Genomic DNA, 115,000 nt, shown 5'->3' on the forward strand with positions numbered 1-115,000 from the left:
CGGCGTCTCGGCCGACCTGACCACGATCACCTGGAAGCTGATTCCGGGGCTTCTGTGGTCCGACGGCACGCCCGTGACGGCGGAAGACGCGGTGTTCACCCACGCCTATTGCACCGACCCGGCGGGCGGCTGCGCCCAGCTCGCCCGCTACGAGGGCGTGCAGTCGGTCGAGGCGGTGGATGCGACCACGATCAAGGTCACCTTCACCTCGCCGAAACCGAACCCCTATCAGGCCTTTGTCGGCGCAACCTCGCCGCTGCTGCAGAAGGCGCAGTTCGCCAACTGCCTTGGCGCCGCCGCATCCACCTGCACCGACGCCAACTTCAAGCCGATCGGCACCGGGCCGTTCGTCGTGACCGAATTCCGCACCAATGACGTGATCCAGCTTGCCGCCAACCCGAACTACCGCGACCCGGCAAAACCGGCCTTCGCGACCGTCAACTTCAAGGGCGGCGGCGATGCGGCGGCGGCGGCGCGGGCGGTGCTGGAAACCGGCGAGTTCGACTATGCCTGGAACCTGCAACTGGCCCCCGACGTGCTGGCGGGAATGCAGTCGGCCGGCAAGGGCAAGGTGATCAACGCCTTCGGCACGCTGGTCGAGCGCATCGAGATGAACATGACCGACCCCTCGCCCTCGCTGCCCGAAGGCGAGCGTGCCACCGCCAAGCATCCCCACCCGATCCTGTCCGACATCCGGGTGCGGACTGCGCTGTCGAAGGCCATCGACCGCAACCTGCTGGTCGAAATCGGCTACGGCCCCGCCGGCCGCGCCACCTGCAACCTCGTGCCCGCGCCTGCGATGTTCGCCTCGGACAACACCGGCTGCATCGAGCAGGACATGGAGGGTGCGAAGGCGCTGCTCGACGAGGCCGGCTGGGTGGTCGGCGCCGACGGCAAGCGCGAGAAGGACGGCAAGAAGCTGTCGCTGCTGTTCCAGTCCTCGACCAACGCCGTGCGCCAGGATTTCCAGGCGCTGATCAAACAATGGTGGGATGAACTGGGTGTCACGACCGAGTTGAAGAACGTCGATGCCTCGGTGTTCTTCGGCGGCGATGCGGGATCGCCCGACACCTTCCAGAAGTTCTATGCCGACGTGGAAATGTACGCCAACAACTTCGACGGCACCGACCCCGAGCCCTACCTTGCGCAATACACCTGCGACAAGGCCCCGCGTCCGGAAACCCAGTGGCAGGGCGAAAACGTCAATCGCTTCTGCGACCCGGCCTATGACGCGCTGGTCGTCGAACTGGGGCAGACCGGCGAGATGGACAAGCGCGCCGAACTGGCCAAGAAGATGAACGACATGCTGACCAAGGACAGCATGGTGGTGGTGCCGCTGGTGGACCGCGGCCGCAACTCGGGCCAGTCGGTGACGCTGGGCGGCGTGATCCTGAACACCTGGGATTCCGAACTGTGGAACGCCTCGGACTGGTACCGCGTGAAGTGATCTGACGCCGGATTGCCGGGAGGTTTGCCCGGCGGGCGTCGTGATCGCGGCAAAGGCCGGGGGGCTGTCTGCCCCCCGGACCCCCCGAGGATATTTTCAAACAGAAGAAGGGGAAGGGCGCGGCTGCCCCTCCACGTGGCTCCTGAACCGAGGTGTTGCCCATGCTGACCTACACGTTGCGACGGTTGCTGCTGGCGATACCGACGCTTCTGTTCATCAGTCTTGTCATTTTCCTGCTGCTGGACCTGGCACCCGGCGACCCGATGAGCCAGGTGCCCCTGACCGTGCCGCCCGAGGTCAAGGCCAAGATGCGCGAGGCGCTGGGGGCGGACCAGCCGATGGTGGTGCGGTATCTGTTGTGGCTGAAGCAGTTCTTCGTGATCGAGCCGCTGCATGTGATCGACAACCTGTTCGGCAGCAATTTCGCCGACGGGGCGCAGCGCATCGTTTCCTGGCAGTCGCGCAGCCCGGTGGCCGACACCATCGCCGAGCGCCTGCCGCAGACCCTGACGGTGATCGGCTGTTCCTACCTGCTGGGGGTGGCGATCGCGCTGCCGATCGGGGTCTATTCGGCCTACCGGCAATACAGCTGGTTCGACCAGATCGGCACCTTCGTGTCGATGGTCGGGTTTTCGGTGCCGACCTTCTTTACCGGCGTGCTGCTGATCGTGGTCTTTTCGGTCAACCTCGGCTGGTTTCCCTCGATCTACGACACCACGCTGCAGGTCACCGACTGGGAGAGTTTCGGCCGCCAGGTGCGGCAGATGGCGATGCCGGTGGCGGTGCTGGGGCTTTACAATGCGGCGCAGATCAGCCGCTACATGCGGTCCTCCATGCTGGAAAACCTGAGCCAGGACTATGTGCGAACCGCGCGCGCCAAGGGGCTTTCGGAACGGGCGGTGGTGCTGCGCCATGTGCTGCGCAACTCGATGATCCCGGTGGTGACGGTGATCGCCATGGGCATCCCGACCATCTTCGGCGGTGCGATCATCACCGAGCAGGTGTTCAAGGTGAACGGCCTCGGCGCGCTGCTGATCACCGCGATCTATGCCAACGACATTCCGATGGTGCAGACGCTGACCTTCATCTTTGCCGTGCTGATCGTGATGTTCAACCTGGTTGCCGACATCCTGTATGGCATCCTTGACCCGAGGATCCGCTATGACTGAGGCCGCCACGACCGAACCCGTCGCGAAGAAATCCCGCAGCCAGTGGCATGACGTGTGGCGGCAGTTCCGCTCGCATCGCGGGGCGCTGATCGGGGCGGCGGTGTTCCTGCTGCTGGTGGCGGGGGTGCTGCTGGGGCCGCTGGTCTGGCAGGTGGAGCCCACCTTCATCGACATCCGGGCCCGCAACCTCGGCCCCAGTCTGGCGCATCCGTTCGGCACCGACCAGCTGGGGCGCGACATCCTGGCCCGGATGATGGCGGGCGGCAAGGTGTCGATCGCCGTGGGGCTGACGGCGATGGTGATCTCGATCCTGCTGGGCAGCACGATCGGGGTGCTGGCGGGCTATTTCCGCTGGCTTGACAACATCCTGATGCGGACCACGGACCTGTTTCTGGCCCTGCCGCTGCTGCCCCTGCTGCTGGTGATGGTGATGCTGTTCCGCGAGACGCTGTCGGGGATGTTCGGGCCCGAGATGGGCACCTTCATCCTGATCGTGTTCGCCATCGGCGTCACCTCGTGGATGCAGTCGGCCCGCATCGTGCGCGGCGAGGTGCTGGCGCTGAAGGAGCGGGAGTTCGTGCTGGCGGCGCGGTCGATCGGCACCTCGCCCGCCAAGATGATCCTCCGCCACATCCTGCCCAACGTGATGTCGCCGATCATGGTGGCGGCGACGCTGGGCATCGCCTCGGCGATCATCACCGAAAGCGCGCTGTCGTTCCTCGGGCTGGGTTTTCCGCCGGACTTCCCGACCTGGGGGCGGCTGCTGTTCGACGGGGTGGACTACCTGCAGCAATACCCCGAGCGGGTGATCTGGCCCGGCCTTGCAATATCGCTGACGGTGCTGAGCGTGAACTACATCGGCGACGGGCTGCGCGACGCGCTCGACCCGCGGATCCGGGGGCGGTAAGCGCGCTCAGTCCACGCGGTTGCGGATGCGGCGGACGGTTATCCAGACGGCCAGCACCACCAGCGGCGTCAGCACCGCCGTGGCCAAGCCCTTGGAGATGCCGAAAGGCTCGGTGACGGGATAGACGGCATAGGCCGCGAGGCTGACCGCGTAATAGCTGATCGCCACCACCGAGAGTCCCTCGACCGTGTGCTGCAGGCGCAGGGCAAGATCGGCACGGCGGTCCATGCTTTCCAGCAGCTTCTGGTTCTGCGCCGACCGGTCGACATCGACCCGCGTGCGCAGCAGTTCGGCGGCGCGCTGCGCCCGTTCGGCCAGCGATTGCAGCCGCCCTTCGGCCGATTTCACCGTCCGCATCGCCGGTTCATAGCGGCGCATCATGAATTCGCCGAAGGTCTGGCGGCCGTTGATCCGCACCTCGCGCAGCACCTCGATGCGCTGGTTCATGATCGCCTCGTAGGCCGCCGTCGCCCCGAAGCGGAACGAGAACTGCACAGCCAGGCTTTCCAGTTCGGCCGAGATCGCCAGCAGCTCGTGCAGCGTGTCCTCGGGGCTGCGGGCATCGCCGTCGATGGTGTTGACCAGCGCCGACAGCTTGGGGTCAAGCTTGTTCAGCTGCTGCGTCAGGATCTGCGACCGTATCAGCCCCAGCATCGACATGGCACGGTAGGTCTCGATCTCGCACAGGCGCTGCACGATGCGCCCGACCCGCCGCGCCCCGGTGCCGGGTTTCACGAACACCGCCATCCGCATGTGGCCCGCCGCGTCGATGCGGAAATCGCAGGCCACGACGGCCACCTCATCGACCACGCGCGACGAGGCGAGGCTTTCGGGAACGAACCAGCTTTCCAGCCGCGCGGTGATCTCGGCCTCGTCCTCGGGCATTTCCTCGATGTGGATCAGCAGCGACACCAGCCGCTTGCCCGGGGCGCGCGACAGCCAGTCCTCGGGAAAGACCGCGGCCATGGCCGGATCGAACGGGCGCCCGGGCAGGCCGGGGGCAAAGCCGGAATAGGTCACGAATTCGCTGTGGCTTTCCCAGGTCAGCAGGTGCCGCCCCATCGGGCCGGCGAAATGCGTGGCCTCGGGCTGCGGCTGCGTGCCGCCGAAGCGGGCCAGCAGGTCCAGCAGGTGCGCGCGGTCCGCCGTGCGGTCGCGGTTGGCGGCGTCGACCGGCTCCTTGATCGCGATGAACACCGCCTGGCTCGGAACATCCAGTTCGGGGAACGGGCGGGCGTGCAGTTCGTTGGCAAGGCGATAGCGCAGCGGATGGTCTTCGATCGGGGACATGGGGGCCTCTGGCGCAGCGGGGGCATGATCCGGATGTAGTCGCCTTTTCCGGGCGATTCCAGCGAATTGCCGGAATACATCGGCATGCCGGGCGCATCGCACCTGCGGCGGCGGCACGACGCCCCCGGCCTTGGTCGGGCCGGGGGCGGTGCAGGAATTTTCGTAGAAAATTCGCGGCGGTCGCGATCAGTCGATCATCGGCAACAGCGAGTCGAGGGATTTCTTTGCGTCGCCATAGAACATTCGGGTGTTTTCCTTGAAGAACAGCGGATTCTCGATGCCGGAATACCCGGTTCCCTGGCCGCGTTTCGACACGAACACCTGTTTGGCCTTCCAGCATTCCAGCACCGGCATCCCGGCGATCGGGCTGTTGGGGTCTTCCTGTGCCGCCGGGTTCACGATGTCGTTCGAGCCGATCACGATGGCCACATCGGTGGTGGGGAAATCCTCGTTGATCTCGTCCATCTCCAGCACGATGTCATAGGGCACCTTGGCCTCGGCCAGCAGCACGTTCATGTGCCCCGGCAGACGCCCCGCCACCGGATGGATGGCGAAGCGCACCGTCTTGCCCTTCGCACGCAGCTTGCGGGTCAACTCGCTGACCGACTGCTGCGCCTGCGCCACCGCCATGCCGTAGCCCGGGATGATGATCACCGAATCCGCATCGTTCAGCGCGGCGGCCACCCCTTCGGCGTCGATGGCGATCTGCTCGCCCGCGATTTCCATCGCCGGGCCGCTGGTGTTGCCGAAACCGCCCAGGATCACCGAGATGAACGACCGGTTCATCGCCTTGCACATGATGTAGCTCAGGATCGCGCCCGAAGACCCGACCAGCGCGCCGGTCACGATCAAGAGGTCGTTGCCCAGCGTGAAGCCGATCGCCGCCGCCGCCCAGCCGGAATAGCTGTTCAGCATCGACACGACCACCGGCATGTCGGCGCCGCCGATGCCCATGATCAGGTGATAGCCGATGAAGAACGCCAGCAGCGTCATCAGCAGCAGCGCCCAGATCCCGGCATCGTTGAAGTAAAGCACGCCCAGCGCCACAGACCCCGCCGCGGCGGCCGCGTTCAGGATGTGCCCGCCCGGCAGCTTCTTCGCCTTGCCGTCAACCTTGCCCGCCAGCTTTCCGAAGGCCACCACCGACCCGGTGAAGGTCACCGCCCCGATGAACACGCCAAGGAAGACCTCGACCCGCAGGATGGCAATCTCGACTGCGCTCTTCTCGGCCAGCTTGCTGGCAAAGCCGATCAGGCTCTGGCGTGCCGTGTCGTCCATGCCCAGCACGCGGGCGAGTTCGATGTCGGCGTTGAAGCCGATGAACACCGCCGCGAGGCCGACGAAGGAATGCAGCGCCGCCACCAGTTGCGGCATTTCCGTCATCTGCACCCGGGTCGCCACCATCACGCCCAGCACGGACCCGATCGCCACCATCACCGCGATGATCCAGACGTTCGCCACGTCGGGCGAAAACACCGTGGCCGCCACCGCCAGCGCCATGCCGACAATGCCGTACCACACCGCGCGCTTGGCGCTTTCCTGCCCCGAAAGCCCGCCCAGCGACAGGATGAACAGAACAGCCGCCGCGATATAGGCAGCCTGTACGATACCAATGCTCATGGCCACCCCTCCTTACGACTTCTGGAACATGGCGAGCATCCGGCGCGTGACCAGAAAGCCCCCCACGATGTTGATCGTGGCGATCAGCACCGAAATTGCGGCCAGTATGACCACCAGCCAGTTGCCCGACCCGATCTGCAACAGCGCGCCCAGGATCACGATGCCCGAGATCGCGTTGGTCACCGCCATCAGCGGCGTGTGCAGGCTGTGGCTGACATTCCAGATCACCTGGAAGCCGATGAAGCAGGCCAGCGCAAAGACGATCAGATGCGCCATGAACTCGCCCGGTGCATAGGCGCCGATCAGCCCGATCAGCGCGCCGCCCCCCACCAGCATCCCCACCTGTCCGAGGGTCTGCTTGCGGAAGACCCTGATTTCCTGCTCGCGCTTCTCGGCGGGCGTCAGTTCCTTTGCCTTTTCCTTCGGCTTGGCGGCGGCAATCGCCTTCACCTTCGGCGGCGGCGGCGGGAATGTGATCGCGCCGTCATGGGTGACCGTGGCCCCCCGGATCACGTCATCCTCCATGTTCTGGAAGACCGCGCCATCCTTCTTCGGTGTAAGATCGGTCAGCATGTGGCGAATGTTGTTGGCATAAAGCGTCGATGCCTGCGCCGCCATCCGGCTGGGGAAATCGGTATAGCCGACGATGGTCACGCCATTGTCGCTGACCACCTTCTGGTCGGGCACCGTCAGGTCGCAGTTGCCGCCGCGTTCGGCGGCCAGATCGACCACGACCGAGCCGGGCTTCATCAGCGCCACCATGTCGGCGGTCCACAGCTTCGGCGCGGGCCTGCCGGGAATCAGCGCGGTGGTGATCACGATGTCGATCCCGGGCGCCAGCTCGCGGAACTTCGCCAGCTGCTTTTCCCGGAACTCGGGGCTGGAGGGCGCGGCATAGCCGCCGGTCGCCGCCCCGTCCTGGCTTTCCTCGAAATCGAGATAGACGAAATTCGCCCCCATGGATTCGATCTGCTCGGCCACTTCGGGCCGCACGTCGAAGGCATAGGTGATGGCGCCAAGGCTGGTCGCCGTGCCGATCGCCGCAAGACCGGCCACCCCGGCCCCCACGACCAGCACGCGGGCCGGCGGCACCTTGCCCGCCGCCGTCACCTGCCCGGTGAAGAAGCGGCCGAAGTTCGCCCCGGCCTCGATCACCGCGCGGTAGCCCGCGATGTTGGCCATCGACGACAGCGCATCCATCTTCTGCGCGCGGCTGATGCGGGGCACCATGTCCATCGCGATGACGGTGGCACCCTTTGCCTTGCACTGCTCCAGCAGATCCGGGTTCTGCGCGGGCCAGAAGAACGAGATCAGCGTCTGCCCCGGCCGCAGCATTTCGGCCTCGGCAGGCTCGGGGCCGCGCACCTTGACCACGACATCCGCCGCCGCGAACAGCGCCGCCGCATCGGGCACAACCTCGACCCCCGCCGCGCGGTAGGCCTCGTCCGAAAACCCGGCCTTCGCCCCCGCGCCGGATTCGACGACACAGACATGACCCAGCTTGTGCAGCAGCACGGCCGAATCCGGCGTCATGGCGACGCGCGCCTCGCCTTCGAAAATCTCTCTGGGTGCCCCGATCTTCACTGTATCTCCCCCGTTTTGCGCCGCCGTCGGGCGCCCGCATCATTCAAGCCGTTTCCTTTAACACTGCGCAACAATATTTCGCAAGCGGCTAGCCGCCCTGCGGCAAGCTGCGCATTCCGTCCGCCGTGTCCCGGCTACATCCAGCGCCGCGTGCGGGCAGCCCAGGCTTCGAACTCTGCCCCGAAGGCGGCGCGCAGCCGGCTTTCCTCGGGCAGGATGAACCGCGCCTGGATGACCAGCATGAAGATCGCCAGCAAGGGCGCGGCCAGCGGCACGTCCCACCACAGGATCGCCGCCGCCAGCAGGAAGGTGTCGCCCAGATAGATCGGGTTGCGCGTCAGCCGGAACACCCCGCCGGTGACCAGCGCGCTGGGGCGCCGGTGCGGAATGACGGTGGTGCGCCGCCGCGCCATCTGCGCCGCCGCCACCACCGAAAGCCCGACCCCGATGATCGCCAGCACCGCCCCCACGCTGCGCCCCGACGACCCGAACACTCCCCAGGGCAGCACCAGCGACGAAAGCTTGACAGCCCCCACGAAGGCCAGCAGCCAGACAGGTGGAAAATCCAGCAGTTTCTGCACCATTCTCTCCCCGCCCGCTTCGGTCATCGCTCGCAGATAGTCACGCAGCCCCCCGTCTTGGCAATGCCATTCCGGGGGCGCGACACCAAATCGCGCCCCGATAAGGTTCAAGCTTGAAATACCTGCCAGTTGCCGCTTGAATGCGCGCCGTTCCGGGTGCAGCCTGCCCCGAAAGAATGGGAGCCCCCGATGACCACCGACTTCACCGCCACCCGCGCGCTGTTCGACCTGCCCGAAGGCGTGATCTACCTTGACGGCAACTCGCTCGGCCCGATGCCGAAGGCCGCCGCCGCCCGCGTGGCGCGCACCATAACCGACGAATGGGGCAAGCTGCTGATCACCGGCTGGAACAAGGCCGGCTGGATGGACCAGCCCGCCCGCATCGGCGACCGCGTGGCGCGGCTGATCGGGGCCGATGCGGGCACCGTGGTGATGGGCGACACGCTGTCGATCAAGGTCTATCAGGCGCTGGCCTCGGCGCTCGACCTGCGCCCCGACCGCCGGGTGATCCTGTCCGATACCGGCAACTTCCCCTCCGACCTCTACATGGCCGAAGGGCTGGTGAGAACACTGGGCCCCGGCTACGCGCTGAAAACCGTGGCGCCCGGGGATGTCGAGGCCGCCATAGACGAAAGCGTCGCCGCGATCCTGATCACCGAAGTCGATTACCGCACCGGCCGTCGGCACGACATGGCGGCACTGACCGCGCGCGCCCATGCGGCGGGGGCGCTGGCAATCTGGGATCTGGCCCATTCTGCCGGGGCGTTGCCGGTCGAACTGGCCCGCGACGGCGCCGACTTCGCGGTGGGCTGCACCTACAAGTACCTCAACTCCGGCCCCGGCGGCCCGGCCTTCATCTACGTCGCCCCGCGACACGCCGAAACCGCCCGCCCGGCACTGTCGGGCTGGCTCGGCCACGAGCAGCCCTTCGCCTTCGACCTCGGCTACCGCCCCGGCCGGGGGATCGAGCGGATGCGAGTCGGCACCCCGCCGGTGCTGCAACTCGCCGCCCTCGACGCCGCGCTCGATGTCTGGGATATCGCCAGCATCGCGGACGTGCGCGCCCAGTCCTTGCGCCTGACCGACCAGTTCATCGCCGGGGTCGAGGCCGCCTGCCCCGGCCTGACCCTTGCCACCCCGCGCGACCATGCTACACGCGGCAGCCAGGTCAGCTTCCGCCACCCCGAAGGCTACGCCATCATGCAGGCGCTGATCGCGCGCGGCCTGATCGGCGACTTCCGCGCCCCCGACATCCTTCGCTTCGGCTTCACCCCGCTCTATATCGGCGAGGACGAGGTTGCCCGCGCCATCGCCATCCTTGCCGAGGTGATGCACCATGACCTGTGGGACCGCCCCGAATACCGCACCCGCGCCCGCGTGACCTGACCCCGGGGTTTCACCTTGCCCAAATATCCCCGCCGGAGGCATCCGGCCCCCCGGGGCCGCAGCCCGCCCTGCGGCGTTGCGGCCCCGTCCACCCGCGCGAACCGGCTGGGCTTCCCCGGCAAAACCCGCCAGAACCGCCCCGAACCGCAGGCGATCCGATGCCCAGACTTCTGCCCATCTCCGACCTCTGGCTTGCCCCGCACCGGCCCTTGTTCCTTGCGGCGGCGCTGTGGTCGGTGGCCGCGCTGGCATGGTGGCAGTGGGGGGCGCTGGCGGGCCTCGCCAGCCCGACCCTTGGCACCACGACGCTCTGGCACGCGCACGAGATGCTGCTGGGCTTCGGCGGCGCGTCGATGGCAGCCTATTTCCTCACGGCCGTTTCAAGCTGGACCGGGCGGCCCGCGATCACCGGACGCACGTTGCAGGCGGTGGTGGCGCTGTGGCTGCTGGCGCGGCTGGCGATGGCCTTTGCCGACCACCTGCCGACGCCTGTGCTGCTGGCGCCGGGACTTGGGTATTTCGGCCTGGTGGCCGGGCTGCTGGCGCGCGAGATCGTCGCCACCCGCGCCTGGGGCAAGCTCGGCTTCCCGGCGGCGGTGGCGGCGCTGGGGGTCGGCGACGCGCTGTTCCTGCTCTCTACCCGCGGCTTGGAGGGGCTTGATACCGCCACCCTGACGCGGGGCCTCGTGATGTTCTTCGTCATCAAGGTGTCGATCATCGGCGGCAAGATGCTGCCCGCCTTCACCGGCAACTGGCTGCGCAGCATCGGGTCCGACGCCGCCCCGCGCGAAAACCTCATGGCCGACCGGCTTGGTCTGGCGCTGCTGTTCACCGCCCTTGCCCTGACGCTGGCCGGGGCGGAAGCGCCCAGTGCGCTGGCGCTGATCGCGGCGGGGGCGGCGCAGCTGTGGCGGCTGGCGGGCTGGCAAAGCCGTGCGGGCTTGCGCAACCCGCTGCTGGCGATGCTGCACCTGACCTTCCTGTGGCTGCCCGTCGGCCTTGTGCTGACCGGCCTTGCCCGCCTGCTGCCCGACCTGATGCGCGAGGCCGATGCGCTGCACGCCCTGACCATGGGGGCGATGGGCGGGATGATCCTGTCGATCGCCGCCCGCGCCGCCGCCCGCCGCACCGAGGGCGCGTTGCAGGCGGGCCCCCTGCTGATCGCCGCCTATGCGCTGATCTGGGCTGCCACGGTCCTGCGCCTCGCCACCCTGCCCGCCGCGAGCCTTGCCCCGGCGCTGGTGCCCGACCTGACCGACGGAGCGGCGCTGGCGTGGGTCACGGGCTGGGGGCTGTTCGTGCTGGCCTTCCTGCCCACCCTGCGCGGCGCGGTGCAGCGCCCGGTGTTCAGCGGACCCCGCGCCTGACCAGCGCGCTGGACAGAATGCCGCAGGCATCCTATCACCAGAGAACCGACAGAAAGGCCGCCATGCCACGTCCCGCCGCCAACGCCTTGCCGCTCTGCCGCCCCTCGGGCTGGATCAGCCTGTGGCGCAAGCTGGCGCAAGGCGCGGTCAGGAACGCAAGACCCGCCCCGCAGTCCGCCTGAACCCCTCCGCCCGGCGGAGGCCCTGCCCGCTGACGGAGCACACCCATGACCACACCCCCGCGCTGCCCGATGAACCCCGCCGATGACGGCGCCGAAATGTCGTTCGACGGCCGCATGTCCTACGGCGACTACCTGCACATCGACCGGATCCTGACCGCCCAGCACCTGCTGACCGGCGCGCATGACGAGATGCTGTTCATCATCCAGCACCAGACTTCAGAGCTGTGGATGCGCCTCGCGCTGCACGAGCTTGACGCCGCCCGCCGCGCCATCGCCGCAGGCGAGGCCCGCGCCGCCTTCAAGATGCTGGCCCGGATCGCGCGCATCTTCGAGCAGCTCAATTCCGCCTGGGACGTGCTGCGCACCATGACACCGTCGGAATATACCCATTTCCGCGACGGGCTGGGGCAGTCGTCGGGCTTCCAGTCCTGGCAATACCGGCTGATCGAATATGCCGTGGGCAACCGCAACGCCGCGATGCTGCGCCCCCACGCCCACCGCCCCGACATCCTGGCCCGCCTGCAGGCCGAACTTGCCCGCCCCTCGCTTTACGACGAGGCGCTGCGCCACCTGTCGCGCATCGGTCTGCCGGTGCCGCAGGATGTGCTGACCCGCGACCTCGCGCGGCCCTGGGTGGCGCACGCGGGCGTGCAGGCGGTGTGGGAAACCGTGTACCGCGACCCCGAGGCACACTGGGAAGCCTATGAACTGGCCGAGAAACTGGTGGATTTCGAAGATTATTTCCGCCGCTGGCGCTTCAACCACGTGACCACGGTCGAACGGGTGATCGGCTTCAAGCGCGGCACCGGCGGCACGTCGGGCGTGCAATATCTGCGCCGGATGCTGGAGGTCGAGCTTTTCCCCGAACTTTGGCACCTGCGCACGACATTGTGACCCTTTGACGCGGGCACATGGCTCCAGTATCGATTAGGGGAGGCAACAGAATCCGGGCCGCGTGGGCTGGCCCGGCAGGTCAGGGAATTTGCGGATGCGGCGTATTGGCATGAATATCTTTGTGGCGGCGGGCATTGCCGCGATGCTGGGGGGCTGCGTGCCCGACCCGGCGCTGGTCGAGGCGGGGCTGGTCCAGCCGCCGCCGCCGCAGACCTTCACCGACCCCTATGTGGCGACCAAGGACGGCAGCTTCACCGTGCCCGCCGTGCCGGTGGAAAAGGTGCCGCCGCAGTTCCAGCGCCAGACGATCTATTTCCCGACCGAGGAAGCCCCCGGCACGGTGATCATCAACCCAGGCCAGCGCGTGCTGCATCTGGTGACCGGCCCCAACCAGGCGATCCGCTACGGCATTTCCGTCGGGCGCGCCGGGTTCGAATGGTCGGGCGAGGCACTGATCACCGACCGCAAGCACTGGCCGACCTGGACACCGCCGAAAGAGATGATCGAACGCGACCCCAAACTGGCGAAATGGGAAAAGGGCCAGCCGGGCGGGCCGACCAACCCGCTGGGCGCGCGGGCGCTTTACCTGACGACCAACGGCGTCGATTACGGCTACCGCATCCACGGCACGCCGGACTGGCAGTCGATCGGGCGCAGCGCCTCGTCGGGCTGCATCCGCATGATCAACCAGGACGTGATGGACCTGTATCAGCGCGTGCCGAACGGGGCCAAGGTGGTGGTGCTGAATGCCGACGGCACCGCGCCATCGGGCCTGAAGCTGCCGCCGCCCGCGCCGAAGAAGGTGGCCAAGGCCCCCGCCCCGGTGGTGACCCCGGCGGCCGCGCCGGTCGAAACCCCGGCCCTGCCGGAAGCCGCACCCGCCGCTGCCCCCGCCACCACGCCGCCGAACGGGATGCCGCTGTTCGTGCCCGCCCCGCTGCCGCTGGTGCCCCCGGCGCTGCAACTCTGAGGCGACACCCCGGGCCGCCTTGCGCCCGGGGCCCTACCCCAGCCAGCGCGGGTAGTCGCTGACCAGCAGGTGCAGCGGCGGCTCGTCCTCCTCGATCTCGGCAAATCGCCCGATCGGATCGCGGAAGATGTTGTCGGTGACATCGTCGTTCACGGTCGAGACCTCGCCGATCAGCACGTCGCCGCCCTCGCCCCAGAAGGCGTGCCAGTCGCCAGGCATCAGCGTGACGCTTTCGCCCGGTGCCAGCCGCAGCACCTCGCCCGGCGCGAACGCCCGCGCGATGCCGTCGCAGCGCACCATGCCCCCCGCCCCCGCATCGAACGCCCCCGCCGCATCCGACCCGAACAGCTCGACACACAGCGTGGCGCCGCCGCGGTTGATGATGTCTTCGGCCTTGATCACATGGGTGTGCATCGGCGAAAGCTGATCCTGCCGCGAAATCAGCAGCTTCTCGGCATAGCACATGCCACCGCCGCGCCGCAGGTCGGCAAGGTCGCCGTTGCGCAGGGTGAAGAGGAACAGCCCCAGCTCGTCGAACCGCCCCTGCCCGTAGTCGGTGATGTCCCACCCCATGCGGGCATCGACGATCCGCCCGGCATCGCGGCGTGCTGCAAAGGCTTCCGGCGCCCAGTAGGCAAACGGCGGCAGCACGAAGCCGAACGAGCGGATGAATGCGTCCGCCTCTGCCATGATCCGGTTGATACGACTGCGCTGCATCCCCGCCCCCTGCATCCCGGGGCCAAGCTTTGCCCGGCACCCGGCAAAACGCAAGGCTCAGGCGGTCAGCCGCACCGGGGTGTCGCCCGCCGCAAAGGCCGCCACCGCCCGCCCGAAGGCGGCGAACAGCGGCCGCGACACCGGGTCGTTGCAGGCGTTCCATTCCGGGTGCCACTGCACCGACAGGGTAAAGCCCGGCGCATCCGCGACATAGATCGCCTCGGGCGTGCCATCGGGGGCCACGCCGTCGATCACCACGCCCTTGCCGGGCCGGTTGATGCCCTGCCCGTGCAGCGTGTTGGTCATCACCTCTTCCGCTCCCAGCATCCGGTGGAACGGCCCGCCGGTGGAAAACCGCACCTTGTGGCGCAGCGCGAACTTTTCCTCGATCGAGCCATCGGGCGGCATCCGGTGGTTCATCCGCCCCGGCAGGTCGCGGATCTCGGGGAACAGGGTGCCGCCCAGCGCGACGTTCACCTCCTGAAAGCCGCGGCAGATGCCGAGGAAGGGCTGCCCGCGCTCGACGCATGCCCGCACCAGCGGCAGGGTGATCGCGTCGCGGCAACGGTCGAAGGCGCCATGGGCCGGCGTTTCATCCTCGCCGTATTCCGAAGGGTGAACATTCGGTCGGCCGCCGGTCAGCAGGAAACCGTCGCACAGGTCGAGCAGTTCATCCACCGTGACGAAACGCGGATCGGTCGGGATGATCAGCGGCAGGCAGCCCGCAACCTGCGACACCGCTTCGGAATTCATCGTGCCCCCGGCGTGGACCGGATAACTCTGCTCCAGCAGGTTCATGTTTCCGATGATGCCGACAACGGGGCGGCGGCTGGACGGGCGGGGCATGGCTTGTCCGGAAAATGTTACGCGCATGTCACATGATAGGGCGTCGCGGGCCGGTGGAGAAGGGGCCATGGCACGGTTCCGGCCGCGAATGCCCGTCATTCGGGCAGGGGGCGCCGCCGCCCTGGGCGGCTGCCCGCCGATTGGGCATCACGCAGGCCGGCCACGGATCACCCGGACGTGACTTGCCTTCCCGCAACGGGAAGCCTGCATCGTGCGACCTCAACAGTTGGAGACCGCCATGACCCGCCTGACCGCCCTGGCGCTTGCCCTTGCCGCAAGCCTTGCCGCCCCGCTGACCGCCCAGACCATGGACCATTCCGGCCACGCCATGACCGGCAAGGAAAGCCCCGCCACGCTGGCCTTCATGGAAGCCAACGCCAGGATGCACGCCGCCATGACCCTGCCCTACACCGGCAACCCGGATGCCGATTTCATCCGGGGCATGATTCCGCACCATCAGGGCGCGGTCGAGATGGCGCAGATCGTGCTTGACCATGGCACCGACCCCGAGGTGCGCAAACTGGCCGAGGCCGTCCTCGCCGCCCAGACCAGCGAAATCGCCTGGATGACCGACTGGCTGGCCCGAAACGCACCCTAGGCGCGGGCCCTCTGCGTCAGCAAGGCGCAGGCAGAAGGGCACGACATGTCTAAATAGACAAGTTGTATCCTTTTGATATTTTATCTAGTCCTCAAGGAGTAGTGAGTCCGACAGTGCCGCAAAGTCATCGAGGGACAGATGCCAAATACAGCCTGGATGCCAACCCGTGCGATGCGAGCCCTTGTCGAAGCGGTCAATGATGCCATCCTGATCACGACCGTGCCCGAAACCGACCCCAATGGGCCATCCATCGTCTACGCCAATCCGGCTTTCTGCCGGATCGCGGGTTATCGGCAGGACGAGCTCATCGGCAAGTCGCCGCGGATAATGCAAGGCCCCGGCACCGACCAGAACGCCCTGCGCCGGATCCGCCATGCGCTGGACCGGCGTCAGGGCTGCCGCGAAGAGGTGCTGAACTATTCGCGCGACGGCACGCCCTACTGGCTCGACATGCACATTGTTCCGCTGTTCGACGACGACGGCCAACTGCAGTATTTCGGCGCCATCCAGCGCGACGTGACCGAGGCGCGCCACACCGTGGACCGCCTGAAGCGGCTGGCGCACGAAGACGTGCTGACCGGGCTTGGCAACCGCGCCGCGCTGCACCACCGGCTGGAGACGCTGTGGGAAAGCGGCGCCGGGACGGATACTCCGATCTGGTTCCTGCTGTTCGACATGGATGGGTTCAAGGCGATCAACGACACACTGGGCCATCTGGCGGGCGACAACATCCTGCGCACCTTCGCGGCCCACGTGGTGTCGGCGCTGCAGCCGGACGATTTCGTGACGCGGCTTGGCGGGGATGAATTTGCCGTGATCCTGAAGGGCTATACCCGGCGGCAAGCCACCGACTTTGCCGAACAGGTGATCGCCAGCCTGTCCACCATGCCGGTCAGCGGATCCGACCGCATCGGCGTCAGCGCCGGCATGACCGCCCTGTGGCAGTCCGATACGTTCGAGACGGTCTTCTCCCGTGCCGACGCCGCGCTTTACAAGGCAAAGTCATCCGGGCGCGGCGTGCTGCGCCTGCATTCCGGCCCCTGGGCGCCGCAAGGTGGCCAGAAGCATTCGTCGATGCTTTGACGGCGATGGGGGCAGCGCCCGCAGTTCCGGCCCCGGGCCCCACAACGCGTGATGCACCCGATTTGCCGTGACGGCGCGATGCGGCGCCTTCAGTCCGGCCCCGCACGTCGGCCGGACGCTGTCTTGGATGCCATGACTGCGTGACGGCGGGCGGCAGCCCAGCCGCCGGTCAGGCCCCTGCCACAACCCGCGCTGCCGCCAAGATGCCGCCCGATTGATGCGGGATGCCGAGCGCCAGCATCCCCGCCTCCATCACCGCCAGCGCGCCCAGCGTCATGTGGGCATTGACATGCCCCATGTGGGCCACCCGCAGGAAGCCATGGTATTCCGGCTCTGACGGCAGCGCCATGCCCAGCCCGATGCCCAGCGTGACCCCCGCCTGATGCTCGGTCCATTCGCGCAGCCGTGTGGCATGGGGTGCCCCCAGCCGCGCCGCGGTGACCGACCGGCCCCGGAACGCCCGGTCCGCCACGTTCAGCGCGATGGCGGGGTTGCCCTGCCCCCAGGTCTCGAACGCGGCCCAGACAGCACCCGCCAGCACCTCGTGCCGCGCCCAGACATTCTCCAGCCCCTCCTCGTGCAGGATCATGGTCAGCGCCTCGCGCAGGCCGAACAGGTGGTGCGTCGGCGCGGTGCCGCCGAAGAACTGCCAGAACTCGGTCCCCATCGCGCGCGGCTCCCAGTTCCAGTAGGGGGTGCGCAGGTCCGACCCGGCGCAGCGTTCCCGCGCGCGGTCGGAAAACCACACGAGGCCAAGCCCCGGCGGCGTCATCAGCCCCTTCTGGCTGGCCGCCACCGTGACATCGACGCCCCAGTCGTCCATCCGGTATGCGTCGCAGGCCAGCGAGGCGATGCAATCAACCGCCAGCAGCGCCGGATGCCCCAGCGTGTCCAAGAGCCGCCGCACGCCCTGCACGTCGTTGCGGATCGAACTGGAGGTATCGACATGGGTCAGCAGCACCGCCTTGATGCCGTGGGCGGCATCGGCCCGCAGCGCATCCTCGACCCGCGCCAGATCGACCGGCGCCGACTTGCCGAAATCCAGCAGATCGACCGCCACCCCCAGCGCCCGCGCCGATTCCGCCCAGCCGACCCCGAACCGCCCCGTCGCCAGCACCAGCGCGCGGTCGCCCCGGCTGAACAGGTTGGCATTCGCCGCTTCCCACGCCGCATGTCCGTTGCCGGAATAGATCGCCACGTTCTGCGTGGTGCAGGCCACCGCCCTGAGGTCGGGCCACAGGCCGGCCACCAGATCGTGAAGGCCCCCTTCATAGATGTTGGGCGCCGCCCGGTGCATCGCGGCCAGCACCCGGTCGGGCATGACCGAGGGGCCGGGAATGGCAAGATACTGGCGTCCGTTCGACAGGTTCATGGGGGGCTCTCCGCGCTGCTTTGCCTTGGCTACGCCTGGGGCCGGGCAAGGTCAATGCGCCGCACCCGGCGTGGCCCGCGCCTTGCAACCGGGGGGCATTTCACGCTAGACGCGGCCCATGCCCGCAGGCCCCGGCCATGGCGGGCGGCACAGGAAAGGCCAGCCCCTTGCCCCCCGAACCGACCGACGCCGCCTATACCTCGGCCCACCTGATGCGCAGGCTCTGGGGCCGCTACCTGCGGCCGCACACCGGGATGGTGGCGCTGGCCACGCTTTTCATGTTCATCGAGGGCAGCACGCTGGGCGCGCTCAGCTACCTGATCAAGCCCCTGTTCGACAAGGTGTTCGCCCCGGGCGGCAGCGACCTGCTGATCTGGGTCGGGGTCGGGATCCTCGGGCTGTTCATTGTGCGGGCGGTGACATCCGTGGTTTCCAAGGCGCTGCTGACGGCGGTGGCGCAGAAAAGCTCGACTGCGATGCAGGAAGACCTGCTGCGCCACATCCTGACGCTGGACGCGGGCTTCTTCCAGACCAACCCGCCCGGCGCGCTGATGGAACGGGTGCAGGGCGACACGGTCGCGGTGCAGCGGGTCTGGACGATGCTGATCGCGGGTCTGGGGCGCGATGCCGTGGCGCTGGTGTCGCTGTTCGCCGTCGCGGTCTCGATCGACCCGTGGTGGACGCTGGCCGCCCTGATCGGCACGCCGCTGCTGCTGTTGCCCACCGTGGCGATACAGCGATACATCCGGCGCAAGACCATGCAGATGCGCGAACAGTCCGGGATGCGCGCCACCCGGCTGGACGAGATATTCCACGGCATCCAGGCGATCAAGCTGAACCGGATGGAGGGCTATCAGTCCGACCGCTTCCGCCGCATCGTCAAGGCGATCATCCGGGGCGAGCTGCGCATGGTGATGGGGCGCAGCATGATCCCGGCGCTGATCGACGTGGTGACCGGCATCGGCTTTTTCGCCGTGCTGATGCTGGGCGGCGCCGAAGTGGCGGCGGGCGAGCGCACGACCGGCGAGTTCATGGCCTTCTTCACCGCCATGGCGCTGACCTTCCAGCCCTTGCGGAGGCTGGGCGACCTGTCGGGCCTTTGGCAGACGGCGGCGGCGAGCCTCGAGCGGATCTTCCGGCTGTTCGACCTGCCCCCCGCCACCCTGCCCCGCCCGCTGCACGGCCCCGCCCTGCCGAAAGGCGCGCCCGAAATCCGGCTGGAGGATGTGCGCTTCGCCTATGGCAACCAGCAGGTGCTGAACGGCGTCAGCTTCGTGGCCGAGGCCGGGCGGATGACCGCGCTGGTCGGCGCCTCGGGGGCGGGCAAGAGCACGGTGTTCAACCTGCTGACCGGCCTTGCCGACCCTTCGGGCGGGCGGATCACGCTGGCGGGCGTCGATGCCGCCACGCTCGACCTTGGCACGCTGCGCGGCATGTTCGCGGTGGTCAGCCAGGATTCGGCGCTGTTCGACGAAACCATCCGCGAGAACGTCACGCTGGGCCGCGACGTGCCCGAGGCGCAGCTGCGCGCGGCGCTGGAGGCCGCGCATGTCGCCGACTTCCTGCCCGCGCTGGCGCATGGGCTGGACAGCCCGGCCGGGCCGCGTGGCTCGGGCCTGTCGGGCGGGCAGCGCCAGCGCGTCTCGATCGCCCGCGCCGTGCTGCACGACGCGCCGGTGCTGCTCTTGGACGAGGCGACCTCGGCGCTGGACGCGCAATCCGAGGCACTGGTGGCGGCGGCGCTGGCAAGCCTTGGCCGCGGGCGCACCACGCTGGTGATCGCCCACCGGCTGGCGACAGTGCGCGAGGCCGACCGCATCGTGGTGATGGATCATGGCGTGGTCGTCGATCAGGGCACGCATGACGAACTGATCGCCCGTGGCGGGCTTTACGCCGACCTCTGCCGGTTGCAGTTTCAGGGCTGAGGGCTGGCACCGGGCGCACGCCGCCCCATATCCAGATGTGATTTGCAGGAGACGTGACGATGCAGGGTGAAACGGTCACGGGGCGGCGGGTTGTGGCGCTGGAGGGTGGCGATGCCCTGCCCTTCCTGCAAGGCCTCGTCAGCAACGACGTGCTGCCGCTGGGGCGCGGGCCGGGGATCGTCTGGGCGGCGCTGCTGACGCCGCAAGGCAAGTATCTGGCCGATTTCTTCGTGGTGGCAACCGGCGCGGCGCTGCTGCTCGATCTGCCCGAGACGCTGGCCGACGCCACGCTGCGCCGCCTGACGATGTACCGGCTGCGCGCCGATGTGCGCTGGACGCCCGCAGACCTGACGGTGACGCGCGGCCTCGGGGCCGCGCCGGAAGGGGCGATGCCCGACCCGCGCCACCCTGCCCTCGGCTGGCGGCACTACGGGGCGGCGGGCGGCGACGCGGCGATCGACTGGGATTCGATCCGGGTGGCAGAGATCATTCCCGAAACCGGGATCGAACTGATCCCCGATGACACCTTCATCCTTGAAGCCGGGTTCGAGCGGCTGCACGGCGTCGATTTCCGCAAGGGCTGCTATGTCGGGCAGGAGGTCACGGCGCGGATGAAGCACAAGACCGAACTGCGCAAGGGGCTTGCCCGCGTGGCGGTCGATGGTTCGGCCCCGGTGGGCACCGAGATCACGGCGGGGGCCAAGGTGGTGGGGCGGCTTTTCACCCGGTCGGGCGGCTTCGGCCTCGCGCACCTGCGCTTCGATCAGGCGGAGGGCGAGATGCAGGCCGGGCCCGCGCGGCTGCGGCTGGCCTGAAACGCCCCGCACCGCCTGCGATTTTTCTACGAAAAATCAGAATTTTCGTAGAAAATTCGCGGCGCGGCCCGACCGCGTCAGGCGCGTTCCGAATATTCCATCAGTTCGGTATGGACCACGATCATCTCGTCCACCCCGACAAAGGGCGGCACCATGATCCGCACGCCATTGTCGAGGATGGCGGGCTTGTAACTGTTGGCCGCGGTCTGGCCCTTCTGCACCGGCTCGGTCTCGACGATCTTGCAGACCACCTTCTGCGGCAGCGACACGGCCAGCGCCTCGTCCCCGAAATACTGTACCGAGGCCATCATGCCGTCCTGCAGGAACGGGCGGCGGTCGCCCAGCAGCTCGGCGTCGATCTCGATCTGCTCGTAGGAGGTGTTGTCCATGAACACCAGGCGGCCGTCGGTTTCATAAAGGAACTGCTGGTCCTTCATCTCCAGCTGGACCTGTTCGACCTTGTCTTCAGAACGGAAGCGTTCGTTCAACTTGCGGCCATCACGCAGGTTTTTCAGTTCAACCTGAGCGAAAGCCCCGCCCTTGCCGGGCTTGATATGGTTCACCTTGACCGCAGCCCACAGACCGTTGTCATGCTCCAGGATGTTGCCGGGGCGGATTTCGTTGCCGTTGATCTTGGGCATTTTGGACAAAACCTTGTCAAAAGGTTGAAGAAAGGGATCGTGTCCCTATATATGTGCATTGAACCGCTGGCAAGACGACTAGATGCTGTGGTCCACCGGGATGAGCCATGCACGCCACGCATGACAGTCATTCCAAAGTGGAAGCCCCGAATCGTCTCCAACTCGCTAGGTTCGCCAGACGCAAAAAAGACAAGAGCAAGAATAAAGGACGAAGAGATGGTCGATTTCGTTGATGGGACCGCCTTCAACTACGAACAAGGGCAGCGCGCGCGCAAACTTTTTGCGGCGGTTGTTCTGGCTGCCCTCGATGATGCCATCGCGGACGACAAGAAGTATGGCAACGGCCCCGAGCAGATCGCCCGCTGGGCACGGTCGCGCGACGGTCGCGAAGTGCTGTCCTGCGCCGGCATCGACCCCAACGAACGGGTGGTCAAGGGGCTGATGGAATTCGTCAGCAAGGGCGTGCGGACCTCGGTCGCGCTGTCGCGCGAGGAAAGCGAACGTCGCCACGCGGCAGAACACGATCAGGCGGAAGCCGCCTGATCTTCCTGCCGACGGGCCCGGAAATGCAGATCGCGCGCCTCGCGGCGCGCGCTTTTCATTGTCGGCCGCGGCGGCCTCTCAGTCGAAGTCGCGGCTTGCCAGCGAGCGGTTGATTTCGGCCCGCACCAGCTTGCGTACATTGCGGGTGATCCGTTCGCCCAGGGCGCCCTGCAATTCCTCGCGGATGATGTCGCGCACCAGATCGCGCAGCATCTCCTCGTCCAGCACCGGGTCTTCCTCGTCGAAAACCCCCACCGTCTCGGCCGGTTGCGGTTGCGCGGCCGCCTCGGCCCCCAGGATCTCGGCTACCGCCTCGGCCTCGGCCTGATCGGCACGGGCCTGGGTGGCCCGCACCCTTGCGGCCCAGTCGGGTTCCGGCGCGCCGAGGCCGTCCTCGGCCACGGCTGCCGTGCCCCGGTCGGGTTCCGGCACCCGGGCCGGGGTTTCGCCAATCACCTCGGCATCCTCGACAGCCCCGGCCCTTGCCGCATCGGCAGGCTCGGGCGCCCGGATATCGAAGTGATCCGGAGGTGCAGCGGCTTCGGCCTCCCAATCCTCGTTCCGGTCGCTGACGGCGGCCCCCATCGCCGCCACCGCCGCACCCAGCGTGCCGGTCGGGGCGTCGGGGTCGGTTTCCGCCTCGGGCGGGGTGCGGCCGGTCAGCCCGTCGAGCAGGCTTTGCAGGTCGCTCCCGGCTTCGGGCATGTCGTCGGACGGATCGTCTTCTGCCTCGGGCATCCAGTCTGCGGCGATCTCGGGTTCGGCAGATGGCTCCGGCGCCGGAACCGCCCTGTCCTGCGCGCCCGCAGCGGGCCAGGGGCAGGCCGCATCCTTGTCGCCGCCCTGCCCCCCCACCGCGCCGGGCGCAGGCTCTTCCCGGGCCACCACGCGCAGCGCCGGAGTCAGGATCAACTTGTCCGCCCCATCCGCCTGGGGCGCCGGGCGGGGCGCGGGGCGCAGATCCTCCGACACCAGACGGCGGATGGAGGACAGGACATCCTCGATATCATGGGTGGTCATGGGTTCAGACATGGGATTCCCGGACATGCGGACAGATGAAAAAGCCTAGTCCGCCCGTATGACCGTTACAACAAAAGGACGCAGACCCGGTTAACGATTTGTCCGCCTGTGTCAGTTGCGACCGATGGATTTCATCACCCGGTCCAGACTCTTGCCCTGACTCGACGTGGCCGGGGCATTCCTGACCGCATTGTAATAGGCCGCAGGGTCATAGGTCGGGATGCCAAGCCGCAGATGGTCGACCGTCAGCAGGCCCATCGACTGCAGCAGGGTATAGACCGCGATGTAGCGCGTCGCCTCGGCCGACAGGCGCGAGGCCTTGGCGTCCAGCAGTTCCTGCTCGGCGTTCAGCACGTCGAGCGTGGTGCGCGCGCCCAGCGCCGCCTCCTCGCGAACGCCGTCATAGGCGGTTTGCGCCGCGCGGATCTGGCGGTCGGTCGCCTCGATGCTGGCGCCTGCGACCGACAGGTTGGCCCAGGCGTTGCCGATTGACTGTTCGATCAGCAGCACGGTCTGCAACAGGTTGGCCCGCGACGAGTCGCGCCCGGCCAGTGCCCGGCGATACAGGGCCGACAGCCTGCCCCCGGCATAGATCGTCTGGTTGTAGGTCAGCCCCAGCGATCTCGTGTCCTCGCCGTTGTCGTCGGTCGAGAGCTGGGCACGCGCGCTGAGGGTCGGCCCCATGTTGGCGGCGGCAATCTGCACGCTCAGGTCGGAAATCGTGACCTCGCGCTGCGCCTGCCGGATGGCCGGATGGCCGCGGCGGGCCACAACCCGGGCATCCTCCAGCGAGGCGGCGCGGCGCGGCGCGGCGGGCGGAGGGGCCAGACGGCCCGGATAGGCCCCGGTCGCCACCTTGTAGCTTTCGCGGGCCAGCGCAAGATTGCCCTGGGCCTCGGCCAGATTGGCGCGCGCCGATGCCAGCCGCGATTCCGCGATGGCCACATCGGTGCGCGTGACCTCGCCCACCTCGAAACGGTCCTCGGCGGCGCGCTGCTCCTGGGTGATCACCCGGACGTTGCTCTGGCGCAGCAGGACGATTTCCTCGTTCAGCCGCACCCGCACATAGGCATCGACCGCAGCCAGCAGCACGCGCTGTTCCAGGTCGATCAGCGCCTCGCGCGTCGCCAGAACGGATTCCTTGGCCGAAGATACCGCCAGCGCCCTGCGACCGTAGTCATAAAGCATCAGCTCGGCCGCCAGGACGAACACCGTGCTCAGCGTCTCGGACACCGTCGCGGCACCCAACAGGTTCTGCCCTTCGGCATAAGTATAGGTGGACCGTGCGGTGAAATCGATAACCGGCCGCAGGTTCGACACCGCCACCGCCAGATCCTCGTCGGTGGCGCGCAGCAGGGCGCGGTTCTGGTCCAGCAGGTTGCTGTTGCGATAGGCCGCGATCAGCGCATCGGTCAGCGTTTCCGCCCGCAGCGCAGGTGCCGCCATCAGCGCCACCGCGGCGAGCGCCGCCGTCATGTATCCCCTGATACCGCGCATGGTCCGTTCCTTCTTCCGCCCGGCTGTATGGTCTGCCGGGGTCACAGGGTGAATTTTCTCGGTGCGGCGAATCCCGGCAGGACCGGGGCCGTCGCATTGAAGGCAAACCGCCAGGTCACGGACCCGTCGATCTTGTAGCCGATCCGCACCTCGCCCAGCGCGCCCATCATGAACAGACAGCCGATGCGGCCGCCTTCCCGCAGTTGCGCCAGCAGTGCATCGGGCACGATCTCGACCCCGCCCTGCACCGTGATCACATCGTAAGGCGCCTGTTTCGGCGCGCCGTGCGCCAGGGCACCCTGCAGCACGGCGGCATTGTCCACCCCCTCGGCCGACAGGGTGCGCTGCGCCTCGTCGGCCAGCCCCGCGTCCTCCTCGACCGCGATCACCGCTTCGGCCAGCCGGGCGATCACCGCAGTGGAATAGCCAAGCCCGCAACCCAGGTCGAGCACGGTTTCCACCGGTTGGATGTCGAGCGTGTCCAGCATCTTGGCCAGGGTGCGCGGTTCCACCAGCACCCGCCCTGCCCCGATCACCAGGTTTTCGCCCATGTAGGCCGCCTCGCGCTTCTGGGGCGGCACATAGACCTCGCGCGGGACGGCCAGCATCGCGGCGATGATCGGAAACTTGGTCACATCCGACGGGCGGACCTGGGTATCGACCATCATCGTGCGGCGTAAGTCGAAGTCGGTCATGTCTGAACTCATCGGTCTAGTTCGGGTTCACTAGGTCTTGCCACAGAACCGGGCGCCGGGCAACACGGGCCGGTCATGCGGCGCGCCAAGGCGCAAAAATTGCGGCGACAGATGCATGATTGATACGCCAGGGGCCCCGTTCGGCGGTGCCGAAGGCGGCCAAGCGCCTGTCCGCGCAGCGGATTGCCGCGGCACCGCGTCAGCGGTCGGCCGGCGCTGGGGCGCAGGCGGCGGCCATGGCGTGGGCCAGATCATCCATCCGCACCGGCTTGGCGACGCAGGCGGCAAAGCCCGCGGCATGGTATTCCGCGACATGCTGGGTCATGGCATTGGCGGTGACGGCCAGCGCCGGTGGCACGCCCGCCCCGGCCAGCGCCGCCTTCTCGCGGATGTCGGCGTAGGCAGACACGCCATCGCGCCCGGGCATGGAGATGTCGAACAGCAAGACGTCGAACAGCCCCGGCAGCCAGGCCCGCACCGCCTCCTCGCCGTCGCAAACCATGGTGTGCGCCACACCCAAAGCGGCCAGCATCGACTTCAGGATGAAGCGGTTGGTGGCATTGTCCTCGGCCACCAGCGCGCGCAGATGCGACACGTCGGGCAGCGCACCGACCGAAGGCAAGGGGCGCGGCGCGGCCTTCGGCACCATGGCCGCCACAGGCGGGATGTCGGGGCGCGGGGCGTCGGGGCGCGGGGGGGCCTCGGGGCCTGCGGTCGGCGGAGCCTCGGCGCGAGCGGTCGGCGGGGCATCGGAGGGCACGGCCGACGGAGCCTCAGCGCGCACGGCAGGCGGAGCCTCGGGGGGCACGGCAGGCCGGGCATCTGCCCCCCTGGCACGGCGCTTGTCTGCCGCCAATGCGGGTTCGCCCCCGGACCGCACGGCGTCGGGCCGCACGGCATCGGGCCGCACGGCATCGGGCCGCACGGCTGGTCGAACAGCGTCGGCTCTTGCGGCGTCGGTTCTTGCGGCGTCGGTTCTTGCGGCGTCGGGCGCCTCGGGCGCGGCGTCGCCCGGCCGGTCGTCCAGCGGCAGCGGCAGGTGGACGCGGACCCGCGTGCCCCGCCCCGGCGTGCTGTCCAGCGTGATCTCGCCCCCCATCAGCCGCACCAGCCGCCGCACGATCGGCAGGCCAAGCCCGGTGCCGCCGAAGCGCCGGGTGATCGAGCCGTCGGCCTGCGTGAACTCGTCGAACACCCGGCCAAGCTGGGCCTCGTCCATGCCGATGCCGGTATCGCTGATCTCCAGCACGAGGGGCCCATCGTGCCGGGCCGACAGCAGCAGCCGCACCTCGCCGCTGGGGGTGAACTTGATCGCGTTGCCGACCAGATTGTGCAGGATCTGCAACAGCCGGTTGGCATCGCCGCGCCGGTGCAGCCCGGCCCCGCTGTCCGACATCACCACCAGTCCGATGCCCCGCGCCCGCGCCGCCGGGGCGTGCAGGCTTTCGACCCGCGCGGCCAGCGCGGCCGGGATGAAGGGGCGGTTCTCGATCTGCATCCGCCCGGCTTCGATCTTCGCCAGATCGAGGATGTCGTTGATGATCACCAGCAAGAGCTCTCCCGATTGCCGGATGGTGTCCAGCATCTCGCGCTGGCCGGGCGCCAGTTCCGTATGGCCCAGCACTTCGGCCATGCCCAGCACGCCGTTCAGCGGGGTGCGGATCTCGTGGCTCATGGTCGCCAGGAATTCCGACTTGGCGCGGTTTCCTTCCTCGGCCCGCTCCAGCGCGGCCTGCAACGTCGCCTCGGCGGCCAGCCGGTCGGTGATGTCGGTCACCGAGCAGACCACCGACGCCGACATGCCGGGCGCCGACAGCGGTGCCGCGTTGACCGACAGGATGCGGCGCGTCCCGTCGGGCCAGGCGATGCTGAAGCGCAGGTCGCGCAGGGTGGTGCGCTCGGCCATGGCGCGGGCGAAGGGCAGGTCGCGCCCCGCCAGCGGCCGCCCCGCCAGATCCGACGCATCCCACAGCGGGTCGTCGTAGGGCCGCCCCTCGATCTCGCGCTGGCTGCGGCCCAGCACGGCCTCGGCCTCCTTGTTGGCAAACACCATCCGGCCCTGCGCGTCCATCGCGATGATCCCCGAGGCCGAGGTTTCCATCAGCCGCGCCAGCGTGTCGCGCTCGCGCTGCAGCGCGAATTCAAGGTCCTTGCGGGCAGTGATGTCGATATGCACCCCGGAAAGCACGCGCGGCGCGCCTGCGGAATCGCGCGCGGTGACGCTGCCGCGCGACAGGATCCAGACCCAGTGGCCATGGGCGTGGCGCAGCCGCAGCTCATACTCGAACCGGTCGCGCCCGGCGGCGAAATTGGCGGCCTCGGTGGCTTCCATCACCGACAGGTCATCGGGATGCAGCAGGCGGCGCCAGGTCTGCACGGTCATCGGTTCCAGCGATGCCCGCGGCCGGCCCAGCATCGCGGCCCAGCGGTCGTCGATGGTGTTGACCCCGGTTTCGGCATCCAGCGTCCAGGTTGCGACCTGCGCCCCGTCGATGATCTGCGCCACCCGCTGCTCGGCGGCCTTCAGCGCCGACACGTCGATATGCACCCCCGCCATCAGCAGCGGCGCGCCGCCCGGCCCCCAGCGCAGCACCCGCCCGCGCGACTGGATCCAGACCCAGTGCCCGTCGGCATGGCGCATCCGCAGCAGGTATTCGAACTGCTCGATCTCGCGCGAGAACACCTGCGCCAGCGTCGCCGCGACCACCGGCCGGTCGTCGGGATGCACCAGCGCGTGCCAGGTCTCGATGGAGGTCGGCACGAGGTCGGCCGGCTCATAGCCCAGCATCGTCGCCCAGCGGTCGTTGACGCTGTTCTCGTCGGTGGTCAGATCCCATTCCCAGGTGCCGACCTGCGCCCCCTCGATCACGTTGGCCAGCCGGCGTTCGTTGTCGCGCCGCGCGGTCATGTCGACCCGCAGCCCGACGCGGCCACCGCTCGGGGTGGACCGCTCGATCACCCAGATCAGCCGCCCGTCCGCCAGTTCAAGCAGCCCCGACCATTCCGGCTGGCTGCGGACGGCCAGCGTCTCGGCCAGGAACTCCGCCTCGCGGCCAAAGGCGGCGGCATAGTGGCCCTGCCCGATACCATGGCGCAGGATGGTCTCGAACGTGGTGCCGGGCACCAGGATGCCCGCCATCCTGGGGTAGATCTGGCGGTAGCGGTCATTGCACAGCACCAGCCGGTCTTCGGCATCGAACAGCACGAAACCGTCGGGCAGCGCGTCCATCGCCGTCACCAGATGGGTGCGGGCATCCAGCGCCTCCTGCCGCTGCGCCTCGATCGTCGCGATCTGGTGGCGGGTCTGCGTCACGTCCTCGACAAAGCTCCAGATCAGGCTGCGCCCGGTCGGGTCCTTGACCAGAAACCCGCGCACCACAACCGGATAGCGGCTGCCGTCGCGGCGCAGGTATTCCTTCTCCATCGGGCCATAGCGTCCGGTAGCCGCCAGTTCCTCCAGCGCCAGCGCGACCAGCGGCCGGATTTCCGGCGGGATCAGCTGGGTGTAGGTCTGGCCCAGAATCTCGTCTCGGTCATGCCCGCCCGCCGCCAGAAAGGCCGCGTTCACGTCCAGAAACGTCCCGGTCGCCAGATCGTTCAGCATGATGCCGATCGGCGACAGGTCGAACAGCCCGCCCAGCAGCGTCTCGCGGTAGCGCAGCAGCGCGTCGGCCTCGGCGCGCTCGGTGATGTCGCGCACCGCAAAGACATAGCCGTGCGCCCCCCGCCCGTCGGTGGGGGCGCGGCGGGCGGCCGAAAGCTCGTACCACCTTTCCCCGTCGGGCAGGGTCATGGCATAGCGGTAGCCCTGCGCCGGGGCGCCGCGATCGACATCCGCCATCGCCTGCCGTCCGACCGCAGCAACGTCGGGCGGCAGAACCTGCTCCATCGTCAGCCCCATGAACACCTCCGGCCGCGTCGCCAGCGCCTCGGGGCGGCTGGTGTGCCAGGCGACGAAGCGCCCGTCGGTGTCGCTTTCCAGAATCAGGTCGGGTATCGCCGACAGCGTGGCGCGCATCCGGTTGCGCTGATCCTCCAGCGCCAGGCGGGCGGCCCCGGCGGCGGCATCGGCGGCGTGGCGCTGCATCATGGCCGCGATGCCGTTGGCGACGGAGCGCAGCAGAAACGCCTCCTCGTGCAGCGGGACACGCAGGGTCCGCACCGTGTCATAGCCGATGAAGCCGGCAAACCGCCCGCCTTCCAGCAGCGGCACCAGCAGCAGCGACTGCCCCCCCTGGAAATCCAGTTCGCCCCGTGCGGGATGGTCGGGCGGCAGGTCCGCGACGCTGGGCACGAACACCGCGCGGTCGGCCTCGAAGTCGGGCAGCCACGGCGCGATGATGTCGCGGGAAATCCCCTGCAGGCGGTCGCGCATCGGCGCTATTCCGGGGGCGACCCATTCGTGCGTGTTGTCAAGCCGCCCGTCCGGGCGCAGCACGAACAGGTAGGTGCGCTCGAACCCGCAGGCCTGCCCCAGCCGCGACAGGGCGCGTCCGATCATGGCATCGGCATCGGCGGCCGCGCAGCGCAGCACGTCGTTCAACAGCTCGATCACGATCCGCTCGACGCTCACCCGTCAGTTTCCTTTTTCCGGCCCCACCACCCCTTTCGGGGAATATATCGAACTTCCCCGGCATTACCAAGGGTTGCACCGCGAAGATGCAATGCAATTCGCGCCGCACCTGGCAACCGCAGCCCGGCGGGACGATTCCGGCCCGCCGCAGCGTCAGGGCAGCGGGTCCGCGGAAAAAAATGTCGCATCCGGGCCGGGCCGGATCCGGCGCCAAGGCTGGGCCGCGCAATGCCGCCATGCGCCGCGAGAGTGCCGAAAATCGCCCGAAAACCCGGCATTCCGCCAGGCCGGGCAGGCAGATGCACGAAACGCCCCCGCCGCCTGCCGCACCCGCCCGGCCCGTCGGCCGCAGCCGCGGCCCAAAGCCGCCGCCGCGCAAACTTCGCCGCCTTGATGATTGTAAACAAGAGATTTTTACAGCACTTTCAACCCTACTCCGCCCCGGCACCGGCCACTGCCTGCCGCCCGGCCGCCCGGCGCCGCTGTCACATAATCTTCTTGCGCTTGACCGCGATGTTCCCTTCTATGCCGCGAGGTGCGGCAAGCCGCACAAAAAGCTCTCAGGGAGTATGTTTCATGTTCAACGCGAAGTTCTACGCCGCCACGGCGATGGCGCTGGTTCTGGCATCCGGCGCGGCCTCGGCCAAGACGCTGGTCTATTGCTCGGAAGGGTCGCCCGAAGGGTTCGACCCCGCACCCTATACGGCCGGCACCACCTTCGACGCCTCGTCGCGCCCGGTCTACAACCGCCTGGTCGAGTTCGAGAAGGGCACCACCACCGCCGTTCCGGGCCTGGCCGAAAGCTGGGAAGTCTCGGAAGACGGGCTGGAATACACCTTCAAGCTGCGTCAGGGCGTCAAGTTCCACACGGTCGAAGGCTTCACGCCCACCCGTGACTTCAACGCCGATGACGTGATCTTCTCGTTCAACCGTCAGGGCAAGACCGACGATCCGTGGAACCAGTATATCCCGGGCATCACCTACGAATACTATTCCGGGATGGAGATGGCGACCGTCATCGCCGACATCGAGAAGGTTGACGACTACACCGTCAAGTTCAAGCTGACCCGCCCCGAAGCGCCGTTCATCGCCAACCTCGGGATGGATTTCGCCTCGATCCTTTCGGCCGAATATGCCGAGACGCTGCTGGCGGCCGACCGCAAGGCCGATCTGAACCAGATCCCGGTCGGCACCGGCCCGTTCCAGTTCGTTGCCTACCAGAAGGACGCGGTGATCCGCTACAAGGCCAACGCCGACTACTGGGCCGGCAAGCCCGCGATCGACGATCTGGTGTTTGCCATCACCACCGACCCGGCGGTGCGCGTGCAGAAGCTGAAGGCCGGCGAATGCCATGTGATGCCCTATCCGTCGCCCGCCGACATCGACGGGCTGAAGGCAGACGAGAACCTGACCGTGATGGAACAGGCGGGTCTGAACGTGGCCTACCTTGCCTACAACACCACGGTCGCGCCGTTCGACAACGCCGATGTGCGCAAGGCACTGAACATGGCGATCAACAAGCAGGCGATCATCGACGCCGTGTATCAGGGCTCGGGCCAGCTGGCCAAGAACCCGATCCCGCCGACGATGTGGAGCTACAACGACGCCGTGACCGACGACGCCTATGATCCCGATGCCGCCAAGGCGATGCTCGATGCGGCCGGCGTGTCGGGCCTCAGCATGAAGGTCTGGGCGATGCCGGTGCAGCGCCCCTACATGCCCAACGCCCGCCGCACCGCCGAGCTGATCCAGGAAGACTTCTCCAAGATCGGCGTCACGGTGGAAATCGTGACTTACGAATGGGGCGAATATCTTGCCAAGTCGTCGGAAAAGAACCGTGACGGCGCGGTGATCCTGGGCTGGACCGGCGACAATGGCGACCCGGACAACTTCATGGGCGTGCTGCTGGGCTGTTCTGCCGCGACCGATGGCGGGGCGAACCGGGCGCAATGGTGCGATGCGGACTTCGACGCGCTGATCCAGAAGGCCAAGGTCACCGCCGACACCGCCGAACGCACCAAGCTCTATGAAGAGGCGCAGGTCGTGTTCAAGGACAAGGCACCCTGGGCGACGCTGGGCCATTCGACCGTGTTCATGCCGATGTCGAAAAAGGTCACGGGCTATGTCATGAGCCCGCTGGGCAGCCACCAGTTCGACACGGTGGACATCGCAGAGTGATCCTGTCAAAGGATCACGATCAGGAAGCGTCGTGATCCTGTTGAAGGATCACGATCGGGAAACGTCGTGATCCTGTTGAAGGATCACGATCGGGAAGCGTCGTGATCCTGTTGAAGGATCACGATCGGGAAACGTCGTGATCCTGTCAAAGGATCACGATTGCAACAGCGGCGTGACCCTGCAACAGGATCACCACCGCAACACCGACGCGCCGGGGGTTCCGGCGCGTCTGCTTTTGGGGACCGGCGGATGCTGAAGTTCATCCTGGGCAAACTGGCCTACCTGATCCCGACCTTCCTCGGGATCACCATCGTCGCCTTCGGGTTCGTGCGGGTGCTGCCCGGCGACCCGGTGCTGCTGATGGCGGGCGAGCGCGGCCTTACCGCGGAACGCTACGAAATCCTGCTGGCGCAGCTCGGCTTCGACAAGCCGATCTGGCAGCAATACCTGATCTACCTCGGCAACCTGTTCCAGGGCGACTTCGGCACCTCGCTGGTGACCAAGAAGCCGGTGCTGGGCGAATTCATGGCGCTGTTTCCCGCCACGATGGAGCTTGGCCTCTGCGCCATCATCCTCGCCACCTGCGTCGGCATTCCGCTGGGCATCCTGGCCGCGATCAAGCGCGGCTCGTGGTTCGACCAGATCAGCATGGGCACCGCCCTTGTCGGCTATTCGATGCCGATCTTCTGGTGGGGGCTGCTGCTGATCATCCTGTTTTCCGGCATCCTCGGCTGGACCCCGGTCTCGGGGCGCATCTCGCTGATGTATTATTTCCCCGACGTGACCGGCTTCATGCTGATCGACAGCCTGCTTTCGGGCCAGTCGGGTGCCTTCCGTTCGGCGCTTTCACACCTGATCCTGCCCACGATCGTGCTTGCCACGATTCCCATGGCGGTGATCGCGCGCCAGTCGCGTTCGGCCATGCTTGAGGTGCTGAGCGAAGACTACGTCCGCACCGCCCGCGCCAAGGGCCTCAGCCCGTTCCGCGTCGTCACCGTCCACGCGCTGCGCAACGCGCTGATCCCGGTGATCACCACCATCGGCCTGCAAGTGGGCGTGCTGATGGCCGGGGCGATCCTGACCGAGACGGTCTTTTCCTGGCCCGGCATCGGCAAGGCGATGGTCGACTCGATCTCGCGGCGCGATTATCCGGCGGTGCAGGGCGGCCTTCTGCTGATCGCGGCCATCGTGATGCTGGTGAACCTGACGGTCGATCTGCTTTACGGGGTGATCAACCCCCGCATCCGGCACAAGTGAGGGCGCGATGACCGACACAACCGAAATCACCGCCCCGAAGCCGCCCTCCGCCCTGTCGGAGTTCTGGCACTATTTCAGCGAGAACCGCGGCGCGGTGATCGGCCTGTGGGTGTTCGGCCTCTTGGTGCTGGTGGCGCTGGCCGCCCCGCTGATCGCACCGCACAACCCGACGCTGCAGGCCCGCGACGCGCTGCTGCTGCCGCCGTTCTGGGCCGAAGGCGGGCGGGTGGAATACCTGCTTGGCACCGATGCCATCGGGCGGGACATGCTGTCCCGGCTGATCTACGGCGCGCGCTTCTCGCTGTTCATCGGGCTGGTGGTGGTCACCATCGCCCTGACCGGCGGCATCGTGATCGGGCTGGTGGCCGGGTTCTTCGGCGGCTGGGTCGATACCGTCATCATGCGGGTGATGGACGTGATCCTCGCCTTCCCGTCGCTTCTGCTGGCGCTGGTGCTGGTGGCCATCCTCGGCCCCGGCCTGACCAACGCGATGATCGCCATCGCGCTGGTGTTGCAGCCGCATTTCGCCCGGCTGACGCGCGCCTCGGTGATGGGCGAGCTTGGCCGCGAATATGTCATGGCGGCGCGGGTGGCGGGGGCGGGCCGGTTGCGGCTGATGTTCCGCACCATCCTGCCCAACTGCCTTGCCCCGTTGATCGTGCAGGGCACCCTGTCGTTCTCCAGCGCGATCCTCGACGCGGCAGCCCTGGGTTTCCTCGGGATGGGCGCGCAGCCCCCCACGCCGGAATGGGGCACCATGCTGGCCGAGGCGCGCGAGTTCATCCTGCGCGCCTGGTGGGTCGTCACCTTCCCCGGCCTTGCCATCCTGATCACCGTGCTGGCGATCAACCTGGTGGGCGACGGGTTGCGCGACGCGCTCGACCCCAAGCTGAAGCGGAGCTGACATGGCCCTTCTGGAAATCCGCAACCTCTGCGTCACCTTCGACACCTCTGGCGGCCCGTTCCGCGCGGTGGACGGCATCGACCTGAACGTCTCGTCGCGCGAGGTGCTGGCGATCGTGGGCGAAAGCGGCTCGGGCAAGTCGGTGGCGATGCTGGCGACCATGGGCCTGCTGCCCGCCACCGCCACCGTCACCGCCGATGCGATGACCTTCGACGGCCGCGACCTGCTGACCATGCCCGCGGCCGAGAAACGCAGCATCATCGGCCGCGAAATCTCGATGATCTTCCAGGAACCGATGGCCAGCCTGAACCCCTGCTTCACCGTCGGCTTCCAGCTTGAGGAAGTGCTGCGCATCCACATGAACATGGGCCGCGCCGAACGCCGGGCGCGCGCGGTCGAACTGTTCAAGGCGGTCGGCATCCCCGACCCCGAGTCGCGGCTTGCCTCCTTCCCGCACCAGATGTCGGGCGGCCAGTGCCAGCGCGTGATGATCGCCATCGCCATCGCCTGCAACCCCAAGCTGCTGATCGCCGACGAGCCGACCACCGCGCTTGACGTGACGATCCAGAAGCAGATCCTCGACCTGCTGATGAACCTGCAGGAACGCTTCGGCATGGCGCTGATCATGATCACGCACGACATGGGCGTAGTGGCTGAAACCGCCGACCGGGTGGTGGTGCAATACAAGGGCCGCAAGATGGAAGAAGCCGCCGTGCTCGACCTGTTCGAGTCGCCGCAGAACCCCTACACCCGCGCCCTGCTCTCGGCCCTGCCCGAGAATGCCAAGGGCGACCGCCTGCCCACCGTGGCCGATTTCATGCGCGACCTTGATGCGCAGGCCGGGGATACGAAGGCGGGGGATAAGAAGGCCGGGGCCGCGCAGGCCGGGGCCGCCCGATGACCCCGGTTCTGGAAGGCCGCAACATCACCCGCGACTATGCAAGCGGCGGCGGCCTGTTCGGCCGGGCAAAGACGGTGCGCGCGCTGAAGGGCGTCAGCTTCTCGGTCGCGCGCGGCAAGACGCTTGCCATCGTCGGTGAAAGCGGCTGCGGCAAGTCCACCCTCGCCCGCATCATCACCCTGATCGACCCGGCCACCAGCGGCGAGTTGCTGCTCGACGGGCAGGCCATCGCGATCGGCAAGGGCTCGCTGCCGCGCGAGGTGCGGCGCAAGGTGCAGATCGTGTTCCAGAACCCCTACGGCTCGCTGAACCCGCGCCAGAAGGTCGGTGACATGCTGATGGAACAGCTGATGCTGAACACCGACCACACGCCTGCCGAACGGCGCGATCTGTCGATGCAGATGCTGGCCAAGGTCAACCTGCTGCCCGAACATTTCAACCGCTACCCGCACATGTTTTCCGGCGGCCAGCGCCAACGGCTGGCCATCGCCCGCGCGCTGATGGTCAACCCGAAACTGCTGGTGCTGGATGAACCCGTTTCGGCGCTTGACCTGTCGGTGCAGGCGCAGGTGCTCAACCTGCTGGCCGATCTTCAGGACGAGTTCGACCTGACCTATGTCTTCATCAGCCACGACCTGTCGGTGGTGCGCTACATCGCCGACGAGGTGATGGTGATGTATATGGGCGAGGTGGTCGAGGCGGGCACGCGTGACGCCGTGTTCACCGACCCGCAGCACGCCTATACCCGCACCCTGTTCGCCGCCACGCCGCAATCGGATGTCGCCAGCATCCGCGCCCGGGTCGAACGCCGCCGCGCCGCGAACGCCGCCCGCTGAGGACCGCCATGATCTTTCACGACCGCCTGACCCGCCTGCGCGCCCGGATGCGCGACACCGGCACCGATCTGGTGGCGGTGGGGCCGACCTCGAACATGGTCTGGCTTTCGGGCCTTGCCCCGCATGGCGACGAGCGCCCGGTGATGCAGATCGTGACGCAGGGGTTTGCGGGCTTCCTGATGCCTGCCCTGAACGCCGACAGCCAGCGCCCGGCCACCGACCTGCCGTTCTTCTGCTGGACCGATGACGTCGGCCCCGTGCAGGCGCTGGCCGACCTGCTGGCCGCCGCCCTGCCCGCAGGCACACCCTGCACCGTCGCGCTCGATGAAACCATGCGCGCCGATTTCGCGCTGCTGCTGCTCGATGCTTTGCCCGTCGCCCGGCGGGGCTTTCTGGGCGACACGGTGGGCTGGCTCCGCAGCCGCAAGGATGCCGCCGAATATGATCTGCTTAAGATGAACGCCGTGCTGAACGACTCCGCGATGCGCGCCGGTTTTGCCGCCCTGCGCGACGGCATCACCGAGTCCGAGGTGGCCGCCGCCATCGCCGCCGTCTACACCGCCCACGGCGCGCGGGCCGAGTTTCTCAGCGTCTGTTTCGGCGGCAACGGCGCCTTCCCGCATCACGCGACCGGCGACACGCGGCTGGCCCCCGGCATGGCCGTGCTGATCGACATCGGCGGGCGCAAGCAGGGCTATCCCAGCGACATGACCCGCGTTGGCCATTTCGGCCCGGCCCCCGAAGGCTTTGCCGAGGTTCACGCCATCGTCAACCGGGCCGTCGCTGCCGCCGTCGCCGCCGCCCGCCCCGGCGTGGCGGCCCGCACCGTCGATGCCGCCGCGCGCGATGTGATCACGGCGGCGGGCTATGGCGACCGTTTCCTGCACCGCACCGGCCACGGCCTTGGCATCGACATCCACGAGGCCCCCTACATCACCGCCACCGCCGACACCGTGCTGGAGGAGGGCATGGTGTTTTCCATCGAGCCCGGCATCTACCTGACCGGCCGCTTCGGCCTGCGGCTTGAGGAAATCGTGATCCTGCGGGCCGATCACGCCGAGATCCTGTCGGACCTGCCGCGCGATGCCTTCGCCCAAGGCTGACCCTTTCGGCCTGCCCGGCATCGCCTGCCACCAAAGGCGCTTCACGGCCGCCGATGCCCTCGCCGCACCCGGCATTACCCTGCCCCCCAGCGTGCTCGCCGCCGTGCCGCTGCGCCGCGCCGAGTTCCTCGCAGGCCGCCTTTGCGCCGCGCTCGCGCTCCGCGACCTCGGCTGCTCGACGCCCGATGACGTGCCCGTCAACCCCGACCGCAGCCCGCGCTGGCCGCCGGGGTTTCTTGGCAGCATCAGCCACAGCGCCGGTCACGCCATCGCCGTGGCCGCCACGACCCGCACCCACAGCCTGCTCGGCATCGACCTCGAACCCCTGATGCCCCCCGACGTGGCGCAAGAGGTCGCCCCCGACATCCTCTCGCCCGGCGACGCCGCCCACTGCCCGCCCGGCCTGCCCTTCGCCGCCTTCGTCACCACCGTCTTTTCCGCCAAAGAGGCGCTCTACAAGGCCATCCACCCCCGGCTTCTCCGGGTGATCCCGTTCCACGCCGCCCGCCTGACCGCCTTCGGCCCGCACGACCTGCGGCTGGCGCTGGACGAAGACCTGCGCGCCGCCCTCGGCCTTGCGCCCGACCTTGGCCTGCGCATCCACCAAGGCGCCACGTCGTGCCTTTGCCTGCTGGCCGCCCCCGCGTGACCGTCCCAACCGACCGAGACCGGACAGAACGCCCCGAAGCCCCGTGCATCAATGCACAGAAGCTGTGCCGCGCCTTACAATCTGGACGAAACGGTTTAAGTCAAATCCAAGCGCTCGGTCTGCCCCGCAGACCGCCCGAATGATTCAAACCGAAGGACTGCCCATGTCAACCCAGCCGCTGTTCACCCCGATCACCGTCGGTGCGATGCACCTTGCCAACCGCGTCGCCATGGCGCCGCTGACCCGCAACCGCGCCAACCCGGAAGATGACACGCCGACCGATCTGCATGTCGAATACTACAGCCAGCGCGCCGGTGCCGGGCTGATCATCACCGAGGCCGCCCAGATCTCGCCCGAGGCCAAGGGCTATGCCTGGACCCCGGGCATATACTCCCCCGCGCAGATCGCGGGCTGGAAGAAGGTGACCGACGCGGTCCACGCCAAGGGCGGCAAGATCGTGATCCAGCTCTGGCATGTCGGCCGGGTGTCGCACACCAGCCTGCAACCCGAAGGCCGCGCACCCGTGGCGCCTTCGGCCATCGCCGCGGCGACCAAGACCTTCGACGGCACCCAGTTCCTTGCGACCTCGCTGCCCCGCGCGCTGGAAACCGCTGAAATCGCCCGCATCGTGGCCGATTATGCCCAGGCCACGCGCAACGCCCGCGAGGCCGGTTTCGACGGCGTCGAGATCCACGCCGCCAACGGCTACCTGATCGACCAGTTCCTGCACGCCGGGTCCAACACCCGCACCGACGCCTATGGCGGCAGCATCGAGAACCGCGCCCGCCTGCTGGCCGAGGTCATCGCCGCCAGCGTCGCCGCCTGGGATGCGGGCCATGTCGGCATCCGCCTCAGCCCGTTCTCGGGGGCTAACGGGGTTTCCGACAGCGACCCGATGGCGCTGTTCAGCCATGCCGTCGATCTGGTGAACGCGGCGGGGCTGGCCTACCTGCACATGGTCGAGGGCCAGACCGGCGGCAGCCGCGATCTGGCGCCGGGGCATGACATCGGCGCGCTGCGGGCCCGGTTCAGCGGGGTCTATATCGCCAACAACGGCTATACCCGTGAAATGGCGCTTGCCGCCGTGGCCGAGGGCCGCGCCGACATGGTGGCATTCGGCAAGCCCTACATCGCCAACCCCGATCTGGCCGAGCGCCTGAAGGCCGATGTGCCGCTGAACGCGCTCGACACCACGACGATGTATGGCGGCGGGGCCAAGGGCTACACCGACTATCCCGCGATGGAAACGACGGCTGCGTAACGCCTGAACCGAAGCCGCGAAACCCTACCCGAACTTCGCGCGGGCATCGAGCGCAAGCCCGGTGCCCACGCTGCCCAGAAGGTCGCCGGTGGCAACCGCCACCCCCGGCAGCACCGCCGCCACCGCGCCATGCAGCACCGGCAGGCTGCTGGAGCCGCCGGTCATGAACACCGTCCCGATCTGGTCGGCCCGCACCCCGGCCTGCGCCAGCACGGCGCGCAGGGTCGCTGCGATACGCTCCACCGGCACGGCCACCGCCGCCTCGAAACCCTGACGGGTCGCGCGCAGGTCCGCCCCGCCGGTCAGGTCCGCCACCGCAATCCGCGCCTCGCCCGCATCCGAAAGCGCAATCTTCGCGGCCTCCACCGCCATCGCCAGCGCATGACCCGCACGCTTTTCCACCACCCGGATCATCCGGTCCAGCGCCACCGGCTTTTCGGCAATCTGGCGCAACGCCTTCAGGTCCGACAGGCTGCGCTGGGTGTAAAGCGCGTTGATGCGGTGCCAGGTGGCAAGGTCGAGCCAGTAGTGCTTCGGCATCAGCCCCTTGCCGTCCGCCGTCCGCGTGCCGAACCCCAGTTGCGGCATGACGCGGGCAAGGCTCAGCAGCCGGTCGAAATCGGTGCCGCCGACCCGGATGCCGTCATTGGCCAGAATGTCGGCCGTCCGGTCAGCGCGCCGTGCCCGGTCGGGCGAGACGCGCACGATGGAAAAATCCGACGTGCCGCCGCCGATATCGACAATCAGCACCAGTTCCTCGGCGGCCACCCCCTGTTCGTAATGCAGCGCCGCCGCGATCGGTTCGTATTGAAACGCCACGGTGCGGAAACCCTGCGCCCGGGCGATGCCTTCCAGCACATCCTGCGCCGCCCGGTCGCCTGCCGCATCGTCCTCGACGAAATGCACCGGGCGGCCCAGCACCACCTGATCGACGCCCGCCGCCGCGGAGTCGAGCCGCGCCTTCAGATGCCCGAAGAACCGCCCCAGAATCTCGGTGAAGGCCAGCGCGCGGTTGCCGACGCGGGTTTTCTCGTGGATCAGCGCAGACCCCAGCGCGCTTTTCAGCCCGCGCATCAGCCGCCCGTCGTCGCCCTCGGCGTAAGCCCGGATCGCCTCCCGCCCGAATTGCGGCGCGCCGCCATCGGCCTCCCAGAACACCGCGCTTGGCAGGGTGACGTGATCGCCCTCCAGCGCCACCAGCCGCGCGCCGGCCGCGTCGGCCAGCGCCAGCGTCGAATTCGACGTGCCGAAATCTATCCCGCAGTAGGGTTGCATCGGGGCTCCGGGGTTGCAGGCAGGGCCGACCCGGATAGGCGCAAGCGGCGGCGGTGTAAAGCCGCTATTCGGCGGGGGTCTGCGCGCGCATCACCCGCGCCGCCTCGCCCAGTTCGCGGTGCAGCAGCGCCGCCTCCTCGGCCTTGGGCTTCGACAGCTCCGCCAGCAGCAGATAGGCCACCGGCGTCAGGTAAAGCGTAGCCACCGTCGCCAGCCCCAGACCGCCGACGATGATCCAGCCCAGCACCGCCCGCGCCTCGGCCCCCGCACCGAAGGCCAGCACCAGCGGCAGCCCGCCCAGCACGGTTGCGACCATCGTCATCATCACCGGCCGCAGCCGGATGACCGAGGCGCTTTCGATCGCCTGCCGCACCGTCGCGCCGCCATCACGCAACTGGTTGGCGAATTCGACGATCAGAATCCCGTTCTTGGCCATGATGCCCACCAGCAGCACCAGCCCGATCTGCGAATAGACGTTCAGGCTGCCCCCGGTCATCACCATCGCGAACACGGCGCAGGCCAGCCCCAGCGGCACCGTCGCCATCACGATCACCGCCGACACGAAGCTTTCGAACTGCGCCGCCAGCACCAGAAACACCACCAGAATCGCAAAGCCGAAGGTCAGCAGCAGGCCCGACGAGGTTTCCCCCAGCGTCGCCGCCTCGGCCATCGGCACGATGCGGCTGCCGGGCGGCAGGATGTCGGCCGCCAGCGCCTGCACCTGCACCAGTGCATCGCCCAGCGCCAGATCGGGTGTCAGACCCGCGGTGACCGGAACCGAGCGCATCTGCGCCTCGCGCCCCAGTTCAGGGGCCACCGCACGTTCTGTCAGGGTGACGAAGGTGGAAATCGGCACCATCTGCGGCCCGGCGGCCGATCCGGCACCGGCCTGCACGAAGATCCGCTCCAGATCGCCGGGGTCGTTCACCGGGTCGCTGGTCGAAACCATCTTGATGTCATAGCTGCTGTCGTCCAGGAACACCGTGCCGACGGTGCGCCCGTCCAGCACCGCCTGCAACGCCTCGCCCAGCCCGTCGATGTTCACACCAAGATCCGAGGCCCGCGCCCGGTCCACCTCGATGAAAAGCTGCGGCTGCGTCGTGTCATAGCCCAGCCGCACCTGACCGAAGGCCGGGTTCTTCTCCATCTCGGCCACCAGCGTCCGCGCGCTTTCGGCCAGCCCGTCGTAATCGTCGCCCACCACCGCAAGGCTCAGCCCCTGCCCCGCACCGCGGATGCCCAGCGAGTTGGACTGGATGGCAAAGGCCCGGATGCCGATCACGCCGCGCAGCTTTTCGTTGATCTCGGCCACGATCTCCTGCTGGCTGCGGCTGCGGTCGGCCCAGTCGGCAAGGCTCAGCACCATGAAGCCGCGATTGTCCGACCCGCCCTGCCCTGCGATGGCAAAGACATTGGCAATCTCGCCCGAGGCGCGCAGCGGTTCCAGCAGCGCCTCGATCTCGCGCATCTTGGCGTCGGTATAGTCGAGCGCCACGCCCTGCGGCGCCTGCACGCTCAGCATCGCCAGCGCGCGGTCCTCGGACGGGGTCAGTTCCTGCCGCAGCGTGGTGAACAGCATCCCCGCCGTCAGCGCGAACAGCACCGCCAGCGCCACCACCACCATCGGCGCCTCCAGCGCGGCGTGCAGGGTGCGCGCGTAAAGCCGGGCCAGCCGGTTGCCGACCCAGGTGACCGGCCCGCGCGCCGGAGCCGCCACATCCACCGGGCGCAGCAGGCGGCTGGCCAGCACCGGGCACAGCGTCAGCGCGGTGATCGACGACAAGAGCACCGCCATCGCCAGCGTGAAGCCGAACTCGCGGAACAGCCCGCCCGTCTGCCCCGGCAGGAACGACAGCGGAATGAACACCGCCGCCAGCGTCGTGGTGGTGGCGATCACCGCAAAGAACACCTGCTGCGTGCCCAGCACCGCCGCCGCCCGCGCGCCCATGCCTTCCGACCGCCGCCGCACGATGTTTTCCAGCACCACGATGGCATCATCGACCACCATCCCGGTCGCCAGCACCAGCGCCAGCAGCGTCAGGATGTTGATCGAGAACCCCACCAGCCAGATCGCGGCCAGCGTGCCGACCAGCGCCACCGGCATGGCAATGGCCGGAATCAGCGTCGCCCGCACGTCGCGCAGGAACAGATACATCACCGCCGTCACGATCAGCACCGAAAACACCAGCGCGATCTCCACCTCGTGAATTGCGCCGTTGATGAAGGTCGCGGTGTCGCTGGTGATGAAGATCCGCACGTCGGGCGGCAGGATCGCCTGCACCTCGGCCACGATCTTCGTGACCGCGGCCGAGATGTCCAGCGTGTTGCTCTGCGCCTGCCGGATGATGCCCAGCCCGATGCCGGTCTGCCCGTTGGCCCGCAGGATCGACGCCCCCGGTTCCGGCCCCAGCGTCACCTGCGCCACGTCGCCCAGCCGCACGCTGGCCGCCACCTCCAGCGCCTCGAACTGCGCGGCGGTGGTGACGGCGGCGGTGGTGCGGACCAGAATGCTCTGGCGGTCGGAACTCAGCGCCCCGGCCGGGGCGTCGAAGGCCACGTTGCGCAGGCTGTTGCGCAGGTCGGCCAGCGTCAGGCCGCGGCTGGCAAGCTGCATCTGGTCGATGTCGACGCGGAACACCTGCTCGCGGTCACCGAATATCTGGATGTCGGCCACGCCGGGGGCCGACAGCAGCCGGTCCTCGACCAGATCCTCGACCAGCAGCGTCAGTTCCTGCGACGAACGGGTGGCCGAGGTCATGGCAATGCGCAGCACGGCTTCGGCATTGGCGTCGGCCTTGACGATGCGCGGGGTGTCGGCATCATCCGGCAGGCTGTTGGCAATCCGCGCGATGGCGTCGCGCATGTCGGTCGCGGCCACGTCCAGATCGACGCTGTCGCTGAACTCCACCGTCACCCGGCTGCTGCCGAAGCGCGACGAGGACGAAATCTCCTTGACCCCCGCCACCCGCCCTGCCGCCCCCTCGATCACCGCCGTGATCTCGCGGTCGATGGTTTCGGGCGCGGCACCCGAAAAACTGGTGCTGACGGTGACCACGGGGCGATCGACATCGGGCAGCTCGCGCACTTCGGCGCCGGAAAGCGCCGCCAGCCCCGCCAGCACGATCATGGCGTTCAGCACGAAGGCGAGGATCGGGCGGCGCACGAACAGCGCGGTGCCCGATCCGGCAAGGGCGGCTTCGTCAATCGGCGCTTCGTGGCTGGACTCGGGGCCGGACTCGGGGCCAGTATCGGGGCTGGACATGGCGGCTCCTCAGGTCTTGGGGGCGGGGTCGGGGGCGCCGGCCACCGTCACATCGACGCCGGGGCGCAGGGCCTGCACCCCTTCGACCACCACCAGATCGCCGGGCAGCAGGTCGGCCCGGATCAGCACCGCATCGGAATTGCGCTGCACGATGCGAACCGGCAGCCGCGCCGCCTTGCCCTCGCGCACCAACCAGACAAAGGCGCCCTCGGCCCCCCACTGGATCGACAGCGGATCGACGGCGGGCAGGCTTTCGCCCGCAAATTCCAGCGTGATGGCAAAGGCCATGCCGGATCGCAGGCTGTCGTCGGCATTGCCCAGCGCCGCCTGCACCCGCAGGCTGCGGCTGGTCTCGTCCACCCGGTTGTCGAGCGCCGAAATCGCGCCCTCAAGGCGCACGCCCGGCTGCGCCAGCGGTTCGGCGCTGACCGGGTCACCCAGCTTCAGCAGGCTGACCACCCGTTCCGGCACCCGGAAATCGACGATCAGGCTGGATCGGTCCTCGATCCGGGTGATCTCGACCGAGGGGCCGATCTGGTCGCCGGCCTCGACCGCCAGAATCCCGACCCAGCCCGACACCGGCGCGGTGATGCGGTGCTGCGCCAGATCGAATTCCGCCTGCCGCAGCGCCAGTTCGGCGGTTTTCAGCGCCAGTTCGGCATCGCGCAGCGCAAGCTCGGTCGTCGCCCCCCGGGCCTGCAACTGCGCCTGCCGGGCCGAGGTGGCCCGCGCATCGGCCAGCATCAGCTCTGCCCGGTCCAGCGCGATCCGCGCCGCATCGCTGTTCAGTTCCGCCACCAGCGCCCCGGCCTCGACATAGTCGCCCGAGGTCACCGCCAGCGCCACGATCTGCCCCGAAACCTCGGGCAGCAGCGTGACCGACCGCACCGCCCGCGCCGACCCGATGGCGGAAATGATGTCGTTCATCACCTGCGGCGCGGGGGGCGCGGCCACCACCGCCACCGCCGCGCCACCCGGACCGCCCGGCCCGCGGGCACCTGCGCCCGCCGCCGCGCCCTGGCCGGCCGCCTCGGGCGCAGGCACGGCGATGCCGAGCCGCACCAGCGGCTCCAGCACGCCGATCCGCGCCAGCACCGGCAAGGCGGCCGGCACGAAACCGACCCAAAGCACCAGTGCCACACCGAGGACCGCAAGGCTCAGCAGGGCTTGTTTCCACAACGCCATTCAGGTCTCCCAAATCCGGCCCGGCCGCTTCGCCCGCAGGCCCCGCCGCACCCGTCATCCTGACTTCCCGGATACCGCAAACACAGCCCGAACCCGGAAAATAGCAGGCCCGGCCTCGAAGGGAAGCCACCATGTCGTGACCGCCCGCCGCCAGCCTACCCCGCCAGCAGCGGAAAGGTCACCCCGATGGCCCAGGCAAAAGCCACCGCATTGGCGATGCCCGCCACGAAGGGATGCCCGGTCGCGCGGTAGGCCCAGCGGCTGATCAGCCCGTGGATGATGAAGAACAGCACGATCACCGGCACGATGATGATCAGGAAGAACAGCCGTTCGAAATCCAGCGCCACCGCAAGGCCAAGCGACCCGAGGAACGCCAGTTTCGACGCCGGATAGGCAAAGCGCCCCTCGCCCACCCCCCGCGTCAGCCATTCATCGGCAAGGAAATAAAGCGCGGTGCCCACCAGCATCACCGCCAGCAGCACAAGGCGCCCTTCGCCCGGCACGAAAGAGGTGACGTAGGTGTTGATCGGCCAGACCAGTGCCGCGAGGAAATACGCCGTCACCCCCAGCGCCCCCAGCGCCAGCGCGGGCAGCGACAGCGGCTGCGTCACCGCGGGCCGCACCTGCCCCCGCCGCACCCAGATCAGACAGGCCGCCGTCAGCAGCCCGTAAACCGCGAAATGCGCCGCCAGATAATCGCCCACCAGCACCGGCAGGAAATGCGTGGGCAGCACCCGCAGCAGCAGCGGCGTGGCCACCATCGGCAGCAGCACCGGCAGCGCCAGCCGCCGCCACACCAGCCCCGCCCCCGCCCGCGGCCGCACCACCACCGGCAGCAACCGCTCCAGCGGGCGCGCGAGCAGCAGGGCCCCCGCGATCAGCAGCATGATCCATGGCCCGCGGCCCTCGGTCACCGGCCCACCGGCGCGCTGCACGCCGAACACTGCATCCAGCCACGCCACCGCCTCGCGCAGGCTGGTCTGGCTGAACAGCACGCTCGCATGTTCGACATGCGGGCTGAACACCACCCGCCGCCCGGTTCCCGCCGCCGGGTCGCCATAGGTGACGCCGGGTTCCGGGTCTGCCCTCGCCAGCCCCACCGCCCGCAGCGCCTCGCGCTTCAGCGTGCCCTCCCAGTCGCCCACGATCACCAGCAGGTTGCGCGGGCTTTCCGCCGTCACCTCGGGCGAGAACATCGACACCGCGATGGTCGCGGCGATCCCCGCATCGGCCTCGGCCGCGCGCACCACGATGTCCGAGGCCATCGAATGCCCCAGCACCGCCAGCCGCCCGTCGCCCAAAGTCCGCGCATGGTCCGCCACCTGCGCCACCTCGGCCATCAGCGTCAGCGTCGCGCCATCGACCTCGGTGATCGAGCCGCCCAGCGGCACCGGGTTTCGCCCATGCCCGGCGAAATCGAAGGTCACGGCGGTGTAGCCATTGCGCGCGAAGGCCAGCGCAAACGACTGCATCAGTTGCTGCGACCCGGCAAAGCCATGCGCGATCACCACCACCGGGCCCTGATCCCCCCCGGCAGGCGTGAACACCCGCGCCGGAATGTGCCCGATGCGGATATCGGCAACCCCGACCCCCTGCCCCGACGCACGCAGGTTCACCAGCGCCAGCGCAATCGCCACCACCGCGACGAGCAGCATCGCCGCATTGACCAGCCCGAACCCGGCGCGGCGGTTCATTCCGCGCCCGTTTTCGCGCGCGGCAACTCGTCCTCGGCAGGCGCCAGCCCATAGGGCGCCACCAGCGCCCAGACATGCGCGGGCACCATGTTGCGCATCCGGCGCGGCATCTGGCGGCGCAGGTGCAGCACGGTTTCCACCGCCTTCATCTCGACCCGCGTGCGCGCAAACTCCAGCCCGCGCGGACCGACGCGCGGCATCAGCCAGCCCATCAACGGGCGCAGCCAGTCGGGCATCGCGCGCAGCGGCAACCCGCCCGCCGCCCGCGCCACATTCTCGGCAAAGCCCTTCACCGCGCCCTGCCGCTTGCCCTTGCTGCCCGGTTCGGAAAGCCGCACCTCGGCGCCCAGCAGGGCCAGCAACTGCTCCCCACGGTCATTGCGCACCAGAAGCCACTGCTCGTCCTGCCCGCCCATGTAGCCCACCGTTATGTCGGCCAGCACGTTGGTGTAATCGACGCAGGTCCGGCAGGTCAGCGGAAAGAAATCGGGCGGCAGCTTCGAGATCGGCAGTTGCAGGAACGGCACCGTCTTCACCCGGCCATCGGTGAAACGCAGCTCCACCCGGTAGTCGGCGCGAAACTCCAGATAGGTGATCGTATCCGGGTCATCGGCCAGCAAGGCCAGGAAATCGTGGAAGTTTTCGGTCGTGGTGTTGTCGGAACAGGGCGTGCCGACGACATAAAGCCGCTCGAACCCCAGTTCCGCCTCCAGCGCGCGCAGGGCATAGACCTGACAGGGAATCCCGATGATCGCCAGCCGCCTGTAGCCCCGCGCCCGCGCCGGTTCCAGAAGCGCCAGCAGCGGCGCATAGCCCATCCGCATCCCGCGGCAGGCGGCCATGTCCTCGGCCTTCGTCACCAGAACCGGCAGCGGGCGCCAGCGGTCGGCGGGGTCGGCGGCCATGGTCAGCACAGCGTCCACCGCCCCGGTTTCCAGCAGGCGCTGCGCGATGCGGGTGGTTATGCCGGTCCATTGCGCGCCGGGCAGCGGATCGACCATCGCGGCGCGGACCATCCGCCGGAACGGGCCGAAGAACAGCTCGTCGGTGCGGGCGGGGTCGCGGGCGCGGCCATGCACCTGCGCCTCCAGCGCCGGATAGTCGGGCTTGATGAACTGGCACGCCCGGCCGCAGCGCCCCGGGTCGGACGACCGCGAGATGCCGCAATCGGTGCAGAGGTCGCGGAACGCGGCAGGCCCCGTCGCCGGGGCCTCCAGTCCGGCAGGCAGCGCGTGCCCCGAAGGCAGCGCGGGCCCCGAAGGCACGGGTCGGGCTGTGGAATAGGTCACGTCGGTCAGTCACCCTTGCAGGCCCGCCACCGCTTGCGGGATCGGCGCAAGGCTGCGCCACCTGCGGGCCGGTGTCAACTGACCCCCCGGCCCGCAGCCTTGTCGGCAGCCCCGTTCAGCCCCGGCGCGACAATTGGCGCGCCAGAACAAAGGCCGCCACGAACACAGCCGTCGTCATCGGGTCGGCCGCCGCCGCCCGCGCCTGCGGCGCATGGTGCGCTGCGGCCGCGGCCACCGCCTGTTCGACGGCCAGCGCCACCGATGTCGCCGGCGGCTGCCTGCGGGCCCGCAGCGCGATGATCCCCGAAACCGCCAGCAGTCCGGCACCGATGATCGCGGCCGCCGCAACCGCGCCGACCTCGGGCACCAGCGCGATGTAGCCCGCAGCCAGCACGAAGCCCGCGCCGACAGCCGCGAACACCCCCGCAACGACCAGCGCCGCAAGGTTTCGCAGCGCCCCCCGTTGCAGGGCGCCCGCGATCTCGGCCGCCCCGGTCACCCAGGACAGCAGGCCCTGGCTCACCGGCGGCTCAGCGCGCCCAGCAGAAGCCCCACCCCGGCCGCTATCCCCAGCGCCATGTAAGGGTTTGCCGCCACAGCGCCTTCCAGCCGCACATCCGCCGAATGGCCCTTGCGGGCAACATAGTCGGCAGCTTCCGACATGCCTTCCGTGACATCCTTTGCCAGCGCCTGACCACGGGTCAGCGCGGCAGCGTTCACCGACTTGGCAAGCTTTGCCATGTCGTCGCGCATGGCCGCGAGCTGTTCGACCAGGGCTTCATAATCCGCGGCGACCGCAGCGGTTTTCGAGGAAAGATTATCTTGGGCCATCGGGCATTCCAGACTTCGTTGTTTCAGAAAGGTCGTTTGCGTTCAGCAGGATCGACATCGGACGCAAGCGCCGCCGCAGGCGCCGGATCGACAGGGGGCGATTGCCGAACAGCGCCATCACGCCACCGGCAGACACCGCCGCCACTCCGGCAAACAGCATCAGCGTCGTCGCAGAGACCGCTTCCGCCCTGCTCACCGCGTTCAACGCACCGTCTGCCGCCCCGGTTCCGGACAAGGCGAAAAAAAGCAGCACGCAACCGACCGCAAGGCTGAAGACTCCGATGACGAAAGGAAGTCGCATGGCATCCTCCGGGCTCAGGGATGGCGTGCCACGGGCTGCGGCACCGGCCATCCGGCATCACGAAAGCAGAAACCCGGTGTCCCGCACCAATCTGGATCAGTCCTGCCGCCCGTGCGCCGATCAATTCCCGCCCGCCCCGGCCCGCCCCGGCCCCCGGCAAGGGCCGCCCCGGTTCCTGCCAGACCGAGCACCGGCCCGCCCGCCCCCAGCGGCGAATCGCGGCCGGGGCGCGGCCGCTCCGGCCGCCCGTGCCGCGCCCCGGCCGCCGTGAAGTCTTGCCGGATGCTTAACGGAAAAATGTATTGACAGCTTTTCCAATGACTTGCCGCGATTTTCACGCGTGAAAGGCCCCCGCCCGCCCGGCAGGCCCGCAAATTTTGTCAGAGTGATATGCAAGACACCAACATGGATCAGCGCGCCGCCCCGCCCGCCGATCCATTGTAAGGCGTGTCGTCTCTCCGCTGCGTCGGCATGTGTCAGTAAAGAGTAACGGCAAGGCCCCGCGCCACGTATCCGGTCAGACTTGGGACGGATATCCGGCGCGGGCCTTGCCACGACACCCCCACCCCCCCTCGGAACCCCACGCCCCCTCAGCGCAGCAACGGGCCGTCGTGATCCAGATAGCTGCGATCGAAGTCGGTCAGCCGCACCAGCCCGGCATAGTCGTCGAAGGTGACGCGGCTCTTCTGGAAGGTCAGCAACTTCTCCTCGCGCAGTTCCCGCAGCACCCGGTTGATGTGGACCGCACTCAGCCCCAGCGCGTCGGCCAGCAGATACTGCGACAGCGGGCAGTCATAGCCCTCCTTGTCGCCCAGCCCGACCAGCCGCAGCCGCGCCCCCAGTTCCAGCAGGAAATGCGCCGTCCGCTCGACCGCGTTGCGCCGCCCCAGCCCGACCAGATGCTCGACCACCATCGCCTCGTCGCGCGACATCGCCCAGAGCACGGCGGTGGCCAGCCTCGGCGTGTCGCGGAAGGCCGCCATCAGGTCTTTCACCACCACCTGCGACGCCTCGACCCGGGTGATCGTCTCGATGCTGTGATCGGCCGTGCGGAACAGGATCGACCGCAACCCGAGGAAGTCGCCCGGAATCTGGAAATCGACGATCTGCCGCGTGCCGCCCGACAAAAGCTTGTAGGAACACACCCGGCCATCCGCGAGGATGTAGGCGGACTGGTCGATCTGCCCCTCCACCATCATGTCGCGCCCCGCCGCGAAGGTGCGCCGACGGCGATACATGTCCGAGAGCACCGTCAGCTCGTCATCCGCGAGCGCGACAAATGCCCCGAGCTTGAGCGCCAGCGGGCTTTCCTGGATCGACAACATCGGCACACCTTCCTTCGCCGCGACCGTCCTGACGGCGACAGTCCCTGCGTCACCCACTCAATCGACCATGGAAGGCCGCGACGCTGCTGTGCATCAGTGCAGCATACGGTTTTTCTGCAAAAATGACAAGGTTGATCGCGGTGTCAGCGGGAATGTCCCGCTTTCTGCGAGACGCATGGAAAGTACCCTCGAATGGCCCTTTTGAACGACGTGTCTGGCACCGCAGCACTCGCGATCTGCGAGTCGCTCCTGCTCGCGCTCAACGATCGCAACGTCCTTCCCGAGCGGGAAATCGTCGGCATCCTTCAGGATGCGGCCGACGCCCACAAGGACGCGCCCCGGATCGACGGATCCGGCGCTTTGCACGAGGCGGTGGTGGATCTGATCGAGACGATCCTGGCCGGCGGCAATTCGGTGCGCCGCCGCTGATCCATGCGGCCGGACCCGCATCCGGGGCCCGGCCGGTCTTGGAATTGCCGCTTGCGGCAGAACCCCGCAGGCCGCCCCCTGCGGGCAGACCGACGGGTGTCGCGTCTGGCTGGCGCGTCCGGTCGTGGCGGGCCGGGGTCAGATCCGCCCGGTCAGCACGAGAATCAGCAGGATCAGCAGCACCAGCCCCAGGCCGCCGCTGGGGCCGTAGCCCCAGGAGGCAGAATGGCCCCATCTCGGCAGGGCGCCGATCAGCATCAGGACAAGCAGCACGATCAGAATGGTACCAAGCATGAAATGCACCTTTTCGGGTTGGGCCCCCGGAAGGGCCGTGTTCATCGTTGCGGCTCTGCCCGGTCGGGCGGAGCCGCTGCTTCGAGGGCCTGTCAGATCTTGCGCAGATTGTCCTTGGCCTCGCCGACGGCCGAGCGGACCTTGCCTTCGGCCTTGTCAAGCTGACCCTCGACCTTCAGGCCGGTGTCGCCGGTCGCCTTGCCGACGGCGACCTTGATGCCTCCCTTGGCCTGCTGCGCCGCGCCCTTGATACGATCCTTGTCCATGATGTCTTTCCCTAGCTTGCCGGCGATGATGTCCGGGTTCACGACCTGCCCCGGCCGTTGCGGCCTGCGGAAGGGCCCGCCGCAAAGGCAGGGCGGTCAGGATCATGATGGCACCCTGCGCCCGGGGCGGCACTAACTTCGGTCAGCACCGCAGGCCACACTCCTGCCGGACCCGCCCCGGCGGCCACCGCGCCATGTGCGGACTGCCCTGCGCGGCGCGATTTTTCTACGAAAAATCAGACCGCTCCACCGGGCCGGCGCGGGATTCTTCGTAGAAGAACCGGGGTCGTCGCAGGGCTGCGTCAAAGCACCGCCCCTGCCCCTCAACCCGGATCGGCGATCACCGTCTGGCGCTGGCGTCCCAGCCCGGCGATGCCCAGTTCCACCACATCGCCCGCCCGCAGGTAGTGCCGCGGCCTCATCCCGTGCCCCACGCCGGGGGGCGTGCCGGTGGAAATCACGTCGCCGGGGTGCAGCGTCATGAACTGGCTGAGGTAGCTGACCAGATGCGCCACGCCAAAGACCATGGTGCGGGTGCTGCCATTCTGCATCTGCCGCCCGTTGACCGTCAGCCACATCGCCAGATCCTGCGGGTCGGGCACCACGTCGCGGGTCACGAGCCAGGGGCCGAGCGGGCCGAAATTGTCGCAGCTTTTTCCCTTGGTCCACTGACCCGCCCGTTCCATCTGGAAGGCGCGTTCGCTGACATCGTTGGTCACGGCATAGCCCGCGACATGGGCCATCGCCCCGGCCTCGGTGACGTATTTGGCCCGGGTGCCGATGATGACCGCCAGTTCCACCTCCCAGTCGGTCTTTTCCGAGCCGCGCGGCAGCGGGATCGGGTCATCGGGGCCGCAGAGCGCCGAGGTGGCCTTCATGAAGACCACCGGCTCGGGCGGCACCGCCATGCCCGATTCCGCCGCGTGGTCGGCGTAGTTCAGCCCGATGCAGATCACCTTGCCGGTGCCCGCGACGCAAGGCCCCAGCCGAGTGCCCGGCGCGACCTCCGGCAGCCCGGCCGGATCGAGTGCGCGCAACGCCGCCAGACCCGCATCCGACAGCACGTCGCCGCCGATGTCGGCCACCACGCCCGACAGGTCGCGCATCGTGCCGTCTGCCGCCAGCATCCCCGGCCGTTCGGCCCCTGCCGCCCCGTGTCGCAACAGTTTCATCGCCGTTCCCCCTCAGACATTCGCCCAGCCGCCGTCGATCACATGCGCGACCCCGGTGGTATAGCTTGACTCGTCGCTGGCAAGATAGACCACCAGCGCCGCGATTTCCTCGGGGCGGCCGATGCGCCCGATCGGCTGGCGCGCGACGAAGGCGCGGCGGGCCGCGTCGTAATCGCCGGTGGCGCGCAGGCGGTCCTGAAGCGACGGGCTTTCCACCGTGCCGGGGCAGATGGCGTTGGCGCGGATGCCCTGGCCGATGAAATCGGCGGCAATCGCCTTGGTCAGGCCGATCACCCCGGCCTTGCTGGCACCATAGGCAAAGCGGTTCGGCGCCGCGATCAGGGCCGAGACCACCGACGCCATGTTGATCACCGACCCGCCGCCCTGCGCGATCATCCCCGGCAGGAAGGCCCGGCACATGCGATACATCGCCGTCAGGTTCAGATCGAGGCTGGCGGCCCACTGATCCTCGTCGCAATCGAGAATCGTGCCAGACGCCACCATGCCCGCGCAGTTGAACAGCACATCCAGCGGCCCGACCGCCGCCACCGCCGCCGCGATGTCGGCCGCATCGCGCACGTCGAGCCTGCGCACCTCCATCCCTTCGGCTTCCAGCGCGGCCAGCGCCGCCGCGTTGACATCGGTCGCGATCACGCGTGCGCCTTCGCGGGCCATGGCCAGCGCCGACGCCCGCCCGATGCCCTGCCCCGCCGCCGTCACCAGCGCGGTCTTGCCTTGCAGTCGCCCCATGTGTCCCCCCCCCAGGCCCCGCGCCGGACCGGCCTTTCAGACCAAGGTCGGTTCCCCGCGCCACTTCGGCGTTGTAACACTGGCGCGATGAAGACGGAACATGCGCCCACCCTGCCCCCGCGCGGCCTGTCCTGGCCGGACTGGTCGCTTGCGGCCCAGTTCGCCGTTGCCGGGGGCGTGGTGATGCTGCTGGCGATGCTGGTGGTGGGCAGCGTGGTCGCGGGGCGGATCGAGGATGCGGTGGTGCGCAACACGGCCAATGCCACGGCGCTTTACATGGAAAGCTTCATATCGCCGCTGAGCCAGGATCTGGCGCGGGAGGAAACCCTGTCGCCGGGGGCGCAGCGTGCGCTGGACGAGATCTTCACCAACACCCCGCTGGGCGAGCGCGTCGCGTCCTACAAGATCTGGAAACAGGGCGGCCTGCTGGTCGATGCTTCGAACAAGGCGCTGGTCGGGCAGCGGTTCGAGGTGACCGAGAACCTGAGGCTGGCATGGCGCGGCGACGTGCGGGCCGATTTCGAACAACTGGGCGACCCCGAGGATGCGGGCGAAAAGGCGCTTGGTTTGCCGCTGCTGGAAATCTACAGCCCGATCCGCGAGGTCTGGTCGGGCCGGGTGATCGCGGTCGCGGAGTTCTACGAGGTTGCGACCGGCCTGAAGCAGGATCTGGCGCGCGCCCGGCGCAACAGTTGGGGCACCGTGGCGCTGGTGATGGTGCTGATCGGGGCCAGCCTGTTCGCCATCGTGCTGCGCGGCAGCCGCACCATCGACCGCCAGCTTGCCGCGCTGACCGAGCTTTCGGCCCACAACACCGCGCTGCGCCTGCGGGTGCAGAATGCCGCCGCGCGGTCCTCGGCGATGAACGACCAGGCGCTGCGCCGGATCGGGGCCGACCTTCATGACGGCCCGGCGCAACTGATGGGCTTTGCCGCGCTGCGGCTCGACGCGCTGCGCGGCGCTGTGGCGACCGAAGGCGCCCATGCCGATCTCGACGCGGTCGAGACGGCGGTGAAGGACGCCATCCGCGAGATCCGCACCATCTCGCGCGGGGTGGCGCTGCCCGACATCGACCAGCGCCCGGTGCCCGATCTGGTGCAGGGGCTGGCCGATGCCCATGCCGCGCGCAGCGGGATGCCGGTGGCAGTTTCGTGCGATCTGCCCGAGGGCACCGACCTTCCCGCCGCCGTGAATATCTGCGTCTACCGCTTCGTGCAGGAAGGGCTGAACAACGCATGGCACCACGCGGGCGGCATCGGGCAGGAGGTGCGGCTGCGGGTCGGTGACGGTTTCCTGCGCCTGTCGGTGCTGGATCGCGGGCCGGGTTTGGGGCCGGGCCTCGGGTCGGGCCTCGGGTCGGGCCGTCCGGCGGGCGACGGCGGGCTGGGCCTCAGCGGCCTGCGCGACCGGGTCGAAAGCCTTGGCGGCCAGTTCGAGGCGCGCAACCGGACCGATCCGCCTGACGCGGGCGGGGCCGAACTGAGCATGGTATTGGACCTGAGGGGGGCTGCATGACCGAAGTGCGGATCGTCGTGGCGGATGACCATCCGCTCTATCGTGAAGGCGTGGCGCGCAGCCTGTCCGACGACCCCGGCCTGTCGGTGGTCGGGCAGGCGCAGGACGCCGGGGCCACCATCGAGCTTGTGGCGCGGTTGCGGCCCGATCTGGTGCTGCTCGACATCTCGATGCCGGGGGGCGGCGGCATTGCCGCGCTGCGCGAGATCATGGCGATGGACAGGCCGCCGCAGGTCGCGATGCTGACCGCTTCGGAAGAGGACGACGACGTGATGCAGGCGCTGAAGGCCGGGGCATCGGGCTACATCCTGAAGGGGGTCGGGTCGCGGGAACTGGTGCGGCTGGTCAAGGATATCGCGGCGGGCCAGTCTTACGTCTCGCCCGCGCTGGCCGCGCGCATCCTGAACGCGATGCGGGTCAATGCCGGGGTGCTGCAACGCCCCTCGGGCCCGATGGACGACCTGTCGAAACGCGAGGAGGACATCCTGCGGCTGGTGGCGCAGGGCAAGAGCAACAAGGAGGTCGGGCGCGACCTCGACCTGCAGGAAAAGACCGTCAAGCACTACATGACCTCGATCCTGCAGAAGCTGCATGTCCGCAATCGGGTCGAGGCTGCCGTGCTGGCGCGCGAGCATCTGAAGAAATAGCCCCTGATCGGGGTTACAGCCCCAGCGCGGCGCGGATGCGGGCCAGATCGCGCGGCGTGGCGCTGCGGCGGGTGACGCGGTTGCCGTTGGGGTCGGCAAGCTGGTAGGTGCCGCCCGAAAGCGTTTCGGTCCAGCCGCTGGAATCGATGATCTGCACCCTGCCCTGCCCGCCGCTGACCACGGCCACGCCGATCGCATCGCCGCGCCGTGCCGGATCGCGGATCAGGTCGCGGTAGGCCGACAGGCGCCCGAGGTCGGCCTGCGTGCCCGGCCTGCGGTCGCGCACCCGGCCCCTGGCGTCACGCCGTTCATAAATCCCGCCCCGCAGAGATTCGGCGCTGCCGTCGGCGTGGAACAAGTGAATCCCGTCGCCGCCGAAGCCGCCACCGGCCTTGCCGTCGCGCGCCGGGTCGGGGCGTCCGGCGCCGGGGTTGCCGTCATCCTCGCCCGCGCCCCCGCCGTCGTCGTCGCCGTCGCCGTCGTCGTCATCATCATCATCATCGTCGTCGTCGCGATCGGCGTCGCGGTCCGACCCGTGCCCGCCGCCATCACGGTCGCCGCCCTTGGCCCAGGCTGCCGCCCCGCCGCCCAGTTCGCCGGGCAGGCAGGCAGGAAGGCCGGCCCAGAGGGCGAGGGCAAGCATCATGATCCATCTGCGGGTCATCCCCGTGGTCTCCGGTCTTTGAAATGTGCGGGGTCGGCGCCGGGGCGAACCCGGCACCGACCCGTCGTGATCCTTGCGCCGCCCGGTGTCCTCACCCCGGCGGCGCGGCGGTCCGGCCTCAGCGCAGGGCCATCAGCCGGTCGATGTCGGCCTGCGTCGCGGGGCGTTCCTCGACGGTCCGGTTCGCGGCGTTCTTGCGTTCGTAGATGCCGTTCTCGATCTCTTCCTTCGAGCCGTTGCGATACTCGACCTCGATGCCCCGGGCCGAAACCTCGACCTTCGCCACGCGTTTGCCGCCCATGCCGGGCTGGTGATGGGCGCCGCCGCTGCCGTGGCGCGGCCCGCGGCCGTCGATCCCGGCATCGTCGCGGCCGCGGCCGCGGCGGTCATCGCGGCCCCGGTCGTCGGCGCCGTGGCGGGCCTCGGCCGTGGACGGGGCAAGCGTGATCATGCCGTCGGGGGCTTTGGAAAGATGCACCGGGGCGGCGGCCATCAGGGCGGCGGCACAGAGCATCGGCAGCAGGCGGAAGGATCGGGTGGTCATCGCGTTTCTCCTCGTGGTCGTCCGCAACCACTGCGGACTTGCCCCCTCTCCATGCACCCCCCGCGGGGCCTTGCGAAGCCGGGCGGGACCGATGCCGGGCCGCGCCCGACCTCCTGCGGATCAGACTGCGCCGAAGGTCGGGGAAAGGCATCGGACCAAGGTCGGGCGGGATGGACGGTTGTCAGGCGAACAGCCGCGCCTCGACCGCGCGCAGGTGCTGGCGCATCGCCGCCTGCGCCAGTTCGGGGTCGCGCGCGGCGATGGCGGCAACGATCCGGTCGTGCGCGTCGAAACTGTCGTGGCCGGCGGGCGGACGGGCACCTTGGCGCACCATCCGGCCCCAGGACACCATGCGCCGCAGCGTGTTGAGCTGGTCGAACAGCGCCAGCAGCGCCACCGAGCCGCTGGCCTCGGCGATCTGGCGGTGGAACTCGTTGTCGAGCGCCTCGTATTCGCGCCAGGTGGCCGCCTGCCGTGCCCGCGCTGCCGTCAGGGTCATCGCGGCGATGGCGGCGGCCGGTGCATGAAGGGCCGCGTCGCGGCAGATGGCGGGTTCCAGCGCAGCGCGGGCGCGCATCACGTCGGCGGGGCTCAGCTTCTGCGCCAATTGGCCGAAATCATTTTGGCTGGATTGGTTGGCATTGGTTGCCAGAAAGGTTCCCTTGCCGACATGGCGCCACAGCGCGCCCTCCTGCTCCAGCGCATCCAGCGCCTTGCGCAACTCGAAACGGCGCAGGCCAAGTTCGACGCAGAGAATCCGTTCCGGCGGCAGTTTTTCCCCATGTTTATAGCCACCACCGGCAATGAATGCCCGCAACTGGGCCAGCGCCGCGCTGTCGGACAGCACGGCAGGCCCACGACCGGAGTTGTCACTTGCAGGCGGGGCATCAGGGGCGGTCAGCGTCATGGGGTCAACATTGATCATTGTTCCTGCGAGCCAAACTACATTGATCCGGATTGATTGGCGAGCGGAAATCTGCCATGCAAGGCAACCAGCACAAGGGAGACCCGAGTCGATGCCATCCTATGCGATCACCCCGCCCCCCGTTGTCGCAGCCCCCATCGAGGGGTCGGACCAAGTCTTCCCGGTGCGTCGGGTCTATTGCATCGGGCGCAACTACGCGGCCCATGCCATCGAGATGGGCCATGATCCGAACCGCGAACCGCCGTTCTTCTTCCAGAAGAACCCCGACAACCTGGATTTCACTGGCAGCTTTCCCTACCCCGACAGATCGTCCGACGTTCATCATGAAATCGAGATGGTGGTGGCGCTGAAATCGGGCGGGGTCAACATCCCGGTCGATCAGGCGCTTGATCACGTCTGGGGCTACGGGATCGGGCTGGACATGACGCGGCGCGACCTGCAGGGCATCGCCAAGGACATGGGCCGCCCGTGGGAAATCGGCAAGGCTTTCGAGCGTTCGGCCCCGATGAGCCCGCTGAAGCCGGTGTCGGCGGTCGGGCATCCGGCGGCGGGAATGGTGCAGCTGAAGGTCAACGGCACGGCGAAACAGACCGGCGACCTGAACCAGATGATCTGGAAGGTGCCCGAGATGATCTCGTACCTGTCGGACTATTTCGAGCTGGCGGCGGGTGACGTGATCATGACCGGCACGCCGTCGGGGGTGGCGGCCATCCAGCGCGGCGACGTGATGGAGGCCCATGTCGAAGGCGTCGGCATCCTGACGGTCACGGTGGTCTGAGCCATGCGCCTGTCAGCTTGTCCGGGCGGGCGTCAAGGCACCGCCATATGGAAATCAGTCCGGCAGCCGGTTTGGCCGAACAGACCGGGGACCGGCAGCGAGAAAAGGGAAAATCATGCGCCTCGCCACTGCCGATCTGAACGGCACCCCGACCTGCGTCGCCCTGCTGGCCGATGACCGTCTGCTTGCGCTGGCGGCTGCGGCACGGGCGGCGGGCGATGCCGATGCCGCGCTGGGGGCGGGCAGCCTGCAGGCGCTGATCGACGGCGGGGCGGCGACGCTGGCCCGTGCCCGCGCCCTAGTCGAAAAGGCCGAGGCCGGCGGGCTTGCCGCCTGCATCACCCCGGCCGGGGGGGCGGCGTTCCTGGCACCGCTTCCGCGCCCGGAAAAGAACGTGTTCTGCGTCGGGCGGAACTACATCGAGCATATCGCGGAAGGCGCGCGGGCGCAGAACACCACCGTCGCCGTGACCGACGTGCCGGTATTCTTCACCAAGCCGCGCACCGCGGTGATCGGGGCATCGCAGGACGTGCCGATCTTTCCGCATGTCTCGACCCAGATCGACTACGAGGTCGAACTGGCGGTGATCATCGGCACGCCGGGGCGCGACATCGCGAAAGCCGATGCGATGGCGCATGTTTTCGGCTATACCATCCTGAACGACATCACCGCCCGCGACGTGCAGCGCCGCCATGGCGGACAGTATTTCAAGGGCAAGGGGCTGGACGGGTCATGCCCGATGGGGCCGTGGATCGTCACCGCCGACGATCTGCCCGACCCGCAGGCGCTTAAGATCGCGCTGCGGGTAAATGACGAATTGCGCCAGAGCAGCACCACGGCGGCGATGATCTTCGACATCGCCACCCTGATCGCCTCGCTGTCCGAAGGGCTGACGCTTGAGCCGGGCGACATTCTGGCCACCGGCACGCCTTCGGGCGTGGGCTACGCGATGACACCGCCGCAGTTCCTGAAGGACGGCGACACGGTCACCTGCGAGATCGAAGGAATCGGGCGGCTCGGCAACCGGGTCCGCACCGTTGCGGCCTAGGGGGCAAAGACCCCCGGGCCGACACCGCACTGCAACTCAGGGAGGATACCATGCTTACCAGACGGTTCGTCACCACCTCTGTTCTGGCCCTCGCGGCCCTGTCACCGCTGGCGCTGCCTGCCGCTGCGCAGGATCTGTCGCCGGTTGTCTTCGTGCAGCCCAGCCCCTCGGCGATCAACTCTTTCCCGGTCTTCGTGGCGATCGGCGAAGGCTACTTCAAGGACGAGGGGATCGAGGTCCGCGTCGAGTCGATCAACGGCTCGGGTGCGGTGCTGCAGGCGCTGTCCTCGGGGCAGGCGCAGTTCGGGCGCCCCGGTCCGGGGCCGGTGCTGGCCGCCCGCGCCCGCGGCGAGGATGCGGTGTTCATCTACAACGTCGCCGCGCGCAGCAACTTCGGCGTGGTGGTGCCCGCCGACAGCGAGATCCAGACCCCGGCCGACCTGAAGGGCAAGATCATCGGCACCGGCACCGCCGATGGCGCGGAAGTGGGCTTTGCCCGCAACGTGATGCTGGGCGCGGGCCTGAAGGACGGCACCGACTACACCTTCCTGACGGTGGGTGATGGCGGCCCGGCCACGGCGGCCTTCAGCAGCGGCGAGATCCAGGCCTATTCCGCCTCGACCGCCGATGCAGCGATCCTGAACCAGCGCGGCGTGCCGGTGCGCGAGATCACCCCGCCGGAATACGCGCGCTTCTTCGGCAATGGCATCGCCACCATGGGCGCCACGGTGCGCGACAACCCGGAGCTGGTCGAGAAGTTCGGCCGGGCCTTCGCGCGCGGCCATGCCTTCGCGCTGGACGACGCCAACCGCGAAAAGGTGCTGGCGCATCTGGCCACCGGCAACCCGCAGGAAAGCGAGGACGCGGCCTTCGCCTCGGCGCTGTTTGATGCGGTCCGGTCCAAGACCGTGCCGATCGACGCGTCCAAGGGGCTCGGCTACCAGCCGCCCGAAGTCTGGGAAGAATGGCAGGCCAGCATGATTGCGGGCGGTGACCTCGCGGGCCCGCTGCCCGACCTGACCGCCGCCTACACCAACGACTTTGTGGCCGCGTGGAACGAAGGTCTGAAATAATGCAGGCATCCGCAGCCGCAACCCCGTCGCTGACGCAAGGGGAAGCCGTCTATCAGTTGACCAATGTCGGCAAGACCTATGCCCGCAACGCCATCAAGGCGCTGGAGGCGGTGAACCTGACGTTGACCAGGGGCAGCTTTTCCGCAGTGATCGGGTCGAGCGGCTGCGGGAAATCGACGTTGCTGAAGATCATGGCGGGCCTGATCCCGCCCTCCACGGGGCGGGTGGTGCTGCAAGGCCGCCCCGTGACCGGCCCGCGCCGCGACATCGGCATGATGTTCCAGCAGGCCACCCTGTTTCCCTGGCGCACCACGGTGGAAAACATCGTGCTGCCGATCGAGATCCGCGACGGAAAGGCCGCGGCAAAGGCGGCACAGGAGCAGGCCCGCGCCCTGCTGGAACTGGTGGGGCTGAAGGGCTTCGAGACAGTGTTCCCCAACGAGCTTTCCGGCGGCATGGCGCAGCGCGCCGCGATCTGCCGGATGCTGATCACCGAACCCGCCGTGCTGCTGCTGGATGAACCCTTCAGCGCGCTGGATGAATTGTCGCGCGATTTCATGAACATGGAACTGCAACGCATCTGCACGTCGCGCAATGCGACGGCGTTTCTGGTCACCCATTCGATCCCCGAGGCGGTGATCCTGTCGGATGTGGTCTATGTGATGAAGCCCCGCCCCGGCCGCATCGCCGAGGTGGTGCCGATCGACCTGCCCCGCCCGCGCACGCTCGACATGATGACGACCCCGAAGTTCGGCAAGCTGGTCGAGCACATCCGGGGTCGGCTGGACAAGGAGGCTTTCCTGTGAGCAACCTCGAACGCATTGCCGACCGCAGCCCCGCATCGGAAGCCGACACGGTCTGGACCGAACAGGTGTCGTGGCTGGACCAGGTGCCGCGCAGCCTGCAGATGCTGTTCGTCTTTGTCGTGTTCATCGCGTTCTGGGACGTGATCACCCGCTTCGGCTTCGTGTCGCGCATCATCCTGCCGACGCCGCTGGAAACCTGGCATGACCTGATCTTCGTCGGGCGCAACCTTGCCACCGGCGGCTACATGCTGGCCGCCCTGTGGATCACCCTGCAAGAGGTGTTCTACGGCTTCGTGCTGGCCATCGCCATCGGCTTCACCCTTGGCGTGATCGTCGGCGAGACGGCGTTCGGCGAACGGGCGATCATGCCCTATCTCGTCGCCATCGACACCATGCCCAAGGTCGCCTTCGCGCCGCTGTTCGTGGCCTGGCTGGGGTTCGACATCGACAGCAAGGTGGCGCTGGCCGCCTTCATCGCCACCTTCCCGATCGTGGTCGGCACCGCGGCGGGGCTCCATGCGGCCGATGCCAACAGCCGGATGCTGTTCAAGACCATGGGCGCCACCCGCTGGCAGACGCTGGTCAAGATGAAGCTGCCGATGGGGCTGCCGCAGATCTTCACCGGGCTGAAGATCGGCTCGGTCGGCGTGATGGCCGGGGCGATCACCGGCGAGTTCCTTGGCGGCGGCAAGGGCTTCGGCGAGCTGATCCGCACCGCCGCCTCGCAGCTCAACACGCCGCGGGTGTTCTCGCTGATCCTCTACCTGTCGGTGGTGGGGCTGGGCCTGTTCGCGCTGGTCAGCGAAGTCCAGCGCCGCGTCGTGTTCTGGCACAAGGACCGCGTTGCGGGCGGCGAGGTCTGACCCGCCCGCCCGGGGGCTTGCCCTGCCAGGGCCTCTCGCTTACCCTTGCCACGGGGCCCGGTGCAATCCGCCGGGCCCCACGGTTCCCCACCCTCCCCCGCCCTGTCCGCAAAGGCCGCCCCGATGACCGCAACCCTTGCCGCCCTGATCGCCCGCGCCCCCGACGACGCCCCCGCCATCGGCGCGCCCGACCGTCCCTGGCTGACGTTCGGCGCCCTGCGCGCCCTGACCGGCCGGACCCTTGCCGCGCTGCACGCCGCAGGCATCGGACGCGGCGACCGGGTGGCCATCGTGCTGCCGAACGGGCCGGAAATGGCGGCGGCCTTCGTGACGGTGGCGCAAGGGGCCGTCACCGCACCGCTGAACCCGGCCTACCGGCTGGAGGAGTTCGATTTCTACCTGTCCGACCTCAGGGCCAAGGCGATCATCCTGCCCGAAGGCTATGACGGCCCGGCACTGGCCGCTGCGGCAACTGCGGGCCTCGTCGTGCTGCGCCTGACGTTCGATGCCGCAGATGCCGCGGGCAGCTTTGCCCTGCGTGCCGAGGCCACCGCGCCGGGCACGCCCGACACCGCCGCCGCCGGGCCGGACGACATCGCGCTGATCCTGCACACCTCGGGCACCACCTCGCGGCCCAAGATCGTGCCGCTGCTGCAGGCCAACGTGGCGGCCTCGGCGCTGCATATCGGCACGTCGCTGGCGCTGACGCCCGCCGACCGCTGCCTGAACATGATGCCGCTCTTTCACATCCACGGGCTGATCGCGGCGGTGTCGGCCAGCCTCGCCGCCGGGGCTTCGGTGTGGTGCGCGCCGGGGTTCGACGCGCTGCGCTTCTTTGGCTGGCTCGATGCGGCGCGGCCCAGCTGGTACACGGCGGTCCCGACCATGCACCAGACCATCCTGGCGCGCGCCGCCCGCAACGCCGACATCATCGCCCGCGCGCCGCTGCGCTTCATCCGCTCGTCCTCGGCCTCGCTGCCCGCGCAGGTGATGCTGGAACTTGCCGCCACCTTCCGCGCCCCGGTGATCGAGGCCTACGGCATGACCGAGGCCGCGCATCAGATGGCCTCGAACCCGCTGCCGCCGCGGGCGCAGAAACCGGGCTCTGTCGGCATCGCCGCCGGCCCGCAGATCCGCGTCGCGCACGAGGTCGAGAACCGCCTGCTCGATGACGGCATCGGCGAGGTGGTGATCTGCGGCCCCAATGTCACGCCGGGTTACGAAAGCAACCCCGAGGCCAATGCGAAGAACTTCTTCGAACAGGACGGCCGGCGCTGGTTCCGCACCGGCGACCTGGGCAGCCTTGACGCCGAGGGGTATCTGTCGCTGACCGGCCGGCTGAAGGAAATCATCAACCGCGGCGGCGAAAAGGTCTCGCCGCTGGAGGTGGACGGCATCCTGATGGACCATCCGGCGGTGCAGCAGGTCGTCACCTTTGCCATGCCGCACGCCAAGCTTGGCGAAGAGGTGGCAGCGGCGGTGGTGCTGCGCGACGGCATGACCGCCGACGAGGCCGCGATCCGCGCCTTCTGCGCCACCCGCCTTGCCGATTTCAAGGTGCCGCGCCGGGTCATCGTGCTGACCGAGATTCCGAAAGGCGCCACCGGCAAGCTGCAACGCATCGGTCTGGCCGAAAAGCTCGGCCTCGCCTGAGGCCTGCGCTTTCATCTTTGCCCAAATATCCCCGCCGGAGGCATAATATCTTGAAAATCTGCATCTTCGGCGCCGGGGCAATCGGCGGTTACATGGGGGCAAAGCTCGCGCAGGCCGGGGCCGAGGTGTCGCTGGTGGCGCGAGGCCCGCATCTGGCGGCGATGCAGGCCGACGGCCTGACGCTGATCGAGGATGGCCGCACCACCACCCTGCCCGTGCGCGCCTCGTCCGACCCCGCCAGCCTCGGCCCGCAGGATTACGTCATCCTGACGCTCAAGGCGCATTCGGTGCCTGCCGTGGTGCCGCAGATCCTGCCGCTGCTGGGGCCGGACAGCACGCTGGTCAGCGGGGTGAACGGCATTCCGTGGTGGTATTTCCACAAGGCCGGCGGGGCGCTGGAGGGCACGCAGTTGCAGTCGGTCGATCCCGGCGGCGTGCAATGGGCGGGCTTCGGCCCCGACCGGGTGCTGGGCTGCGTGGTCTATCCCGCCGCGGAAGTCTCGTCCCCCGGCGTGATCCGCCACATCGAGGGCAACCGCTTTTCGCTGGGCGAACCCTCGGGCGAGAAATCGGCCCGCGCGGTGGCCCTTTCCGAGGCGCTGGCGGCCGCCGGGCTGAAGGCCCCGGTCCGCCCGCGCATCCGCGACGAGATCTGGGTGAAGCTCTGGGGCAACCTGTCGTTCAACCCGATCTCGGTGCTGACGCTCGCCACGCTCGACGTGCTTTGCACAGACCCCGGCACGCGGGCGGTGGCGCGGGCGATGATGGTCGAGGCGCAGGGGGTGGCTGAAAGGCTGGGGGTGAAGTTCCCGATCGACGTTGATCGCCGCATCGACGGCGGCGCAGCGGTCGGCGCGCACCGCACCTCGATGCTGCAGGATCTGGAGGCCGGGCGACCGATGGAGATCGACGCGCTGGTGGCCTCGGTCGCGGAACTGGGCGTGCTGACCGGGGTGGCGACGCCGACCCTAGACACCGTGCTGGCGCTGGTGCGCCTGCGGGCGCGGATGGCGGCGCAGGGCTGAGGGACGGTCCTGCGGCAGGCCCCGGCGACGGGCGGGAGTGCTGGGCCGGAATCCGGCCTCGGTTAGCCCATTCGGGCGCCCGTCCCGCCCGTGGGCTGTCCGGTCGGCTGCGAAGGGCGGGCGGCTGGTTGCGGCGAGCCCCCGGTCAGCCGACGCGCTGACGCATCATCGCCCGGATCTGCCGCGCCGTCTCGGCCGGGGCGACGGTGCGAAAGATGTCGCGCATCATGTGCAGGTCGGCCTGCACGCCCGGCCAAAGCCCGCGCTTGGCACTTTTCGACGGGCTGTGGACCCCCGGCCAGCGGACGACGCCGATCCGGGCGTTCTGGTCGATCCATATCCGGTTCAGGAACACCTCGAAGCCGAACTTCGGCAACTGGCGCAGGGCGTCGATCCGGCCCGCAATCTGGGCCCGGGGCAGGATGCGTTCGCCCGACAGGTAATCCAGCCCGATGCCGCGCCACAGGCCGGGAGCGTTCTGCCGCAGACTTATGCCGACATCGGCGCGCCCCGAGGTGACCACCCCGATCAGCGCGCTAAGATGGCGGGTCTCGAGTCCCACCAGATCGCTGTCGACCAGCAGCAGCAGCGGGTGCCGCGCCGCCGCGATCCCCGCCGCAAGCGCCCAGGTCTTGCCCCGGTTTTGCGGCAGGCTGATCAGCGTGACGCCCGCGGTCTGCCGCACGATCTGCGCGGTGGCGTCGCTGGACCCGTCGTCGATCACGATCACCTCGGCGATGCCGGGGTGGTCGGTCACCGCGCGCAGCACCGCGCCGATGCGGGCCGCCTCGTTGAAGGCCGGGATCAGACATGACACGGCGGGCGCGGTCATCTTGCCACCCCGCGCCGCAGCCGCAGCCGCAGCAGGACCACCAGCCCGATCAGCAGCACAACCGCCAGCGAGCCCCAGGAAATCCAGCGGTCGATCTCGGCAAAGGCGTGGCCCGCGCCGTAGCCGATGGCAAGGAAAGCCAGCGTCTTCGGAATCGTTGCCAGCAGGTTGAACCACAGGAACGGCAGAAACGGCATCCGCGCGATGCCCGCCGCGACGAGGATGGCGGCACCGGCCGAATGGGTCAGCTTGCCAAGGATCAACGTGCGCCCGCCATGCCGCCCGAAATGCGCGGCAAGCTGCGCCAGCCGCGTGCCGTCGGCATCGACCAGACGGCGCAACCGGCCCGGCAGCGCCCCGCCCCACTTCCTGCCAACCCCGTAAAGCAGCGAGTCCCCGACCAGATCGGCAATCACCAGCACCACGAAGGCCGGAACCAGCGGAATGTGCGACAGGCTGGCCAGATAACCCGCGATCACCGTGATGATCGGCCCTTCCAGCACCGCGATCGGGGCCAGCAGGGGCAGGCCCTGGGTCGCCAGCAATGCAATCGCGCTTTCAAGTCCGATCATGTCCGGCTCACTCTGCCGTCGCGCCATGCGCCGCGCTGTCCGATGCAATCGGCGTGCCACGCCACACGAAGCCGCGCCGCGCAAAGGTGGCAATCCACAAGGGCGCCAGCATCAGGTCGCGCACCGCCCATGCCAGCACGTCGACCGGCGCGGCACGCCAGCCCCGGCGGGCCGCGAGCAGCGCCTCGATACCATACCACAGGGCGACAAAGCCAAGCGCCGCAGCCACCGGAACCGCGCCGGACAATGCCAGCACGGCCGCCCCCAGCGCCGGAAACGCCCCGCCATTCAGCAATTCCGGCACGAACAGCCAGAAAAACCCCTCGCGGCGGACGCGCGACCAGCGCAACTGCCGGTCCCAGACCTCGGTCAGGGTGCGCCGACCGATCGGGTGCGGCACCGGGCGCGGCATCAGGCGCACCTTCAGGCCCTGACCGCGCACGATCCGGGTGGCGGCGACATCCTCGGCCATGTTGCGGCCAAGCGCGGCAAGCCCGCCCGCATCCTCCAGCACTTTGCGGTGCCAGAACAGGGTCTTGCCCTGCGCAAAGCCGAGGCCGCACTGGTCGGCGGCCAGTTGCCAGCGCGCCTGGTAGGTATTCAGAAACGCGCATTCCACCGCCGCCCAGAAGCCCTCGGCCTGCACGCCTTCCGGCGGGGCCGTCACCAGGCCGGTGCCGGGCGTCCAGCAGGCCAGCAGGGTTTCAATATAGTCGGGCGGCAGCAGCACGTTGCTGTCGGCCATCGCGATCCATTCGGCGCCCGTGCCGTTCCAGCCCTTGGAAAGGTTGTTCAGCTTGGGGTTGCCGCTGATCGCGTCTTCGCCGATCAGCAGCCGGGCGTTGCATCGGGGGTGCGCCGCGATCAGCCGCCGCACCAGCGGCACGACCGGATCGTCGGCCGAGGCGGCGCAGAACACGATGTCGAGGTCGGGATAGGTCAGACGGAAGGACGAGGCCAGCGTTTCCTCCTCGAACGCGTCCACGCCGCAGACCGGGCGCAGCAGGCAGACCAGCGGCGGCGGCACCGGCATCCTGCCGCCCGGCCTGTCACGGCGCCAGAGCACGGCCAGGATGGTGGCGACATGCAGCGCCAGCGCCAGCGCGCAGAACACCGCCACCGCCAGCAGGACCGGCCCGGCCGCCATCACGCAAACCCCGCCAGCGCATCGTCGAAGCCTGCTCCCTCGGGCGCGCGGGCGGTCTGGCGTTCATCCTGCCAGGCCAGACGCATCAGCGTGCCGTCGCGGTGTTCGGCAATGGCCGTGCAACTGTCCACCCAGTCGCCGCAATTGGCGTAAACCACGCCGTGGTCGCCATGCAGGGCGGCCTTGTGGAAATGGCCGCAGATCACCCCGTCCTGATCGTGGCGGCGCGCAAGGTCGGCCAGCCGGGTCTCGAACCGGGTGCCGAAGGACAGCAGGCCGTTGACGCAGGACAGCAGCATCTGGATCGTGGTCGCACGTTCGGGGTCTGCCCGGTTGCGCAGGCGCCGAAGCCAGGCGTCAAGGCTGCGCAGCGACTCGTCGGCGCGGCTGCCCAGACGGGTCAGGGCGTGCCAGCGCAGCCAGCGCGCATCGCAGACATCGCCGTGCAGCACCAGATAGCGGCGCCCGTCGGCCGCGACGTGGAACGCATGTTCGGCAACCTCGACCGGGCCCAGAAAGCCTTCGTGATGCCGGTGTTTCGCCGCATCGTGGTTGCCCGACAGATAGACGATCCGCGCCCCCCGCTGCGCCCGCGTCCGCAGGATCGCCACGATCGCGTCATGCACCGGCGTCCAGTGCGGTTTGCGCACATGCCAGATGTCGAAGATGTCACCGACCAGGTAGAACGTGTCGGCGTCATGCTCGGTCAAAAAGCCGAGGATGCGCCCGGCGTCGCAGTTTCGCGCGCCAAGATGCAGGTCCGACAGGAACAGGCTGCGATGGTGGTGGCGGGCGCGTCCCGGCCGCTGGGCCGGGGGAAATTCCGCAGGATTCGTTGTCAACAGGTCTCGCATCGTAGTTCCGCCCCCTGATTGGTGCGTCCGGCTCCCAGACTTGGCGATAGATGCCAAGCCGATGACAAGATTTTGTGACCGATGCCGATGTCACCAGAATTTCATCATCACCGGGTGGAGCCTGTCAAGGTTGTTGGCATCGGGACGCTGCCCGGGCGGGAGCCGATCTGCAAGGCGCGGCCTGGTTGGCGGCTGCCTTGCGCCGGTGTGGGGCCGGGCACGCCCGCCCGCGCGCGGGTGGGTCGGCCGGTCAGGGGCGGCGACCGGGCGGCGCGGCCTAGTAGTCGCCCTTGCCGGTATGCTTGCGCAGCCGCGAGGGCGTCGAGAAATACCGGCCCTTGAAGGGGTTCTTGTCGCCCTGCCCGCGCAGCGTCAGGCGGATCGGAGTGCCCGGCATGTCGAAATGTTCGCGCAAGCCATTGACCAGATAGCGTTTGTAGCTTTCGGGTGTCTGTTCGGGCAGCGAGCACATCACGATGAAACCGGGCGGCCGGGTCTTGACCTGCGTCATGTAGCGCATCTTGATGCGCCGCCCGCCGGGGGCCGGTGGCGGATGCGCCTCGACCATGGCGCCAAGCCAGGTGTTCAACCGCGCGGTCGGGATGCGGCGGTTCCACACGTCATGCGCCTTGAGGATCGCCTCGTGCAGCCGGTCCAGCCCCTTGCCGGTCTTGGCCGACACCGTGACCAGCGGCGCACCGCGCAACTGCGGCAGCAGCCGCTCGAAGCTTTCGCGCAGCTCTGCCAGTTTTTCCTGCTTTTCGCCTTCCAGATCCCATTTGTTGACCGCCAGCACCACGGCGCGGCCTTCGGATTCGGCATAGTCTGCAATCCGCAGATCCTGCTGTTCGAACGGAATCTCGACGTCGAGCAGCACCACCACCACCTCGGCAAAGCGCACGGCGCGCAGACCGTCCGACACCGACATCTTTTCCAGCTTGTCGCTGATCCGGGCCTTCTTGCGCATTCCGGCGGTGTCGAAGATCCGGGTCGGCGTGCCAAGCCATTCGGTCTTGACCGAAATCGCGTCGCGGGTGATGCCCGCCTCGGGGCCGGTCAGCAGCCGCTCGTGGCCGAGGATCTTGTTGATCAGCGTCGATTTCCCGGCGTTGGGCCGCCCGATGACGGCGATCTGCAACGGCTTGTCCAGCGTCGGCTTGTGCGCATTGGGGTCGGCCTCGACCTCGGCCTCCTCCTCGGACACATCGACATCGACCACCGGGGCGTCGGCTTCGGCGCGTTCGCGGAAGGTGTCGCCGATCGGCAGCAGGATGCGGTAAAGGTCGTCCATCCCCTCGCCATGCTCGGCCGACAGGCGCACCGGGTCGCCGAGACCAAGGCTCCACGCCTCGATCGCGCCGGCATCCCCGGCCTTGCCTTCGGACTTGTTCACGCCAAGGATCACATGCGCGTTCTTCTTGCGCAGGATGTCGGCGAACACCTCGTCGGTCGGCGTGACGCCGACCCGGCCGTCGATCAGGAAAAGGCACACGTCTGCCATGCTGACCGCACGTTCGGTCAGGCGGCGCATCCGGCCCTGAAGGCTGTCGTCTGTCACCTCTTCCAGCCCCGCCGTGTCGATCACGGTGAAGCGCAGGTCAAACAGCTTGGCATCCCCCTCGCGCAGGTCGCGCGTCACGCCGGGCTGGTCATCGACCAGCGCCAGCTTGCGCCCGACAAGGCGGTTGAACAGGGTGGACTTGCCCACATTGGGCCGCCCGACGATGGCGAGGGTAAAGGTCATGCTGCCCTCCGGGGGCGGGTTCGTGCGTCAAGCCTGCTGCCTTACACGCCCCCGCGCCTAACGGAAAGCGTGAAGTTGCCCGTTGCCAGACATGACATACATCACGCCCCCGGCAAAGGCCGGCGCCGAAGCCGCCCCGCCGGGCAGCTCGACGCTGCCGACCAGCGCGCCGTTGACCGGGCTGAAGAAGCGAATCAGGTTGTCGGACGAGGCGACCACCAGCCGCCCACCCGCCAGCACCGGGCCGTAATGGGCAAAGATCGCCTTGCGGCGCTTGATCTTTTCCTTGGTGAAATAGGGCATTTCCACCGACCAGATCACCGCGCCGCTTTCCGCATCCAGCCGCACCAGCCGCGCCTCGTCGTTGACGAGGAACACCGAGCCGCCGACCGCAGCCACCGGCCCCAGCGCGCCTTCGGTTGCCGTCCACAGCTTTTCGCCGGTCGCGGTGCTCAGCGCCGCGGTGCGCCCCGAGGGCGTGCCGACATATGTCACCGCCCCCGCCACCACCGGATCTGCGGTCACGCCGCCGATGGTGCCGTAGGCGCGGCCCGCACGTTGACCGGCGACGACGCCGCCCCACACCCGCTCGCCGCTGTCGCGCCGCACCGCGACGATCTCGCCGCTGGAAAACGGCAGGATCACGGTGTCGCCGGCAATCGCGGGGCCGGCCGAACCGATCATGCCCGTCGCCTGCGGCACGGCCGGCACCTGCCAGCGCACCCGGCCGTTGGCGGTATCGACCCCCCAGGCCGAGGAATCGCGCCCGACCACATAGACCATGCCGCCCTCGACCGTGGGCGCGCCGGTCACCGGCGCTTCCAGTTGCTGGCGCCAGATCACGGCGCCGCTGGCCGGGTTGACCGCGATCAACTCGCCATAGCCGGTCGCCACGAACACCTTGCCGTCGCCATAGCCGAGGCCACCGCCCGACGCATCGCCCGCACGGTCGTTGCCGGGCGTCAGGTCGACCGACCACAGCGCCCCGCCGCCGGTCGAGGTGGCCGCCAGATGCGACTGGGAATCCAGCGTGAAGACTCGCCCCCCCGCGACAATCGGGATGGTCGCCGACCGGTAACGGCGGCTGTTGCCGGTGCCGATGTTGGCGGTCCACACCCTGACGGGGGCGGCGCTCAGGGCTGCATGGGGGGGCAGATGGCGGCTGTTGCCGGCGCGATGCGTCCAGTCGGCATTGGCCGTGACCCCGGGCAGCGAGATCGGCTGGCTGACGTTCTGGACGAAACGCGAGGTGTCGCGGGGGGCGGGCTGGCCTTCGACCGGCAGGCTGGCCTCCAGCGGCGCGCGCAGGTCGAACCTTTCGCCCGGCAGGATCAGTTCACGTTCGGCGCAGGCACCCAGCAACCCGAGAAGCGCCAGACCCGTCACCACTGCATTCCGCTTCACCGTGAAACCCCCGTCCCTGCCCCGTTGTTCCTGCCCGCCAAGGCGTCGTGCCGCCCGTTCAGCCTGCGGTGACCTCGCCGCCCAGCGCGACAATCATCTGCGACGCGCGCTGACGCAAGCCCGACGGGGCCTGCTGATCGACGACCAGCGCCTGCAGCGCCGTGATGGCCGCAGCGGTGTCGCCGGCTTCCGCCTGCAGATAGGCGAGTTGTTCCAGCGCCAGCGGCCGGAACGGCCGCCCTGGTGCGGCAATCGCGTCCAGCGCGGCGCGGCGGTCGGCGGCGGGCATGTCGGCCCCCGCCAGCAGCACGCGGCGCAACACCGCCAGATCGCGGTAGGCAACCGGCAGCGCCGCATCCGCCGCCACCTTGTCAAGCGCCACCAGCGCCCCGGCGCGATCGGTCCCCGGGTCCGAGGCCAGCAGCAGGTTCTGCACCGCCGCGCGGTCGCCCGCGGCCGAAACCGCCGCTAGCGCGCTGCTGCGCGCCTCGGGGGTGGCCGCTTCCATTGCGCCCATCACCGCGTCACCGAAGGCTTGCGCCTGCGACTGCCGGTTGGCCTTCTGCCATTCATTGAACCCGGCCCCGCCGACGATGAGGATCACCAGCAGCACGGCGATCCAGCCATAGCGGCGGAACATCGCGAAAAGCCGGTCGCGCCGGACCTCTTCGGTCACTTCGTTGATGAAGCTGTCGGGGTTGCTCACAAGGGTTCTCCGTGCCTTTGTGCTGTCTTACACGCAAGGGCTCGGGCTTGCCAAGCCCTGCCGCCGCGGGCGGGCGTCAGGCCGCCTTGCCCGCGGCCTCCTCCTCCGAGGATTGCCGGGCCCACATCGAGGCGTAGCGCCCGCCCTGCGCCAGCAGCACCTCGTGCGTGCCCTGTTCGGTGATCCGCCCGTCCTCCAGCACCACGATGCGGTCGGCGTCGGCAATCGTGGACAGGCGGTGCGCTATGGTGATCACGGTCCGGCCCTTGCCCATTTCCAGCAGGCTGTCCTGGATGTCGCGCTCGGTCTGGGTGTCCAGCGCCGAGGTCGCCTCGTCCAGCAGCAGGATCGGCGGGTTCTTCAGCAGGGTGCGGGCGATGCCGACCCGCTGCTTTTCGCCGCCCGAAAGTTTCAGGCCGCGCTCGCCGACCGTGGTCTGATAGCCGTCGGGCAGGCTGGTGATGAAGTCGTGGATCCGCGCGGCGCGCGCTGCGGCCTCGACCTCGGCACGGTCGGCCTCGGGGCGGCCGTAGGCGATGTTGTAATAGATCGTGTCGTTGAACAGCACGGTATCCTGCGGCACCACGCCGATCCGCGCGTGCAGGCTGTCCTGGGTGATGTCGCGCACGTCCTGCCCGTCGATCCGCAGGGCACCCTGCGTCACGTCGTAAAACCGGAACATCAGCCGACCGATGGTCGACTTGCCCGACCCCGACGGGCCCACCAGCGCCACACGCTCGCCCGCGCCGACATGCAGCGTGATGCCCTTGAGGATCTCGCGCCCGGATTCATAGCCGAAATGCACGCCCTCGAAGCTCAGCGCGCCGCCCCTGACCACCAGATCCGGCGCGCCCGGCTTGTCCAGCACCTCGGCCGGCTGCGCCAGCAGGCCGAACATCTCGCCCATGTCGACCAGCGCCTGCCGGATTTCCCGATACACCGTGCCGAGGAAGTTCAGCGGCAGGGTGATCTGGATCATGTAGGCGTTGACCATGACGAAATCGCCGACCGTCAGCTTGCCGGATTGCACCCCCATTGCCGCCATCACCATCACGATGATCAGGCCCGCGGTGATCAGGAATGCCTGACCGAAGTTCAGCAGGCTCAGCGACTGCCCGGTCTTGACCGCCATGCGTTCGTAATCGGCCATCGAGGCGTCATACCTTTGCGCCTCGCGGCTTTCGGCGCCGAAATACTTGACGGTCTCGAAGTTCAGCAGGCTGTCGATCGCCTTCTGGTTGGCCTCTGTGTCGCGGTCGTTCATCTGGCGGCGGATCCTGACCCGCCATTCGGTGACCTTGAAGGTGAAGGTCACGTAAAGCGCGATGGTGACCACCACGACCAGCATGTATTCGACGCCGAACAGGAAGGCGAACAGCACAGAGACCATGCTCAATTCCAGGATCAGCGGCCCGATCGAGAACAGCATGAAGCGCAGCAGGAAATCGACGCCCTTCACCCCGCGCTCGATGATCCGGCTCAGGCCCCCGGTCTTGCGGCTGATGTGGTAGCGCATCGACAGGCGGTGGATGTGGGTAAAGGTTTCCAGCGCCAGCTGCCGCAGCGCCCGCTGGCCGACCTTGACGAACACCACGTCGCGCAACTCGTTGAACGCCACCGCCCCCAGCCGCGCCACGCCGTAGGCGACCGTCAGGCCGACCGCGCCGTACAGCAGCAGCCAGGCGTCGCCGCGCGACTCGCCCGCCAGCGAATCCACCGCCGCCTTGTAGAAGAACGGTGTTGCGACCGCGATCAGCTTGGCCACCACCAGCGCCAGCAGCGCCAGCACCACCCGCCGCTTCACCCAGCCCTGCCCCGCAGGCCAGAGGTAGGGCAGGACGCGGCGCATGGTCTGCAGGCCGCTGGCGCTGGGGGGCCTGCTGTCGGCGCTGGTGGCCGTACTCGTCAACTTGCGCATCGCGTCGTCCTTGGGCTGGCGGATCGCCCGGCGGGGCAAGGGGCATTGATCGGCGCCGGGGATTGGGCTATGACTGGATCGTTCAACATTTCATGAGTAGTTGAAGCATGGAGCAAAGTAAAGTCCTCGACGCCCTGTCGGCGCTGGCCCACGCGGCACGGCTTGATATTCTGCGCCTTCTGATGGCGCAAGGGGCGGATGGACTGCCGGCAGGCCAGATCGGGCAGCATCTGGCGCTGCCCGCCTCGCGGCTGTCGTTCCATCTGGCGGCGCTGGAACAGGCCGGGCTGATCCGCTCGCGCCGGTCGGCGCGCAACGTGATCTATGCCGTCGATCTGGCGGCACTGGGCGGCATGATGTCCTATCTGATGAACGATTGCTGCCTTGCCCACCCCGAGGTGATGGCCTGCTGCCGCCACCACCCCGAAGACCCCGCGCCCGGCCCGGTCAGTTCCTTGCAGGCAAAGTGAACACCTGCCCCGGATAGATCAGGTCGGGGTCGATGATCTTGTCGCGGTTGGCGTCGAACACCTGCACATACAGGATGCCGTTGCCCATGTTGTCGCGCGCGATGCGCCACAGGCTGAAGCCGGGCTGAACCGTCACCACCACGGGGGGCCGCGGTGCGGCGGGGGCAGACTCGGGGGCCGGGGCAGGCGCGGCAAGCGGTGCCTGGTCCGACCCCGGCACAGGCTGGGCGGGCGGGGCGATGCCCGGCGCGGCCGCTGGTTCGGGTGCAGGCGGGGCCACTGGCGCATCGGCCGCCACCACGGGCGGCTGCGCCGCGCCGGTCACCGGGCGTGCCCGTGGCGCCGAAGATGCAACCGGCTCAGACCCCGCCTCCGGTATGGATTCGGCGGGCTGCGGCGCGGGTTCGGCGGGCGGCGCAGGTTCGGCAGCGGCCATCGGGGCGGCAGCGGGCGGCGGGGCGGGCTGCGCTGTCGCCGCCTGCGCCAGCGTCAGCAGCGTTTCGCGCTGGAACGGCGTCTCGAACCGAGCGTTCACCCTGCCCGCCGCGTCAAGCTGATCGGCGCGCAGCGTGTAGATCCCCGGCACGACGGCGGGCAGGGTCGCGGCCCAGTTGCCATCGCCCGCCACTGTCGCCACCTGCGCTTCGGCATTGTCGAGGTAAAGCCGGATGGTCGCCCCTGCCACACCCCGCCCGGCCAGCACCACCGCGCCCGCGCCGGAATAGGAAATCGTGTCGATCGTCACGCTGTCCGCCCCGGCGGCCTCGGCACCGGCGGCGGGTTGCAGCACGCGGGCTCCGGCGTCGGTCACCAGCAGCGCCGCGGGCGGCTGCGGCTGCGGGGCGGAAGCGGCTTCGGGCGCTGGCGGCCGGGCCGACCCCGCGGGCTCGGGTTCGGGCACCGGCCCGGAAGCCGCAGCCACCGCCGTCGCGGGCAGCGGCGCCAGCATCACGCCCTCCGCCGAGGCGATGGGTGCCCCCCCCGGCATGGTCATGACGAGGGTCAACAGCCGCGCGTCACCGCCGGGCGGCAGATCGAACATCGCGGCAAAGCCGCCGCGTGCATTCGCCACGGCACGGGCCACCTCTGCCCCATCGACCAGCAGCGCCACGCCGGACCCCGGCTGCGCCCGCCCCGCCACCACGACCGATCCGCCCGGCTCGACCCGCACGGTGTCGAAGGCAGGCGGCGCCGCATCCGGCAGGGGCGTCGCCCCGGCGTCCGGCGCCGCGACCCCAGGCGGGTCCGGCGTGGCAAGCGGTGCCGGGTCCGGCTTGGCAGGCGGTGCCGGGTCCGGCGTGGCAGGCGGTGCCGCAGCCGGCTCCGGCGCGGCAACCTGCGCGGGCACACCGGGCGCGGCAACCCGCGCAGGCGCCACGGCCAGCGCCAGCGGCGCGGGGGGCGGGGTCTTGCCCGGCGTCGTCACCCACCAGGCCACGCCTGCCGCCGCAACCGCCCCGAGCCCCAGAACCGCGGCCCATGCCCCGGTTCCCATTCCCTTCCACACCGCCATCGGACTTCCCTTCGCGGGGCCGGTTCCGGCCCCAGCTTCCTTTCAGACAGGAACCCCTATATCAGGGGGCAAATCAACAGGTTTCCGAAGGTTGACCCATGATCACGCTCCGCTCCGTCTGTGTTTTCTGCGGTTCGCGCGCCGGGCACAGCCCCGCCCATGCCGAGGCCGCCCGCGACCTGGGGGCGCTGATCGCGGCGATGGGCTGGCGGCTGATCTATGGCGCGGGCGACGTGGGGCTGATGGGCGAGGTGGCGCGGGCCGCGCAATCGGCCGGGGCCGTGGCGATGGGGGTGATACCGATCCATCTGATGGAACGCGAACAGGGGCGGCGCGACCTTGCGCAACTGGTCATCACCGAAGACATGCATGAACGCAAGAAGGTGATGTTCATGAATTCGGACGCCATCGTGGTGCTGCCGGGCGGGGCCGGATCGCTCGACGAGTTCTTCGAGGTGCTGACATGGCGCCAGATCGGCCTGCACGAGAAACCCATCCTTCTGCTGGACATCGAAGGCTACTGGCAGCCGCTGGCCGCCCTGCTCGACCATGTGATCGCCGCAGGCTTCGCCGACGCCAGCCTGCGCGACTACTACACGCTGGTGCCCGACTCCGCGACGCTGGCAGACCGGCTGCGCGCCGCCCTGTCCTGACGCAGGCCGCCCAGCGAAAGACGCGCAAGCGCCACACGAACGGCCCGGCGGCAACCAGCACGGCAGAGCGACGTGGCGGCCACGCCCTTCCGCTTCCCGGTCATCCGCCGCCCGCGTTGTTGCGCCTGTGGCACGGAACGCGGCCGGCGTGCTGCGGCGCTTCAGGCCACCGCCAGCGCCTCGACCACGATGTCGGCGATCTTCGGCAGCGGGTGCTTGGTCAGCGTCTTGGGAATCTCGGCCACCACCACGGCCTGCAGCGCGGGCGGAAGCCGGTCGCGCACCGCCCCCAGCACCTGCGGCGGCGCGATCAGCACCAACTGCTCGAAACCGGCCTTGCCGACCTGCTCCAGCAGGTGCGCCACCACATCCGCCGCCAGCCCATCGGCCGCCAGCCTTGCGAAATCGGGCTGTTCCATGGCCGAGCGCTGATTGGGTCCGTTGTCGGCCATCCGGCCCGGCCGGTCCGATGCCCCGACGACCGCCGCAGCCGTCAACGCCTTTCTCTGGCGCAGCACGACGTCGCGGGTATCGCCGGCATTCTCAAGAATCATTGCCCGCTCGCCGTCGGCCACCATGATCCAGGTCTTCGATGTCAGCATCGCCATACCGTCCTCCATTGCTTCCCGGGCGCTTCCGCCCCGGCAAAGATGGCAAGCCGCAGGACCGATTTCCAGCCGCACCAGCAAAAAGGCCCGCCCGGCTGTCCGGGCGGGCCCCTGTCTCGCCATGCGAAAATCACATGCGGGCAGCGACCGCTTCCCAGTTCACCAGCTTTTCCAGGAAGTTGGTCAGGTACGCCGGGCGCTTGTTGCGGAAGTCGATGTAGTAGGAATGTTCCCACACGTCGCAGCCCAGGAGCGCGGTCTGCCCGAAGCACAGCGGGTTCACGCCGTTCTCGGTCTTGGTGACCTTAAGCGCGCCGTCCTTGTCCTTGACGAGCCAGGCCCAGCCCGAGCCGAACTGCCCGGCCCCGGCGGCGGCGAAATCGTCCTTGAACTTCTGTACCGACCCGAAGCCCTCGACCAGCGCCTTCTCAAGCTCACCCGGCATCGCGGCGCCCTTCGGCCCAATCACCTCCCAGAACAGCGCGTGGTTCCAGTGCTGCGAGGCGTTGTTGAAGATGCCGTTCTGCGCCACGGCGCCCGCGGCATAGGTGCCGACCACGATTTCCTCGACCGACTTCGCTTCCCACTCGGTGCCCGCGATCAGCTTGTTGCCGTTGTCGACATAGGCCTTGTGGTGCAGGTCATGGTGATATTCCAGCGTCTCCTTCGACATGCCAAGCGACGCCAGCGCATCGTGGGCATAGGGCAGATCCGGAAGGGTGAAGGCCATGGTGATATCCTTTCGCGTGTGAAACATCCTGCATGGACTTAGAAGCGCCATGCCCGCAAGGTCAAGTGTCCGCCCGCCTTTTGCGCCCGTCCGCATTTCATCTTGGCGCAAATATCCTGCGGGGGGGCCGCAGGCGGGGGGCGCAAAGCCCCCCTCCCTCACCGGCCAGCGCAAGCCAACGCCGTCACCCCGGCCAGAGTTCCGACCCCGGCTGCGCGGCGTGGGACAAAAGCCCCATCACATAGCCCGCGACCGAGCGGAACGCGACCAGCGTGATGCCGTCGCCCTCGCGCCACAAGGCACAGGCAACCTGCGCCGCGCGGCTGCGGCGCAATTCGCCTGCGGGCAGCGTCGCCAGATCGACCGGGCAGAGCTTCATCACCACCTGATCGGCCAACGGCCCCTTGATGCGGAACACAGACCGCGCGTCGGACACATCGACCGCCAGATGATGCACCCCGGCCAGCGTTTTGCTAAGCCTTTCCAGCGCGCCCGGCACCTCTGCATGGGGCAACAGCAGCAGGTATTCGTCCGGCGACATCCAGCCCGCCGACCGCCCGCCGTCCTGCACGATGGCGCGCGGTCCGGGCAGCGCCAGCCCCACCGCCGCCTGCACCGCCGCCGCCAGCCCCGGCGCATCGCGCTTGCAGCGCAGGGAAATCATGCCCAGCGGCCCGATTTCGCTGATCCGGGCAAAGCCGTCGAAACGCGCGTCCTGCAGCGCCGATACCGGGTCAGACATCCTGCTTCGCCCCTTCCTTGTCGAAGAACACCGGGTCCACGATCCGTGCCGTGACGGAACCGCCGCCGACCTTGGGGAACGTCACCGTCTCGCCCATACGCTCCGGCCCGCGCCGCACCAGCCCCATCGCGATTCCGCGCTTCAGGGTTGGCGAATGGTAGGTCGAGGTCACCCGGCCTTCGGTATTGCGCTGCCCGTTGGCATTGACCCCCGGCGCCACGGCATAGGCGCCATCGGGGATCACCGAGCCGTCAAGTGTTTCCAGTCCCACGAGTTTCCACCGCTCCGGGTCGGTCAGATGCACCCGCTCCTGCCCGCGCTTGCCGAGGTAGTCGGCCTTCTTCTTGGAAATCGCCCAGCCCAGCCCCAGATCCTGCGGGATCACCGTGCCGTCGGTTTCGTCACCGATCATGATGAAGCCCTTTTCGGCCCGCATCACATGCAGCGCCTCGGTGCCGTAGGGCATCAGGCCGAACTCGGCCCCGGCCTCGACGCAGGCATCCCAGAAGGCGCGGCCCTGACCGGCGGGGATGGCGATTTCATAGGAAAGCTCGCCCGAAAAGCTGATGCGGAACACCCGCACCGCAAAACCGCCAAGGGTGCCGTCGGCCCAGTGCATGAACGGCAAGGCCGTTTTCGAGACATCCATGCCGCCCAGTTTTTCCAGCAATTTCCGTGCGTTGGGGCCGACGATTGCCACCTGCGCGAACTGCTCGGTGACATTGGCGACGTAGACCTGCCAGTCCCACCATTCGCATTGCAGCCAGTCTTCCATATGGGCATGGATCCGGTCTGCGCCGCCCGACGTGGTGTGGCAAAGCCAGGTGTCGTCGGCCAGGCGTGCCACCACGCCGTCATCCGACAGGAAGCCGTTCTCGTTGCACATCAGGCCGTAGCGGCACTTGCCCACCGGCAGCGTGCTCATCACGCCGGTATACAGCATATCGAGGAAACGGCCGGCATCCGGGCCCTTGACGATGATCTTGCCAAGGGTCGAGGCGTCGAGCAGACCCAGCGCCGCGCGGGTGTTCAGCACCTCGCGGTGGACCGCCTGTTCGTGGTTTTCCCCGGCGCGGGGATAGCAGTAGGGCCTGCGCCACAACCCGACGGGTTCAAAGTAAGCCGCTGATTTCTCATGCCATTCGTGCATCGGCGTGCGGCGCAGCGGCTGGAAGATCTCGCCGCGCGCCTCGCCTGCCAGCGCGCCGAGCGTCACCGGCGTGTAGGGCGGGCGGAAGGTGGTGGTGCCGACCTGCGGAATGTCTTCATTCAAAGCCTGAGCAAGCACCGCCAGACCGTTGATGTTGCTAAGCTTTCCCTGATCTGTCGCCATGCCGAGCGTGGTGTAGCGCTTGGTATGTTCGACGCTTTCGTAACCCTCGCGGGCGGCAAGCTGCACGTCGGAAACCTTGACGTCGTTCTGGTAGTCGAGCCACATCTTGGCGCGCAGCGCGAGGCCCGCCCCCTGCGGCATCACCCAGATGCCGGGTATGTTTCCGCCATGATTCCCGTATGCATCCGATGCAGACGGGTCGGCCATGTCCGGCACTGCCAAGCCTGCGGCGGCGATGGCGCGGCGGGCGGCGGCGGTGGCGTCTGCCATCACCTCGCCCGCGTCCAGCGCGCCATTGGCCGTCCCGGCGGCAATCACCAGCGCCGAGCCGTCATGGGTCAGCGGCGGGCGGTCGGGGTCGGGGCGGAAGGCGGAACGGTCGGCGTCCCACGTCAGCTTGCCGCCGCAGTGGCTCCACAGATGCACGACCGGCGACCAGCCGCCCGACATGGCGACGGCCTCGCACGGCACCTCCTCCATCACGGCGCCTTCGCCGGCTTGCAGGCAGAGGGCGACGCCGATCACCCGTTTGCCGCCTTTGACCTTGGCGATGGCGCGGCCGGTTTCGACCCGGATGCCCAGCGCGCGCGCCGCCTGCGGCAGCGGGCCATTCGCCTCGGTCCGGGCATCGACGATCACCGGCACCGCCAGTCCCGCCTGATGCAGCGCGATGGCGGTCAGATAGGCGTCGTCATTGTTGGTCACAACCACCGTGCGGTCGCCGGGCGAGACCGCGAAGTTCACCACATAGTCGCGCATCGCAGCGGCCAGCATCACGCCCGGAACGTCGTTGCCCGCGAAGGAAAGCGGGCGTTCGATGGCGCCCGTGGCGGTCAGGATGCGCCCGGCCCGGATGCGCCACAGCCGGTGCCTGGGCCGCCCGTCGCCGGGGGTGTGATCGGCCACGCGTTCATCGGCCAGCACATAGCCGTGGTCATAGACCCCTGCCCCGGCTGTGCGCAGCCGCAGGGTGACATTTTCCATGTTCGCAAGGGCTTGCACGGCATCCTTCACCCAGTCGTCCGCGGTCTTGCCGTCAATCCTCACCCCGTCGACCGGGGCGCGGCCGCCCCAGTGGGCGGTCTGTTCCAGCAGCATGACGCGCAGCCCCGCCCGCCCGGCCAGCAGCGCCGCCTGAAGCCCCGCGATGCCGCCGCCGACCACCAGCACGTCGCAGAACGCATAGACCTGTTCGTAGCGGTCGGCGTCGCGGTCCTTGGGCGCGCGGCCAAGCCCGGCCGACTGGCGCACGATGGGTTCGAACACATGCTTCCAGAAAGCGCGCGGGTGGATGAAAGTCTTGTAGTAGAACCCCGCAGGCAGCAGCCGCGCGGCATAGTTGTTCAGCACGCCGATGTCGAAATCAAGGCTGGGCCAGTGGTTCTGGCTGGCGGCCTGCAACCCGGCGAAAAGCTCGGTCGTGGTGGCGCGCTGGTTCGGCTCCAGCCGCGCCCCGTGCCCGAGGTTGACCAGCGCGTTCGGCTCCTCCGGCCCCGCGGCGACGATGCCGCGCGGGCGGTGATACTTGAAGCTGCGCCCGACCATGACCTGATCGTTGGCAAGCAGGGCCGAGGCCAGCGTGTCACCGGCGAAGCCGCGCAACCGCTTGCCGTTGAAGGTGAATTCCTGCGCGGTGTTGCGGTCGATCAGGCGGCCGCCAGCGGAAAGACGGGTGCTCATCAGAACCCCTCCCATGCCGGGCGGCGGGCCTTGATGCGGGCCACCAGATCGGGTGGCGGGGCGGCGGTCTGCGCGGGGTAGGTGCCGAACACCTCCAGCGTGGCGGTGCAGCGCGCGGCGAGGAACCACTTGCCGCAGCCATAGGCATGCCGCCAGCGCTCGAAATGCACGCCCTTGGGGTTCTTGCGCGCGAACATGTAGGCTTCGAAATCGTCATCCGAAGCACCCGGGCCGAAGCGCTTGAGATGCGCTTCGTAGCCCGGGGTCAGTTCGGTTTCGTCGGCTTTGACGCCGCAATAAGGGCATTCAAGGATCAACATGCGCGTGCTCCGGTCAGCTTGTAAGGGGGGCTGACGGGCGCGGTGCGGGCTGCGTCAGTTGGTCGAGGGTTGGACCACCGCCGCGACCGGGCCATCGGACAGCCCGCCGGTATAGGAGGCGGCGACAAGGCCGAGCAGGGCCAGCTGCACCACGACCCCGGCGGCAAAGCCGACATAACCCGCCGACTTGCGGTCAAGCTTGGCCGAGATGACGATGGTATCGACCAGATCGTGATCCGGCTTGGCGGGTTTGGCCGCAGCGACGGGCGCGGCTGGCGCAACCGGGGCTTGCGGTTCAGCGGCGACCGGGGCTGACGTGACGGCTGCTGCTGCGGCAGGGGCCGCAACAGCAGGAGCGGCAGGGGCTGTGGCGGCCGGTGCGGCGGCGACAACCGGTGCGGCGGCCGGGGCGGGTGCGGCGGCCGGGGCAGCAACCGGGGCCGGGGCAGCAACCGGGGCGTGCGCCTGGCCGTGCTTGCCCTTCCGTCCGGCCTTGCCTCTGTGGGCAGAACCGCTGGCGGCTGCGTCGTCTTCAGGGGTGAGCGGTTCGTCAGGCAGGGGACCCATGGGGCATACTCCATCACATTTTCTCTAGGGGATAACGTGCGCTGCCGAATGGTCAACGCAAATCCGCGTGGAGCGACAAAGGGTCCCGTCCCGCGCCCCGCCAGTTGCAGGCGCCACGGCATCAGTGGGCCACCCCGGCGGCCACGGATTCGTCGATGAAGCGGCCTTCGCGGAAGCGGTCCATCCCGAAGGCGGCGGCCAGCGGCCCGGGTTCGCCGCGCGCCATCAGGTCGGCCATCGCCCAGCCCGAGCCGGGAATCGCCTTGAAGCCCCCCGTGCCCCAGCCGCAATTGATGAAGCAGTTGCCGAGCGGGGTTTTCGAGATGATGGGCGAGCGGTCGCCGGTCATGTCGACAATCCCGCCCCATTGCCGCAGCATTTTCAGCCGCGAAATCATCGGGAAGGTTTCGATCAGGGCGCGCAGCGTCTCCTCGATGTGGTGGAAGCTGCCGCGCTGGGTGAAGTTGTTGAAACCGTCGGTGCCGCCGCCGATCACCATCTCGCCCTTGTCGGACTGGCTCATGTAGCCGTGCACGGTGTTGGCCATCACCACGACATCCATGCAGGGCTTGATCGGCTCCGACACCAGCGCCTGCAGCGCCACCGCCTCGACCGGCAGGCGGAAACCCGCCATGTCGGCCACCTGGCCTGAATGGCCCGCCACCACGATGCCCATCTTGGCGCAGCCGATGAAGCCGCGCGAGGTTTCGACCCCGGTCACCTGCCCGGCATGGGATCGCACGCCGGTGACCTCGCACTGCTGGATGATGTGCATCCCCATGGCGCTGCAGGCCCGCGCGTAACCCCACGCCACCGCGTCATGCCGCGCCGTGCCGCCGCGCGCCTGGTAGAGCGCGCCCAGCACCGGATAGCGCGGGCCGTCGATGTTGATGATCGGCACCAGATCCTTGACCCGCTCGGGCGTGATCCACGAGGTTTCAACGCCTTGCAGCAGGTTGGCATGGACGGTGCGCAGGTAGCCGCGCACCTCGTGATGGGTCTGCGCCAGCATCAGCAACCCGCGCGGGGAGAACATGACGTTGTAGTTCAGTTCCTGGCTGAGCGTTTCATAAAGGCTGCGCGCCTTTTCGTAGATCGCGGCCGAAGGGTCCTGAAGGTAATTCGACCGGATGATGGTGGTGTTGCGCCCGGTGTTGCCGCCGCCGAGCCAGCCCTTCTCGATCACGGCGACGTTGGTGATGCCGTGATTCTTGCCAAGGTAATAGGCGGTGGCCAGCCCGTGCCCGCCCGCCCCCACGATCACCACGTCGTAAGACGCCTTCGGCTCGGGCGAGGCCCAGGCCCTTTCCCAGCCCTGATGGGAACGCAGCGCCTCGCGGGCGATTGCAAAGACCGAATAGCGTTTCATCGGGCACTCCTTGGGCACGGGCCGTCCCAGCCTTCTGGAACGGGGCGGAGTTTGAACCGCCGCCACAAGCGGCACAATCGGGAAAAATGCGACATCGCGGGCGCAGAGAACGGCACCGACTGCCGGGCCCGCCGGATCATGCGCCGTTTTCGCCCTTTTGCAGCGGCGCCCGCCGCATTACATGAGGGGCTGTGCGCAGGAGGCAACATGGCAACGGGCTTTGAAGAGTGGGTTTTCTGGGGCCTCGCCGGGGCGATGGCGCTGGGGGTCGGGCTGATCCTGGTGCTCACGCTGCTGCGGGCGCGCGGCACCGGCCTGTCGCCCGCCGCCTATGACCTGCGCGTTTACCGCGACCAGCTGTCCGAGATCGACCGCGATCTGGCGCGCGGCGTGATCGGCACCGACGATGCGGCCCGCCTGCGCACCGAAATCTCGCGCCGGGTGCTGGAGGCGGACCGCGTGCTGGGCACGGGCGATGCCGCCACCGGGCCGGGCCGGGGCGGGCTTGGCGTCGTGGTGCTGGTGCTGCTGGCGATCGGGGGCGCGTTTCTGGGCTACAACCGGCTGGGCGCGCCGGGCTATCCCGACATGCCGCTGCAATCCCGCATCGCCATGGCAGAAGAGCTGCGCGCCACCCGGCCCAGCCAGGCCGAAGCGGAGGCCGAGGCGCCCCAGCCCCCTGCCGCCGTCACACCCGACCCGGATTTCGCGGCCCTGATGGAAAAGCTGCGTGCGGCCGTGACGGCGCGCCCTGCTGATCTGCAGGGGCAGGAACTGCTGGCCCGCAACGAGGCGGGGCTTGGCAACTTTGTCGCAGCTCACAAGGCGATGGCACAGGTGATCGCGCTGAAAGACCCGCAATCCAGCGCCGAGGATCACGCGGCGCTGGCTGAACTGATGATCCTGGCCGCGGCGGGCTATGTCTCGCCCGAGGCCGAGGCGGCGCTGACCGAGGCGCTGCGCCGCAATCCGCGGAACGGCACGGCCCTGTATTATTCGGGGATGATGCTCGCCCAGACCGGCCGTCCCGACCTTGCCTTCCGCATCTGGCGGCCGCTGCTGGAAGACAGCGCCCCCGACGCGCCCTGGGTGGCACCGCTGCGCGCCCAGATCGGGCAACTGGCCGCCGCGGCCGGTGTTGACTATCAGGTGCCGTCCGCACGGGGTGCGACCGCCCTGCCCGGCCCGGATGCCGCCGCCGTGGATGCGGCCGGGGCGATGTCGGAAGCCGACCGCGGCGCGATGATCGCAGGCATGGTCGAACAGCTGAGCGCCCGGCTTGCCTCGGAGGGCGGCACCGCCGCCGAATGGGCCCGCCTGATCGGCGCGCTCGGGGTGCTGGGCCAGACCGACCGCGCCCGCGCCATCTGGGCCGAGGCGCAGACCCGCTTTGCCGCGCAGCCAAACGATCTGGCCGCCGTGCGCGCCGCTGCGGTGCAGGCCGGGGTGGCCGAGTGAACCTGCACGACAGCATCGAGGATTTCGGCACGCTGATCGCCCCGATGCGCGCCATCGCGGGGCTGGATTTCGGTGAAAAGACCATCGGCGTCGCGGTGTCGGACCTGACGCGCAGCGTTGCCACCCCGCTGCTGACCATCCGCCGGGTGAAGTTCACCGATGACGCCGCCGCGCTGCTGAAGATCGTGGAAGAGCGCCGTATCGCCGGGCTGATCCTCGGGCTGCCGCGCAACATGGACGGCTCGGAAGGCCCGCGCGCCCAGGCGACGCGGGCCTTCGCGCGCAACCTCGCGCGGCTGACGCCGCTGCCGATCGGCTTCTGGGACGAGCGGCTGTCGACCGTCGCCGCAGAACGGGCGCTGCTGGAGGCGGATACATCGCGAAAACGTCGCAAAGAGGTGATCGACCACGTAGCGGCCAGCTATATATTGCAGGGTGTGCTGGACCGTCTGGCGCATATTCGAAGGAGCGCCGAGTGAAGGACGACATCTGGCACCGCGACGAGATCCAGTCGCCCTGCGTCAAGCTTTGCGTCGTGCATCCCGAGGAACGGCTCTGCGTCGGCTGCCTGCGCAGCATCGAGGAAATCACCGCCTGGTCCAGCCTGACCCACGAGGCCCGGGCCGCGATCATGGCGGAACTTCCCGCCCGCGCCCCCCGCCTTGCGAAACGTCGCGGCGGCCGCGCCGGGCGGCTGGAACGCTGAACCTGCCACCAACGCACCCGGACCTGCGGGCGGGTGCCTCCGGCGGGGATATTTGAGAACAGAATAAGGGGAAGAGCGGGTCTGTCTGCGGCTTTCATCTTTGCCCAAATATCCTCGCCGAAGGCAAGAAGGTCTTCCCTACCAGCCCGCCACCTTGCGTAGCATGTTCAGCGCCACCACGATCACGAAGACCGCGAAGGCACGCTTCAGCGGTGCGGGGTTCATCGCATGGGCAAGTTTCACGCCCAGCGGCGTGGTCAGCAGCGTCATCGCGATGATCACGAGGAAGGCGGGCAGGTTCACCGCGCCGACCGTCCAGGGTGGCGCCGCGGCAATATCGAGCAGCAGGAAGCCCAGCACCGCGGGCACCGCGATCACCAACCCGAAACCTGCCGCCGTGGCCACGGCGCGATGGATCGGAATACTGTAAAGGCTCATCAGCGGCACGCCGAAGGTGCCGCCGCCGATGCCCATCAGCGCCGAGAAGAACCCCAGCGCCCCGCCCAGGCCCCAGCGCGCCGGGCCTTCGGGCATGGCACGCCCCAGCCGCCAACCCGGCTTTCCGAAGGCCATGTAAAGCCCGACCAGCAGCGCCAGCACACCGAAGATCGCCTGCAGGGCCACCGATTTCAGCGAGGACGCCAGCAGCACCCCCCCCACGGCGCCCATCGCCACCACCGGCCCCCAGCGCCGCAGCACCTCCCAGTCGACCGAGGCCTTGCGGTGATGCCCCAGCACCGAGCGCACCGAGGTGACGACGATGGTGGCGAGCGAAGTGGCCAGGCAGATCTGCATCAGGTAGGGGCCGCCATAGCCCAGCGACTCGAAGGCGAAGAAGAACGCGGGCACCAGCACAAGGCCGCCGCCCACGCCCAGCAGCCCGGCGATCACCCCGGCAAAGGCGCCGATCGCCAGCAGCATGGCAAGCATCGGCAGCAGCAGCTGGAGTTCGGGCATGGCGGCGGCCTTTCGGATGAGTCGCGCCCGACATATCCCGCGCGCGGGCCCTTTGCCAGAGCGGCCCGGGTCGGGCCCGATGGCGGATTCCCGGCGCGGGCCAGATGCTTGCGCGCCCTCCGGGCATGGATGCGCGGCGGATGGACACTGTGGCAATACGCGCCGGGGCGGCGGGCGAAATGACCGGGAATCGCGGGAAAACCGGGCGTCCTGCCGGTTTGCGCCGCCAGAGCGGCGGGCTACCAACGAAAGGACGCGGCGGGAAACGCACCGCGGGGCAGGAAAAGGAAATCATATGTCATTCAGCAAGGTGGCCGTTCTGGGCCTTGGCAAGGTGGGCCATCTGGCGGCGGAGTTGCTGGCCGGGGCGGGCTTCGAGGTGACCGGGATCGACTCGCGCGCCACGGCCGCCCCCTTCGCCACCCGCGTGGCCGATCTGGGCGACGCGGCCGGGTTGCAGGGCGTGCTGGCGGGGCAGCAGGCGGTGCTGTCCTGCCTGCCCTATGCGCTGAACAAGGGCGTGGCCTCGGCGGCACATGCGCTGGGGCTGCACTATTTCGACCTGACCGAGGACGTGCCGACCACCCGGCACATCCGCGCGCTGTCCGCGACCTCGAAGGGCCTGATGGCGCCGCAATGCGGGCTGGCCCCCGGGTTTGTCGGCATCGTCGGCGCCGACCTCGCGGCGCAGTTCGACCGGGTGCGCTCGATCCGGTTGCGGGTGGGGGCGCTGCCGCAGAACCCCACCGGCCTCTTGGGCTATGCGTTCAACTGGTCGCCCGAGGGCGTGGTGAACGAATACCTGAACGATTGCGAGGTGATCGAGGAGGGCGTGCTGAAATCGGTCTCGGCGATGGAGTGGATCGAGACCATCTATGTCGACGGGGTCAAGCTGGAAGCCTTCACCACCTCGGGAGGCTTGGGCACGATGTGCGAGACCTATGCCGACCGGATCGAGAACCTGGATTACAAGACGATGCGCTATCCCGGCCATGTGCAGCTGATGAACTTCTTCTTCCACGAGCTCTTGATGCGCGAGAGCAGGGCCGAGGCCGGGCGCATCCTTACCCACGCCAAGCCGCCGGTGGATGCGGACGTGGTCTATGTGCATGTCGCGGCCGAGGGCTGGACGGACGGCGCGCTCCGGCGGCACGAGTTCGTGCGGGCCTATTACCCGATCGAGATCGGCGGCAAATCAAGGACGGCGATTGCCTGGACCACCTCGGCCTCGGTGGTGGCGGTGATCGAGATGGTGCGCGACGGGGCGCTGCCGCAGCAGGGCTTCCTGAAGCAGGAGGACATCGCGCTGGCGCCCTATCTCGCAACCCGGACCGGCGGATTTTTCGCCACCGGCCATCGCGGACGCTAGGCAGGTGCCGGGGCGCGGTCGATCTCGGCCAGGGCGGCATCGAGCGTTTCCAGCCCCGCCCCGGGACGGGCCGCCCCTTCCGACAGCACCCGGCGCCAGCCGCGCGCGCCGGGGCGGCCCGCGAACAGGCCCAGCATGTGCCGGGTGACCTGGTGCAGCCGCCCGCCCTGCGTCAGATGCGCCGCGATGTAGGGGTGCATGTCGGCCACCACCTGATGCGCGTCGCGCCCCGGCGGGTCGCCCCACAGCGCATCGGCCCCGATCAGGGTGGCGCAGGGGTCGTGATAGGCGGCGCGCCCGATCATCACCCCGTCCAGCCCCTGTTCCAGCAACCCCCGCGCCTGCGCAAGGTTGGCCACGCCGCCGTTGATGCAGATCGTCAGATGCGGGAACTGCCGCTTCATCGCCAGCACCAGCGGATAGTCCAGCGGCGGCACCTCGCGGTTTTCCTTGGGGCTGAGCCCTTGCAGCCATGCCTTGCGCGCGTGGATGATGAAATGCCCGACACCCGCCGCCGAGACGGCTTCCAGAAAGGCGGGCAGCACGTCCTCGGGCACCTGATCGTCAACACCGATCCGGCATTTCACCGTCACCGGCACCGGGCTTTCGGCCTGCATCGCCGAGACGCAATCGGCCACCAGTTGCGGGCGTTCCATCAGCACCGCGCCGAAACAGCCCGACTGCACCCGGTCGGAGGGGCAGCCGACGTTCAGGTTGATCTCGTCATAGCCAAATGGCACCGCCGCCCGCACCGCCGCCGCGAGTTCGGCCGGGTCAGACCCGCCGAGTTGCAGCGCCACGGGATGCTCGGCCTGCCCATACCCCAGCAGCCGGTCGCGCGGCCCGTGCAGCACCGCCGGGGCGGTGACCATCTCGGTGTAAAGCATGGCGCGGCGCGTCATCAGGCGGTGGAATTGGCGGCAATGCCGGTCTGTCCAGTCCATCATCGGGGCCACGGCTAATCTAGCATTTTGATTTATCAGCATTCTTCTTGTTTCTTCAAACTGTTGGCGGCGGTTGTCGCTACGCTGGACTACGCCCTGATATCCCCGAATTCGCCCCTCTGCGACGACTCATTGCACATACAGCGCACGAAAATGGCCTCCATCACCAAACTCCCCTCCGGTGCATACCGGGTCCAGATCAGACGAAAGGGCCGCTACGCGAGCGAGACGTTTCTCCGCCGCGAAGACGCGCACCGCTGCCATCGCGCCAAGCCCGAGGTCGGGTGGCTCGAGGTAGGTCCGGGACAGCGCGGCCGAAAAGGCATCCGCTGCGGCAGCGCCGGCAGCCGTCGCTGCTCCCTCGAACGGGTTGCCGATCCGGCTGAGTTCTACTGGATCCAGCGTGCCGATCCGCAGCCGCACCTGGTCGGCGACATTGTCGAAAACTTCGCGCAGACCCTTCTTGTCGCCCCGGTTCGGCGTCGCCGTGACCCCGAAGATGCGGGCGTCGGGATTGCCCGCAGCGAAGGGGCGTCGGTTACTTTGACAGCCGATCCAGGCCCTGACGCTCTGCTTGGGGTTGTCTTCGTGTCTGCGAACGGAGCGACGATCTTTGCCCTCTGCGGTTCGGTAGAGAAATGCTCGCGAGATGGGCAAGGTCGTGTCGCGAATGCTGTGGAAATTCCCTGGCGGTGTGGTCCGGGCATGTGAAGGTTCGGTTTCTCAGGCGGCTGCGTCAAGAGGCATCGGGTCGAGGGGCTGGGAAAGCGTCTCCCAGCCGTCGACCTTGCGCATCTGGATCTGCCCGGAAGCCAGCAGCGCCCAGAGCAGCATCGGCACGGTCTCGGCGCAGGGCAGTGCGGTCTGGGTCTTGACGCGGCGACGGAACTCCTCGTTCAGCCGTTCGATGGCGTTGGTGGTCCGGGCCGACTTCCATTGCGACGGGTCGAGGCGGGTGAAGCTGAAGAGCCGGTCCCCTGCTTCTTCAAGGCTGTCGGCAACGGCCTTGCACTTGAGCTGCCACTTGCGCAGGAATGCCTTGCGGCGGGTCTCGATCCCGGCGGCGGTGTCGGCGCAGATCATGTCCCGGTAGTCCTCGGTCAGCTCGTCGTGCAGGTGCCTGGGCGCGTGCGCCAGCAGGTTGCGGTGCTTGTGGACCGTGCAGCGCTGGATCGGCAGAGCCTCGCCCCACAGCGCGACCAGAGCGGCTTCCAATCCGGGGGCGCCGTCAACAATGACGAACTCGGGCCGCTTCAGACCGCGGGCATCAAGGTCGTCGAGGAACTGGCGCCAGGCAGATGTGCTCTCTCCGCCCATGTTCTTGATGGATAACAATACCTTCTGCCCGTCGCGGCGGATGCCGATCGCCGCCAGCACCGAGATGTTGGTGGCCTTCCGGTCCAGCCGGGTCCGGATCACGGTGCCGTCGAGGATCAGCCGGACGATGTCCTCGTCGGCCAGGCTGCGGGCCGACCAGGCATCCCAATCCACCTTCACCTTGCGCCAGGCCCGGCTGACCACATCCTTGCTGACGGCGCCCTCGAACAGCCCGAACAGCGCCCGCTTGACGCGCCGGGTGTTGGTCCCGGCAAGATAGACCGCCGCGATCAGCGCCTCGGCCTTCTTCGTCAGCCGCTGGTAGCGCGGCAGCGCCTTCGAGCGCCATTCCTTCAGCCTTGCCGTCCTCGTCCTCGACCCGGGCGCGGGGCACGCGCACCGTTTCGGTGCCGAAGGTGCCGGTCAGCTGCCGCTCGCGGTGCCCGTGGCGATAGCCCTTCGCCTTCTCGTCGCCGCGACCGTAGCGCATGCGGCCGAGAAACTCGGCCAGTTCCTCTTCAAACATGGTCTCGATGGTCGCGCGGACGCTTGCCCGCAGGCGCTCCTCGATCGGGTCATACCCGGTCGTGTCGGGCAGTAGCGAAAAGGCCGAGCTGTCGGTAATGTCGTTCATGGCGTGATCTCCCTGGCGGTTGGCGCCGCCGGCTGGGTGGGTTTCAGTTCACCCGGAGATTACGCCGCCTTCAAATTTCCACCACTCCCGCGACACCTCCGGTCGGACATGTATAATCTCACTTGCTGGTCGTTGATGGGTTTGTAGGCCAACCCGGATCCTCCGTTTGACGGCAGAGGAACCCGGCTTACCAACCCGCAGCGACCAGCACCTTCCCCGAAATCACTCAAGCCGGTGGGGCTGCCCTCCAGACGGGCATGCCCGTCTTCGGTGGTGTCGCGGGAGTGGTGGAAATTTGAAGGCGGCGTAATCTCCGGGTGAACTGAAACCCACCCAGCCGGCGGCGCCAACCGCCAGGGAGATCACGCCATGAACGACATTACCGACAGCTCGGCCTTTTCGCTACTGCCCGACACGACCGGGTATGACCCGATCGAGGAGCGCCTGCGGGCAAGCGTCCGCGCGACCATCGAGACCATGTTTGAAGAGGAACTGGCCGAGTTTCTCGGCCGCATGCGCTACGGTCGCGGCGACGAGAAGGCGAAGGGCTATCGCCACGGGCACCGCGAGCGGCAGCTGACCGGCACCTTCGGCACCGAAACGGTGCGCGTGCCCCGCGCCCGGGTCGAGGACGAGGACGGCAAGGCTGAAGGAATGGCGCTCGAAGGCGCTGCCGCGCTACCAGCGGCTGACGAAGAAGGCCGAGGCGCTGATCGCGGCGGTCTATCTTGCCGGGACCAACACCCGGCGCGTCAAGCGGGCGCTGTTCGGGCTGTTCGAGGGCGCCGTCAGCAAGGATGTGGTCAGCCGGGCCTGGCGCAAGGTGAAGGTGGACTGGGATGCCTGGTCGGCCCGCAGCCTGGCCGAAGAGGACATCGTCCGGCTGATCCTCGACGGCACCGTGATCCGGACCCGGCTGGACCGGAAGGCCACCAACATCTCGGTGCTGGCGGCGATCGGCATCCGCCGCGACGGGCAGAAGGTATTGTTATCCATCAAGAACATGGGCGGAGAGAGCACATCTGAACCGCCCCGGGTTTACCGGAGGGTGGTTTGTTCAATGACTACGCGACCATATCGAGTGAGTTCAGGTTTGCATAGAACGCCTCCTCTGCTTCTGCGGGTGGGATGTATCCGATTGGGCCAAGCAGGCGGCGGTTGTTATACCAATCGATCCATTTCAGCGTTTCCCATTCGACCTCGCGCATTGATTTCCAGGGGCCGATCTGGTTGATGACCTCTGTCTTGAACAGGCCGATGACGCATTCAGCCAAGGCGTTGTCATAGGCATCGCCAACTGTTCCAACGGAAAGGTCGATCTCGGCCTTGGCCAGGCGTTCGGTGTATTTGATCGACAGGTATTGTGATCCGCGGTCCGAATGGTGGACCAAGCTCTTGTTATCCGGCGTCTTTCTTTGCCAGATCGCTTGCTCCAGCGCGTCGAGCACAAACTGGGTCTTCATCGATGTCGAGACGCGCCAACCGACAATACGACGTGCAAAGACGTCGATGACGAAGGCCACGTAGACGGTGCCGGACCATGTGGGCACATAGGTGAAATCTGAAACCCACAGCTTGTTCGGCCGATCCGCCATGAACAGCCGGTTCACCTTGTCGTCCGGGCAAGGCAGAGACGTGTCAGGATTGGTCGTGATGACCTTCTTGCCACGGACCACGCCCCTGATGCCCAGATGGCGCATCAATCGTTCCACGGTGCAGCGGGCGGCGTCTTCACCCTGCCGTCGCAAAACATGCCAGATCTTCCGCGCGCCATAGAGCTTGCGGTTGGCATCCCAGGCCGCGTCGATCTTGAGGCTCAGGGCGGCATCCGATTTGGCCCGGGCCGAGGCCCGGTCAGGATCACGCATGATCGCCCGCCGGTCATAAAAGGTGGAAGGGGCAAACTGCAGTGCCCTGCAGATCGGCTCGACCCCGAATGCCTCTCGGCTTTCCTCAATGAAAGCAGTCATTTGCGAAACGGGCGGTCGAGCTCCGCCTGGGCAAAATACGCTGAAGCTTTGCGCAGAATCTCGTTCGCTTGCCGCAGTTCCCGGTTCTCGCGCTCAAGCTCTTTGATCCGCGCGATCTCAGCGCTGGTAGGTCCCGGCCGTTCGCCACCATCGCGCTGGACCTGTCGCATCCAGACGCGAAGGCTGTCCGTCGAACAGCCCAATTTACCTGCAATCGCCGTCAGCGCCGCAGCCTCGCTCTGATAATCATCGCGGTGTTCCATCGCCAGCCGCACCGCACGCTCGCGGAACTCAGGTGAATACGGCTTCGAGGTCTTCTTCTTTGAGGTCTGTTCCATAACGGGCAATTCTCCGAGAGTTTTGCCCTCCGGTAAACCCGGGGCGGTTCACATCTGCCTGGCGCCAGTTCCTCGACGACCTTGATGCCCGCGGTCTGAAGCGGCCCGAGTTCGTCATTGTTGACGGCGCCCCCGGATTGGAAGCCGCTCTGGTCGCGCTGTGGGGCGAGGCTCTGCCGATCCAGCGCTGCACGGTCCACAAGCACCGCAACCTGCTGGCGCACGCGCCCAGGCACCTGCACGACGAGCTGACCGAGGACTACCGGGACATGATCTGCGCCGACACCGCCGCCGGGATCGAGACCCGCCGCAAGGCATTCCTGCGCAAGTGGCAGCTCAAGTGCAAGGCCGTTGCCGACAGCCTTGAAGAAGCAGGGGACCGGCTCTTCAGCTTCACCCGCCTCGATCCCTCGCAATGGAAGTCGGCCCGGACCACCAACGCCATCGAACGGCTGAACGAGGAGTTCCGCCGCCGCGTCAAGACCCAGACCGTGCTGCCCTGCGCCGAGACCGTGCCGATACTGCTCTGGGCGCTGCTGGCATCCGGCCAGATCCAGATGCGCAAGGTCGACGGCTGGGAGACGCTTTCCCAGCCCCTCGACCCGATACCTCTTGACCTCGCAGCTTGAAAAACTGAACCTTCACATGCCCGGAGTGAGCCGCCAGGGAATTTCCACAGCATTCGCGACATGACCCCACCAGCAGTTTGGCCTCGAGCAGCATGTCGGTCGCGCGGCGCGAAACCTGGTGCAGCGTCGATGCTTGCAGAGACGGGCTGCGGGCTTCCATGGCCCGCAGCAGGAGGTCGATCGCCCGCTTACTCAAGGACGTCGCCTTGGTCATTGTCGTCTTTCAGGATGCCCCAGAGGCGCAGGTACTTCTCGCCGATCAGGCGCTCTTGCGGCGTCATGTCCTTGAGGTTGCAGCCATGCGGCATCGTGACGGTCAGGGCCAGAGATTTGCCGCGACCGCCCGCAGGGCCGGGATGAAATCTGATGGTGAAGCGCGCGCGGGTAACCACCCATTCCGGCACGTCGCCTGCGTGACCGAAAACATGGGCACCGCCTCCGATGTCCAGTCCGATCCGGTGTTCCGCCTTCTGCCAGATCGTCCGGTCGGCGCCCAACATGGATTCGAGCGTGATGCGTTCCTTCGAATCCCCGAGATCCATCAGGCGCAATTCCTTGACCGTCACGCTTTCGATCCCATCGGCAGGGTCGGCCGGGAAGTCGAAAGGCCGGAACAGCATGCTGAGGTCGTATTCGCGCAGCGGCAGCGTCTGCTCCTCCGTAAGGGTAATGCCCAGCAGATCGCGTGCCATAAAGCGGGTGAGATCGATCCGGTCTTCACGGGTCTTGGCCACGACCTCGATCGCGCCGGTTGCGGCCTCGTAGGTGAGGGCAGCCTCGAAGACCGGTTTCACGATCCGGCGCGACAATGTGCTGTTGGAATCGAAGCCCAGCATGTCCTCAGGGCGTCCTTCCCGGTAGACCGCGACCTGGACGAGCTCACATTCTTCACCCTCGAGGATCACCCGGTGGCGGTCGAAGATGTCGACATGGACGTTGGGCGTTTCAAACCGCGCGCGGATTGCCGCCGTAAACGCCGCGAGCGAGATCGGATCCTTCTTCACCTCCAGCTCGGCATCAACACCAAACCCGCTCCAGGATCGCGTCCGGCGCCGCTCGTCGTTGTAGCGCACCTCTTCCGCCAGGCGGAACCGATCAGGCTCCTTCAGAAAAACCCACAGCGAGCGATTGTTGGCTCCCTCCAGCGTGTCGAAGACAGCGCGGTTCTGCACGACGTTCAGCAGGGCGTTCTGCCCCGGTTCATCAGCGAGAGCCGCGACACGGCCGGCATCGAGGACCACCCGCTGCTTTTCGTCGTCGGACATGCCGTCCACGGCCTTGATCAGCGGCTCGACGACGTCCGACTCGGGCTTGGTCCAGTCGATGGGCGAAAGAGAGGTGAACCCACCGGCAGCGAAGTAATCCTGCAAACGGGTGACGGGGGTCTTACGGAGGAAGGCGGCGATGGCGGTCATACGGGGCCCTTTCTTGGCCGGGAGGAGATAGGAATCAGCACAGCGCGATACGCTTGCGTTCGATATATATCGAACGAGCCGTCGAGTCTACTTGCGCCGCACGTTTTTGTTCGGCATACCGAACGCGCTTCCTGAAACCAAGGAAATCAAGGATGGAACGATGACCACGTCCCTCGGCGCCAAGATCAAGCGCCACCGTCAGGAAAAGGGATTCTCCCTCGACAAGCTCGCCGAGCTTACCGACTCGAGCAAGAGCTACATCTGGGAACTGGAGAACCGCGATACGCGCAAACCGTCAGGCGAGAAGCTGACCCGAATCGCCCAAGCTCTCGATGTCACGACCGATTACCTCCTCGATGACAGTGAAGAGCCCGGCGACGAGGTGTTGAAGGAGGCTTTCTTCCGCAAGTTCAGCAAGCTCGACCCCGACGATCAGGCCAAGATCAACCAGATGATCGACATGTGGGGGAAAAAGGATTGAGTCTGCCTGCGACGCCCAAGGGGTGGGCGATCCGCCTGACCCAGATTCTTTCGGCCGTTCAGAACACGCACGGGCTGCCGAGGTTTCCGATCGATGTGGCGGCGCTGGCGCAGGACTTCTCGCGGCAGGTCTTTCCTGACGCTCCGATCACGATGGTCGGCGGACTAAATTTGTCCAAGGGCGTCGAAGGCATGTTGATGCCACGCCCGGGTGGATCAGGCGAATGGGGTATCATCTATAACGAAACCATCCGGTCCGCGGGACGGCGCAACTTCACGCTGGCGCATGAACTGGGCCACTACCTGCTCCACAGACGTGCCCATCCCGGCGGCCTCAAATGCACCAACCGCAACTGGCTGACTGGGATGAGGCGCGGAACAGGATCGAAGGGGAGGCCAATACCTTCGCCTCCTACCTGTTGATGCCGCTCGATGATTTCCGTGAGCAAATCAAGGGACGGGTCATCGACATCGACGTGATGACCGAATTGTCGGACCGCTATGCCGTGTCGCTGACCGCGGCGATCCTGAAATGGATGACCATCACCGACAAGCGCGCCATGATCGTGGTCGGCAAGGAAGGCTTCATCGACTGGGCATGGTCCAGCGAACCGTTGATCTGGTCGGGCATCTACTATGCTGCCCGTCAGACCGTGGTCGAGCTGCCAGCTGCCTCCCTGGCTGCGCAAGAGGTGGACTGGGACACCGGGCGCCACGGCCGTCTGCACCCGGCTGGCATCTGGCTTGGCGCTGAACCCGTGCACGAAATGACCGTGTTCTCACCCGGCAACGAGATGTCGATTTCACTGCTGCTCTATCCCGACCGTGCCCCGTCGCGATGGGAGATGGCTGAACTCGAGGAAGAACCCACTCTCGACACCTTCGACAAGTTCATGAGCGGCAACGCAGGCTGATTCGCTGTGGCGATCGCCTTTGGCGGCCAACAAATCGGCAGCGATATTGCGCAGGGATACGCGGTACTTCTCATAAGCCGCGACTGTCCACAAGATACTGAAAGGCTTGTGTTTTCCGGATTTTGCGATACCTTTTGGCCATCATCCCAATCGCGAAAAGTCGCCATGTCACCCACATCAGAGAGCCCGATCTCGGGGCCCAACCCCCTATGCCCTGACCGGATGTCGGCCGAGGCGCGCCTCGCGGAGATCGGCCGCGTTCTGGCGGCTGGCGTCGCTCGCCTGAACGTCGCCAGGTCCAGCGATTTATCTGCCGACGGCGGAGACAGTTTCGTGGACTTATCGCCCCGAAAGAGCGGTGGTCGTCGTGCGAAACGTATCCGCATCGGAGGAATTGATGAAGCATCACAATAGGATATCACCCACGAAACCAGGCCAAGACCCACGCCTGGATCAGACGGTTCTGTCGCGCCTGGCCGCTTTGAAAGCCATGTCCGTGAAGGAGTTGAAGGCCGAATGGGAAAAGCTGATCGGCACCGCCGCCCCGAACAACAGCCGAGCGTTTCTGGAGCTTCGGATCGCGTATCGGCTGCAGGAGCTGACCTACGGCGGACCTGATCGCGAAACCCGCCGCATGCTTGACCTGCTGGCCGACGAGGTCGAAGGGCACAATCGGCGCAAGCACCAGATCGCCGATCCTCGCAATCCGGTGGTGGGCACAAAGCTCATCCGCGAATGGGATGGGGTCGAGCAGACCGTCACCGTGCTGAAGGACGGTTTCGACTGGCGGGGCCGGAAATTCAAATCGCTCTCGGCCGTGGCGCGTGAGATTACCGGCACGCGTTGGAACGGATACCGCTTCTTTGGTTTGCGCGAGCGGAAACGGGAGGAAGCGTGATGGACATCAACGCCCGCCCCAACCGCCGACTGCGCTGCGCCATCTACACACGCAAGTCGAGCGAGGAAGGGCTCGACATGGAATTCAACAGCCTCGACGCCCAGCGCGAAGCCTGCGAAGCCTACATCGTCAGCCAGCGCTCCGAGGGTTGGGTCGCCACGCGAGAGCGCTATGACGATGGCGGGTTTTCCGGCGGCACTCTTGACCGGCCCGGACTCAAGCAGCTGCTTGCCGACATCGAGGATGGGCTGGTTGACGTCGTCGTGGTCTACAAGATCGACCGCCTCAGCCGTTCGCTGATGGACTTTTCCAAGCTGGTCGAGGTCTTCGACCGCAATGGCGTGACCTTCGTCTCGGTAACGCAGTCTTTCAACACCACCACATCCATGGGGCGGTCGTGTCGCGAATGCTGTGGAAATTCCCTGGCGGTGTGGTCCGGGCATGTGAAGGTTCGGTTTCTCAGGCGGCTGCGTCAAGAGGTATCGGGTCGAGGGGCTGGGAAAGCGTCTCCCAGCCGTCGACCTTGCGCATCTGGATCTGGCCGGATGCCAGCAGCGCCCAGAGCAGCATCGGCACGGTCTCGGCGCAGGGCAGCACGGTCTGGGTCTTGACGCGGCGACGGAACTCCTCGTTCAGCCGTTCGATGGAGTTGGTGGTCCGGGCCGACTTCCATTGCGAGGGATCGAGGCGGGTGAAGCTGAAGAGCCGGTCCCCTGCTTCCTCGAGGCTGTCGGCAACGGCCTTGCACTTGAGCTGCCACTTGCGCAGGAATGCCTTGCGGCGGGTCTCGATCCCGGCGGCGGTGTCGGCGCAGATCATGTCCCGGTAGTCCTCGGTCAGCTCGTCGTGCAGGTGCCTGGGCGCGTGCGCCAGCAGGTTGCGGTGCTTGTGGACCGTGCAGCGCCGGATCGGCAGAGCCTCGCCCCACAGCGCGACCAGAGCGGCTTCAAGCCCGGGAGCGCCGTCAACAATGACGAACTCGGGCCGCTTCAGACCGCGGGCGTCGAGGTCGTCGAGGAACTGGCGCCAGGCAGATGTGCTCTCTCCGCCCATGTTCTTGATGGATAACAATACCTTCTGCCCGTCGCGGCGGATGCCGATCGCCGCCAGAACCGAGATGTTGGTGGCCTTGCGGTCCAGCCGGGTCCGGATCACGGTGCCGTCGAGGATCAGCCGGACGATGTCCTCTTCGGCCAGGCTGCGGGCCGACCAGGCATCCCAGTCCACCTTCACCTTGCGCCAGGCCCGGCTGACCACATCCTTGCTGACGGCGCCCTCGAACAGCCCGAACAGCGCCCGCTTGACGCGCCGGGTGTTGGTCCCGGCAAGATAGACCGCCGCGATCAGCGCCTCGGCCTTCTTCGTCAGCCGCTGGTAGCGCGGCAGCGCCTTCGAGCGCCATTCCTTAGCCTTGCCGTCCTCGTCCTCGACCCGGGCGCGGGGCACGCGCACCGTTTCGGTGCCGAAGGTGCCGGTCAGCTGCCGCTCGCGGTGCCCGTGGCGATAGCCCTTCGCCTTCTCGTCGCCGCGACCGTAGCGCATGCGGCCGAGAAACTCGGCCAGTTCCTCTTCAAACATGGTCTCGATGGTCGCGCGGACGCTCGCCCGCAGGCGCTCCTCGATCGGGTCATACCCGGTCGTGTCGGGCAGTAGCGAAAAGGCCGAGCTGTCGGTAATGTCGTTCATGGCGTGATCTCCCTGGCGGTTGGCGCCGCCGGCTGGGTGGGTTTCAGTTCACCCGGAGATTACGCCGCCTTCAAATTTCCACCACTCCCGCGACACCACCTGTCGTGCCAAAGGGGTTCATGAGAAATCCGAACAGTGGTCTTTGTTGCAACCGAATCAATAGTATGTGCCCTGTACCCTATTCCAGCCAGCTTGTGCTTTGGCAGCTGGTGGCTGCAACCTTGTTTCCGTGCCAGCAATCATGTGGATCGTTGCGGAGATTGGCCGCCATAATCTCCGCATGTCTTGCGGCGTTATGCCTTGCGGATGCGGTGAATGGCATGCATAATCGCCGCACTTAGCGCGGAGTTTAGGATGTACATCTGGGAAAGGCCGGACTGGCCGACGCTGACCTGGCGCGATGCGAGCATCGCGACACCGCTTGCGGCAGTGCGGCACGATCAAGGTCGCCTGATCGGCCGGATGGAATCACTTGGATTCAAGCTGCGCGAAGAAGCCGTGCTGCAGACCCTCACACAGGATGTGCTCAAGACCAGCGAGATCGAAGGCGAGGCGCTGGACGCCACACAGGTCCGGTCATCGCTCGCCCGCCGTCTTGGCATCGACATCGGGGCCCTGCCCCCGACCGATCGCAACGTCGAGGGCATCGTCGAGGTGATGCTAGATGCGACCCGGAATTACACGGCACTCTTGACGGCGGAGCGTCTGTTCGGCTGGCATGCCGCCCTGTTCCCCACCGGGCGCAGCGGCATGACACGCATCCGCGTCGGCGATTGGCGCGACGACAGTTCGGGGCCCATGCAGGTGGTGTCGGGACCGGTCGGCCGAGAGCGCGTCCACTTCGCGGCCCCTCCAGCCGACAGGGTCGCGGCGGAGATGGGCGCGTTCCTGACATGGTTCAACGCGCCGCTGGCCACCGATCCGGTGATCAAGGCGGCCCTGGCGCATCTGTGGTTCGTGACGATCCACCCGTTCGAGGATGGCAACGGCCGGATCGCCCGCGCTATCGCTGATCTTGCGCTTGCACGATCCGAGGGCAGCCCGCAGCGGTTCTACAGCATGTCGGCGCAGATCCGGGTGGAGCGGTCAGACTATTATGATGAGCTGGAGCGCACCCAGAAGGCGGCGACGGATGTGACGGAATGGCTGACCTGGTTCCTTTCCTGCCTTGGTCGGACAATTCATGGCGCCGATGGCGTCCTGGCAGCAGTTATCGCCAAGGCCCAGTTCTGGGAACGCGCCGCAGCACTGGCGCTGAACGAACGCCAGATCAGGATCCTGAACAGACTGCTTGACGGCTTCGAGGGCAAGATGACATCGTCCAAATGGGCGACCATCGCGAAGTGCTCTCAAGACACCGCGAACCGCGATATCGCGGCGTTGCTGAATCTGGGGCTTCTTCGCAAAGGGGAAGCTGGTGGCCGCAGCACAAGCTACGAGCTGGTGATTTGACGACCACGCGCGCCCGCCAGTAAGCGTCCGGCCTGACCGCTCTGCCGCGTTCTGATAGTGCCGGTTAGTGTCCACCAAGGTGGTGTCGCGGGAGTGGTGGAAATTTGAAGGCGGCGTAATCTCCGGGTGAACTGAAACCCACCCAGCCGGCGGCGCCAACCGCCAGGGAGATCACGCCATGAACGACATTACCGACAGCTCGGCCTTTTCGCTACTGCCCGACACGACCGGGTATGACCCGATCGAGGAGCGCCTGCGGGCAAGCGTCCGCGCGACCATCGAGACCATGTTTGAAGAGGAACTGGCCGAGTTTCTCGGCCGCATGCGCTACGGTCGCGGCGACGAGAAGGCGAAGGGCTATCGCCACGGGCACCGCGAGCGGCAGCTGACCGGCACCTTCGGCACCGAAACGGTGCGCGTGCCCCGCGCCCGGGTCGAGGACGAGGACGGCAAGGCTAAGGAATGGCGCTCGAAGGCGCTGCCGCGCTACCAGCGGCTGACGAAGAAGGCCGAGGCGCTGATCGCGGCGGTCTATCTTGCCGGGACCAACACCCGGCGCGTCAAGCGGGCGCTGTTCGGGCTGTTCGAGGGCGCCGTCAGCAAGGATGTGGTCAGCCGGGCCTGGCGCAAGGTGAAGGTGGATTGGGATGCCTGGTCGGCCCGCAGCCTGGCCGACGAGGACATCGTCCGGCTGATCCTCGACGGCACCGTGATCCGGACCCGGCTGGACCGCAAGGCCACCAACATCTCGGTGCTGGCGGCGATCGGCATCCGCCGCGACGGGCAGAAGGTATTGTTATCCATCAAGAACATGGGCGGAGAGAGCACATCTGCCTGGCGCCAGTTCCTCGACGACCTTGATGCCCGCGGTCTGAAGCGGCCCGAATTCGTCATCGTCGATGGCGCTCCCGGGCTTGAAGCCGCTCTGGTCGCGCTCTGGGGCGAGGCTCTGCCGATCCGGCGCTGCACGGTCCACAAGCACCGAAACCTGCTGGCGCACGCGCCCAGGCACCTGCACGACGAGCTGACCGAGGACTACCGCGACATGATCTGCGCCGACACCGCCGCCGGGATCGAGACCCGCCGCAAGGCATTCCTGCGCAAGTGGCAGCTCAAGTGCAAGGCCGTTGCCGACAGCCTTGAAGAAGCAGGGGACCGGCTCTTCAGCTTCACCCGCCTCGATCCCTCGCAATGGAAGTCGGCCCGGACCACCAACGCCATCGAACGGCTGAACGAGGAGTTCCGTCGCCGCGTCAAGACCCAGACCGTGCTGCCCTGCGCCGAGACCGTGCCGATGCTGCTCTGGGCGCTGCTGGCATCCGGTCAGATCCAGATGCGCAAGGTCGACGGCTGGGAGACGCTTTCCCAGCCCCTCGACCCGATACCTCTTGACGCAGCCGTCTGAGAAACCGAACCTTCACATGCCCGGACCACACCGCCAGGGAATTTCCACAGCATTCGCGACCTGGCCCTTCTCCCAGCCTGAGGCGGGTGTGCAGGCGACAGGTTGGACAAGGTAATGGCTGCACATCTGCAGAAAGCGGCGGTTGTAGTGCCGGTCCTTCCCGGTGAAGACCGCCTCCACAGCCGTCTTCATGTTGTCGTAGATGCCTCGCGTGCAGGTGCCCCTGAAGAAGGCGAACGCCCGGTCATGCGCGTCAAAAACCATCTCCTGGCTCTCGCGCATGTAGGCCCGCACGAACATCATCCGGCTGTGGCACAGTCAGAAGGTGGATTCGCTGCTGACAAGGACGAACACGGCGAGGGACGTCTGGGCCGATGCCGCCTACCACTCGGCCGAGATCGAGACGAAACTGCAGACCGCCGGCCTGCGGAGCCGGATCCACCGAAAGGGGCAGCGGAACCGCCCTATCGGCGAGCGCGGCAATTAGGGCAACCGGACGAAATCCAGCATCCGGGTGCGGGTCGAGCACGGCTTCGGCGCTCAGGCCAACGACATGGGTGGCGTGATCGAGCGCACGATCAGCCTGGGACGGGCGAAGGTGAAGATCGGCTTTAAGAACCTCGCCTACAACATGCGACGTCTCGGCCAGCTGCGGCGGTTGCACCCGAACCCGGCATGACCATGGCTCCACGGGGCGTCCGGCTCCGTGGTCGGCTGCCGACCGGACCGCCCTGTGCGGCACCCTCAACACCAGCAGTTCGCAGACTGCCTCGACGGTCGCCTGAACTCCGCCGTCATCTACCCGTTCTGTGCCGCGGGACCCGATTGATAGAGGTGCCCTACAGATAGTGCAGATTGGCCTGCAGAATGGTCTCAAGTGCAATCGGATCTATTCCGATAAAAAAGATCGAATTATCTTCTCCCAAGTCGAGCAAAGTGCCACCGTTGAATTCGGTAATGCGAGCCACGAGGCCACTGGCATCGAGATCTACAAGGCCATTTATCCGGGTCGTGATGTACAGATCGTCCTCGGCAGTAAAATCTGTGATAACATCGTTTCCATGCTGGCTGCGGAACTCAAAAATATCTGATCCGGCACCTCCCGTTAGGACATCGGTGCCAGCGCCACCGTTTAGTCTGTCATCGCCATCGCCGCCATAGACCAGGTCGTCGCCACGGCCGCCATGTATCCAGTCATTGCCGCCCTCGCCATAGATCACGTCGTCGCCGCGGCCAAGGTCATCGATGGCTGCAACAAAGTCATCACCGTCCCCCAAGAAGATCGTATCATCACCGTGTCCACCATCAACATGGTCGTTGTCGGCACCGGCCCGGATCACGTCGTTGCCAGACCCACCATAAAGAGAGTCCCGGCCATCGCCACCGTTGATCAGATCGTCTCCTGCATCGCCGTAAAGCGCGTTGCGCCCCTCACCGCCGAACAGAACGTCGTCTCCGGCACCGCCCCAGATTATATCGTTGCCGGCACCGCCATCAAGCTGGTCGGCTCCGTTGTCCCCACGCAAGGTGTCATTGCCGACCCCGCCGAACAGACGGTCATCTCCATCTTGGCCGCGCAGGGAGTCGTTACCCGCGTCGCCGTAGAGGATGTCCGTTCCGAACGACCCTTCCAGGATATCGTTTCCGTCGCCGCCGTACATCTCGTCCGTGGCAAGGCGCTTTTCGTCCCGCCAAAGACCAAAATCCTCGGTCCCGTTCTCGTAAGTCGACCAGCGGACATCAAGAATATCATCGCCTGCTCCCCCGAGAAGAAGGTTTGATCCGCCGCCGCCATGCAGTGTATCGTTGTCGTCGTCGCCAGTCAGAACGTCATTGTCAGCGCCGCCCAACAGCTGATCGTTCCCTGCGCCACCACGCAGAAAATCAAAGCCGGTGCCGCCAAAAATCAGGTCATCTCCCCCGCCACCACTCAGGAAATCATTGCCGCCTTTCCCCTCCATCCTGTCTGAAAAATCGGTTCCAAAAAAGACATCTCCGGACTCTGAGCCGGTAAACCAGATGAGTTGTGCGGTAATGGAGTTGGGAACCGCCGTTACGGCAGCGTTAGAGCGTTCAGACTTGACCGCGGCATTACTCATCTCGTCGCTCACAATTGGCGATACAGATGCATGCATGGACACTCTCCATCTTATGAACAGTTACGTCTTTCTTCCAATTGGTCTTTCAAATCAGCCCTACGCTTGCACTGAGTTGCAGATTTGCGTTCTACTTTTGCCTGATCAATGGCCATAAACCAAGCAATTTTCCAGATCGAATGATCCTACATCATTAGAATTTTGCCCATATTATTAAGAAATTGCCTTCAATTGCGGATCGTTTCGGTAAAATTCGAGGGGCCATCTTAGTAATTCAGCAAGGATTTGCGATGCAAAGATCAGTGGGTGCAGAGGCTGTTTACTTGGAGAAATACACATGGCAACAATTCCCGGTGGGGCTTTCAATGATTTTGTAGTCGGCACGTCAGCGAGTGACTTCATCAGAGCGGGAGATGGTCAAGATACAGTTATCGCAGGCTCAGGCGATGATATCATCGACGGCGGCAACGGATCGGACTTGCTCAATGGTGGATCCGGTGACGACACGATCGACGGAGGCGACGGCGACGATCTGATTCTGGGCGGGGCGGGTGACGACGACCTCGCTGGGGGTGAGGGTGCCGATACAGTGCTCGGCGGGGCGGGTGACGACGTCATGGCCGGTGGTGATGGTGATGACTCGATGGTCGGCGGGTCCGGCGACGACACGGTCGAGGGCGGCGCAGGCGACGACAAGGTTCAAGGGGGCACAGGCAATGATGTCCTGTCCGGCGGTGCCGGGGATGACATCCTTTACGGCGATGCCGGGGATGACGTAATCGACGGGGGGGCCGGAGACGACGTCCTATTCGGCGGAGCGGGGGACGACCTGTTTGTCTTTTCTGGCGGCGGTGACGTCATCATGGACTTCTCGGAAGGTGACCTGATCCAGATCGCAGGCTCGCTTGACGGTCTTACCCTCGAAAGTGCGGCGAGCGTCGCAGACTTTGCGATCGACCTTGGTGATGCGGGAACGCTGATAGATTTTGGGCAGGGCGACAGTATCCTCCTCAGGGGTGTTTCGTTTGACGATATCTCCGCCGATCCCGAGAGTTTCTTCACGATTGTCTAACGACTTTCATGTGATCAAGGTGGCCGATCTGACCCGCATAAATCAGATCGGCCCCATACCCCGAAAAAAAATTGCCGGTGCTCCAAAAATGGCCTTTCAGGCAGCGTTTTCGTCACCACCGCAACGGCCAGACACGACCGCATCGTCGGCGAGGATTGTCCCGCTGTCCGCGTCACGTTCTGCGGTCTTCTTCGATGCCAAGTGGCCTGCGCCCCACGGTCGGCAGCATTTGTCGGCATCTCTCGATGGCCGTTCGGTCGAAGGGCCGATCGCAGTCACAAGCCTTACCTTGACAAACGGCGGCGCGCGGCATGTCTTTCTCATGTCCCAGTCGGCAGAACATCTGTGCCGTCACGCGCTTGTTGCGCGACAACCATCTTGGCCGGTGCCGACAACCACCTTGGCCGGTGGGGCTGAACGGAAGACGGGCATGCCCGTCTGGAGGGCAGCCCCACCGGCTTGATTGATTTCGGGGAAGGTGCTGGTCGCTGCGGGTTGGTAAGCCGGGTTCCTCTGCCGTCAAACGGAGGATCCGGGTTGGCCTACAAACCCATCAACGACCAGCAATTGAGATTATACATGTCCGACCTCCGATATCACAGTCAGCGCACGTCGGCCGCCCGCGCCGGGTTCAGCGAGCGCACGGCCCGACGGTTCGATGCCAATCCGACGCTGCCCTCGAACCGCAAGATTGTTCACGGGCGCACGGTGGCCGATCCCCTCGAAGGCTTTTGGGAGGGCGACATCCTTCCTTTGCTGGAGAGGGACAGCGCCTTGCAGGCCGTCACCCTGCTGCGCCACCTTCAGGGCCTGCATCCGCTGGCCTTCCCCGATGACCGCATCCGGCGCACCCTGGAACGGCGGGTGCGGCAGTGGCGGGCGCTGAACGGACCCGAGCGCGACACCATCTTCCGCCAGACGCCGGAGCCGGGCCGCATGGCCCAGTCCGACTTCACTCATGCCGAGGAGCTGGAGGTGACGATCGCGGGCCAGCTATTCCCGCATCTGCTCTACCACTTCGTCATGGTCTACAGCCGGTGGGAACATGTCGCTGTGGTCCTGGGCGGGGAAAGCTTCACGGCCCTTGCCGAGAACCTGCAGCAGGCGCTGTGGTCCCTCGGCGGGGCACCACAGGAGCATCGCACCGACAGCCTCTCGGCCGCTTTCCGCAACCTGACGGCTGACCAGCGCCAGGATATCACCACGCGCTACAATGCCTTCGTCGGCCATTACGGCATGGAGGCCAGTCGCAACAACCGCGGGGAAGCTCATGAGAACGGCGCGGTGGAATCCCAGAACCGGCACCTCAAGAAAGCCATCGAACAGGCGCTGATCCTGCGCGGCAGCCGCGACTTCGCCAGCATCGAGGACTACCGGCGCTTCGTTCGACATTCTGGTGGCACGGCGCAACCGGCAGCGGGCGGCGGCCACGCAGGTGGAACGGGCGCATCTGAAGCCCCTGCCGCCCCGGCGCACCACCGACTTTACAGAGACCGTGGTTCCGGTCACCCGCACCAGCGGCTTTCTGGTCAAGAGCATCTTCTACAGCGCCCCGTCGCAGCTGATCGGGCAGCGCTTGCGGGTCCACCTTTACGACGATCGCCTTGAGGCCTTTCTCGGCAGCACCCTGGTCGTTAGCCATACAAGGGCGCGTGGTCGCGGCGATGGCCATCGCGTGCATGTCATCAACTACCACGTTTCGCCGGAGGCGAACCTCCGGTTCGACGTCATCCATGCCCTGCGGCGCAAGCCGCAGGCCCTGTGGAGTTCGATCTACCGCGACAGCCTGTTCCCGCGAACCGAATACGCTGAGGCCTGGAAGGTGCTGCAGCGCGATCTGCCCCGCCGCGACGCCTGCCGCCGGATGGTCGACCTGCTGTTCATCGCCCACGACCGGGCCTGCGAGGCGGAACTGGCACATCTCCTGGCGGACGATCTCGACGCCGGCCGGGTGCCGGACCCTGACCTGCTGACGCTCCGCCTGAGCCCCAAGCAAACGGCGCTGCCGACAGATGTCGCCGTCGCCCATCCCTCGCTCGACAGCTTCGATGCCCTTCTGGGAGCCTGCGCATGACCTCCCGCGAGATCGACATCCACACGCTGCCCAGCATGCTGACCGCGCTGCGCCTGCCCAGCTTCCACAAGCTTTGGGCCGACATCGCCACCCGTGCCGACACCGAAGGCTGGCCTGCCGCCCGCTTCCTGGCCGTCCTTGCGGAATACGAACTGGCTGAGCGCGACATGCGCCGCATTCAGCGCCACATGAACGAGGCACAGCTACCGGCTGGCAAGACGCTGGCGACCTTCGACTTCAAGGCGCTGCCAACCCTGCCGCGCGCCCGGGTGGAAGCTCTGGCGGCCGGCGACTGGCTGGAGGGTGGCGGCAATCTGATCGCCATCGGCAATTCCGGCACGGGCAAGACGCACATTCTCTGCGCGATAGGCCATGCCCTGATCGAGCGGGGACACCGCGTGTTCTATACCCGCACCAGCGATCTGGTGCAGCGACTTCAGGCCGCCCGCCGCGATCTGGTGCTCGAAGCCGCGCTCGCCAAGCTCGACAAGTTCGACCTGATCATCCTCGACGACATCACCTACGCCCACAAGGATCAGGCCGAAACCGGCGTGCTCTTCGAACTGATCGCCCGGCGCTACGAATACCGCAGCATCGCCATCGCCGCCAACCAGCCCTTCAGCGGCTGGGACCAGATCTTCCCGGACAAGGCGATGACCGTCGCCGCCATCGACCGGCTGGTTCATCACGCAGCGATCCTGGAGATGAATGCCGAAAGCTTCCGCCAGCGCGCGGCCGCCTCCAACAAAGAGGCGCTGAGCAGACCGCCAACGACAACCATCGCCGACAACAAGGACAAAGGAGAAGGCTGAGCGAAAAACAATTCCAGATACGCCAACCCAGCGGCCTAAAACCGGCCAACGTGGTTGACGGTCACGGACATGCTGGTTGACGCGCTACACGCGCTTGCGCTCTCGGGCAATAGCGTCGTTCTCGCGGCAATCGATCCCTTTGCCCTCCAATCTCCGCTCGCTGATCCTACCGCTCTTCTTGCCGGTCTTGACCGGGCAGGAAGCCTTCGTCTTCTGAAACTCCTGCTCACGACCGGTGCCTCTCTTTTCGGAAACGGCGAGATTGGCGAGTTCAGCGAATTGTCAGATCAGCTGATCAAGCGGCTTGGACAGCATGTTACACTCGCGGCACGCATCCCCGTGGGTCGGCGCGCGTGGATTCTCTCCTGGCACCTTCCCGTCGGCGTGGAACTGCCCCCCTTGGACGCCGTGACCTTGTTGGCGAACGGACGATCGCAGCGTGTCGCTGAGATCACCATGGCAGAGGAGGTTATTGACGGTCGCCGTTTGCTCCATCTTCTCGTTGCTCGGCCCCTCCCAAAAGACGCGGAAATCGTCACAGTCGGACAGACGCTCCTGTGCCTCGGCATGGCAGGTGACGTAACGCCGCGACCGCTTGCAGGCTGGCTCGCAAAACGCACCGCCGAGGTCCGCGATAAAGCGCTCGCCTTTGTCGAACGTCTCGCAGAAGCACAGGCGGACGTCGCGATCCTGAAGCGCGAGCTTGAATGCCCCCCTGCCTCAGAGCCGACAACAAAGATGCTGCATCTGTCCCAATCTTCGGCAGGTCTCCTTTACATGATCGGTGTGGATGATCCGCGCGAACTTCTACATGCTGTACGTCTGGACCTTCAGAGTGCTCTTGTCGACATTCCTTGCGATCGTCTTGAGTGGCATTCCTCACACGGGGCCGTTTTGGCTGGGCTCGTTGCGGGCGTTCCACGCTGCGCCGGATCGGCGACAATCGCTCCTCTCTATCTGTCCGGCAGAGTTGGTGCCGGAACCTCGCTAAACGACCCATTGACGAACGCGCTTTTACCTGACGTGTTCCGGGGCTTACCACTGGACGTGGCGGCGGTACCACTCGCGCGATGCTTGCCCGCCATGATGGCCGCCAGACCGGTCTGGCGGCACCGTCTCACCAAGTTCGGGCAGCGCCTGCGCCCGCCACGAATAGCCGTGTTGGTCGCGGCAGGATCTGCTCCCGAATACCTGCACACTGTCGTTGCATCGGTCGTCGCCGAAGCCGGTGGCAGGGCTGTCGAAATCGTCATTCATCATTGCGACGGGCCCACGACAAGGGCCACAAGGGATATTGCTGAAGTCCTTAGCGCAGTGCATCGCATCAGCCTGCGTATCATATCGGTCGCGCCCGAGGCATTGCCGAGCGAATGTCTGCGTGTTTCGCTTGATGGTGGGCATCGATTTCACGGGATCATGGGCAGTCATTTCGCGTGAAGCTGGGCACTGATTTCGCGGGATCGCGGGCAGGTCTGGTCGGCAAATTGAGGATAGTTGCGCCTTCAGGAATGAAGGGGTGGCTTGATGCCGACAGGACGATTGAACATGCGCCGGATACGAGATGTTTTGCGATTGAAGCTTGGGCAAGGCCTGAGCGAGCGGTCCATTGCCGCTTCCCTCGGTCTGAGCAAGGGGAGCGTCGGAAGCTACACCCAACGGGCGCGTCATGCCGGGCTCACGTGGCCCTTGCCGGAGGGGATCGATGACGACAGCCTTGAACTTCTTTTGTTTCCAGCCCCGCCCACGGTGCCGGACGCGGAGCGGCTTGTGCCCGACTGGGCGGAGATTGACCGCGAGTTGCGCCGCCCTGGGGTGACGCGGATGCTGCTCTGGGAAGAATACCGTGCCGCGCACCCCGGGGGTTTTGCCTATACTTGGTTTTGCACGCATTACGAGGCTTGGAAGGGTCGGGTGCGCCCGACGATGCGCCAGACACATGTGGGCGGCGAGAAGGTGTTCGTCGACTTTGCCGGCGACACCATCGACGTGATCGACCCCACGACCGGCGAAGCGCGGGCCATGAAGCTGTTCGTGGCGGCAATGGGGGCATCGAATCACACCTATGCCGAGGCGGTGGCATCGGAGGGGTTGGAAGATTGGATCCTCGCGCATATCCGGATGTTCGCCTTTCTGGGCGGCGTGCCAAAGGCGGTGGTTCCGGACAATCTGAAGTCCGCCGTGATCAAGGCAGACCGGTTTGATCCGGGGCTGAACCGGACCTATGCCGAGATGGCGGCGCATTATGGCACCGCCGTTCTGCCCGCCCGGCCGCGCAAACCCCGGGACAAGGCGAAGGTGGAAGTGGCTGTCCAAGTGGCACAACGCTGGATTCTGGCGCGGCTGCGGAACCACCGGTTCTTCTCATTGGCCGAGTTGAACGTGGCGATCCGGCGGCTGCTGGACGAGTTGAACATGCGCGTGATGCGCGGCTATGGCGCCAGCCGCGCCGATCTGTTTGCCACTTTGGATCGGCCCAATCTTCAGCCCCTACCGCCCGAACCTTATGTCTTCGCCCGCTGGAAGCGCGCCCGCGTGGCACCCGACTATCACGTTGAGGTCGACAGCTCATGGTATTCCGTGCCCTTCGCGCTGATCAAACAAGAGGTCGATGTTCGCACAAGCGGCCAGACGGTCGAGATATTCCATCGTGGTCAGAGGGTTGCGAGCCACGTGCGCACCCCGGGGCGGCGCAGCCATGTCACCGTGGCCGACCATATGCCATCGGCCCATCGTCGCTTTGCCGAATGGACCCCGGCCAGAATGCTGGCGCAGGCAACCAAGACCGGCCCCGCCGTCGCCGCCTTTTGCGAGATGGTGATGGCTGACCGCCCCCATCCTGAACAGGGGTTCCGCACCTGCCTGGGTGTGCTGGCCTTGGTCAAAACCTATGGGCCGGAGCGCGTTGATGCGGCCTGCCAGCGGGGTGTGACCATCCGGGCCCGCACCGTCACCTCCATTCGTTCGATCCTCAAGACCGGCCTCGATCGCGCCTTCCTGGAAGGCTCCGAAGAGGTCGCCCCCCTCCAGCACGCCAACATTCGTGGCGGCAGCTATTACCATTGAGAAAGGACTAAAATGCTGACCCATCCCACCCACGACCGACTGTTGGCGCTCGGCCTGACCGGCATTGCATCGGCGCTCGAAGAACAACGCAGGTCAACCGCCTTCGACGCCCTCTCGTTCGAAGAGCGTCTCGGCCTGCTGGTCGACCGCGAGGCTGCAGAGCGCGACACCAAGAAACTGGCCTCCCGGCTCAAGTTTGCGGCTCTGCGCCAAGATGCCAGCGTCGAGGATCTGGACCTGCGCAGCCCACGTGGTCTTGACCGCAGTGTCATGGCGCATCTTGCCGATGGCGGCTGGATCGCCCGGCACGAGAACCTGCTGATAACCGGGCCGACCGGTTTGGGCAAAAGCTGGATCGCCTGCGCCCTTGGCCACAAGGCGTGCCGGGATGGGCGGCCCGTCCTCTATCAACGTGCGCCGCGCATGTTCGAGGCCCTTGCTCTGGCCCGTGGCGATGGCCGCCATGAACGCATCCTCAAAACCATCGCCCGCATGGATGTGCTGATCATTGACGATTGGGGCCTCGCCGTCCTCACCGCCCCGGAGCGCCGTGACCTGCTGGAAATCCTCGAAGACCGCCACGGCCGCGCTTCCACCATCGTCACAAGCCAACTCCCCGTTGACCAGTGGCACGAAGCCATCGGCGACCCAACGCTCGCAGATGCCATCCTCGACCGCCTCGTTCACAACGCACACCGCCTCACCCTCTCAGGTGAAAGCCTGCGCAGGCGCTCCGCCGTCACAAAAAAGCTTGACCAAATCGTTCAAGCCTGACTCCATGAAAGCGTCGGCCAGCCTGCCCACGATCCCGTGAAATGACTGCCCAGAATGGCGCGAAACGCGTGCCCACGATCGCGCGAAATCAGCGCCCATTCTCCGCGAAATCCGCACGCTGTACATTGACAAGCCGATGAAGGCGCACACGCTCATGCAGGCCATAGCTCGGGCAAACAGAGTGTATCCGGGCAAGGATTTCGGCCTGATTGTGGACTACAACGGGATGCTCGCCAGCCTTCGGGCGGCCTTGGCCCAATACGCTCTGGGTGATGACGGATCGGGCGGGGAAGAGATTGTTGCCCCAATAGAAGAACGTGTGCAGGCGTTCCTCGAAGCCATCGAGGCGACCGAGGCACACCTGCGAGGCTTGGGGTTTGACCCTGCCACGCTGCTGGGATCGAAGGGCTTTGTCCGCATCAAAGGACTCAAGGACGCGGTTGATGCGGTCTATTCCACGGACGAATCCAAGCGTCGCTTCGAAATCCTCGCGCGCTTGGTCTTCATCCGCTTCAAGGCGTTGTTGATGGAGCCGAGCGCATGGGCCCATGCCGAGCGGCATGACAACCTCGAGGCGATCTACAAGAAGCTGACCGAAAGGCGCGACACCGCAGACGTGACAGAACTGCTGAAAGAACTGCATCGGATCGTTAATGAAGCTATCCGGACACAGGCACCAGGGGAAGACCAGGCGGAGGGATTGACGTTCGACCTAAGCCAGATTGACCTCGAAAAACTGAGAAGTGAATTTGCGAAGAAGGTCAGGCGTAAGTCGACCGTGCTTCAGGACATTCGCGAGATCGTCGAACAAAGGCTCGCGGAGATGCTTGCGCGCAATCCGGCCCGCATGGACTATCAGGTGAAGTACGAAGCGATCATTGCTGACTACAACAGGGAAAAAGACCGTACGACGATTGAGGAAACGTTCCGCAGGTTGGTCGAACTCGTAAACAGCTTGGACGAGGAACAAAAGCGAGCAACGAAGGAAGGGCTCGGAGAGGACGAACTCGCCCTTTTCGATCTGCTTCTGAAGGAGAACATGGACAATACGTCCCGAGACCGGGTTAAGCAGGCGAGCCGCGACCTGCTGGCCTCGATAAAGTCCCGGTTGGCCGAGCTTGACCGGTTCTGGGAGAAAGAGCAGACCAAAGCCGATGTCGAGGTCTTCATCTTGGACGAAGTATTCGCGAGTTTGCCATCTCCGCCTTTCACTCCGGATGAAAAGAAGGCGTTGGCGGCAAGCGTCTATGTTCACGTTTGGCAGCAAGCCGTGAGTGGTGGTTTCGCTAGAGCGGCATAATCAGAGCCATAGACCACCGTGGGTTCGACCAAGGTCCTGCGCGAATGGCGCCTGGCTTGTCGAACTTGCACGAGACCGTACACAAACATAATCGTTTAGATACAGAGCCTTGCATTTGTTCACCGAAACGGCGGCGGTTAACAGGTCTGGAGAATATCGGCCCGGAGAGAAAGCTTTCTGACCATCTCGGGGATGTGCCGGTTAAAAGCCCCTCCCGCATAACCCCCGAAAACAACGGAAAAATCCGGCCGCAGCCGGATCGAGAGACACGTTTCGCAAGGGCAAGTGGCGGAGGGAAAGGGTCTGGTAGCAAACCCTCTCTGATACCTAAGCCATTGTAATCATTGAGGCGGACATAAGTTCGAAAGTCATCCGGTTCGAAAGGTTCTGGCAGCGAACCGTAGCACGCGCCAAGTTGAGCTACTTCCGGGATCTTACTGAACAATGCGCTCGTGGCCACATCTGAGTTCTTCAGGCGGGAAGCAAGCTGTTGTCCGTAGTGTTACGGATGGCGAGTCTGCCGCAACAAAGCGAGGCGGCAAGGAATCCTTGACGTATAACGCGACATACGATACACAAGACTTACACTATATCGATTATACCAAAGTACAAAATAAAGTTAACAAACACTCAGGATGGCTCCCATGGTTGCCGCGACACTTGGAAATCACAAAAAGTATTCGCCTCGCAGGATCTATAAATCCAATCTTATGAATGCCTTCAGCGCAGGCAGCGGCAAAGTTATCGTTGAAGTGAATCCTGCAAAAAAGGTAACGGACGAAACAGTTGCTGCAGGGCATAAGACGAAGCGCGGCAACATTGCCGATACTAAACTTCTTGAACGCACGTTGAATGTTCGCTTCCAGGAGGAAGTCGATCAGCTTGTCCGAGCGTACAGAGCCATGCTCCGTGAGAGTATGGTGAAAGGCGACGACAAGGCGCTCAAAACGGCCCTGAGCCGCGCAAGGTTGCAGGAAAAAATCCTTGCCAATACGGCCATGGCTGATCAAGCTCAGGCCTGTGAACTACTCGGGCTCTCTAGCTCGAACGCCTCATCTACAATGAAGCGTAAAGAAGACAAAAATGAAGTCCTACGATTCACCGTTGATGGGCGTGCCACCTACCCGCTTTTCCAGTTCGACATTGATGAGCGCCGGATCTTCCCCGCTGTCATCAAGCTCATTGAGATGAAACCCGATAACTGGAGTAACTTCCGGCTGCTCTACTGGCTGACGCGACCACACGCCGAGTTTGAAGATACCCCTGCTGACGCACTTCGGAGCGATCATGACGCGGTCATTGCTGCATTTGAGCGCGCCATCCAGCCGGTGGAACATGGTTAATGAAGTTCACACTGACAATTCCATCTCCGCAGACAATGAAGATCGGCAAAGAAACCTTTGTGACCTTGGATGCGGAGACGGACCTTCATCGCCTTCACCTGTCCCAATACGGGGCTACTCAATTTAATAATTCTGGGAAGGGAAGCGCGCGGTTTTCCCCTATTTGTAAAACTGATGGGTCCGCAATTCCAACCATCTACGCTGCGCAATCCTTTGAGACAGCGGTCTGTGAAATCATCCTTCGATGTCCAGACGACCTGCTCTCAGAAGATGATATGCCTTCCGAAACGATTGTATTTCCATCAGA

The 115,000-nt window shown here is 67.0% G+C and carries 100 protein-coding genes, 7 pseudogenes and 1 other annotated feature (2 of these 108 running past the window's edge); of the genes and pseudogenes, 54 read left to right on the plus strand and 53 right to left on the minus strand.

Annotated features, from left to right (window positions below):
* From RNZ50_14345 to RNZ50_14355, 3 genes are all read left to right on the plus strand, one after another.
* Window positions 1-1,447: the 3' portion of a peptide ABC transporter substrate-binding protein gene (locus RNZ50_14345; protein ID MDT8856177.1), read on the plus strand. The gene continues 254 nt to the left of window position 1, outside the view; only the last 1,447 of its 1,701 coding nucleotides appear in the window; the start codon falls outside the window, past its left edge; the stop codon is at window positions 1,445-1,447.
* A gap of 161 nt (window positions 1,448-1,608) precedes the next feature.
* The gene (locus tag RNZ50_14350) at window positions 1,609-2,616 is read left to right on the plus strand and encodes an ABC transporter permease (protein MDT8856178.1); all 1,008 of its coding nucleotides are present in this window, start codon (window positions 1,609-1,611) and stop codon (window positions 2,614-2,616) included.
* Entirely contained in the window at window positions 2,609-3,523 is a 915-nt protein-coding gene (locus RNZ50_14355; protein ID MDT8856179.1) for an ABC transporter permease, read from the plus strand. Before RNZ50_14350 ends, RNZ50_14355 begins: the two co-directional genes overlap by 8 nt.
* A 6-nt stretch (window positions 3,524-3,529) precedes the next feature.
* On the opposite strand, the gene RNZ50_14360 is transcribed toward RNZ50_14355, so the two are convergent.
* From RNZ50_14360 to RNZ50_14375, 4 genes are all read right to left on the minus strand, one after another.
* Window positions 3,530-4,813 (minus strand): DUF3422 domain-containing protein, encoded by a 1,284-nt coding sequence (locus RNZ50_14360; GenBank protein ID MDT8856180.1) that lies wholly within the window; start codon window positions 4,811-4,813, stop codon window positions 3,530-3,532.
* A gap of 186 nt (window positions 4,814-4,999) precedes the next feature.
* Complete coding sequence (locus RNZ50_14365) at window positions 5,000-6,433, minus strand: NAD(P)(+) transhydrogenase (Re/Si-specific) subunit beta (protein MDT8856181.1); 1,434 nt, start codon at window positions 6,431-6,433, stop codon at window positions 5,000-5,002.
* Between the two features lie 12 nt (window positions 6,434-6,445).
* Window positions 6,446-8,017, minus strand: coding sequence for a Re/Si-specific NAD(P)(+) transhydrogenase subunit alpha (locus RNZ50_14370; GenBank protein ID MDT8856182.1), 1,572 nt, complete (start codon window positions 8,015-8,017; stop codon window positions 6,446-6,448).
* 134 nt (window positions 8,018-8,151) lie between these two features.
* Entirely contained in the window at window positions 8,152-8,598 is a 447-nt protein-coding gene (locus tag RNZ50_14375) for an isoprenylcysteine carboxylmethyltransferase family protein (GenBank protein ID MDT8856183.1), read from the minus strand.
* A 189-nt stretch (window positions 8,599-8,787) separates the two neighbouring features.
* Between RNZ50_14375 and kynU the strand changes: the two genes are divergently transcribed.
* The 4 genes from kynU (at window position 8,788) to RNZ50_14395 (ending at window position 13,397) form a co-directional block, all read left to right on the plus strand.
* Window positions 8,788-9,984, plus strand: a complete 1,197-nt coding sequence (kynU, locus tag RNZ50_14380; protein MDT8856184.1) for a kynureninase — start codon at window positions 8,788-8,790, stop codon at window positions 9,982-9,984.
* A gap of 158 nt (window positions 9,985-10,142) precedes the next feature.
* On the plus strand, window positions 10,143-11,351 hold the full coding sequence (locus RNZ50_14385) for an NnrS family protein (GenBank protein MDT8856185.1): 1,209 nt from the start codon (window positions 10,143-10,145) through the stop codon (window positions 11,349-11,351).
* A gap of 227 nt (window positions 11,352-11,578) precedes the next feature.
* Window positions 11,579-12,427: a tryptophan 2,3-dioxygenase gene (gene kynA / locus RNZ50_14390; GenBank protein ID MDT8856186.1), complete on the plus strand. Its 849-nt coding sequence runs from the start codon at window positions 11,579-11,581 to the stop codon at window positions 12,425-12,427.
* A 109-nt stretch (window positions 12,428-12,536) separates the two neighbouring features.
* The gene (locus tag RNZ50_14395) at window positions 12,537-13,397 is read left to right on the plus strand and encodes a L,D-transpeptidase (GenBank protein MDT8856187.1); all 861 of its coding nucleotides are present in this window, start codon (window positions 12,537-12,539) and stop codon (window positions 13,395-13,397) included.
* Window positions 13,398-13,430: 33 nt separating this feature from the next.
* On the opposite strand, the gene RNZ50_14400 is transcribed toward RNZ50_14395, so the two are convergent.
* Together RNZ50_14400 and RNZ50_14405 are read right to left on the minus strand one after the other, a co-directional pair.
* Window positions 13,431-14,114 (minus strand): D-lyxose/D-mannose family sugar isomerase, encoded by a 684-nt coding sequence (locus RNZ50_14400; protein ID MDT8856188.1) that lies wholly within the window; start codon window positions 14,112-14,114, stop codon window positions 13,431-13,433.
* Window positions 14,115-14,171: 57 nt separating this feature from the next.
* Window positions 14,172-14,960, minus strand: coding sequence for a gamma-glutamyl-gamma-aminobutyrate hydrolase family protein (locus RNZ50_14405; protein MDT8856189.1), 789 nt, complete (start codon window positions 14,958-14,960; stop codon window positions 14,172-14,174).
* 238 nt (window positions 14,961-15,198) lie between these two features.
* Between RNZ50_14405 and RNZ50_14410 the strand changes: the two genes are divergently transcribed.
* Together RNZ50_14410 and RNZ50_14415 are read left to right on the plus strand one after the other, a co-directional pair.
* The gene (locus RNZ50_14410; GenBank protein MDT8856190.1) at window positions 15,199-15,558 is read left to right on the plus strand and encodes a DUF305 domain-containing protein; all 360 of its coding nucleotides are present in this window, start codon (window positions 15,199-15,201) and stop codon (window positions 15,556-15,558) included.
* Window positions 15,559-15,696: 138 nt separating this feature from the next.
* A complete protein-coding gene (locus RNZ50_14415) occupies window positions 15,697-16,641 on the plus strand; it encodes a diguanylate cyclase (protein ID MDT8856191.1) in 945 nt (314 codons plus the stop codon).
* 169 nt (window positions 16,642-16,810) lie between these two features.
* Here RNZ50_14415 and RNZ50_14420 read toward each other — a convergent pair whose 3' ends face one another.
* On the minus strand, window positions 16,811-18,013 hold the full coding sequence (locus RNZ50_14420) for an aminotransferase class V-fold PLP-dependent enzyme (protein ID MDT8856192.1): 1,203 nt from the start codon (window positions 18,011-18,013) through the stop codon (window positions 16,811-16,813).
* A gap of 254 nt (window positions 18,014-18,267) precedes the next feature.
* Between RNZ50_14420 and RNZ50_14425 the strand changes: the two genes are divergently transcribed.
* Window positions 18,268-19,938: an ABC transporter ATP-binding protein gene (locus RNZ50_14425; protein MDT8856193.1), complete on the plus strand. Its 1,671-nt coding sequence runs from the start codon at window positions 18,268-18,270 to the stop codon at window positions 19,936-19,938.
* Between the two features lie 59 nt (window positions 19,939-19,997).
* Window positions 19,998-20,753: a folate-binding protein gene (locus RNZ50_14430; GenBank protein MDT8856194.1), complete on the plus strand. Its 756-nt coding sequence runs from the start codon at window positions 19,998-20,000 to the stop codon at window positions 20,751-20,753.
* A gap of 77 nt (window positions 20,754-20,830) precedes the next feature.
* Here RNZ50_14430 and efp read toward each other — a convergent pair whose 3' ends face one another.
* A complete protein-coding gene (gene efp, locus RNZ50_14435; GenBank protein MDT8856195.1) occupies window positions 20,831-21,394 on the minus strand; it encodes an elongation factor P in 564 nt (187 codons plus the stop codon).
* Window positions 21,395-21,610: 216 nt separating this feature from the next.
* Between efp and RNZ50_14440 the strand changes: the two genes are divergently transcribed.
* On the plus strand, window positions 21,611-21,937 hold the full coding sequence (locus RNZ50_14440) for a DUF6280 family protein (GenBank protein ID MDT8856196.1): 327 nt from the start codon (window positions 21,611-21,613) through the stop codon (window positions 21,935-21,937).
* A 78-nt stretch (window positions 21,938-22,015) separates the two neighbouring features.
* Here the strand turns inward: RNZ50_14440 and RNZ50_14445 are convergent, their stop codons facing one another.
* From RNZ50_14445 to RNZ50_14460, 4 genes are all read right to left on the minus strand, one after another.
* Window positions 22,016-22,969 (minus strand): hypothetical protein, encoded by a 954-nt coding sequence (locus RNZ50_14445; protein MDT8856197.1) that lies wholly within the window; start codon window positions 22,967-22,969, stop codon window positions 22,016-22,018.
* A 99-nt stretch (window positions 22,970-23,068) separates the two neighbouring features.
* The gene (locus tag RNZ50_14450; protein MDT8856198.1) at window positions 23,069-24,454 is read right to left on the minus strand and encodes a TolC family outer membrane protein; all 1,386 of its coding nucleotides are present in this window, start codon (window positions 24,452-24,454) and stop codon (window positions 23,069-23,071) included.
* Between the two features lie 41 nt (window positions 24,455-24,495).
* On the minus strand, window positions 24,496-25,149 hold the full coding sequence (locus RNZ50_14455; protein MDT8856199.1) for a protein-L-isoaspartate O-methyltransferase: 654 nt from the start codon (window positions 25,147-25,149) through the stop codon (window positions 24,496-24,498).
* 199 nt (window positions 25,150-25,348) lie between these two features.
* Window positions 25,349-29,722: a PAS domain S-box protein gene (locus RNZ50_14460; protein ID MDT8856200.1), complete on the minus strand. Its 4,374-nt coding sequence runs from the start codon at window positions 29,720-29,722 to the stop codon at window positions 25,349-25,351.
* A 576-nt stretch (window positions 29,723-30,298) separates the two neighbouring features.
* Here RNZ50_14460 and RNZ50_14465 point away from each other — a divergent pair.
* From RNZ50_14465 to RNZ50_14500, 8 genes are all read left to right on the plus strand, one after another.
* Entirely contained in the window at window positions 30,299-31,900 is a 1,602-nt protein-coding gene (locus RNZ50_14465) for an ABC transporter substrate-binding protein (protein MDT8856201.1), read from the plus strand.
* A gap of 249 nt (window positions 31,901-32,149) precedes the next feature.
* On the plus strand, window positions 32,150-33,157 hold the full coding sequence (locus RNZ50_14470; protein ID MDT8856202.1) for an ABC transporter permease subunit: 1,008 nt from the start codon (window positions 32,150-32,152) through the stop codon (window positions 33,155-33,157).
* 7 nt (window positions 33,158-33,164) lie between these two features.
* Window positions 33,165-34,061, plus strand: a complete 897-nt coding sequence (locus RNZ50_14475; protein MDT8856203.1) for an ABC transporter permease subunit — start codon at window positions 33,165-33,167, stop codon at window positions 34,059-34,061.
* A 1-nt stretch (window position 34,062) separates the two neighbouring features.
* On the plus strand, window positions 34,063-34,962 hold the full coding sequence (locus tag RNZ50_14480; GenBank protein ID MDT8856204.1) for an ABC transporter ATP-binding protein: 900 nt from the start codon (window positions 34,063-34,065) through the stop codon (window positions 34,960-34,962).
* Window positions 34,959-35,798 (plus strand): ATP-binding cassette domain-containing protein, encoded by an 840-nt coding sequence (locus RNZ50_14485; GenBank protein ID MDT8856205.1) that lies wholly within the window; start codon window positions 34,959-34,961, stop codon window positions 35,796-35,798. The genes RNZ50_14480 and RNZ50_14485 overlap by 4 nt, the downstream gene beginning before the upstream one ends.
* 8 nt (window positions 35,799-35,806) lie before the next feature.
* The gene (locus RNZ50_14490) at window positions 35,807-36,901 is read left to right on the plus strand and encodes a M24 family metallopeptidase (GenBank protein MDT8856206.1); all 1,095 of its coding nucleotides are present in this window, start codon (window positions 35,807-35,809) and stop codon (window positions 36,899-36,901) included.
* Window positions 36,882-37,550, plus strand: a complete 669-nt coding sequence (locus RNZ50_14495) for a 4'-phosphopantetheinyl transferase superfamily protein (GenBank protein ID MDT8856207.1) — start codon at window positions 36,882-36,884, stop codon at window positions 37,548-37,550. Before RNZ50_14490 ends, RNZ50_14495 begins: the two co-directional genes overlap by 20 nt.
* Window positions 37,551-37,713: 163 nt before the next feature.
* Complete coding sequence (locus RNZ50_14500; protein MDT8856208.1) at window positions 37,714-38,811, plus strand: alkene reductase; 1,098 nt, start codon at window positions 37,714-37,716, stop codon at window positions 38,809-38,811.
* 24 nt (window positions 38,812-38,835) lie between these two features.
* Here the strand turns inward: RNZ50_14500 and RNZ50_14505 are convergent, their stop codons facing one another.
* The 9 genes from RNZ50_14505 to RNZ50_14545 all read right to left on the minus strand — a co-directional run bounded on the left by RNZ50_14505 (window position 38,836) and on the right by RNZ50_14545 (window position 49,973).
* The gene (locus RNZ50_14505; GenBank protein ID MDT8856209.1) at window positions 38,836-40,086 is read right to left on the minus strand and encodes an Hsp70 family protein; all 1,251 of its coding nucleotides are present in this window, start codon (window positions 40,084-40,086) and stop codon (window positions 38,836-38,838) included.
* Between the two features lie 64 nt (window positions 40,087-40,150).
* The gene (locus RNZ50_14510; GenBank protein MDT8856210.1) at window positions 40,151-43,348 is read right to left on the minus strand and encodes an efflux RND transporter permease subunit; all 3,198 of its coding nucleotides are present in this window, start codon (window positions 43,346-43,348) and stop codon (window positions 40,151-40,153) included.
* Between the two features lie 9 nt (window positions 43,349-43,357).
* The gene (locus RNZ50_14515) at window positions 43,358-44,533 is read right to left on the minus strand and encodes an efflux RND transporter periplasmic adaptor subunit (GenBank protein MDT8856211.1); all 1,176 of its coding nucleotides are present in this window, start codon (window positions 44,531-44,533) and stop codon (window positions 43,358-43,360) included.
* A gap of 155 nt (window positions 44,534-44,688) precedes the next feature.
* Entirely contained in the window at window positions 44,689-46,227 is a 1,539-nt protein-coding gene (locus RNZ50_14520) for an alpha/beta fold hydrolase (protein ID MDT8856212.1), read from the minus strand.
* Complete coding sequence (locus tag RNZ50_14525; protein ID MDT8856213.1) at window positions 46,224-47,444, minus strand: Coenzyme F420 hydrogenase/dehydrogenase, beta subunit C-terminal domain; 1,221 nt, start codon at window positions 47,442-47,444, stop codon at window positions 46,224-46,226. Before RNZ50_14525 ends, RNZ50_14520 begins: the two co-directional genes overlap by 4 nt.
* Before the next feature lie 187 nt (window positions 47,445-47,631).
* Window positions 47,632-48,039 (minus strand): hypothetical protein, encoded by a 408-nt coding sequence (locus RNZ50_14530; GenBank protein ID MDT8856214.1) that lies wholly within the window; start codon window positions 48,037-48,039, stop codon window positions 47,632-47,634.
* A complete protein-coding gene (locus tag RNZ50_14535; GenBank protein ID MDT8856215.1) occupies window positions 48,036-48,347 on the minus strand; it encodes a hypothetical protein in 312 nt (103 codons plus the stop codon). The genes RNZ50_14530 and RNZ50_14535 overlap by 4 nt, the downstream gene beginning before the upstream one ends.
* A complete protein-coding gene (locus RNZ50_14540; GenBank protein ID MDT8856216.1) occupies window positions 48,334-48,699 on the minus strand; it encodes a hypothetical protein in 366 nt (121 codons plus the stop codon). Before RNZ50_14540 ends, RNZ50_14535 begins: the two co-directional genes overlap by 14 nt.
* A 539-nt stretch (window positions 48,700-49,238) precedes the next feature.
* Complete coding sequence (locus RNZ50_14545; GenBank protein ID MDT8856217.1) at window positions 49,239-49,973, minus strand: Crp/Fnr family transcriptional regulator; 735 nt, start codon at window positions 49,971-49,973, stop codon at window positions 49,239-49,241.
* 192 nt (window positions 49,974-50,165) lie between these two features.
* Between RNZ50_14545 and RNZ50_14550 the strand changes: the two genes are divergently transcribed.
* Window positions 50,166-50,402: a hypothetical protein gene (locus RNZ50_14550; GenBank protein MDT8856218.1), complete on the plus strand. Its 237-nt coding sequence runs from the start codon at window positions 50,166-50,168 to the stop codon at window positions 50,400-50,402.
* A 138-nt stretch (window positions 50,403-50,540) separates the two neighbouring features.
* Here RNZ50_14550 and RNZ50_14555 read toward each other — a convergent pair whose 3' ends face one another.
* The 4 genes from RNZ50_14555 to RNZ50_14570 all read right to left on the minus strand — a co-directional run bounded on the left by RNZ50_14555 (window position 50,541) and on the right by RNZ50_14570 (window position 52,884).
* Entirely contained in the window at window positions 50,541-50,696 is a 156-nt protein-coding gene (locus RNZ50_14555; GenBank protein ID MDT8856219.1) for a DUF3309 family protein, read from the minus strand.
* Between the two features lie 92 nt (window positions 50,697-50,788).
* Window positions 50,789-51,004 (minus strand): CsbD family protein, encoded by a 216-nt coding sequence (locus RNZ50_14560; protein MDT8856220.1) that lies wholly within the window; start codon window positions 51,002-51,004, stop codon window positions 50,789-50,791.
* A gap of 281 nt (window positions 51,005-51,285) precedes the next feature.
* Window positions 51,286-52,134: a fumarylacetoacetate hydrolase family protein gene (locus RNZ50_14565; protein MDT8856221.1), complete on the minus strand. Its 849-nt coding sequence runs from the start codon at window positions 52,132-52,134 to the stop codon at window positions 51,286-51,288.
* 12 nt (window positions 52,135-52,146) lie between these two features.
* The gene (locus tag RNZ50_14570) at window positions 52,147-52,884 is read right to left on the minus strand and encodes an SDR family oxidoreductase (GenBank protein MDT8856222.1); all 738 of its coding nucleotides are present in this window, start codon (window positions 52,882-52,884) and stop codon (window positions 52,147-52,149) included.
* Window positions 52,885-52,971: 87 nt separating this feature from the next.
* Here RNZ50_14570 and RNZ50_14575 point away from each other — a divergent pair, with 87 nt between their 5' ends.
* The gene (locus RNZ50_14575) at window positions 52,972-54,399 is read left to right on the plus strand and encodes a histidine kinase (GenBank protein MDT8856223.1); all 1,428 of its coding nucleotides are present in this window, start codon (window positions 52,972-52,974) and stop codon (window positions 54,397-54,399) included.
* Complete coding sequence (locus RNZ50_14580; GenBank protein ID MDT8856224.1) at window positions 54,396-55,046, plus strand: response regulator transcription factor; 651 nt, start codon at window positions 54,396-54,398, stop codon at window positions 55,044-55,046. The genes RNZ50_14575 and RNZ50_14580 overlap by 4 nt, the downstream gene beginning before the upstream one ends.
* A gap of 13 nt (window positions 55,047-55,059) precedes the next feature.
* On the opposite strand, the gene RNZ50_14585 is transcribed toward RNZ50_14580, so the two are convergent.
* The 3 genes from RNZ50_14585 to RNZ50_14595 all read right to left on the minus strand — a co-directional run bounded on the left by RNZ50_14585 (window position 55,060) and on the right by RNZ50_14595 (window position 57,179).
* On the minus strand, window positions 55,060-55,710 hold the full coding sequence (locus RNZ50_14585; protein MDT8856225.1) for a hypothetical protein: 651 nt from the start codon (window positions 55,708-55,710) through the stop codon (window positions 55,060-55,062).
* A 118-nt stretch (window positions 55,711-55,828) separates the two neighbouring features.
* Window positions 55,829-56,254, minus strand: a complete 426-nt coding sequence (locus RNZ50_14590; GenBank protein MDT8856226.1) for a hypothetical protein — start codon at window positions 56,252-56,254, stop codon at window positions 55,829-55,831.
* 181 nt (window positions 56,255-56,435) lie between these two features.
* Window positions 56,436-57,179: an FCD domain-containing protein gene (locus tag RNZ50_14595; GenBank protein ID MDT8856227.1), complete on the minus strand. Its 744-nt coding sequence runs from the start codon at window positions 57,177-57,179 to the stop codon at window positions 56,436-56,438.
* 91 nt (window positions 57,180-57,270) lie between these two features.
* Here RNZ50_14595 and RNZ50_14600 point away from each other — a divergent pair, with 91 nt between their 5' ends.
* From RNZ50_14600 to RNZ50_14630, 7 genes are all read left to right on the plus strand, one after another.
* Window positions 57,271-57,957, plus strand: a complete 687-nt coding sequence (locus RNZ50_14600) for a fumarylacetoacetate hydrolase family protein (protein MDT8856228.1) — start codon at window positions 57,271-57,273, stop codon at window positions 57,955-57,957.
* A 115-nt stretch (window positions 57,958-58,072) separates the two neighbouring features.
* Window positions 58,073-59,005 (plus strand): fumarylacetoacetate hydrolase family protein, encoded by a 933-nt coding sequence (locus RNZ50_14605; protein MDT8856229.1) that lies wholly within the window; start codon window positions 58,073-58,075, stop codon window positions 59,003-59,005.
* 50 nt (window positions 59,006-59,055) lie between these two features.
* Window positions 59,056-60,078, plus strand: coding sequence for an ABC transporter substrate-binding protein (locus tag RNZ50_14610; protein ID MDT8856230.1), 1,023 nt, complete (start codon window positions 59,056-59,058; stop codon window positions 60,076-60,078).
* Window positions 60,078-60,884, plus strand: coding sequence for an ABC transporter ATP-binding protein (locus RNZ50_14615; protein ID MDT8856231.1), 807 nt, complete (start codon window positions 60,078-60,080; stop codon window positions 60,882-60,884). Before RNZ50_14610 ends, RNZ50_14615 begins: the two co-directional genes overlap by 1 nt.
* Complete coding sequence (locus RNZ50_14620) at window positions 60,881-61,747, plus strand: ABC transporter permease (GenBank protein ID MDT8856232.1); 867 nt, start codon at window positions 60,881-60,883, stop codon at window positions 61,745-61,747. Before RNZ50_14615 ends, RNZ50_14620 begins: the two co-directional genes overlap by 4 nt.
* Before the next feature lie 123 nt (window positions 61,748-61,870).
* The gene (locus RNZ50_14625; protein ID MDT8856233.1) at window positions 61,871-63,400 is read left to right on the plus strand and encodes an acyl--CoA ligase; all 1,530 of its coding nucleotides are present in this window, start codon (window positions 61,871-61,873) and stop codon (window positions 63,398-63,400) included.
* A 50-nt stretch (window positions 63,401-63,450) separates the two neighbouring features.
* Window positions 63,451-64,425, plus strand: coding sequence for a 2-dehydropantoate 2-reductase (locus RNZ50_14630; protein MDT8856234.1), 975 nt, complete (start codon window positions 63,451-63,453; stop codon window positions 64,423-64,425).
* Between the two features lie 145 nt (window positions 64,426-64,570).
* On the opposite strand, the gene RNZ50_14635 is transcribed toward RNZ50_14630, so the two are convergent.
* The 8 genes from RNZ50_14635 to RNZ50_14670 form a co-directional block, all read right to left on the minus strand.
* Window positions 64,571-65,257 carry a glycosyltransferase gene (locus RNZ50_14635; protein MDT8856235.1) on the minus strand — a complete coding sequence of 229 codons (687 nt, stop codon included), beginning with the start codon at window positions 65,255-65,257 and terminating at the stop codon, window positions 64,571-64,573.
* Window positions 65,254-65,829: a VTT domain-containing protein gene (locus RNZ50_14640; protein MDT8856236.1), complete on the minus strand. Its 576-nt coding sequence runs from the start codon at window positions 65,827-65,829 to the stop codon at window positions 65,254-65,256. The genes RNZ50_14635 and RNZ50_14640 overlap by 4 nt, the downstream gene beginning before the upstream one ends.
* Before the next feature lie 7 nt (window positions 65,830-65,836).
* Window positions 65,837-66,976, minus strand: a complete 1,140-nt coding sequence (locus tag RNZ50_14645; protein MDT8856237.1) for a ceramide glucosyltransferase — start codon at window positions 66,974-66,976, stop codon at window positions 65,837-65,839.
* A complete protein-coding gene (locus tag RNZ50_14650; GenBank protein MDT8856238.1) occupies window positions 66,976-67,818 on the minus strand; it encodes a UDP-2,3-diacylglucosamine diphosphatase in 843 nt (280 codons plus the stop codon). The genes RNZ50_14645 and RNZ50_14650 overlap by 1 nt, the downstream gene beginning before the upstream one ends.
* A gap of 289 nt (window positions 67,819-68,107) precedes the next feature.
* Window positions 68,108-69,574: a ribosome biogenesis GTPase Der gene (gene der, locus RNZ50_14655; protein MDT8856239.1), complete on the minus strand. Its 1,467-nt coding sequence runs from the start codon at window positions 69,572-69,574 to the stop codon at window positions 68,108-68,110.
* Between the two features lie 57 nt (window positions 69,575-69,631).
* Window positions 69,632-70,978 carry a PQQ-binding-like beta-propeller repeat protein gene (locus RNZ50_14660; protein MDT8856240.1) on the minus strand — a complete coding sequence of 449 codons (1,347 nt, stop codon included), beginning with the start codon at window positions 70,976-70,978 and terminating at the stop codon, window positions 69,632-69,634.
* Window positions 70,979-71,036: 58 nt separating this feature from the next.
* Window positions 71,037-71,684, minus strand: coding sequence for a hypothetical protein (locus RNZ50_14665; protein ID MDT8856241.1), 648 nt, complete (start codon window positions 71,682-71,684; stop codon window positions 71,037-71,039).
* 76 nt (window positions 71,685-71,760) lie between these two features.
* The gene (locus RNZ50_14670) at window positions 71,761-73,533 is read right to left on the minus strand and encodes an ABC transporter ATP-binding protein/permease (protein ID MDT8856242.1); all 1,773 of its coding nucleotides are present in this window, start codon (window positions 73,531-73,533) and stop codon (window positions 71,761-71,763) included.
* Between the two features lie 176 nt (window positions 73,534-73,709).
* On the opposite strand from RNZ50_14670, the gene RNZ50_14675 reads away from it, so the two are divergent.
* Window positions 73,710-74,072, plus strand: coding sequence for a metalloregulator ArsR/SmtB family transcription factor (locus RNZ50_14675; GenBank protein MDT8856243.1), 363 nt, complete (start codon window positions 73,710-73,712; stop codon window positions 74,070-74,072).
* Here the strand turns inward: RNZ50_14675 and RNZ50_14680 are convergent.
* Complete coding sequence (locus RNZ50_14680; GenBank protein ID MDT8856244.1) at window positions 74,050-75,585, minus strand: LysM peptidoglycan-binding domain-containing protein; 1,536 nt, start codon at window positions 75,583-75,585, stop codon at window positions 74,050-74,052. The genes RNZ50_14675 and RNZ50_14680 overlap by 23 nt on opposite strands.
* A gap of 98 nt (window positions 75,586-75,683) precedes the next feature.
* Between RNZ50_14680 and RNZ50_14685 the strand changes: the two genes are divergently transcribed.
* Window positions 75,684-76,238 (plus strand): TIGR00730 family Rossman fold protein, encoded by a 555-nt coding sequence (locus RNZ50_14685; protein ID MDT8856245.1) that lies wholly within the window; start codon window positions 75,684-75,686, stop codon window positions 76,236-76,238.
* Between the two features lie 161 nt (window positions 76,239-76,399).
* Here the strand turns inward: RNZ50_14685 and RNZ50_14690 are convergent, their stop codons facing one another.
* The 7 genes from RNZ50_14690 to RNZ50_14720 form a co-directional block, all read right to left on the minus strand.
* Entirely contained in the window at window positions 76,400-76,846 is a 447-nt protein-coding gene (locus RNZ50_14690) for a host attachment family protein (GenBank protein ID MDT8856246.1), read from the minus strand.
* 130 nt (window positions 76,847-76,976) lie between these two features.
* Window positions 76,977-77,576 (minus strand): superoxide dismutase, encoded by a 600-nt coding sequence (locus tag RNZ50_14695; protein MDT8856247.1) that lies wholly within the window; start codon window positions 77,574-77,576, stop codon window positions 76,977-76,979.
* A gap of 184 nt (window positions 77,577-77,760) precedes the next feature.
* Window positions 77,761-78,318: a sarcosine oxidase subunit gamma family protein gene (locus RNZ50_14700; protein ID MDT8856248.1), complete on the minus strand. Its 558-nt coding sequence runs from the start codon at window positions 78,316-78,318 to the stop codon at window positions 77,761-77,763.
* Window positions 78,311-81,331 (minus strand): sarcosine oxidase subunit alpha family protein, encoded by a 3,021-nt coding sequence (locus RNZ50_14705; protein MDT8856249.1) that lies wholly within the window; start codon window positions 81,329-81,331, stop codon window positions 78,311-78,313. Before RNZ50_14705 ends, RNZ50_14700 begins: the two co-directional genes overlap by 8 nt.
* Window positions 81,331-81,651: a sarcosine oxidase subunit delta gene (locus RNZ50_14710; GenBank protein ID MDT8856250.1), complete on the minus strand. Its 321-nt coding sequence runs from the start codon at window positions 81,649-81,651 to the stop codon at window positions 81,331-81,333. The genes RNZ50_14705 and RNZ50_14710 overlap by 1 nt, the downstream gene beginning before the upstream one ends.
* 54 nt (window positions 81,652-81,705) lie before the next feature.
* A complete protein-coding gene (locus tag RNZ50_14715) occupies window positions 81,706-82,218 on the minus strand; it encodes a hypothetical protein (protein ID MDT8856251.1) in 513 nt (170 codons plus the stop codon).
* A gap of 121 nt (window positions 82,219-82,339) precedes the next feature.
* Window positions 82,340-83,587, minus strand: a complete 1,248-nt coding sequence (locus RNZ50_14720; GenBank protein MDT8856252.1) for a sarcosine oxidase subunit beta family protein — start codon at window positions 83,585-83,587, stop codon at window positions 82,340-82,342.
* 207 nt (window positions 83,588-83,794) lie between these two features.
* Here RNZ50_14720 and ccmI point away from each other — a divergent pair, with 207 nt between their 5' ends.
* Genes ccmI through RNZ50_14735 form a run of 3 tightly spaced genes read left to right on the plus strand, consistent with a single transcriptional unit; the run spans window position 83,795 to window position 85,751 of the window.
* Window positions 83,795-85,045 carry a c-type cytochrome biogenesis protein CcmI gene (ccmI, locus tag RNZ50_14725; protein ID MDT8856253.1) on the plus strand — a complete coding sequence of 417 codons (1,251 nt, stop codon included), beginning with the start codon at window positions 83,795-83,797 and terminating at the stop codon, window positions 85,043-85,045.
* Window positions 85,046-85,089: 44 nt separating this feature from the next.
* On the plus strand, window positions 85,090-85,524 hold the full coding sequence (ruvX, locus tag RNZ50_14730; GenBank protein MDT8856254.1) for a Holliday junction resolvase RuvX: 435 nt from the start codon (window positions 85,090-85,092) through the stop codon (window positions 85,522-85,524).
* A complete protein-coding gene (locus RNZ50_14735) occupies window positions 85,521-85,751 on the plus strand; it encodes a DUF1289 domain-containing protein (protein MDT8856255.1) in 231 nt (76 codons plus the stop codon). The genes ruvX and RNZ50_14735 overlap by 4 nt, the downstream gene beginning before the upstream one ends.
* Before the next feature lie 138 nt (window positions 85,752-85,889).
* Here the strand turns inward: RNZ50_14735 and RNZ50_14740 are convergent, their stop codons facing one another.
* Window positions 85,890-86,708 (minus strand): sulfite exporter TauE/SafE family protein, encoded by an 819-nt coding sequence (locus tag RNZ50_14740; GenBank protein MDT8856256.1) that lies wholly within the window; start codon window positions 86,706-86,708, stop codon window positions 85,890-85,892.
* Between the two features lie 295 nt (window positions 86,709-87,003).
* Between RNZ50_14740 and RNZ50_14745 the strand changes: the two genes are divergently transcribed.
* Window positions 87,004-88,077, plus strand: a complete 1,074-nt coding sequence (locus RNZ50_14745) for a saccharopine dehydrogenase C-terminal domain-containing protein (GenBank protein MDT8856257.1) — start codon at window positions 87,004-87,006, stop codon at window positions 88,075-88,077.
* Here the strand turns inward: RNZ50_14745 and dusA are convergent.
* From dusA to RNZ50_14760, 3 genes and pseudogenes are all read right to left on the minus strand, one after another.
* A complete protein-coding gene (gene dusA, locus RNZ50_14750) occupies window positions 88,074-89,063 on the minus strand; it encodes a tRNA dihydrouridine(20/20a) synthase DusA (protein MDT8856258.1) in 990 nt (329 codons plus the stop codon). The genes RNZ50_14745 and dusA overlap by 4 nt on opposite strands.
* An 87-nt stretch (window positions 89,064-89,150) precedes the next feature.
* On the minus strand, window positions 89,151-89,678 hold the full coding sequence (locus RNZ50_14755; GenBank protein MDT8856259.1) for a hypothetical protein: 528 nt from the start codon (window positions 89,676-89,678) through the stop codon (window positions 89,151-89,153).
* Between the two features lie 66 nt (window positions 89,679-89,744).
* A pseudogene (locus RNZ50_14760) lies at window positions 89,745-90,972 on the minus strand (IS256 family transposase).
* 369 nt (window positions 90,973-91,341) lie between these two features.
* Here RNZ50_14760 and RNZ50_14765 point away from each other — a divergent pair.
* Window positions 91,342-91,996: pseudogene (locus RNZ50_14765) on the plus strand (transposase).
* 40 nt (window positions 91,997-92,036) lie between these two features.
* On the opposite strand, the gene RNZ50_14770 reads toward RNZ50_14765, so the two are convergent.
* Window positions 92,037-93,280 (minus strand): IS3 family transposase gene (locus tag RNZ50_14770; protein MDT8856260.1). Its coding sequence is split into 2 segments (ribosomal slippage): window positions 92,037-92,977 and window positions 92,977-93,280, totalling 1,245 coding nucleotides; the frame shifts between segments, so codons are not numbered across the junction.
* Window positions 92,868-92,984: a sequence feature (AL1L pseudoknot), on the minus strand. Its footprint overlaps the gene before it by 117 nt.
* A 50-nt stretch (window positions 93,281-93,330) precedes the next feature.
* Here RNZ50_14770 and RNZ50_14775 point away from each other — a divergent pair.
* Window positions 93,331-93,909 (plus strand): annotated as a pseudogene (locus RNZ50_14775) (transposase).
* 188 nt (window positions 93,910-94,097) lie between these two features.
* On the opposite strand, the gene RNZ50_14780 reads toward RNZ50_14775, so the two are convergent.
* Window positions 94,098-95,324: a hypothetical protein gene (locus RNZ50_14780; protein MDT8856261.1), complete on the minus strand. Its 1,227-nt coding sequence runs from the start codon at window positions 95,322-95,324 to the stop codon at window positions 94,098-94,100.
* 160 nt (window positions 95,325-95,484) lie between these two features.
* On the opposite strand from RNZ50_14780, the gene RNZ50_14785 reads away from it, so the two are divergent.
* The 4 genes and pseudogenes from RNZ50_14785 (at window position 95,485) to RNZ50_14800 (ending at window position 98,011) form a co-directional block, all read left to right on the plus strand.
* A complete protein-coding gene (locus tag RNZ50_14785) occupies window positions 95,485-95,805 on the plus strand; it encodes a helix-turn-helix transcriptional regulator (protein MDT8856262.1) in 321 nt (106 codons plus the stop codon).
* Between the two features lie 337 nt (window positions 95,806-96,142).
* On the plus strand, window positions 96,143-96,718 hold the full coding sequence (locus RNZ50_14790) for an ImmA/IrrE family metallo-endopeptidase (protein MDT8856263.1): 576 nt from the start codon (window positions 96,143-96,145) through the stop codon (window positions 96,716-96,718).
* 397 nt (window positions 96,719-97,115) lie between these two features.
* Window positions 97,116-97,616: a DUF2924 domain-containing protein gene (locus RNZ50_14795; protein MDT8856264.1), complete on the plus strand. Its 501-nt coding sequence runs from the start codon at window positions 97,116-97,118 to the stop codon at window positions 97,614-97,616.
* Window positions 97,616-98,011, plus strand: a pseudogene (locus tag RNZ50_14800) (recombinase family protein). The gene RNZ50_14795 and the pseudogene RNZ50_14800 overlap by 1 nt, the downstream one beginning before the upstream one ends.
* A 64-nt stretch (window positions 98,012-98,075) precedes the next feature.
* On the opposite strand, the gene RNZ50_14805 reads toward RNZ50_14800, so the two are convergent.
* Complete coding sequence (locus RNZ50_14805) at window positions 98,076-99,302, minus strand: IS256 family transposase (protein MDT8856265.1); 1,227 nt, start codon at window positions 99,300-99,302, stop codon at window positions 98,076-98,078.
* A 315-nt stretch (window positions 99,303-99,617) separates the two neighbouring features.
* Between RNZ50_14805 and RNZ50_14810 the strand changes: the two genes are divergently transcribed.
* Window positions 99,618-100,754, plus strand: a complete 1,137-nt coding sequence (locus RNZ50_14810) for a Fic family protein (protein MDT8856266.1) — start codon at window positions 99,618-99,620, stop codon at window positions 100,752-100,754.
* A 178-nt stretch (window positions 100,755-100,932) separates the two neighbouring features.
* Window positions 100,933-102,159, plus strand: a complete 1,227-nt coding sequence (locus RNZ50_14815; GenBank protein ID MDT8856267.1) for an IS256 family transposase — start codon at window positions 100,933-100,935, stop codon at window positions 102,157-102,159.
* 57 nt (window positions 102,160-102,216) lie between these two features.
* On the opposite strand, the pseudogene RNZ50_14820 reads toward RNZ50_14815, so the two are convergent.
* Window positions 102,217-102,477 (minus strand): annotated as a pseudogene (locus RNZ50_14820) (IS21 family transposase).
* On the opposite strand from RNZ50_14820, the pseudogene RNZ50_14825 reads away from it, so the two are divergent.
* Window positions 102,476-102,838, plus strand: a pseudogene (locus RNZ50_14825) (transposase). The pseudogenes RNZ50_14820 and RNZ50_14825 overlap by 2 nt on opposite strands.
* A gap of 160 nt (window positions 102,839-102,998) precedes the next feature.
* On the opposite strand, the gene RNZ50_14830 reads toward RNZ50_14825, so the two are convergent.
* On the minus strand, window positions 102,999-104,294 hold the full coding sequence (locus tag RNZ50_14830) for a calcium-binding protein (GenBank protein ID MDT8856268.1): 1,296 nt from the start codon (window positions 104,292-104,294) through the stop codon (window positions 102,999-103,001).
* A 298-nt stretch (window positions 104,295-104,592) separates the two neighbouring features.
* Here RNZ50_14830 and RNZ50_14835 point away from each other — a divergent pair, with 298 nt between their 5' ends.
* From RNZ50_14835 to RNZ50_14875, 9 genes and pseudogenes are all read left to right on the plus strand, one after another.
* Entirely contained in the window at window positions 104,593-105,327 is a 735-nt protein-coding gene (locus tag RNZ50_14835) for a calcium-binding protein (protein ID MDT8856269.1), read from the plus strand.
* Window positions 105,328-105,894: 567 nt separating this feature from the next.
* Window positions 105,895-107,401: pseudogene (gene istA / locus RNZ50_14840) on the plus strand (IS21 family transposase).
* Window positions 107,398-108,213 (plus strand): IS21-like element helper ATPase IstB, encoded by an 816-nt coding sequence (gene istB, locus RNZ50_14845; GenBank protein ID MDT8856270.1) that lies wholly within the window; start codon window positions 107,398-107,400, stop codon window positions 108,211-108,213. The pseudogene istA (RNZ50_14840) and the gene istB (RNZ50_14845) overlap by 4 nt, the downstream one beginning before the upstream one ends.
* Before the next feature lie 69 nt (window positions 108,214-108,282).
* Window positions 108,283-109,650 carry a hypothetical protein gene (locus tag RNZ50_14850; protein MDT8856271.1) on the plus strand — a complete coding sequence of 456 codons (1,368 nt, stop codon included), beginning with the start codon at window positions 108,283-108,285 and terminating at the stop codon, window positions 109,648-109,650.
* An 87-nt stretch (window positions 109,651-109,737) separates the two neighbouring features.
* Window positions 109,738-111,276 carry an IS21 family transposase gene (gene istA, locus RNZ50_14855; protein MDT8856272.1) on the plus strand — a complete coding sequence of 513 codons (1,539 nt, stop codon included), beginning with the start codon at window positions 109,738-109,740 and terminating at the stop codon, window positions 111,274-111,276.
* A 12-nt stretch (window positions 111,277-111,288) separates the two neighbouring features.
* Complete coding sequence (gene istB / locus RNZ50_14860; GenBank protein ID MDT8856273.1) at window positions 111,289-112,050, plus strand: IS21-like element helper ATPase IstB; 762 nt, start codon at window positions 111,289-111,291, stop codon at window positions 112,048-112,050.
* Between the two features lie 136 nt (window positions 112,051-112,186).
* Entirely contained in the window at window positions 112,187-113,350 is a 1,164-nt protein-coding gene (locus RNZ50_14865) for a DUF3387 domain-containing protein (protein ID MDT8856274.1), read from the plus strand.
* Window positions 113,351-113,994: 644 nt separating this feature from the next.
* Window positions 113,995-114,693 (plus strand): hypothetical protein, encoded by a 699-nt coding sequence (locus RNZ50_14870; protein ID MDT8856275.1) that lies wholly within the window; start codon window positions 113,995-113,997, stop codon window positions 114,691-114,693.
* Window positions 114,693-115,000, plus strand: the 5' end (the start) of a protein-coding gene (locus RNZ50_14875; GenBank protein ID MDT8856276.1) for an RES family NAD+ phosphorylase. It continues 361 nt past the right edge of the window; 308 of the gene's 669 nt are visible here — the first part of the coding sequence; its start codon is at window positions 114,693-114,695; its stop codon lies off the right edge, out of view. The genes RNZ50_14870 and RNZ50_14875 overlap by 1 nt, the downstream gene beginning before the upstream one ends.

It is taken from the genome of Paracoccaceae bacterium Fryx2 (assembly GCA_032334235.1).
Taxonomy (GTDB): Bacteria; Pseudomonadota; Alphaproteobacteria; order Rhodobacterales; family Rhodobacteraceae; genus JAVSGI01.

Coding starts and splice junctions, on each gene's coding strand:
- RNZ50_14480 (MDT8856204.1), top strand. CDS start 34,063: ATGGCCCTTCTGGAAATCCGCAACCTCTGCGTCACCTTCGACACCTCT.
- istA (MDT8856272.1), top strand. CDS start 109,738: ATGCCGACAGGACGATTGAACATGCGCCGGATACGAGATGTTTTGCGA.
- RNZ50_14450 (MDT8856198.1), bottom strand. CDS start 24,454: ATGCGCGGTATCAGGGGATACATGACGGCGGCGCTCGCCGCGGTGGCG.
- RNZ50_14515 (MDT8856211.1), bottom strand. CDS start 44,533: ATGGCGTTGTGGAAACAAGCCCTGCTGAGCCTTGCGGTCCTCGGTGTG.
- RNZ50_14745 (MDT8856257.1), top strand. CDS start 87,004: ATGTCATTCAGCAAGGTGGCCGTTCTGGGCCTTGGCAAGGTGGGCCAT.
- RNZ50_14420 (MDT8856192.1), bottom strand. CDS start 18,013: ATGAACCTGTCGAACGGACGCCAGTATCTTGCCATTCCCGGCCCCTCG.
- RNZ50_14605 (MDT8856229.1), top strand. CDS start 58,073: ATGCGCCTCGCCACTGCCGATCTGAACGGCACCCCGACCTGCGTCGCC.
- RNZ50_14670 (MDT8856242.1), bottom strand. CDS start 73,533: ATGCGCCGCGTCCTGCCCTACCTCTGGCCTGCGGGGCAGGGCTGGGTG.
- RNZ50_14590 (MDT8856226.1), bottom strand. CDS start 56,254: ATGACCACCCGATCCTTCCGCCTGCTGCCGATGCTCTGTGCCGCCGCC.
- RNZ50_14490 (MDT8856206.1), top strand. CDS start 35,807: ATGATCTTTCACGACCGCCTGACCCGCCTGCGCGCCCGGATGCGCGAC.
- RNZ50_14455 (MDT8856199.1), bottom strand. CDS start 25,149: ATGACCGACTTCGACTTACGCCGCACGATGATGGTCGATACCCAGGTC.
- RNZ50_14695 (MDT8856247.1), bottom strand. CDS start 77,576: ATGGCCTTCACCCTTCCGGATCTGCCCTATGCCCACGATGCGCTGGCG.
- RNZ50_14700 (MDT8856248.1), bottom strand. CDS start 78,318: ATGTCTGACCCGGTATCGGCGCTGCAGGACGCGCGTTTCGACGGCTTT.
- RNZ50_14710 (MDT8856250.1), bottom strand. CDS start 81,651: ATGTTGATCCTTGAATGCCCTTATTGCGGCGTCAAAGCCGACGAAACC.
- RNZ50_14360 (MDT8856180.1), bottom strand. CDS start 4,813: ATGTCCCCGATCGAAGACCATCCGCTGCGCTATCGCCTTGCCAACGAA.
- RNZ50_14790 (MDT8856263.1), top strand. CDS start 96,143: ATGCACCAACCGCAACTGGCTGACTGGGATGAGGCGCGGAACAGGATC.
- RNZ50_14830 (MDT8856268.1), bottom strand. CDS start 104,294: ATGCATGCATCTGTATCGCCAATTGTGAGCGACGAGATGAGTAATGCC.
- RNZ50_14715 (MDT8856251.1), bottom strand. CDS start 82,218: ATGGGTCCCCTGCCTGACGAACCGCTCACCCCTGAAGACGACGCAGCC.
- RNZ50_14870 (MDT8856275.1), top strand. CDS start 113,995: ATGGTTGCCGCGACACTTGGAAATCACAAAAAGTATTCGCCTCGCAGG.
- RNZ50_14475 (MDT8856203.1), top strand. CDS start 33,165: ATGACCGACACAACCGAAATCACCGCCCCGAAGCCGCCCTCCGCCCTG.
- ruvX (MDT8856254.1), top strand. CDS start 85,090: ATGCGCGCCATCGCGGGGCTGGATTTCGGTGAAAAGACCATCGGCGTC.
- RNZ50_14835 (MDT8856269.1), top strand. CDS start 104,593: ATGGCAACAATTCCCGGTGGGGCTTTCAATGATTTTGTAGTCGGCACG.
- RNZ50_14785 (MDT8856262.1), top strand. CDS start 95,485: ATGACCACGTCCCTCGGCGCCAAGATCAAGCGCCACCGTCAGGAAAAG.
- RNZ50_14705 (MDT8856249.1), bottom strand. CDS start 81,331: ATGAGCACCCGTCTTTCCGCTGGCGGCCGCCTGATCGACCGCAACACC.
- RNZ50_14570 (MDT8856222.1), bottom strand. CDS start 52,884: ATGGGGCGACTGCAAGGCAAGACCGCGCTGGTGACGGCGGCGGGGCAG.
- RNZ50_14865 (MDT8856274.1), top strand. CDS start 112,187: ATGAAGGCGCACACGCTCATGCAGGCCATAGCTCGGGCAAACAGAGTG.
- RNZ50_14405 (MDT8856189.1), bottom strand. CDS start 14,960: ATGCCCCGCCCGTCCAGCCGCCGCCCCGTTGTCGGCATCATCGGAAAC.
- RNZ50_14850 (MDT8856271.1), top strand. CDS start 108,283: ATGCTGGTTGACGCGCTACACGCGCTTGCGCTCTCGGGCAATAGCGTC.
- RNZ50_14595 (MDT8856227.1), bottom strand. CDS start 57,179: ATGATCAATGTTGACCCCATGACGCTGACCGCCCCTGATGCCCCGCCT.
- RNZ50_14495 (MDT8856207.1), top strand. CDS start 36,882: ATGCCTTCGCCCAAGGCTGACCCTTTCGGCCTGCCCGGCATCGCCTGC.
- RNZ50_14565 (MDT8856221.1), bottom strand. CDS start 52,134: ATGAAACTGTTGCGACACGGGGCGGCAGGGGCCGAACGGCCGGGGATG.
- RNZ50_14470 (MDT8856202.1), top strand. CDS start 32,150: ATGCTGAAGTTCATCCTGGGCAAACTGGCCTACCTGATCCCGACCTTC.
- istB (MDT8856270.1), top strand. CDS start 107,398: ATGACCTCCCGCGAGATCGACATCCACACGCTGCCCAGCATGCTGACC.
- RNZ50_14550 (MDT8856218.1), top strand. CDS start 50,166: ATGGCCCTTTTGAACGACGTGTCTGGCACCGCAGCACTCGCGATCTGC.
- RNZ50_14575 (MDT8856223.1), top strand. CDS start 52,972: ATGAAGACGGAACATGCGCCCACCCTGCCCCCGCGCGGCCTGTCCTGG.
- RNZ50_14465 (MDT8856201.1), top strand. CDS start 30,299: ATGTTCAACGCGAAGTTCTACGCCGCCACGGCGATGGCGCTGGTTCTG.
- RNZ50_14410 (MDT8856190.1), top strand. CDS start 15,199: ATGACCCGCCTGACCGCCCTGGCGCTTGCCCTTGCCGCAAGCCTTGCC.
- RNZ50_14640 (MDT8856236.1), bottom strand. CDS start 65,829: ATGATCGGACTTGAAAGCGCGATTGCATTGCTGGCGACCCAGGGCCTG.
- RNZ50_14795 (MDT8856264.1), top strand. CDS start 97,116: ATGAAGCATCACAATAGGATATCACCCACGAAACCAGGCCAAGACCCA.
- RNZ50_14545 (MDT8856217.1), bottom strand. CDS start 49,973: ATGTTGTCGATCCAGGAAAGCCCGCTGGCGCTCAAGCTCGGGGCATTT.
- RNZ50_14610 (MDT8856230.1), top strand. CDS start 59,056: ATGCTTACCAGACGGTTCGTCACCACCTCTGTTCTGGCCCTCGCGGCC.
- RNZ50_14600 (MDT8856228.1), top strand. CDS start 57,271: ATGCCATCCTATGCGATCACCCCGCCCCCCGTTGTCGCAGCCCCCATC.
- RNZ50_14540 (MDT8856216.1), bottom strand. CDS start 48,699: ATGGCCGGTGCCGCAGCCCGTGGCACGCCATCCCTGAGCCCGGAGGAT.
- dusA (MDT8856258.1), bottom strand. CDS start 89,063: ATGCTGATAAATCAAAATGCTAGATTAGCCGTGGCCCCGATGATGGAC.
- kynU (MDT8856184.1), top strand. CDS start 8,788: ATGACCACCGACTTCACCGCCACCCGCGCGCTGTTCGACCTGCCCGAA.
- RNZ50_14690 (MDT8856246.1), bottom strand. CDS start 76,846: ATGGCGATGCTGACATCGAAGACCTGGATCATGGTGGCCGACGGCGAG.
- RNZ50_14350 (MDT8856178.1), top strand. CDS start 1,609: ATGCTGACCTACACGTTGCGACGGTTGCTGCTGGCGATACCGACGCTT.
- RNZ50_14815 (MDT8856267.1), top strand. CDS start 100,933: ATGAACGACATTACCGACAGCTCGGCCTTTTCGCTACTGCCCGACACG.
- RNZ50_14485 (MDT8856205.1), top strand. CDS start 34,959: ATGACCCCGGTTCTGGAAGGCCGCAACATCACCCGCGACTATGCAAGC.
- RNZ50_14555 (MDT8856219.1), bottom strand. CDS start 50,696: ATGCTTGGTACCATTCTGATCGTGCTGCTTGTCCTGATGCTGATCGGC.
- ccmI (MDT8856253.1), top strand. CDS start 83,795: ATGGCAACGGGCTTTGAAGAGTGGGTTTTCTGGGGCCTCGCCGGGGCG.
- RNZ50_14505 (MDT8856209.1), bottom strand. CDS start 40,086: ATGCAACCCTACTGCGGGATAGATTTCGGCACGTCGAATTCGACGCTG.
- RNZ50_14520 (MDT8856212.1), bottom strand. CDS start 46,227: ATGAACCGCCGCGCCGGGTTCGGGCTGGTCAATGCGGCGATGCTGCTC.
- der (MDT8856239.1), bottom strand. CDS start 69,574: ATGACCTTTACCCTCGCCATCGTCGGGCGGCCCAATGTGGGCAAGTCC.
- RNZ50_14415 (MDT8856191.1), top strand. CDS start 15,697: ATGCCAAATACAGCCTGGATGCCAACCCGTGCGATGCGAGCCCTTGTC.
- RNZ50_14365 (MDT8856181.1), bottom strand. CDS start 6,433: ATGAGCATTGGTATCGTACAGGCTGCCTATATCGCGGCGGCTGTTCTG.
- istB (MDT8856273.1), top strand. CDS start 111,289: ATGCTGACCCATCCCACCCACGACCGACTGTTGGCGCTCGGCCTGACC.
- RNZ50_14510 (MDT8856210.1), bottom strand. CDS start 43,348: ATGTCCAGCCCCGATACTGGCCCCGAGTCCGGCCCCGAGTCCAGCCAC.
- RNZ50_14535 (MDT8856215.1), bottom strand. CDS start 48,347: ATGGCCCAAGATAATCTTTCCTCGAAAACCGCTGCGGTCGCCGCGGAT.
- RNZ50_14585 (MDT8856225.1), bottom strand. CDS start 55,710: ATGACCCGCAGATGGATCATGATGCTTGCCCTCGCCCTCTGGGCCGGC.
- RNZ50_14445 (MDT8856197.1), bottom strand. CDS start 22,969: ATGTCTGAACCCATGACCACCCATGATATCGAGGATGTCCTGTCCTCC.
- RNZ50_14625 (MDT8856233.1), top strand. CDS start 61,871: ATGACCGCAACCCTTGCCGCCCTGATCGCCCGCGCCCCCGACGACGCC.
- kynA (MDT8856186.1), top strand. CDS start 11,579: ATGACCACACCCCCGCGCTGCCCGATGAACCCCGCCGATGACGGCGCC.
- RNZ50_14400 (MDT8856188.1), bottom strand. CDS start 14,114: ATGCAGCGCAGTCGTATCAACCGGATCATGGCAGAGGCGGACGCATTC.
- RNZ50_14810 (MDT8856266.1), top strand. CDS start 99,618: ATGGCATGCATAATCGCCGCACTTAGCGCGGAGTTTAGGATGTACATC.
- RNZ50_14805 (MDT8856265.1), bottom strand. CDS start 99,302: ATGAACGACATTACCGACAGCTCGGCCTTTTCGCTACTGCCCGACACG.
- RNZ50_14720 (MDT8856252.1), bottom strand. CDS start 83,587: ATGAAACGCTATTCGGTCTTTGCAATCGCCCGCGAGGCGCTGCGTTCC.
- RNZ50_14425 (MDT8856193.1), top strand. CDS start 18,268: ATGGTGGCGCTGGCCACGCTTTTCATGTTCATCGAGGGCAGCACGCTG.
- RNZ50_14645 (MDT8856237.1), bottom strand. CDS start 66,976: ATGGCGGCCGGGCCGGTCCTGCTGGCGGTGGCGGTGTTCTGCGCGCTG.
- RNZ50_14385 (MDT8856185.1), top strand. CDS start 10,143: ATGCCCAGACTTCTGCCCATCTCCGACCTCTGGCTTGCCCCGCACCGG.
- RNZ50_14685 (MDT8856245.1), top strand. CDS start 75,684: ATGATCACGCTCCGCTCCGTCTGTGTTTTCTGCGGTTCGCGCGCCGGG.
- RNZ50_14740 (MDT8856256.1), bottom strand. CDS start 86,708: ATGCCCGAACTCCAGCTGCTGCTGCCGATGCTTGCCATGCTGCTGGCG.
- RNZ50_14355 (MDT8856179.1), top strand. CDS start 2,609: ATGACTGAGGCCGCCACGACCGAACCCGTCGCGAAGAAATCCCGCAGC.
- RNZ50_14615 (MDT8856231.1), top strand. CDS start 60,078: ATGCAGGCATCCGCAGCCGCAACCCCGTCGCTGACGCAAGGGGAAGCC.
- RNZ50_14430 (MDT8856194.1), top strand. CDS start 19,998: ATGCAGGGTGAAACGGTCACGGGGCGGCGGGTTGTGGCGCTGGAGGGT.
- RNZ50_14675 (MDT8856243.1), top strand. CDS start 73,710: ATGGAGCAAAGTAAAGTCCTCGACGCCCTGTCGGCGCTGGCCCACGCG.
- RNZ50_14395 (MDT8856187.1), top strand. CDS start 12,537: ATGAATATCTTTGTGGCGGCGGGCATTGCCGCGATGCTGGGGGGCTGC.
- RNZ50_14500 (MDT8856208.1), top strand. CDS start 37,714: ATGTCAACCCAGCCGCTGTTCACCCCGATCACCGTCGGTGCGATGCAC.
- RNZ50_14440 (MDT8856196.1), top strand. CDS start 21,611: ATGGTCGATTTCGTTGATGGGACCGCCTTCAACTACGAACAAGGGCAG.
- RNZ50_14780 (MDT8856261.1), bottom strand. CDS start 95,324: ATGACCGCCATCGCCGCCTTCCTCCGTAAGACCCCCGTCACCCGTTTG.
- efp (MDT8856195.1), bottom strand. CDS start 21,394: ATGCCCAAGATCAACGGCAACGAAATCCGCCCCGGCAACATCCTGGAG.
- RNZ50_14635 (MDT8856235.1), bottom strand. CDS start 65,257: ATGACCGCGCCCGCCGTGTCATGTCTGATCCCGGCCTTCAACGAGGCG.
- RNZ50_14680 (MDT8856244.1), bottom strand. CDS start 75,585: ATGGCGGTGTGGAAGGGAATGGGAACCGGGGCATGGGCCGCGGTTCTG.
- RNZ50_14580 (MDT8856224.1), top strand. CDS start 54,396: ATGACCGAAGTGCGGATCGTCGTGGCGGATGACCATCCGCTCTATCGT.